General features: G+C 67.0%; 108 protein-coding genes (2 of these 108 cut by a window edge). 44 read left to right on the plus strand and 64 right to left on the minus strand.

Translation table 11 applies throughout. The annotated features are described in order from the left end of the window. From NP80_RS24340 to NP80_RS24410, 13 genes are all read right to left on the minus strand, one after another. Window positions 1-1574, minus strand: the 5' portion of a protein-coding gene (locus NP80_RS24340; protein WP_226823128.1) for an ABC transporter permease. It extends 922 nt beyond the left edge of the window; only the first 1574 of its 2496 coding nucleotides appear in the window; its start codon is at window positions 1572-1574; its stop codon lies off the left edge, out of view. 92 nt (window positions 1575-1666) lie between these two features. After that, window positions 1667-2284 (minus strand): DUF4126 domain-containing protein, encoded by a 618-nt coding sequence (locus NP80_RS24345; RefSeq protein WP_006411039.1) that lies wholly within the window; start codon window positions 2282-2284, stop codon window positions 1667-1669. 214 nt (window positions 2285-2498) lie between these two features. Next, window positions 2499-2819 (minus strand): quaternary ammonium compound efflux SMR transporter SugE, encoded by a 321-nt coding sequence (sugE, locus tag NP80_RS24350; protein WP_006398760.1) that lies wholly within the window; start codon window positions 2817-2819, stop codon window positions 2499-2501. Between the two features lie 112 nt (window positions 2820-2931). Beyond that, window positions 2932-3219: a putative hemolysin gene (locus NP80_RS24355; protein ID WP_035488708.1), complete on the minus strand. Its 288-nt coding sequence runs from the start codon at window positions 3217-3219 to the stop codon at window positions 2932-2934. A gap of 145 nt (window positions 3220-3364) precedes the next feature. Beyond that, window positions 3365-4063: a two-component system response regulator KdpE gene (gene kdpE / locus NP80_RS24360; RefSeq protein WP_006405591.1), complete on the minus strand. Its 699-nt coding sequence runs from the start codon at window positions 4061-4063 to the stop codon at window positions 3365-3367. Further along, window positions 4056-6911 (minus strand): DUF4118 domain-containing protein, encoded by a 2856-nt coding sequence (locus tag NP80_RS24365; RefSeq protein ID WP_006411030.1) that lies wholly within the window; start codon window positions 6909-6911, stop codon window positions 4056-4058. Before NP80_RS24365 ends, kdpE begins: the two co-directional genes overlap by 8 nt. Before the next feature lie 151 nt (window positions 6912-7062). Continuing rightward, window positions 7063-7644, minus strand: coding sequence for a potassium-transporting ATPase subunit KdpC (kdpC, locus tag NP80_RS24370; RefSeq protein ID WP_006411037.1), 582 nt, complete (start codon window positions 7642-7644; stop codon window positions 7063-7065). Between the two features lie 22 nt (window positions 7645-7666). Next, on the minus strand, window positions 7667-9751 hold the full coding sequence (kdpB, locus tag NP80_RS24375; RefSeq protein WP_006411027.1) for a potassium-transporting ATPase subunit KdpB: 2085 nt from the start codon (window positions 9749-9751) through the stop codon (window positions 7667-7669). 37 nt (window positions 9752-9788) lie between these two features. Then, window positions 9789-11594 (minus strand): potassium-transporting ATPase subunit KdpA, encoded by a 1806-nt coding sequence (gene kdpA, locus NP80_RS24380; protein ID WP_006411040.1) that lies wholly within the window; start codon window positions 11592-11594, stop codon window positions 9789-9791. Further along, window positions 11591-11683 carry a K(+)-transporting ATPase subunit F gene (kdpF, locus tag NP80_RS24385; RefSeq protein WP_012212987.1) on the minus strand — a complete coding sequence of 31 codons (93 nt, stop codon included), beginning with the start codon at window positions 11681-11683 and terminating at the stop codon, window positions 11591-11593. The genes kdpA and kdpF overlap by 4 nt, the downstream gene beginning before the upstream one ends. A 335-nt stretch (window positions 11684-12018) precedes the next feature. Further along, entirely contained in the window at window positions 12019-12993 is a 975-nt protein-coding gene (locus tag NP80_RS24395; protein ID WP_006411026.1) for a quinone oxidoreductase family protein, read from the minus strand. A gap of 349 nt (window positions 12994-13342) precedes the next feature. Beyond that, a complete protein-coding gene (locus tag NP80_RS24405; protein WP_006398748.1) occupies window positions 13343-13735 on the minus strand; it encodes a methylglyoxal synthase in 393 nt (130 codons plus the stop codon). 59 nt (window positions 13736-13794) lie between these two features. After that, entirely contained in the window at window positions 13795-14574 is a 780-nt protein-coding gene (locus tag NP80_RS24410) for an SDR family oxidoreductase (protein ID WP_006398747.1), read from the minus strand. A gap of 216 nt (window positions 14575-14790) precedes the next feature. Between NP80_RS24410 and upp the strand changes: the two genes are divergently transcribed. The 13 genes from upp (at window position 14791) to NP80_RS24475 (ending at window position 26248) form a co-directional block, all read left to right on the plus strand. Then, on the plus strand, window positions 14791-15441 hold the full coding sequence (gene upp / locus NP80_RS24415) for a uracil phosphoribosyltransferase (protein WP_006398746.1): 651 nt from the start codon (window positions 14791-14793) through the stop codon (window positions 15439-15441). Window positions 15442-15658: 217 nt separating this feature from the next. Then, window positions 15659-16387 (plus strand): YebC/PmpR family DNA-binding transcriptional regulator, encoded by a 729-nt coding sequence (locus NP80_RS24420; RefSeq protein WP_006398745.1) that lies wholly within the window; start codon window positions 15659-15661, stop codon window positions 16385-16387. Window positions 16388-16491: 104 nt separating this feature from the next. Beyond that, window positions 16492-17769, plus strand: a complete 1278-nt coding sequence (gene purD / locus NP80_RS24425) for a phosphoribosylamine--glycine ligase (protein ID WP_006405599.1) — start codon at window positions 16492-16494, stop codon at window positions 17767-17769. 118 nt (window positions 17770-17887) lie between these two features. Beyond that, window positions 17888-18811 carry an oxygen-dependent coproporphyrinogen oxidase gene (gene hemF, locus NP80_RS24430; RefSeq protein WP_006405601.1) on the plus strand — a complete coding sequence of 308 codons (924 nt, stop codon included), beginning with the start codon at window positions 17888-17890 and terminating at the stop codon, window positions 18809-18811. A 9-nt stretch (window positions 18812-18820) separates the two neighbouring features. After that, the gene (locus tag NP80_RS24435; protein ID WP_100085606.1) at window positions 18821-19561 is read left to right on the plus strand and encodes a nicotinate-nucleotide adenylyltransferase; all 741 of its coding nucleotides are present in this window, start codon (window positions 18821-18823) and stop codon (window positions 19559-19561) included. A gap of 4 nt (window positions 19562-19565) precedes the next feature. Then, complete coding sequence (gene rsfS / locus NP80_RS24440; RefSeq protein ID WP_006398740.1) at window positions 19566-20015, plus strand: ribosome silencing factor; 450 nt, start codon at window positions 19566-19568, stop codon at window positions 20013-20015. A 9-nt stretch (window positions 20016-20024) separates the two neighbouring features. After that, entirely contained in the window at window positions 20025-20495 is a 471-nt protein-coding gene (rlmH, locus tag NP80_RS24445) for a 23S rRNA (pseudouridine(1915)-N(3))-methyltransferase RlmH (protein ID WP_006405603.1), read from the plus strand. Window positions 20496-20546: 51 nt separating this feature from the next. Beyond that, on the plus strand, window positions 20547-21179 hold the full coding sequence (locus NP80_RS24450) for a Maf family protein (protein WP_006398738.1): 633 nt from the start codon (window positions 20547-20549) through the stop codon (window positions 21177-21179). 8 nt (window positions 21180-21187) lie between these two features. Then, window positions 21188-22660: a ribonuclease G gene (gene rng, locus NP80_RS24455; protein WP_006409048.1), complete on the plus strand. Its 1473-nt coding sequence runs from the start codon at window positions 21188-21190 to the stop codon at window positions 22658-22660. 92 nt (window positions 22661-22752) lie between these two features. Continuing rightward, a complete protein-coding gene (locus tag NP80_RS24460) occupies window positions 22753-23088 on the plus strand; it encodes a YggL 50S ribosome-binding family protein (protein ID WP_006405604.1) in 336 nt (111 codons plus the stop codon). Between the two features lie 328 nt (window positions 23089-23416). After that, window positions 23417-24379 (plus strand): PRC-barrel domain-containing protein, encoded by a 963-nt coding sequence (locus NP80_RS24465; protein ID WP_006409054.1) that lies wholly within the window; start codon window positions 23417-23419, stop codon window positions 24377-24379. After that, window positions 24376-25638, plus strand: a complete 1263-nt coding sequence (locus NP80_RS24470) for an MFS transporter (protein ID WP_006405606.1) — start codon at window positions 24376-24378, stop codon at window positions 25636-25638. The genes NP80_RS24465 and NP80_RS24470 overlap by 4 nt, the downstream gene beginning before the upstream one ends. Window positions 25639-25678: 40 nt before the next feature. After that, complete coding sequence (locus tag NP80_RS24475) at window positions 25679-26248, plus strand: FUSC family protein (protein ID WP_006398733.1); 570 nt, start codon at window positions 25679-25681, stop codon at window positions 26246-26248. Between the two features lie 44 nt (window positions 26249-26292). Here the strand turns inward: NP80_RS24475 and NP80_RS24480 are convergent, their stop codons facing one another. Both NP80_RS24480 and msbA read right to left on the minus strand, forming a co-directional pair. Then, window positions 26293-26682, minus strand: a complete 390-nt coding sequence (locus tag NP80_RS24480; protein ID WP_006409050.1) for an RcnB family protein — start codon at window positions 26680-26682, stop codon at window positions 26293-26295. An 89-nt stretch (window positions 26683-26771) separates the two neighbouring features. Further along, the gene (msbA, locus tag NP80_RS24485; protein ID WP_035945889.1) at window positions 26772-28523 is read right to left on the minus strand and encodes a lipid A export permease/ATP-binding protein MsbA; all 1752 of its coding nucleotides are present in this window, start codon (window positions 28521-28523) and stop codon (window positions 26772-26774) included. Between the two features lie 224 nt (window positions 28524-28747). On the opposite strand from msbA, the gene NP80_RS24490 reads away from it, so the two are divergent. From NP80_RS24490 to NP80_RS24500, 3 genes are all read left to right on the plus strand, one after another. Next, window positions 28748-29500: a glycosyltransferase family 2 protein gene (locus NP80_RS24490; protein WP_035488749.1), complete on the plus strand. Its 753-nt coding sequence runs from the start codon at window positions 28748-28750 to the stop codon at window positions 29498-29500. 114 nt (window positions 29501-29614) lie between these two features. Further along, window positions 29615-30457, plus strand: coding sequence for a glycosyltransferase family 2 protein (locus NP80_RS24495; RefSeq protein WP_006409051.1), 843 nt, complete (start codon window positions 29615-29617; stop codon window positions 30455-30457). Window positions 30458-30560: 103 nt separating this feature from the next. Further along, complete coding sequence (locus NP80_RS24500) at window positions 30561-31841, plus strand: O-antigen ligase family protein (protein ID WP_035945891.1); 1281 nt, start codon at window positions 30561-30563, stop codon at window positions 31839-31841. 104 nt (window positions 31842-31945) lie between these two features. On the opposite strand, the gene NP80_RS24505 is transcribed toward NP80_RS24500, so the two are convergent. After that, window positions 31946-33124 carry a glycosyltransferase family 9 protein gene (locus NP80_RS24505; RefSeq protein ID WP_006409042.1) on the minus strand — a complete coding sequence of 393 codons (1179 nt, stop codon included), beginning with the start codon at window positions 33122-33124 and terminating at the stop codon, window positions 31946-31948. A 172-nt stretch (window positions 33125-33296) separates the two neighbouring features. Beyond that, on the minus strand, window positions 33297-36836 hold the full coding sequence (gene dnaE, locus NP80_RS24510) for a DNA polymerase III subunit alpha (protein WP_006405613.1): 3540 nt from the start codon (window positions 36834-36836) through the stop codon (window positions 33297-33299). Between the two features lie 228 nt (window positions 36837-37064). Here dnaE and NP80_RS24515 point away from each other — a divergent pair, with 228 nt between their 5' ends. Beyond that, the gene (locus NP80_RS24515) at window positions 37065-37922 is read left to right on the plus strand and encodes a sulfurtransferase (protein ID WP_006409041.1); all 858 of its coding nucleotides are present in this window, start codon (window positions 37065-37067) and stop codon (window positions 37920-37922) included. Window positions 37923-37944: 22 nt separating this feature from the next. Further along, on the plus strand, window positions 37945-38841 hold the full coding sequence (gene gluQRS, locus NP80_RS24520; RefSeq protein WP_006409055.1) for a tRNA glutamyl-Q(34) synthetase GluQRS: 897 nt from the start codon (window positions 37945-37947) through the stop codon (window positions 38839-38841). 204 nt (window positions 38842-39045) lie between these two features. On the opposite strand, the gene NP80_RS24525 is transcribed toward gluQRS, so the two are convergent. The 4 genes from NP80_RS24525 to purT all read right to left on the minus strand — a co-directional run bounded on the left by NP80_RS24525 (window position 39046) and on the right by purT (window position 42782). Then, window positions 39046-40509, minus strand: a complete 1464-nt coding sequence (locus NP80_RS24525) for a DEAD/DEAH box helicase (RefSeq protein ID WP_006409057.1) — start codon at window positions 40507-40509, stop codon at window positions 39046-39048. A gap of 380 nt (window positions 40510-40889) precedes the next feature. Further along, complete coding sequence (locus NP80_RS24530) at window positions 40890-41273, minus strand: MliC family protein (RefSeq protein ID WP_006405617.1); 384 nt, start codon at window positions 41271-41273, stop codon at window positions 40890-40892. A 91-nt stretch (window positions 41274-41364) separates the two neighbouring features. Continuing rightward, window positions 41365-41550 carry a DUF6726 family protein gene (locus tag NP80_RS24535; protein WP_006398719.1) on the minus strand — a complete coding sequence of 62 codons (186 nt, stop codon included), beginning with the start codon at window positions 41548-41550 and terminating at the stop codon, window positions 41365-41367. A 17-nt stretch (window positions 41551-41567) separates the two neighbouring features. Beyond that, window positions 41568-42782: a formate-dependent phosphoribosylglycinamide formyltransferase gene (purT, locus tag NP80_RS24540; protein ID WP_006409046.1), complete on the minus strand. Its 1215-nt coding sequence runs from the start codon at window positions 42780-42782 to the stop codon at window positions 41568-41570. 201 nt (window positions 42783-42983) lie between these two features. Between purT and NP80_RS24545 the strand changes: the two genes are divergently transcribed. Both NP80_RS24545 and NP80_RS31815 read left to right on the plus strand, forming a co-directional pair. Further along, window positions 42984-43529, plus strand: coding sequence for an META domain-containing protein (locus NP80_RS24545; protein ID WP_006409045.1), 546 nt, complete (start codon window positions 42984-42986; stop codon window positions 43527-43529). A gap of 179 nt (window positions 43530-43708) precedes the next feature. After that, window positions 43709-48790: a DNA translocase FtsK gene (locus NP80_RS31815; RefSeq protein WP_045594198.1), complete on the plus strand. Its 5082-nt coding sequence runs from the start codon at window positions 43709-43711 to the stop codon at window positions 48788-48790. A 96-nt stretch (window positions 48791-48886) separates the two neighbouring features. On the opposite strand, the gene NP80_RS24555 is transcribed toward NP80_RS31815, so the two are convergent. Then, on the minus strand, window positions 48887-50059 hold the full coding sequence (locus tag NP80_RS24555) for a lactonase family protein (RefSeq protein WP_006398714.1): 1173 nt from the start codon (window positions 50057-50059) through the stop codon (window positions 48887-48889). Window positions 50060-50292: 233 nt separating this feature from the next. On the opposite strand from NP80_RS24555, the gene NP80_RS24560 reads away from it, so the two are divergent. Beyond that, window positions 50293-52122 (plus strand): glycoside hydrolase family 15 protein, encoded by a 1830-nt coding sequence (locus tag NP80_RS24560; protein WP_006398712.1) that lies wholly within the window; start codon window positions 50293-50295, stop codon window positions 52120-52122. A gap of 209 nt (window positions 52123-52331) precedes the next feature. Then, window positions 52332-53828, plus strand: coding sequence for a polyhydroxyalkanoate depolymerase (locus NP80_RS24565; protein ID WP_006411843.1), 1497 nt, complete (start codon window positions 52332-52334; stop codon window positions 53826-53828). Between the two features lie 85 nt (window positions 53829-53913). Here the strand turns inward: NP80_RS24565 and NP80_RS24570 are convergent, their stop codons facing one another. Continuing rightward, window positions 53914-54546 carry a TetR/AcrR family transcriptional regulator gene (locus NP80_RS24570; RefSeq protein WP_006398710.1) on the minus strand — a complete coding sequence of 211 codons (633 nt, stop codon included), beginning with the start codon at window positions 54544-54546 and terminating at the stop codon, window positions 53914-53916. Between the two features lie 154 nt (window positions 54547-54700). Here NP80_RS24570 and rsxB point away from each other — a divergent pair, with 154 nt between their 5' ends. Both rsxB and nth read left to right on the plus strand, forming a co-directional pair. Then, window positions 54701-55663: an electron transport complex subunit RsxB gene (rsxB, locus tag NP80_RS24575; protein ID WP_045594200.1), complete on the plus strand. Its 963-nt coding sequence runs from the start codon at window positions 54701-54703 to the stop codon at window positions 55661-55663. After that, window positions 55660-56304 carry an endonuclease III gene (nth, locus tag NP80_RS24580; protein ID WP_006412000.1) on the plus strand — a complete coding sequence of 215 codons (645 nt, stop codon included), beginning with the start codon at window positions 55660-55662 and terminating at the stop codon, window positions 56302-56304. Before rsxB ends, nth begins: the two co-directional genes overlap by 4 nt. Before the next feature lie 84 nt (window positions 56305-56388). Here nth and NP80_RS24585 read toward each other — a convergent pair whose 3' ends face one another. After that, a complete protein-coding gene (locus NP80_RS24585; RefSeq protein ID WP_006405624.1) occupies window positions 56389-57318 on the minus strand; it encodes a DMT family transporter in 930 nt (309 codons plus the stop codon). A 312-nt stretch (window positions 57319-57630) separates the two neighbouring features. Between NP80_RS24585 and NP80_RS24590 the strand changes: the two genes are divergently transcribed. Further along, the gene (locus NP80_RS24590) at window positions 57631-58065 is read left to right on the plus strand and encodes a DUF1841 family protein (protein ID WP_006398706.1); all 435 of its coding nucleotides are present in this window, start codon (window positions 57631-57633) and stop codon (window positions 58063-58065) included. 153 nt (window positions 58066-58218) lie between these two features. On the opposite strand, the gene NP80_RS24595 is transcribed toward NP80_RS24590, so the two are convergent. Together NP80_RS24595 and NP80_RS24600 are read right to left on the minus strand one after the other, a co-directional pair. Next, entirely contained in the window at window positions 58219-58578 is a 360-nt protein-coding gene (locus NP80_RS24595) for a c-type cytochrome (protein ID WP_006398705.1), read from the minus strand. A 40-nt stretch (window positions 58579-58618) separates the two neighbouring features. Then, a complete protein-coding gene (locus NP80_RS24600) occupies window positions 58619-58978 on the minus strand; it encodes a c-type cytochrome (RefSeq protein WP_006398704.1) in 360 nt (119 codons plus the stop codon). A gap of 246 nt (window positions 58979-59224) precedes the next feature. On the opposite strand from NP80_RS24600, the gene NP80_RS24605 reads away from it, so the two are divergent. The 5 genes from NP80_RS24605 to NP80_RS24625 all read left to right on the plus strand — a co-directional run bounded on the left by NP80_RS24605 (window position 59225) and on the right by NP80_RS24625 (window position 64327). Continuing rightward, entirely contained in the window at window positions 59225-60067 is an 843-nt protein-coding gene (locus NP80_RS24605; RefSeq protein WP_006405626.1) for an AAA family ATPase, read from the plus strand. 24 nt (window positions 60068-60091) lie between these two features. Beyond that, a complete protein-coding gene (locus tag NP80_RS24610; RefSeq protein ID WP_006405627.1) occupies window positions 60092-61267 on the plus strand; it encodes a vWA domain-containing protein in 1176 nt (391 codons plus the stop codon). Between the two features lie 57 nt (window positions 61268-61324). Next, complete coding sequence (locus tag NP80_RS24615; protein ID WP_006398701.1) at window positions 61325-62533, plus strand: benzoate/H(+) symporter BenE family transporter; 1209 nt, start codon at window positions 61325-61327, stop codon at window positions 62531-62533. A gap of 157 nt (window positions 62534-62690) precedes the next feature. Continuing rightward, window positions 62691-63644 carry a transaldolase gene (gene tal / locus NP80_RS24620; protein WP_006398700.1) on the plus strand — a complete coding sequence of 318 codons (954 nt, stop codon included), beginning with the start codon at window positions 62691-62693 and terminating at the stop codon, window positions 63642-63644. A gap of 236 nt (window positions 63645-63880) precedes the next feature. Beyond that, window positions 63881-64327, plus strand: coding sequence for a VOC family protein (locus NP80_RS24625; RefSeq protein ID WP_006405630.1), 447 nt, complete (start codon window positions 63881-63883; stop codon window positions 64325-64327). A gap of 103 nt (window positions 64328-64430) precedes the next feature. Here the strand turns inward: NP80_RS24625 and mctP are convergent, their stop codons facing one another. The 3 genes from mctP to NP80_RS24640 form a co-directional block, all read right to left on the minus strand. After that, a complete protein-coding gene (mctP, locus tag NP80_RS24630) occupies window positions 64431-65981 on the minus strand; it encodes a monocarboxylate uptake permease MctP (protein ID WP_006398698.1) in 1551 nt (516 codons plus the stop codon). Continuing rightward, the gene (locus NP80_RS24635; RefSeq protein WP_006398697.1) at window positions 65978-66211 is read right to left on the minus strand and encodes a DUF3311 domain-containing protein; all 234 of its coding nucleotides are present in this window, start codon (window positions 66209-66211) and stop codon (window positions 65978-65980) included. The genes mctP and NP80_RS24635 overlap by 4 nt, the downstream gene beginning before the upstream one ends. 196 nt (window positions 66212-66407) lie before the next feature. Then, window positions 66408-67325, minus strand: a complete 918-nt coding sequence (locus NP80_RS24640; RefSeq protein ID WP_006405631.1) for a class I SAM-dependent methyltransferase — start codon at window positions 67323-67325, stop codon at window positions 66408-66410. 227 nt (window positions 67326-67552) lie between these two features. Here NP80_RS24640 and NP80_RS24645 point away from each other — a divergent pair, with 227 nt between their 5' ends. The 3 genes from NP80_RS24645 (at window position 67553) to NP80_RS24655 (ending at window position 69036) form a co-directional block, all read left to right on the plus strand. Further along, entirely contained in the window at window positions 67553-67807 is a 255-nt protein-coding gene (locus NP80_RS24645) for a hypothetical protein (RefSeq protein WP_035488690.1), read from the plus strand. A 528-nt stretch (window positions 67808-68335) separates the two neighbouring features. Further along, window positions 68336-68713 (plus strand): type II toxin-antitoxin system RelE/ParE family toxin, encoded by a 378-nt coding sequence (locus NP80_RS24650; protein WP_006405634.1) that lies wholly within the window; start codon window positions 68336-68338, stop codon window positions 68711-68713. After that, a complete protein-coding gene (locus tag NP80_RS24655; protein ID WP_006405635.1) occupies window positions 68713-69036 on the plus strand; it encodes a helix-turn-helix domain-containing protein in 324 nt (107 codons plus the stop codon). Before NP80_RS24650 ends, NP80_RS24655 begins: the two co-directional genes overlap by 1 nt. 22 nt (window positions 69037-69058) lie before the next feature. On the opposite strand, the gene NP80_RS24660 is transcribed toward NP80_RS24655, so the two are convergent. The 4 genes from NP80_RS24660 to NP80_RS24675 all read right to left on the minus strand — a co-directional run bounded on the left by NP80_RS24660 (window position 69059) and on the right by NP80_RS24675 (window position 73687). After that, complete coding sequence (locus NP80_RS24660; protein WP_006409760.1) at window positions 69059-69550, minus strand: DNA-deoxyinosine glycosylase; 492 nt, start codon at window positions 69548-69550, stop codon at window positions 69059-69061. Then, window positions 69547-70161 carry a chorismate--pyruvate lyase family protein gene (locus NP80_RS24665; protein WP_006398690.1) on the minus strand — a complete coding sequence of 205 codons (615 nt, stop codon included), beginning with the start codon at window positions 70159-70161 and terminating at the stop codon, window positions 69547-69549. Before NP80_RS24665 ends, NP80_RS24660 begins: the two co-directional genes overlap by 4 nt. Window positions 70162-70169: 8 nt before the next feature. After that, entirely contained in the window at window positions 70170-72068 is a 1899-nt protein-coding gene (gene htpG / locus NP80_RS24670; RefSeq protein WP_006409758.1) for a molecular chaperone HtpG, read from the minus strand. A 158-nt stretch (window positions 72069-72226) separates the two neighbouring features. Then, window positions 72227-73687 (minus strand): aminotransferase-like domain-containing protein, encoded by a 1461-nt coding sequence (locus NP80_RS24675; protein ID WP_006405639.1) that lies wholly within the window; start codon window positions 73685-73687, stop codon window positions 72227-72229. Between the two features lie 205 nt (window positions 73688-73892). On the opposite strand from NP80_RS24675, the gene NP80_RS24680 reads away from it, so the two are divergent. The 7 genes from NP80_RS24680 (at window position 73893) to NP80_RS24710 (ending at window position 82240) form a co-directional block, all read left to right on the plus strand. After that, window positions 73893-74585 carry a VOC family protein gene (locus NP80_RS24680; protein WP_035488688.1) on the plus strand — a complete coding sequence of 231 codons (693 nt, stop codon included), beginning with the start codon at window positions 73893-73895 and terminating at the stop codon, window positions 74583-74585. Window positions 74586-74636: 51 nt separating this feature from the next. Continuing rightward, entirely contained in the window at window positions 74637-75545 is a 909-nt protein-coding gene (locus NP80_RS24685) for a DMT family transporter (protein WP_006405641.1), read from the plus strand. Between the two features lie 152 nt (window positions 75546-75697). Further along, on the plus strand, window positions 75698-76879 hold the full coding sequence (locus NP80_RS24690) for an aminotransferase-like domain-containing protein (protein WP_006411490.1): 1182 nt from the start codon (window positions 75698-75700) through the stop codon (window positions 76877-76879). Window positions 76880-76923: 44 nt separating this feature from the next. Next, entirely contained in the window at window positions 76924-77382 is a 459-nt protein-coding gene (locus tag NP80_RS24695; protein ID WP_006398680.1) for a RidA family protein, read from the plus strand. Window positions 77383-77389: 7 nt separating this feature from the next. Then, on the plus strand, window positions 77390-78271 hold the full coding sequence (locus NP80_RS24700) for a PhzF family phenazine biosynthesis protein (RefSeq protein WP_006405644.1): 882 nt from the start codon (window positions 77390-77392) through the stop codon (window positions 78269-78271). A gap of 206 nt (window positions 78272-78477) precedes the next feature. After that, window positions 78478-80814: a bifunctional diguanylate cyclase/phosphodiesterase gene (locus NP80_RS24705; protein WP_006405645.1), complete on the plus strand. Its 2337-nt coding sequence runs from the start codon at window positions 78478-78480 to the stop codon at window positions 80812-80814. 223 nt (window positions 80815-81037) lie between these two features. Then, on the plus strand, window positions 81038-82240 hold the full coding sequence (locus NP80_RS24710; RefSeq protein WP_006405646.1) for a chromate transporter: 1203 nt from the start codon (window positions 81038-81040) through the stop codon (window positions 82238-82240). Window positions 82241-82288: 48 nt separating this feature from the next. Here the strand turns inward: NP80_RS24710 and NP80_RS24715 are convergent, their stop codons facing one another. Continuing rightward, window positions 82289-82735: a multidrug/biocide efflux PACE transporter gene (locus NP80_RS24715; protein WP_006405647.1), complete on the minus strand. Its 447-nt coding sequence runs from the start codon at window positions 82733-82735 to the stop codon at window positions 82289-82291. A gap of 114 nt (window positions 82736-82849) precedes the next feature. Here NP80_RS24715 and NP80_RS24720 point away from each other — a divergent pair, with 114 nt between their 5' ends. After that, on the plus strand, window positions 82850-83734 hold the full coding sequence (locus NP80_RS24720; RefSeq protein WP_006405648.1) for a LysR family transcriptional regulator: 885 nt from the start codon (window positions 82850-82852) through the stop codon (window positions 83732-83734). A 37-nt stretch (window positions 83735-83771) separates the two neighbouring features. On the opposite strand, the gene NP80_RS24725 is transcribed toward NP80_RS24720, so the two are convergent. From NP80_RS24725 to NP80_RS24745, 5 genes are all read right to left on the minus strand, one after another. Continuing rightward, on the minus strand, window positions 83772-84230 hold the full coding sequence (locus NP80_RS24725) for a CopD family protein (protein WP_006398674.1): 459 nt from the start codon (window positions 84228-84230) through the stop codon (window positions 83772-83774). A gap of 245 nt (window positions 84231-84475) precedes the next feature. Then, a complete protein-coding gene (parC, locus tag NP80_RS24730; protein ID WP_006405649.1) occupies window positions 84476-86797 on the minus strand; it encodes a DNA topoisomerase IV subunit A in 2322 nt (773 codons plus the stop codon). Window positions 86798-86864: 67 nt separating this feature from the next. After that, complete coding sequence (gene parE / locus NP80_RS24735; protein ID WP_006405650.1) at window positions 86865-88847, minus strand: DNA topoisomerase IV subunit B; 1983 nt, start codon at window positions 88845-88847, stop codon at window positions 86865-86867. 266 nt (window positions 88848-89113) lie between these two features. Further along, window positions 89114-91063: an ATP-binding cassette domain-containing protein gene (locus tag NP80_RS24740; protein ID WP_006405651.1), complete on the minus strand. Its 1950-nt coding sequence runs from the start codon at window positions 91061-91063 to the stop codon at window positions 89114-89116. A 139-nt stretch (window positions 91064-91202) separates the two neighbouring features. After that, window positions 91203-91607: a DUF4399 domain-containing protein gene (locus tag NP80_RS24745; RefSeq protein WP_006405653.1), complete on the minus strand. Its 405-nt coding sequence runs from the start codon at window positions 91605-91607 to the stop codon at window positions 91203-91205. A gap of 199 nt (window positions 91608-91806) precedes the next feature. On the opposite strand from NP80_RS24745, the gene NP80_RS24750 reads away from it, so the two are divergent. The 3 genes from NP80_RS24750 to NP80_RS31140 all read left to right on the plus strand — a co-directional run bounded on the left by NP80_RS24750 (window position 91807) and on the right by NP80_RS31140 (window position 95152). Next, complete coding sequence (locus tag NP80_RS24750; RefSeq protein WP_006398668.1) at window positions 91807-91989, plus strand: rubredoxin; 183 nt, start codon at window positions 91807-91809, stop codon at window positions 91987-91989. A gap of 443 nt (window positions 91990-92432) precedes the next feature. Then, complete coding sequence (locus tag NP80_RS31135) at window positions 92433-94853, plus strand: hypothetical protein (protein ID WP_006410009.1); 2421 nt, start codon at window positions 92433-92435, stop codon at window positions 94851-94853. Between the two features lie 5 nt (window positions 94854-94858). After that, the gene (locus NP80_RS31140) at window positions 94859-95152 is read left to right on the plus strand and encodes a hypothetical protein (RefSeq protein ID WP_106918430.1); all 294 of its coding nucleotides are present in this window, start codon (window positions 94859-94861) and stop codon (window positions 95150-95152) included. A gap of 123 nt (window positions 95153-95275) precedes the next feature. Here the strand turns inward: NP80_RS31140 and NP80_RS24760 are convergent, their stop codons facing one another. The 25 genes from NP80_RS24760 to NP80_RS24880 form a co-directional block, all read right to left on the minus strand. Then, complete coding sequence (locus NP80_RS24760) at window positions 95276-96067, minus strand: DNA adenine methylase (protein WP_006410005.1); 792 nt, start codon at window positions 96065-96067, stop codon at window positions 95276-95278. 169 nt (window positions 96068-96236) lie between these two features. Continuing rightward, window positions 96237-96731, minus strand: coding sequence for a DUF2514 family protein (locus NP80_RS24765; RefSeq protein WP_035946710.1), 495 nt, complete (start codon window positions 96729-96731; stop codon window positions 96237-96239). Then, window positions 96728-97222: a glycoside hydrolase family 24 protein gene (locus tag NP80_RS24770; protein ID WP_006410007.1), complete on the minus strand. Its 495-nt coding sequence runs from the start codon at window positions 97220-97222 to the stop codon at window positions 96728-96730. The genes NP80_RS24765 and NP80_RS24770 overlap by 4 nt, the downstream gene beginning before the upstream one ends. Window positions 97223-97224: 2 nt before the next feature. Further along, the gene (locus NP80_RS24775) at window positions 97225-97509 is read right to left on the minus strand and encodes a phage holin family protein (protein WP_006410008.1); all 285 of its coding nucleotides are present in this window, start codon (window positions 97507-97509) and stop codon (window positions 97225-97227) included. 72 nt (window positions 97510-97581) lie between these two features. Further along, entirely contained in the window at window positions 97582-98634 is a 1053-nt protein-coding gene (locus NP80_RS24780) for a phage late control D family protein (protein WP_006410006.1), read from the minus strand. A gap of 10 nt (window positions 98635-98644) precedes the next feature. Further along, window positions 98645-98851, minus strand: a complete 207-nt coding sequence (locus NP80_RS24785) for a tail protein X (protein ID WP_006411293.1) — start codon at window positions 98849-98851, stop codon at window positions 98645-98647. After that, a complete protein-coding gene (locus NP80_RS24790; protein WP_006411280.1) occupies window positions 98826-99707 on the minus strand; it encodes a phage tail protein in 882 nt (293 codons plus the stop codon). The genes NP80_RS24785 and NP80_RS24790 overlap by 26 nt, the downstream gene beginning before the upstream one ends. Window positions 99708-99718: 11 nt before the next feature. Next, entirely contained in the window at window positions 99719-102136 is a 2418-nt protein-coding gene (locus NP80_RS24795) for a phage tail tape measure protein (protein ID WP_045594205.1), read from the minus strand. 55 nt (window positions 102137-102191) lie between these two features. After that, window positions 102192-102521: a phage tail assembly protein gene (locus NP80_RS24800; RefSeq protein ID WP_006411973.1), complete on the minus strand. Its 330-nt coding sequence runs from the start codon at window positions 102519-102521 to the stop codon at window positions 102192-102194. An 82-nt stretch (window positions 102522-102603) separates the two neighbouring features. Further along, complete coding sequence (locus tag NP80_RS24805) at window positions 102604-103107, minus strand: phage major tail tube protein (RefSeq protein WP_045594207.1); 504 nt, start codon at window positions 103105-103107, stop codon at window positions 102604-102606. A gap of 10 nt (window positions 103108-103117) precedes the next feature. Then, window positions 103118-104287, minus strand: a complete 1170-nt coding sequence (locus NP80_RS24810; protein ID WP_006414292.1) for a phage tail sheath subtilisin-like domain-containing protein — start codon at window positions 104285-104287, stop codon at window positions 103118-103120. Between the two features lie 96 nt (window positions 104288-104383). Further along, the gene (locus NP80_RS24815) at window positions 104384-105094 is read right to left on the minus strand and encodes a tail fiber assembly protein (protein ID WP_226823092.1); all 711 of its coding nucleotides are present in this window, start codon (window positions 105092-105094) and stop codon (window positions 104384-104386) included. A 12-nt stretch (window positions 105095-105106) separates the two neighbouring features. Further along, complete coding sequence (locus NP80_RS24820) at window positions 105107-106411, minus strand: phage tail protein (RefSeq protein ID WP_006411278.1); 1305 nt, start codon at window positions 106409-106411, stop codon at window positions 105107-105109. After that, on the minus strand, window positions 106408-106977 hold the full coding sequence (locus NP80_RS24825) for a phage tail protein I (RefSeq protein ID WP_035947786.1): 570 nt from the start codon (window positions 106975-106977) through the stop codon (window positions 106408-106410). The genes NP80_RS24820 and NP80_RS24825 overlap by 4 nt, the downstream gene beginning before the upstream one ends. Continuing rightward, window positions 106967-107860: a baseplate assembly protein gene (locus NP80_RS24830; RefSeq protein WP_006411287.1), complete on the minus strand. Its 894-nt coding sequence runs from the start codon at window positions 107858-107860 to the stop codon at window positions 106967-106969. Before NP80_RS24830 ends, NP80_RS24825 begins: the two co-directional genes overlap by 11 nt. Beyond that, the gene (locus NP80_RS24835; protein WP_006411279.1) at window positions 107857-108201 is read right to left on the minus strand and encodes a GPW/gp25 family protein; all 345 of its coding nucleotides are present in this window, start codon (window positions 108199-108201) and stop codon (window positions 107857-107859) included. Before NP80_RS24835 ends, NP80_RS24830 begins: the two co-directional genes overlap by 4 nt. Further along, on the minus strand, window positions 108198-108395 hold the full coding sequence (locus tag NP80_RS24840; protein WP_006411284.1) for a hypothetical protein: 198 nt from the start codon (window positions 108393-108395) through the stop codon (window positions 108198-108200). Before NP80_RS24840 ends, NP80_RS24835 begins: the two co-directional genes overlap by 4 nt. 86 nt (window positions 108396-108481) lie before the next feature. Continuing rightward, window positions 108482-109216, minus strand: a complete 735-nt coding sequence (locus NP80_RS24845) for a hypothetical protein (protein WP_226823094.1) — start codon at window positions 109214-109216, stop codon at window positions 108482-108484. Window positions 109217-109330: 114 nt separating this feature from the next. Further along, window positions 109331-110011 (minus strand): phage baseplate assembly protein V, encoded by a 681-nt coding sequence (locus NP80_RS24850; RefSeq protein ID WP_006411288.1) that lies wholly within the window; start codon window positions 110009-110011, stop codon window positions 109331-109333. Beyond that, the gene (locus NP80_RS24855) at window positions 110008-110535 is read right to left on the minus strand and encodes a hypothetical protein (RefSeq protein WP_006411285.1); all 528 of its coding nucleotides are present in this window, start codon (window positions 110533-110535) and stop codon (window positions 110008-110010) included. The genes NP80_RS24850 and NP80_RS24855 overlap by 4 nt, the downstream gene beginning before the upstream one ends. Further along, a complete protein-coding gene (locus tag NP80_RS24860) occupies window positions 110528-111055 on the minus strand; it encodes a phage tail protein (RefSeq protein WP_006411295.1) in 528 nt (175 codons plus the stop codon). The genes NP80_RS24855 and NP80_RS24860 overlap by 8 nt, the downstream gene beginning before the upstream one ends. A 5-nt stretch (window positions 111056-111060) precedes the next feature. Continuing rightward, window positions 111061-111351, minus strand: a complete 291-nt coding sequence (locus NP80_RS24865; protein ID WP_045594209.1) for a head-tail joining protein — start codon at window positions 111349-111351, stop codon at window positions 111061-111063. A 1-nt stretch (window position 111352) separates the two neighbouring features. Next, window positions 111353-112348, minus strand: coding sequence for a major capsid protein (locus NP80_RS24870; protein WP_045594211.1), 996 nt, complete (start codon window positions 112346-112348; stop codon window positions 111353-111355). A gap of 73 nt (window positions 112349-112421) precedes the next feature. Then, window positions 112422-112766 (minus strand): head decoration protein, encoded by a 345-nt coding sequence (locus NP80_RS24875; protein ID WP_006411289.1) that lies wholly within the window; start codon window positions 112764-112766, stop codon window positions 112422-112424. Window positions 112767-112790: 24 nt separating this feature from the next. Then, window positions 112791-113012: the final stretch of a head maturation protease, ClpP-related gene (locus NP80_RS24880; protein WP_045594212.1), read on the minus strand. It continues 852 nt past the right edge of the window; the window shows 222 of its 1074 coding nt (coding positions 853-1074); the start codon falls outside the window, past its right edge — the gene reads right to left on this strand; its stop codon occupies window positions 112791-112793.

Here is a 113012-nt window from a genome sequence, read left to right on the forward strand (position 1 = left end):
GCGGCGACGTCGTCGCGTTGGTCGGGCTGGATGTCGATCAGAAACTGGTTCGGCGCATCGGGCGGCATCGACGCGCGCCAGCCCGCGACCAGATCGTTGCGCGTGATCGCGATCAGCAAGAGGCACATCAGCCCGAGCGCGAGTGCGGTGATCTGCAGCGCGCTCGCGGTTCCGCGCCGATGCAGCGACGCGAGCGCATAGCGCCAGCCGACGCCCGCGCTCACACGCGCGTTGCGCACCGCGTGCGCGGCCGCGAACAGCGCGAGCCGCGCGATCAGCGCAAAGCCGACCAGCGCACCGGCGAAGCCGCCCGCGACGATCAGGCCGAGCGTCAGGTTGCCGGCCGCGGCGATCAGCAGCCCGGCAAACAGCACGACGCCGAGCGCATAGGCGGCCCACGCGGTACGCGACGCGTCGCCCCAGTCGCGGCGCAGCACGCGCACGGGCGGCACGCGCGTGAGCGGCGCGAGCGGCGGCAGTGCGAAACCGAGCAGCAGCACCAGCGCGGCGCCGATGCCGACGAGCGCGGGCCACGGCGTCGGCGCCGGCAGCACGACGTCGATCAACCCGCCCAATGCGGCGAGCAGCACCCAGTGGCCGCCGTAGCCGAGCGCCGCGCCCGCGATGCCCGACACGACGCCGACGCCCGCAAATTCGAGCGCGAACAGCGCGCCGAGCGTGCGGCGGCTCACGCCAAGGCAGCGCATCGTCGCGCAACCGTCGAGGTGGCGCCGCATATAGCGCTGGGCCGCCATCGCGATCGCGACCGCCGCGAGCAGCGCGGTCAATAGCGCGACGAGCGTCAGGAAATGGCGCGCGCGATCGAGCGTCTGCCGCACCTGAGGCTGGCCCTCCTGCAGCGATTCGAGGCCGACGCCGCGCAGCTTGCCGCCGTCGACGCGCGCGTGCGCATAGGCTTCGAAGCGCACGACGGCCTCCGGTGCGCCCGCGACGAGCAGCCGGTACGTGACGCGGCTGCCGTAGCCGGCCAGCCCCGTCGCGGCCAGTTCGTCCGCACGCATCATCAGCCGCGGCGAGAAATTGACGAACGAGAATCCGCGATCGAGCTCGCGGGAAATCGAGGCGGCCACCGTGAAGGTACGCTGCCCGACGCGCACGGCGTCGCCGGGTTTCAGATGCAGCGCGTCGAGCAGCGCCGGGTCGGCCCACACGGTGCCGGGCGCCGGAATGGCGGTCGCCTTGCGCGCCGCCGTCGCACCGGCCGGCACGATCTCGACCGCGCCGCGCAGCGGATACGCCGGCGACACGGCCTTCACGGCCGCGAGACGCGCGGGCGCCGCGTCGCCGCCCGACGTCGACGCGATCATGCTCGGGAAGATGGCCGTCGTCGCGGTGCGCAGTCCCAGCGCACGCGCTTCGCGATCGAACGACGGATCGACCGGATGATCGGCGCGGACGACGAAGTCGGCGCCGAGCATTTGCCGCGCATCGCGCTCGAGCCCCTGGCGCAGCCGGTCGGCGAGAAAGCCGACGCTCGTCAGCGCGGCAACGGCGAGGACCAGTGCGAGCACGAGCAGCGTCAACTCGCCGGCGCGCCAGTCGCGCGCCGTCATCCGCGCGGCCTGGCGGATCAGGTCGCGCCGGCCGAAGCGGCCGGCTGGTGCAGTCGGGCGCAGATCAGTGCGCGCGGGCGTCGACGGCTCGGTCAATCGCGCTTGCCTCCGATCGAGTTCAGCCGCGACACCATGTGCGTCGCCATCCCGCGAAAGCCGCCCGACACACCGCGCCACAGCCGCGGCAACGCCCAAGCCGAGCACGCGATGAACGCGATGAGCAGCACGAGGAACACGAGCGGCACGAAGAACGCGAGCGCGAGCCCGCCGAACACGAGGCCGTCCTCGGTCGACGATGCGACCCAGTTCGAGATCGGTTCCGGAGACAGGTTGATCAGCGCGCGCGTGCCGGCCTTCGCGACATGCGCGGCGCCGGCGAGCGAGCCGCCCGCGAGGCCCGCGACCGCCAGCACCGTCGGATCGGCGTGGCCGAGCGCGCCGGCCGCGAGCACGGCGCCGGCCGGGATGCGGATGAAGGTATGCACGGCATCCCACAGCGAATCGAATGCGGGGATCTTGTCGGCGAGGAATTCGGTGACGGCCAGCACGGCGGCGGCGCCGATCACCCACGGCGAGGTCAGCACGGCAAGCGTATCGGGCAGATGCAGCCAGCCGACGCGTGCCAGCACGCCGGCGATCAGCACGGTGAGGTACAGGCGCAGGCCGCTCGCCCAAGCGAGCCCCGCGCCGAGCGAAATGGCTTCGATCATGGCCCTCTCCCTTGCACGTGCCGTGCCTTTGCCGATCGGCCGGGTCGAATCGATATATGCGGCCGCGCGGCGCGTGGCGGCCGAGGATGCCGCCGCGCCCTCGAACGGCGGCGAAACGGCTTTCAGACCCGAATGCGTTCCATTATAGACAGCGTATCGGTCCGGCCGCCGCAATTCCCCCATGCGGCGCAACGCGCGGCGGCCGGCGCAGGCCTCACGCGGCCGACGACAGCTTCAGGCCGATCAGCCCGACGACGATCAGCGCGGCGCTCGCGACGCGTGCGACGGTCAGCGCCTCGCCCATCATCACGATGCCGAACACGAACGCGCCGACGGCGCCGATGCCCGTCCAGACCGCATAGGCGGTACCGAGCGGCAGTTGACGCATCGCGACCGCGAGCAGCCCGAAGCTGGCCAGCGCCGTGACGATCGTAAACACCGACGGGCCGAGCTTCGTGAAACCTTCCGACGACTTCATGCCGGCCGCCCACGCGACTTCCAGCAAACCGGCGATCAACAACAATACCCACGCCATCTCGACGCACTCCGTATCGGATGGGGCCGTCCCCGTTGAAGCGAATGGCCCGGGGTCGTCCCCGGGCGGCGCCGAGTATAGCAAGCCGCCGGTATGCGCGTCGGCCGCCCCGTTACTGCGCGACGCGCTTCGGCACGACGCCGCCGACGCAGCGATCGTCGCGGTACAGCGTCCATTCCTCGCACACGCGACCGTCCTTGAACACGCACATGCCGACCTGCCCGCGCGGCAGGCTGCGGATCACGTGCCGGCCGCCGAGCTTTTCGCAGTTGACCGATGCGGGGTTGGCCAGCGCCGGCCGGGACGTCTGCGCCGGCTGCTGCCCGGGCGGCAGCGGTTGCGCGAGCGCGTCGGACACGGCAAATGCCAGGGCGCAAGAGACAGCGAAACGGACGAGCATGGCACGCTCCTCGTTTATTGTTCCGGAACGGTGAGCATAACGGGGAATGGGCGGCGCTGTGCGGATCCGCGCGTGTCGATGCGCGGCGGACACGATGCCGCGGAAGTCATACGAAAGCCGCGCCGTGACGCAGCGCGGGCCGCTTTCACGCGGCGCCGACCAGCCGGTAACCGACGCCCGTTTCGGTGACGATATGCTCGGGCTGCGCGGGATCGCGCTCGAGCTTCTGCCGCAGGTGCGCCATGTAGATGCGCAGGTAGTGATGGCTCTCGACATGCGACGGTCCCCACACGTCGCGCAGCAGCTGACGGTGCGTGAGCACGCGCCCCGCGTGCCGCACGAGCGTCGCGAGCAGCCGGTATTCGAGCGGCGTCAGGTGGACGATCTCGCCGTCGCGCCACACCTGGCGCAGCGCGAGATCGACGCTCACGGTGCCGAAGTTGACCTTCGGCGATTCGTTCGCGCCGCCCTGGTTGCGCCGGCGCAGTTGCGCACGGATCCGCGCGCGCAGCTCGGACACGCCGAACGGCTTGGTCAGGTAGTCGTCCGCGCCCGCGTCGAGCGCGGCGACCTTCTCCTCTTCCTGCGTGCGCGCGGACAGTACGATCACCGGCACCTCGGACCAGCCGCGCAGTTCGCGGATCACGTCGAGCCCGTCGGTGTCGGGCAAGCCGAGATCGACGATCACGAGATCGGGCTGGCGCGTCGCCGCATCGATCAGCCCCTGCTTGCCCGTCTCGGCCTCGAACACGGCGATGTCCTCCTCTTCGAGCGCGGCGCGCACGAAGCGGCGGATCTGCTTTTCGTCCTCGATCAGAACGACGGTCAGGCTCGGTTCACTCATGGTCGGGCGATGATTCGGAGGAGGATGGCGCGGGCAGCGCGTCGGGTTCGTCGTCGGGCACGGCGGGCGTGTCCGGCGGCGTGTCGACCGGCAGCGTGAACCAGAAGCGCGCGCCCGTCACGCGGCCGTCGGGCGCGGTGCGGTTGAGTGCGCCGATTCTACCGCCGTGCGCTTCGACGATCGCGCGGCAGATCGCGAGGCCGAGCCCGATGCCGGGCGTCGCCGATTCCTTCTCGCCGCGCGTGAACTTGTCGAAGATCCGCGTTTCCATGCCGGCCGGCAGGCCGGGGCCGCGATCGTCGACATGCACGCGCACGAACGGTCTTGCGTCAGGCGCGCCGTCGTCGGTCACGCGCTCCGCGCCGATCTCGATCGGCGTGTCGGGCGGCGTGTACTTCGCCGCGTTCTCGAACAGGTTGGTGAACAGGCGCTCCATCAGTACCGCGTCCATCTGCAGCAGCGGCAGGTCGGGCGGCAGCGCGACGCGCACCGGATGGCGCGCGAGCACGCGCTTGCAGGCGGCCAGCGCCGCGCCGACCGTCTCCTCGAGCAGCGACCACTGGCGCTTGAGCTGCAGGCTGCCGGCCTGCAGCCGCGCCATGTCGAGCAGGTTCGTGACGATGCCGGTCATGCGCAGCGCCTCGTCGTGGATCGCGTCGACGAGTTCGCCTTCGCGCTGCGCGATGCGCGCGGCAGCGGCCGCGTCGCCCGCCGGTGCAGCGGCGCGAGCGTTCGCGAGCATCGAGGAGAAGCCGACGATCGTCGTGAGCGGCGTGCGCAGGTCGTGCGAGATCGCCGACAGCAGCGAGTTGCGCAGCCGCTCGGATTCCATGCTGACGAGCGCGTCGCGCGCGATGTCGACGTAATGCACGCGCTCGAGCGCGAGTGCGATCTGCGCGGCGAACGCGTCGAGCATCCGCCGCTGCTCGGGCACTTCGAGCTCGCGCGGCTCGTTCGACGCAACCGCGAGCACGCCGCGCGTGCGCATCGGCGCCTTCAGCGGCAAGTACAGCGCGATCGTCGCGGGCAGCGTCTCGGTGCCGCGGCCGGCCGGCTTCTGCTGGTCGTATACCCACTGGCCGACGTCGCTGTCGAGATCGGCGCCGGTCAGCGTGACGGTCGCGTCGGGATCCTCGATCTTCTGCTGCACCTGGTCCGCGCTGTCCGGCAGCAGGATCGCGACGCGCGCGCGGAACACCTCGGCCACATGGCGGCTGCCGATCTCGACGATCTGCTCGGTGGTCAGCGCCGCGCCCAGCTCGCGCGCCATCGCATAGATCGCGCCGGTACGGCGTTCGCGGCGCTGCGCGAGGTCGGCCTCGCGCGTGAGGCTCGACGTCAGGTGGCTGATCACGAGCGACGTCAGCAGCATCCCGAAGAAGGTCAGCAGGTACTGCGTATCGCTGACCGACAGCGACATGCGCGGCGGCACGAAGAAGAAATCGAACGCGGCCACCGACAGGAACGACTGCAGCACGCCCGGGCCGCGTCCGAGCCGCACGGCGGAGAACACGACGCCGAGCAGGTACAGCATCACGAGATTGGTCAGGTCGAGCCGCTCGGCGACGACGCTCGCGACGACCGTGATCGCCGCGCAGATCGCGGCCGCGTACGCATAGTGGCGCGGCGGCGAACGACGGCCGCCGAGCCGCGCGAACGCGTCGCGCCAGTCGCGCACGCGCGCGTCGAGCGGCGCCGCGCGCACCTCGTCGCTCGCCGACGCACGGATCAGCATCAGGTCGACGTCGCCGGCGCGCTCGGCGAGCTGGTCGCCGAACGGCCGTGCGAACCAGCGCGCGAGGCCGGTCTTCTGCGAGCCGCCCGCGACGAGCTTCGACACGTTGCGCACCTTCGCATAGCCGATCAGCGCCGCGACCGCATCGCCGCCGGCGAGCGTGGCCGTCTCCGCGCCGAGTTCGGCCGCGAGCTTCAGCGCGTCGAGCGTGCGCTGCCGCTCGGCATCGGGCAGCCGCTGCAGGCGCGGCGTCTCGACATACACGGCAATCCAGTCGGCCTTCAGGCTCGCCGCGAGCCGCGCGGCCGCGCGCACCAGCGTCGGCGCCTCGGGGCCCGGGCCGACGCAGACGAGCAAGCGTTCGCGCGCCTGCCAGATGCGCTGGATCGAACGGTCCGCACGGTATTCGCGCATCTGCGCGTCGACGCGATCGGCGGTGCGCCGCAACGCCAGTTCGCGCAGCGCGATCAGGTTGCCCTTGCGGAAGAAGTTGCGCACCGCACGCTCGGCCTGCTGCGCGAGATAGACCTTGCCGTCGCGCATCCGCGCGAGCAATTCCTCGGCCGGCAGGTCGACCAGCGTGACTTCGTCGGCCGCGTCGAACACGCGGTCGGGCACCGTCTCCCAGACGCGGATGCCGGTAATCGCGCCGACCACGTCGTTCAGGCTTTCGAGATGCTGGACGTTGACGGTCGTATAGACGTCGATCCCCGCGTCGAGCAGCTCGTACACGTCCTGCCAGCGCTTCAGGTGCCGCGCGCCCTGCACGTTCGAATGCGCGAGCTCGTCGACGAGGATCAGCTGCGGCGCGCGTGCGAGCGCGGCGTCGAGATCGAATTCGACGAGCGTGCGGCCGCGATAGTCGAGGCGCGCGAGCGGCAGCACGTCGAGGCCGTCGAGCAGCGCGGCGGTTTCGCCACGGCCGTGCGTCTCGACGATGCCGACCACGACATCGACGCCGTCCTGCCTGCGCTGGCGCGCGGCCTGCAGCATCGCGTAGGTCTTGCCGACGCCGGCCGACGCGCCGAAGAAGATCTTGAGCCGGCCGCGCCGCTGCTTTTCCTCGTCGCGTTGCAGCTTGTCGAGCAGTTGATCGGGATCGGGGCGGTTCATGCTGGCGGAAGGCGGAGCGCCCGGGAGCGCGCAAGTGAAGGCATTGTCGGTCCAAATCGCCGCAAAAGGCAAAGACGGCGCGCGCGCCGTCGAAAAACCCGCATCCGGCGCGGCACGTGTCGCACCGGACGGCACGTGCCGCGCCGCATGCTCAGTGTGCGGCCTGCGCCGCGTCGAGCGCGAGGTTCAGCTTCAGCACGTTCACGCGCGGCTCGCCGAGCACGCCGAACTGGCGCCCCGTCGTGTTCGCGGCGACGAGCTGCGCGACCGTCTCGCGCGCGAGATGGCGCGCGTTGGCGACGCGTTCGATCTGGTAGGCGGCAGCGGCCGGCGTGATCTCCGGATCGAGGCCGCTCGCCGACGCCGTCACGAGATCGACCGGCACCGGTTTCGACAGGTCGGTGCCCGCATCGCGCAGCGCGGCGATGCGCGCCTTCACCTGCTCGGCGAGCGACGGGTTCAGCGGGCCGAAGTTCGAGCCGCCGGAGCCGGTCGCGTTGTACGGCATCGGCGAGGTGGCCGAGAGCCGGCCCCAGAAATACTTCGGCGCGTCGAACGACTGGCCGATCAGCGCGGAGCCGACGATCTGGCCGTTGCGCTCGATTAGGCTGCCGTTTGCTTGCCACGGGAACACGGCCCGGCCGAACGCGGTCAGCACCGCGGGATACGCGAGCCCCGTGACGGCGGTCAGCACGACAAAAATCACGACGAGCGGACGAATCAACGATTTCATGATGTTTCCTTCGAGTGGCGCATCAGACCCAGCCGAGCGCGGCGAGCGTCATGTCGATCAGCTTGATGAACGGGAACGGCAGTAGCACGCCGCCGAGGCCGTACACGAGCAGGTTGCGGCGCAGCAGCGACGCGGCGCCGAGCGGCCGGTACGCGACGCCCTTCAGCGCGAGCGGAATCAGCGCGACGATGATCAGCGCGTTGAAGATCACGGCCGACAGGATCGCCGACGCGGGCGAGCTCAGATGCATGATGTCGAGCACCTTCAGCTGCGGATAGGTGGTCACGAACGCGGCGGGGATGATTGCGAAATACTTGGCGATGTCGTTCGCGATCGAGAACGTCGTCAGCGAGCCGCGCGTCATCAGCATCTGCTTGCCGATCTCGACGATCTCGATCAGCTTGGTCGGATTCGAGTCGAGGTCGACCATGTTGCCCGCTTCCTTCGCGGCCTGCGTGCCGGTGTTCATCGCGACCGCGACGTCGGCCTGCGCGAGCGCCGGCGCGTCGTTGGTGCCGTCGCCCGTCATCGCGACGAGGCGTCCGGCCGCCTGATGCTCGCGGATCGTCGCGAGCTTCGTTTCCGGCGTCGCTTCCGCGAGGAAGTCGTCGACGCCCGCCTCCGCCGCGATCGCCGCGGCCGTCAGCCGGTTGTCGCCCGTCACCATCACGGTCTTGATGCCCATCTTGCGCAGCTCCGCGAAGCGCTCCTTGATGCCGCCCTTCACGATGTCCTTCAGCTCGATCACGCCGAGCACGCGCGCCGCGCCCTGCTGCAGCTCGGCCACGACGAGCGGCGTGCTGCCGCGGCGCGCGACGTCGTCGACCGCGCGCCGCACTTCGTCGGGAAAGCGGCTGCCGTGCGTCTCGACATAGCGCTTGATCGCGTCGGCCGCGCCCTTGCGGATCTCGCGCCCCGGCAGGTCGACGCCGCTCATGCGCGTCTGCGCGGAGAAGCCGAGGAAGGTCGCATGCAGCTGCGCCATGTCGCGTTGACGGATGTTGAAGCGCTCCTTCGCGAGCACGACGATGCTGCGGCCTTCGGGCGTCTCGTCGGCGAGCGACGAGAGCTGCGCGGCGTCGGCCAGCGCCTCCTCCGTCACGCCGGGCGCCGGCACGAACAGCGACGCCTGGCGATTGCCGAGCGTGATCGTGCCGGTCTTGTCGAGCAGCAGCACGTCGACGTCGCCGGCCGCCTCGACCGCACGGCCCGACGTCGCGATCACGTTCGCCTGCATCATCCGGCTCATCCCGGCCACGCCGATCGCAGACAGCAGGCCGCCGATCGTCGTCGGGATCAGACAGACGAGTAGCGCGACGAGCGCCGTGATCGTCACCACGTGGCCGGCTTTCATCGCGTCGACCGAGAACATCGAGAACGGCAGCAGCGTCGCGGTCGCGAGCAGCATCACGATCGTCAGCGCGACGAGCAGGATCGTCAGCGCGACCTCGTTCGGCGTCTTCTTGCGCTTCGCGCCTTCGACCATCGCGATCATCCGGTCGAGGAACGCCTCGCCGGGGTTCGCCGTCACCTTCACGACGATCCAGTCGGACAGCACGCGCGTGCCGCCCGTCACCGACGAGAAGTCGCCGCCCGACTCGCGGATCACCGGCGCCGATTCGCCGGTGATCGCCGATTCGTCGACCGACGCGACGCCGTCGACGACCTCGCCGTCGGCCGGAATCACGTCGCCGGCCTCGACCAGCACGACGTCGCCTTTGCGCAGGTCGGGCGCGGTCGTGATGCGGATCGGCGACTTCGGATGCGGCTCGTTGAGCTTCTTCGCCATCACGTCTTTCTTCGCGCTGCGCAGCGACGCGGCCTGCGCCTTCGAGCGCCCTTCGGCGAGCGCCTCCGCGAAGTTCGCGAACAGGACCGTGAACCACAGCCACAGCGCGATCGCGAGGATGAAGCCGGCCGGCGCGTCGGCCTGCCCCGTGAGCGCGGCGATCCATAGCACCGTCGTCAGGATGCTGCCGACGTACACGCAGAACATCACCGGGTTGCGGAACTGCGTACGCGGCGTGAGTTTCTTGAACGACGCCACGATCGCCGGACGCACGAGCGCCGGGTCGAACATGGAGCGGGTAGCGGAATGTTGAGTCATTGCGATCTCTTCGATGCCTTGTCGTTTCGGCCGCGCGTCATGCGCCCAGCCACATCATCAGATGCTCGACGCCCGGGCCGAGCGCGAGCGCCGGCACGTAGGTCAGCGCGCCGACCAGCAGCACCGTGCCGAGCAGCAGCACGACGAACAGCGGGCCATGCGTGGGCAGCGTGCCGCTCGTCGCGGCGATGCGCTTCTTCGACGCGAGCGAGCCGGCGATCGCGAGCACCGGCACGATCGTGCCGAAGCGGCCGAACCACATCGCGATCGCGGTCATCCAGTTGTAGAACGGCGTGCCGACCGTCAGGCCCGCAAACGCGCTGCCGTTGTTGTTCGCGGCCGAGCTGAACGCGTAGAGGATTTCCGAAAAGCCGTGCGGGCCGGGGTTCGCGATGCCGGCCCTGCCCGCATCGACGAGCACGGCGATCGACGTGCCGACCAGCACGAGCAGCGGCGTGAGCAGCACGACGATCGACACCATCTTCATCTCGTACGACTCGATCTTCTTGCCGACGTATTCGGGCGTGCGGCCGATCATCAGCCCCGCGACGAACACCGCAAGCAGCGCGAACACGAGCATCCCGTAGAGCCCCGAGCCGACACCGCCGAACACCACCTCGCCAAGCTGCATCAGCAGCATCGGTACGAGGCCGCCGAGCGGCGTCAGCGAATCGTGCATCGTGTCGACCGCGCCGCACGACGCGGCCGTGGTCGCGACCGTGAAGATGCCGGTCTGCGCGATGCCGAAGCGCGTTTCCTTGCCTTCCATGTTGCCGCCCGGCTGCAGCACGCTGGTCGACTGGTCGACGTGAAGTGCAGCGAGCGTCGGATTGCCGGCCTGCTCGGCGCTCAACTCCACGCCGGTCGCGACCGCAAAGGCAACCGTCATCGCGGCGAGCACCGCGACGCCCTGCCGGCGATCGCCGATCATGCGGCCGAACACGAGACAGAGCGCGGCCGGGATGATCAGGATCGCGAAGATCTGCAGGAAGTTCGCGAACGGCGTCGGGTTCTCGAACGGATGCGCGGAATTCGCGTTGAAGAAGCCGCCGCCGTTGGTGCCGAGCATCTTGATCGCTTCCTGCGACGCGACCGGGCCCATCGCGAGCGTCTGCTTCGTGAGCGGCGTGGGCACCGTCACCGCATTGCCCTTGTCGTCCTTCACCGGGTTGCCCTGCGCGTCGAGCTTCGGCGCCGCATAGGTGCTCGCCTGCAGCACCGGCACGTCCTGGTACGTCTTCAGGTTCTGGATCACGCCCTGGCTCATCAGCAGCGCGGCGACGATCGCCGCCATCGGCACCAGCACATACAGCGTCACGCGCGTCAGGTCGACCCAGAAGTTGCCGATCGTCTGCGCGGTGTGGCGCGCGAAGCCGCGGATCAGCGCGATCACGACGACGATGCCGGTCGCCGCCGACAGGAAGTTCTGCACGGTCAGGCCGAGCATCTGCGTCAGGTAGCTGACCGTCTGCTCGGGCGTGTAGTCCTGCCAGTTCGTGTTGGTGACGAAGCTGACGGCCGTGTTGAACGCGCCGTCGACGGTCATCGCGCCGAACTGCTGCGGGTTGCCGGGCAGCATGCCCTGCACGCGCAGCAGCGCATAGAGGAACAGCGCACCGAGCGCGTTGAACGCGATCGTCGCGATCGCATACTGCTTCCAGTTCATCTCGGTGCCGGCGTCGACGCCCGCAACGCGATACAGCACGCGTTCGAGCGGCGCGAACACGCGCACGACGCGCGAACTGCCGTCCATCACGGCCGTCAGATAGCGCGCGACCGGTACGGCGGCCGCGAGCAGCACGACGATGAACAGCAGCGTCTGAAACAGGTTGTTCGCGTTCATTCGATGTCCTCCGCGCGCAGCAGCGCATAGACGAGATACGCGAACAACAGCGCGGCGGACATCCCCGCGAGCCACAGCATCCAGGTCATGCGCGCCCCCCGCGGCCGTATTGCGCGAGCTTCTCGCAACCGGCGATCGAGCCGAGGATCAGCGCGGTGAAGACCGCCAGTGCGCCGATGAAAACCCCATCCATTTTTGTGTTCTCCGTCGTCGAAATCGGACGACTCGAACATTATGGGAAGGCGCGTAAAGAACGGATCAAAGGTGATCGGGTGGATATAAAAAACGCGTAAACGCGCGCCGCGGCGGGCGCGAGGCGCTGCGGGACGGCGGGAAACGACGGGCAGGACGGGCGGCAGTGCGACTGCCGCGCGCGAGGACGCGTGCCGGCGCGGCGCCGGCACGCACTAGGCAAAAGCGGCGGTCAAGGAACGAGAATCGTCGAGCCGGTCGTCTTGCGCGCTTCGAGATCGGCATGCGCGCGGCCGACTTCCGCGAGCGGATAGCGCTGATTGATGCTCGTCTTCACCTTGCCCGACAGGATCACGTCGAACAGCTCGGCGGCCGCCGATTCGAGATCGGCGCGCTTCGCGATGTACGAGAACAGCGTCGGCCGCGTGAAGAACAGCGAGCCGCGCGACGAGAATTCCTTCGAGTCGATCGGGGGCAGCGGGCCCGACGCGTTGCCGAAGCTGACGAAATAGCCGAGCGGCGCGAGACAGTCGAGCGAGCCGATGTAGGTGTCCTTGCCGATCGAATCGTAGACGACGGGCACGCCCGCGCCGTTCGTGATCTCCTTCACGCGCTGCGTGAAGTTCTCGCGCGTATAGACGATCGGATGATCGCAGCCGTGCGCCTTCGCGAGCTCGGCCTTCTCGTCGGAGCCGACCGTGCCGATCACGGTCGCGCCGAGCGCCTTCGCCCACTGGCACACGAGCAGCCCCACGCCGCCGGCAGCCGCGTGGATCAGGATCGTATCGCCGGCCTTCACCGGATACGTGCGGCGCAGCAGGTAATGGGCCGTCAGACCCTGCAGCATCACCGACGCCGCGTCGTCGTAGCCGATCCCGTCGGGCAGCTTCACGACGCGCTCGGCCGACAGCACGCGTTCCTGCGCATAGGCGCCGGGCGGCTGCGCGACGTACGCGACGCGGTCGCCGACTTTCAGCGCGCCGACGCCTTCGCCGACGGCCGTCACCTCGCCGGCCGCCTCCATGCCGAGGCCGCCGGGCAGCGGCTGCGGATAGAGGCCGGTACGGAAGTACACGTCGATGTAGTTGAGCCCGACCGCATGCTGCTTGATGCGGACTTCGCCCGCCTGCGGCGCGCCGACCTCGACGTCGACCCACTTCATCACGTCCGGGCCGCCGGGCTGGTCGTATCGGATTGCTTTCGGCATCGTTTCGCTCCTCGTTGGGTGGGAATGCAGTGCAGCTGGCGCGTCGGCGTCGGCCGGACGGCGACGCCTTCGTTCGGACGCGCGCACGCACCGCGCGATTCTCGCGCGTCGTGCGCGATTTCGCAGCGCGTCTTCGCAATCCCTACATGCGCGCAGGGGCATCGCGCAGACTGCCGAACGCTTCGCGCGACGCGCGGCTGACGCCCGGCTTTCGCCGGCTGCGCTGCGCCGCGATGCCGGAACCGGTGCGCCGTCGGGCAGCGGCTCGCATGCCTGCGCGACAGCCGCGCCGGCACGTCACGGCTGCGGCACCGGCGAGCCCGGCCGTCGCGGCGCCCTTCACGTCGACCTAACAGACGTCCTGCATCGTCCGCGCCAGATCGTCGAGCAGCATCCGCGCGGTCGCGACGTTGGTCGCGACCGGCACGTTGTGCACGTCGCACGCGCGCACGAGCGCGGTGATGTCGGGATCGTGCGGCTGCGCGGTCATCGGATCGCGCAGGAACACGACGACGTCGACGCGCCCGTCCGCCAGTTCCGCGCCGATCTGCAGGTCGCCGCCGAGCGGCCCCGACAGCTTGCGCTCGACCTCGAGCCCGTGCGCGGCCGCGATCCGGCCGCCCGTCGTGCCGGTGGCGACCAGCCGGCATTGCGCGAGGACCGCGCGGTATTGGCCCGCGAGTGCGACGATCTCGTCCTTCTTCGCGTCGTGCGCAATCAGTGCGATGCGGGGTTTGCTCATCTCCAGATCCTTCGTCCTTCAGGGTTGTGATTGTCGTTGACGGTACGGCGCGCAAAGCGTCAGAACGTGCCGGGGTACGCGCCGCCGTCGAGCAGCCAGTTCTGGCCGGTGATATACGCGGCATGCACGCTGCAGAGGAACGCGCACGCGGCGCCGAACTCTTCGCGCGTGCCGAGACGGCCGGCCGGGATTTCCTTCGCACGCCGCGCACGCAATTCGTCGACCGTCACGCCTTGCGCCTTCGCGGCTGCGGCGAGCGTCGTCGCGATGCGGTCGGTATCGAACAGCCCCGGCAGCAGGTTGTTGATCGTCACGCCGTGCGGCGCGACCTTGCGTGCGAGCCCGGCAACGAAGCCGGTCAGCCCCGAGCGCGCGCCGTTCGACAGCGCCAGCACGTCGATCGGCGCCTTCACGGCCGAGCTCGTGATGTTGACGATCCGGCCGAAGCGCCGCGCGATCATGCCGTCGACGGTTGCGCGGATCAGCTCGATCGGCGTGAGCATGTTCGCTTCGAGCGCGCGGATCCAGTCGTCGTGCGAGAAATCGCGGAAGTCGCCGGGCGGCGGGCCGCCCGCATTCGTCACGAGAATGTCGGGCTGCGGGCACGCGGCCAGCGCGGCCGCGCGACCCTCGGGCGTCGTGATGTCGCACGCGACGGCCGTGACCGACACGTTCGATGCCGCGCGAATTTCCTCCGCGGTTTCCTCGAGCGTCGCGCGCGTGCGCGCGACGATCACGAGATTCACGCCTTCGGCGGCCAGCGCCTGCGCGCAGCCGCGCCCGAGTCCCTTGCTCGCCGCGCATACAAGCGCGGTCTTTCCTTCGATGCCGAGATCCATCGTCGATTTCCCCAGGGTTGCGACGCGCGCCGGCACGGATTCCGTCGCGCCGCGCACCGGCCGCACGGACGCGCGCGGCGCGCGGGTTGTCGTGAGACGTCGATAATATCCGGATCGCGCGGCGCGCCTTGGTAAAATTGCGACCATGCGCGCGCGACCGGCTTGCGCCTGCCGCCGCCCTCCCGATCCCCTTTTGCCGCAAGGCGCTCCCCCGTCATGAAACAGGACAGCCGTTTCCCGAATCTCTTCATCCTCGATCACCCGCTGATCCAGCACAAGCTCACGCACATGCGCGACAAGGACACGTCGACGCGCACGTTCCGCGAACTGCTGCGCGAGATCACGCTGCTGATGGGCTACGAGATCACCCGCAATCTGCCGATCACGACGAAGCGGGTCGAAACCCCGCTCGTCGAGATCGACGCGCCGGTGATCGCGGGCAAGAAGCTCGCGATCGTGCCCGTGCTGCGCGCGGGCGTCGGGATGTCGGACGGCCTGCTCGACCTGATCCCGTCCGCGCGCGTCGGCCATATCGGCGTCTATCGTGCGGACGATCATCGGCCGGTCGAATATCTCGTGCGGCTGCCCGATCTCGACGATCGCATCTTCATCCTGTGCGACCCGATGGTCGCGACCGGCTATTCGGCCGTGCACGCCGTCGACGTGCTCAAGCGCCGCAACGTGCCGGCCGCGAACATCATGTTCGTCGCGCTCGTGGCCGCGCCCGAGGGCGTTCAGGTGTTCCAGGACGCGCACCCCGACGTCAAGCTGTTCGTCGCGTCGCTCGACTCGCACCTGAACGAACACGCCTACATCGTGCCGGGCCTCGGCGATGCGGGCGACCGCCTGTTCGGCACCAAGAACTGACGCAGCGGCGGCCGGCCACCCGCGCGCATGCCGCGCGGCGCGGCCGGCCCGGCCGTTCGGCCAGGCGCGGCGCGCCGTTCGGGCGGTCGCCGCGTGATAAAATCACGCTCCACTCGACACGCGCGGCCCGCGGCTTCACGCCCGCCACCACGGCCGCCGATTCAACGACACATTGGCACTATCGCCCGCGCGAGCGCGCCCGGGCACGGAGAAAGGTATGGCTGGTCACTCGAAATGGGCCAACATCAAGCATAAGAAAGCAGCGGCCGACGCGAAGCGCGGCAAGATCTGGACGCGCCTGATCAAGGAAATCCAGGTCGCGGCCCGTCTCGGCGGCGGAGACGTGAGCTCGAACCCGCGCCTGCGTCTCGCGGTCGACAAGGCGGCCGACGCGAACATGCCGAAGGACAACGTGAAGCGCGCGATCGATCGCGGCGTCGGCGGCGCGGACGGCGCGAACTACGAGGAAATCCGCTACGAAGGCTACGGCATCGGCGGCGCGGCCATCATCGTCGACACGCTGACCGACAACCGCACGCGCACGGTCGCCGAAGTGCGTCATGCATTCTCGAAGTTCGGCGGCAACATGGGCACCGACGGTTCGGTCGCATTCATGTTCGATCACGTCGGTCAGTTCCTGTTCGCACCGGGCACGTCGGAAGACGCGCTGATGGAAGCGGCGCTCGAAGCCGGCGCGGACGACGTCAGCACGAACGAGGACGGCTCGATCGAAGTGCTGTGCGACTGGCAGGAATTCTCGAAGGTGAAGGACGCCCTCGAAGCCGCCGGCTTCAAGGCCGAACTCGCCGAAGTGACGATGAAGCCGCAAAACGAAGTCGAGTTCACCGGCGACGATGCGGTGAAGATGCAGAAGCTCCTGGACGCGCTCGAGAACCTCGACGACGTGCAGGAGGTGTACACGAACGCCGTCATCGTCGAGGAATGAGATGCCGGCCGCCGCGCGCACGTCGCAGCGGCGGCCCGCCCGGTTTCGCGGCCGGCGCGCCTGAGCGTGCCGGCCGCCCTGTTTTCTAGTCTGCGGGGAATCCCATGAAACTACTCGTCGTCGGTTCCGGTGGCCGCGAACATGCGCTCGCGTGGAAGCTCGCGCAATCGCCGCGCGTTCAGATGGTCTATGTCGCGCCCGGCAATGGCGGCACGGCGCAGGACGAGCGTCTGAAGAACGTCGACATCACGTCGCTCGACGCGCTCGCCGACTTCGCGGAACGCGAAGGCGTCGCATTCACGCTCGTCGGGCCCGAAGCGCCGCTCGCGGCCGGCATCGTCAACCTGTTCCGCGCGCGCGGCCTGAAGATCTTCGGGCCGACGCGCGAAGCCGCGCAGCTCGAGAGCTCGAAGGATTTCGCGAAGGCGTTCATGAAGCGGCACGGCATTCCGACCGCCGACTACGAGACCTTCTCGGACGCGGCCGCCGCGCATGCCTACATCGACGCGAAAGGCGCGCCGATCGTCGTGAAGGCCGACGGCCTCGCGGCCGGCAAGGGCGTGGTCGTCGCGATGACGCTCGAGGAAGCGCACGAAGCGGTCGACATGATGCTGTCGGGCAACAAGCTCGGCGACGCAGGCGCACGCGTCGTGATCGAGGAATTTCTCGACGGCGAGGAAGCGAGCTTCATCGTCATGGTCGACGGCAAGCACGCGCTCGCGCTCGCGTCGAGCCAGGACCACAAGCGTCTGCTCGACGAGGATCGCGGCCCGAACACCGGCGGCATGGGCGCGTATTCGCCGGCGCCGATCGTCACGCCGCAGATGCATGCGCGCGTGATGCGCGAGATCATCATGCCGACCGTGCGCGGGATGGAGAAGGACGGCATCCGCTTCACGGGCTTCCTGTACGCCGGCCTGATGATCGACAAGGAAGGCAATCCGCGCACGCTCGAATTCAACTGCCGGATGGGCGATCCGGAGACGCAGCCGATCATGGCGCGCCTGAAGAGCGATTTCTCGAAGGTCGTCGAGCAGGCGATCGCGGGCACGCTCGATACGGTCGAGCTCGACTGGGATCGCCGCACCGCGCTCGGCGTCGTGCTTGCCGCGCACGGCTACCCCGACGCGCCGCGCAAGGGCGACCGCATCAACGGCATCCCGGCGGAAACCGAACAGGCCGTGACGTTCCATGCGGGCACGACGCTCGACGGCGACAAGCTCGTCACGTCGGGCGGCCGCGTGCTGTGCGTGGTCGGCCTCGCCGATTCGGTGCGCGAAGCGCAGCAGCATGCGTACGACACGATCAACCAGATCAATTTCGAAGGCATGCAGTATCGCCGCGACATCGGCCACCGCGCACTCAGCCGCAAGAGCGCATGACGCCGGCGGCCGGCGCACCGCCGCGCGGTGCGTCGTGCCGGCTGCCGCGGTTCGCTAGAATGCGCGGCAGAAGCCTTTTTTACGGCCCCCGCCGCGCGCGGGGGCGTTCAGTTCAGACATGACCGATTCGACCTACGACGTGGCGCGCGTGCGCACGTATCTCCACGGCCTGCAGACACGCATCGCCGATGCGCTCGGCGCGCTCGACGGCACGCCGCTTGCGACCGACATCTGGCAGCGCGGCCCCGCCGAGCGGCTGCGCGGCGGCGGCTGCACGCGGATCCTCGAAGGCGGCCGCGTGTTCGAACGCGCGGGGATCGGCTTCTCCGACGTGGCGGGCGACGCGCTGCCGCCGTCCGCGAGCGCCGCGCGGCCGCAGCTCGCGGGGCGCGGGTTCGAGGCGCTCGGCGTGTCGCTGGTGCTGCATCCGCGCAATCCGTACTGCCCGACCGTGCATATGAACGTGCGGATGCTGATCGCGACGAAGCCCGGCGAAGCGCCGATCTTCTGGTTCGGCGGCGGCATGGATCTGACACCGGTTTACGGCTTCGAGGACGACGCGCGGCACTTCCATCGCGCCTGCAAGGACGCGCTCGATCCGTTCGGCGCCGAGCTGTATCCGCGCTTCAAGAAGTGGTGCGACGAGTATTTCTTCCTCAAGCACCGCAACGAGATGCGCGGCGTCGGCGGGATCTTCTTCGACGATTTCTCCGAACCCGGCTTCGAACGTTCGTTTGAAATGATGCAGAGCGTCGGCGACGCCTTCCTGCCCGCGTATCTGCCGATCGTCGAGCGCCGCGCGGCGCTGCCGTACGGCGAGCGCGAGCGCGATTTCCAGGCGTACCGCCGCGGCCGCTACGTCGAATTCAACCTCGTGTTCGACCGCGGCACGCTATTCGGCCTGCAAAGCGGCGGCCGGACCGAGTCGATCCTGATGTCGATGCCGCCCGTCGCGAACTGGCGCTACAACTGGCAGCCCGAGCCCGGCTCGCCGGAAGCGCGCCTGTACAGCGACTTCATCGTGCCGCGCGACTGGGTCTGAGCCCGTCGCCTGCCGCCCCTACGAGAGGACGCGTTTCTGAACACCACCGCCCGCCCCGCCCCGCAGCCGCGCCCGCTATCGCGTCGCATCGGCCTGCTGGGCGGCACGTTCGACCCGATTCACGACGGCCATCTCGCGCTCGCGCGGCGCTTCGCCGACGTGCTCGGCCTCACCGAGCTCGTGCTGCTGCCCGCCGGGCAGCCGTACCAGAAGCGCGACGTGTCGGCCGCCGAGCACCGGCTCGCGATGACGCGCGCCGCGGCCGGCTCGCTTGTGCTGCCCGGCGTGCGCGTCGAGGTCGCGACCGACGAGATCGAGCACGACGGCCCGACCTACACGGTCGAGACGCTCGCGCGCTGGCGCGAACGGATCGGTCCCGACGCGTCGCTGTCGCTGCTGATCGGTGCGGATCAGCTCGTGCGCCTCGACACGTGGCGCGACTGGCGCAAGCTGTTCGACTACGCGCACGTGTGCGCGGCGACGCGGCCCGGTTTCGACCTCGGCACCGCATCGCCGGCCGTCGCGCGCGAGATCGCCGCGCGTAAAGCCGGCGCCGACGTGCTGAAGGCCACGCCGAGCGGCCATCTGCTGATCGACACGACGCTCGCGTTCGACATCGCCGCAACCGACATCCGCGCGCATCTGCGCGCATGCATCGCGCGGCACGCGCACATGCCCGACGCGCCGGCCGAACATGTGCCGGCCGCCGTATGGGCCTATATTCTTCAACATCGTCTCTACCATTCCTGACTCCATGGATATCCGCAAACTGCAGCGCGTGATCGTCGACGCCCTCGAAGACGTCAAGGCGCAAGACATCAAGGTGTTCAACACCAGCCACCTGACCGAGCTGTTCGACCGCGTGGTCGTCGCATCGGGCACGTCGAACCGCCAGACCAAGGCGCTCGCGTCGAACGTGCGCGAGAAGGTCAAGGAAGCCGGCGGCGACGTCGTCAGCTCCGAGGGCGAAGACACCGGCGAATGGGTGCTGGTCGACTGCGGCGACGCCGTCGTGCACATCCTGCAACCGGCACTGCGCCAGTACTACAACCTCGAGGAAATCTGGGGCGACAAGCCGGTGCGGATGAAGCTCGGCGGCGGCAAGGGCCCGAACGGCGCGACGGCCGCCGACGACGAGGACGAAGACGAAGCCGGCGACGCACCCGCCCGTCCCGCACGCAAGGCACCCGCGCGCCGTCGCTAAGCGTCGCCGATGAAGCTCTTCATCCTCGCGGTCGGCCACAAGATGCCCGGCTGGATCGCGTCCGGCTTCGACGAATACGCGAAACGGATGCCGCCCGAGTTGCGCATCGAACTGCGCGAGATCAAGCCCGAGCTGCGTTCCGGCGGCCGCAGCGCGGAAAGCGTGATGGCGGCCGAGCGGCAGAAGATCGACGCCGCGCTGCCGAAGGGAGCGCGCATCGTCGCGCTCGACGAGCGCGGCCGCGACTGGACCACGATGCAGCTCGCGCAGGCGCTGCCCGGCTGGCAGCAGGACGGCCGTGACGTCGCGTTCGTGATCGGCGGCGCCGACGGTCTCGATCCGGACCTGAAAGCGCGCGCCGACCTGCTGCTGCGCATCTCGAGCATGACGCTGCCGCACGGGATGGTGCGCGTGCTGCTCGCCGAACAGCTTTACCGGGCGTGGAGCATCACGCAGAATCACCCTTATCACCGCGCATGACGCGTCGTCCTCGCGACGCGCGGCCCGCGCGCTCAACGAGATAACGACACCATGCCGTCCAGCCTGTCCCCCGCCCTTTTCCCGACCCTTTACCTCGCTTCGCAAAGCCCACGCCGCCAGGAACTGCTGCAGCAGATCGGCGTGCGTTTCGAACTGCTGCTGCCGCGCGCCGACGAAGACGCCGAGGCGCTCGAAGCCGAGCTGCCCGGCGAAGCCGCCGACACATACGTGCGGCGCGTGACCGTCGCGAAAGCGGAGGCCGCACGTGCGCGGCTCGTCGCGAGCGGCAAGCCGGCCGCGCCGGTACTGGTCGCCGACACGACGGTGACGATCGACGGCGCGATTCTCGGCAAGCCGGCCGACGCCGACGACGCGCTCGCGATGCTGACGCGTCTCGCGGGCCGCGCGCACGAGGTGCTGACGGCCGTCGCGGTGATCGGCGCGGACGGCGCGCTGCTGCCGCCCGCGCTGTCGCGCTCGTCGGTGCGCTTCGCGGCCGCGCCGCGCGATGCGCTGATGCGCTACGTGGATACCGGGGAACCGTTCGGCAAGGCCGGCGCATACGCGATCCAGGGGCGCGCGGCCGAGTTCGTGGAGCGAATCGACGGCTCCCATTCGGGTATCATGGGTCTGCCCCTTTTTGAGACAGCCGCGCTGCTGCGCGCCGCGCGCGTCGCCTTCTGAACCGCACCATGAACGAAGAAATCCTGATCAACCTCACGCCGCAGGAAACGCGCGTCGCACTCGTGCAGCAAGGTGCGGTGCAGGAGCTTCACGTCGAGCGCACGCTGTCGCGCGGACGCGTCGGCAACATCTATCTCGGCAAGGTCGTGCGCGTGCTGCCCGGCATGCAGTCGGCGTTCATCGACATCGGCCTCGAACGCGCGGCGTTCCTGCACGTCGCCGACATCTGGCAGCCGCGCATCGCCGGCGAGCCGCCGTCGGGCGCGGTCCACCACCAGCCGATCGAGAAAACCGTGTTCGAGGGCCAGACGCTGATGGTCCAGGTGATCAAGGATCCGATCGGCACGAAGGGCGCACGGCTGTCGACGCAGGTCAGCATCGCGGGCCGCACGCTCGTCTATCTGCCGCAGGAGCCGCACATCGGCATCTCGCAGAAGATCGAGAGCGAGGCCGAGCGCGAAGCCGTGCGCGCGCGCCTGACGGCCGTGATTCCGCCGGACGAGAAAGGCGGCTATATCGTGCGCACGATCGCCGAAGACGCGACGTCCGAAGAACTGGCGGCCGACGTCGCCTATCTGCGCAAGACGTGGGCGACGATCGTCGCGCAGGCGCAGCGGCTGCCGGCGACGAGCCTGCTCTATCAGGATCTCGATCTCGCGCAGCGCGTGCTGCGCGATTTCGCGAACGACGACACGACGCGCATCCAGGTCGATTCGCGCGAAACGTATCAGCGCCTCGCGGAATTCGCGGCCGAGTTCACGCCGGCCGTGAGCCCGAAGCTGCACCACTACACCGGCGAGCGGCCGCTGTTCGACCTCTACAACATCGAAACGGAGATCCAGCGTGCGCTGTCGCGTCGCGTCGATCTGAAATCGGGCGGCTATCTGATGATCGACCAGACCGAGGCGATGACGACGATCGACGTGAACACCGGCGGCTACGTCGGCGCGCGCAACTTCGACGACACGATCTTCAAGACCAACCTCGAGGCCGCGCACACGATCGCGCGGCAGCTGCGGCTGCGCAATCTCGGCGGGATCATCATCATCGACTTCATCGACATGGAGAACGCCGAGCATCGCGACGCGGTGCTGTCCGAGCTGAAGAAGGCGCTGTCGCGCGACCGCACCCGCGTGACGGTCAACGGCTTCTCGCAGCTCGGGCTCGTCGAGATGACGCGCAAGCGCACGCGCGAATCGCTCGCGCACGTGCTGTGCGAGCCGTGTCCGACGTGCCAGGGCAAGGGCCAGGTGAAGACGTCGCGTACCGTCTGCTACGACATCCTGCGCGAGATCCTGCGCGAATCGCGCCAGTTCAATCCGCGCGAATTCCGCGTGATCGCCGCGCAGCAGGTGATCGACCTGTTTCTCGACGAGGAGTCGCAGCATCTCGCGATGCTGATCGACTTCATCGGCAAGCCGGTGTCGCTGCAGGTGGAGTCGAACCTGAGCCAGGAGCAGTACGATATCGTGCTGATGTAGCAGCCGCGCGCAATCCGTGCGCGCAAGCGCCGCGGCGCCGCATCGTGCGGCGCGCGGCGCATTCCGTTCCCCACTCTCATTCATCCCGCATCATGAGCCAACGCCACAACCGCCGTCAGCGCAAGAAACTCCACATCGGCGAATTCCAGGAACTCGCGTTCAACGCGACCGCGCAATATCGCGGCGAGCTGAGCGACCTCGAGCGCGGTCAGCTGATCGATGCGTTCATCGATTTCGTCGAAGCGAACGGGCTGCTGACCGTCGCGTCCGCCGACGACGGCATCGGCGCGTACGTGATTTCCGGCGCGCCGCGCGGCACGACCACCGAGGCGGACCGCGAAGCGGTACGCGCATGGCTCGCCGCGCGCCCCGAGCTGACCGACGTCGAAGTCAGCGAATTCACCGACGCGTGGTATCCGCTCGCGTAAACGCCGCGCGCGTGCGCGCGTCTGCATGCGTCGTCGTCCGCACGCGCGGCTGACGGCGACGCCCCGTCTTCGCCTCCTCTCCCCCGCCCGTCGCGCGCAGAACCGCTGCACGACGCGGCCCGCCGCCCGTTTCGCGACCCTTCGCGCGGACTCCGGCCGCGCGGCGATCGGCGCACCTCTGCGGCGAACCGCCGCCGTGTCGCAACCGAAATCGGTCCTGAAAGGAAGACACGTTAAACTCTCACCTCGCGTGGTGCGCCGCCCGCACCCGCCATCCATCGCCAGCCGCGTGCCTCCGGGCCCGCCCCGACCCTTGGAGTGAGTGTCAATGAGCGGCGGACTTCCGTTTCCCGCATCCCGCATGTCGTTGCCGTCGTCGACGGTCTTCCTGATTCTCGCCGCCGCCGCGCTGCTGTCCGGCTGCGGGCTGCTGCCGGTCCAGAACCCGCCCGCGCCGATCAGCGAGGCGCTGGTCGAGCCGGTCGAGGAAACCGCCGGCGAGCCGCTGACGATGCCGCCCGTGCCCGCGCCGACGCGCCCGGAGGAGCCGGAAGCGCCGAAGAAACAGCACCACGAGGTCGCGCGCCCGAAACCCGTGCAGCGCACCGAATCGCCGACACCGCCGCCGCCTCCGCCCCCGCCGATCGTCGCGACGCGCCCGCTCGATCGCACCCAGATCCATGCGCTGCTCGACAGCGAAGTCGCGCGACGCAACGGCAAGGTAATCGGCCGCGCGGTCGACATGGTGGTCGACGCGGGCGGCAAGCCGCGCGAGATGGTCGTCAACCTGCAGGGCTTCATGGGCGTGGGCGACCGCAAGGTCATCTTCCCGTGGAACGTGTTCCGCTTCACGCCGGGCGGCAAACAGGAGCCGATCGTGCTCGATGTGCCGTCGGGCGACCTGCCGCCGGCCGCGCGGCCGAAGCCCGTGCCGCTGTCGGGTTCGGCAGCCGCCTCGCCGACGACGCGGCTGCCGATGCTCGACAGCGACGTCGAGCGCCCGAACGGCACGAAGATCGGCCGCGTCGTCGACGTGCTGATCGACCGCGCCGCCCAGCCGCAGGCCGTCGTGCTCGACCTTGGCGGCCTCGTCAATACCGACCGCCGTTCGATTGCCGCGAGCTGGGGCGCGCTGCGCTTCGTCACGCGCGACAAGGCGCTGCATCCGCAGCTCGACCTGAACGACGCACAGATCAAGGCCGCGCCGCCCTACGCGGCCGACAAGCCGATCGTCGCGGTCTACCCGCCCGTTGCACCGGCACCGGCTTCGTCTGCGAGTACTGCCCGATGACGATCAAGCATTCCGTCAGCGTCCGCAGTCTGCGCGCTCTCGACTGGCTCAACTTCTTCGTGGCAAACGTTCAAACCGGGTTCGGTCCGTTCATCGCGTCGTACCTCGCGTCGCACAAGTGGACGCAGGGGGAGATCGGGATGGTGCTGTCGATCGGCACGATCAGCGCGATGGTGAGCCAGGTGCCGGGCGGCGCCGCCGTCGACGCGCTCAAGAACAAGAAAGGCGCGGCCGCCTGGGCGATCGCGGCGATCATCCTGTCCGCCGTGCTGCTCGCGTCGAGCCCGACGATCGTGCCGGTGATCGCGGCCGAGGTGTTCCACGGCTTCGCGAGCTGCATGCTCGTGCCGGCGATGGCCGCGATCTCGTTCTCGCTCGTCGGTCGCGCCGATCTCGGCGACCGGCTCGGCCGCAACGCGCGCTGGGCCTCGATCGGCAGCGCGGTCGCCGCCGGCCTGATGGGGCTCACCGGCGAATATTTCTCCGCGCGCGCGGTGTTCTGGCTGACCGCGGTGCTCGCCTTGCCCGCGCTGTTCGCGCTCGCGATGATCCAGCCGACGCACGAGGTGATCCCGCAATCGTCGTCGAAACGCGATGCGAGCGATGAAAGCGAAGAGCGCGAAACGCTGCTCGAACTGCTGCGCGACCGCCGGATGCTGATCTTCGCGGCGTGCGTCGTGCTGTTCCACCTGTCGAACGCGGCGATGCTGAACCTCGCGGCAGGCGAAGTGACGGCCGGGATGGGCGAAAACGTGCAGCTCGTGATCGCGGCATGCATCATCGTGCCGCAGGCAATCGTCGCGATGCTCTCGCCGTGGGTCGGCCGTTCCGCGCAGCGCTGGGGCCGCCGGCCGATCCTGCTGCTCGGCTTCTCGGCGCTGCCCGTGCGTGCGCTGCTGTTCGCCGGCGTCAGCAGCCCTTACCTGCTCGTGCCGGTGCAGATGCTCGACGGCATCAGCGCGGCCGTGTTCGGCGTGATGCTGCCGCTCATCGCGGCCGACGTCGCGGGCGGCAAGGGGCGCTACAACCTCTGCATCGGCCTGTTCGGGCTCGCGGCCGGGATCGGCGCGACGCTCAGCACCGCGGCGGCCGGCTACGTCGCCGATCATTTCGGCAATGCGGTCAGCTTCTTCGGGCTCGCGGGCGCGGGCGCGCTCGCCGTGCTGCTGGTATGGCTGGGGATGCCGGAGACACGCGTCGAGAACGGCGATTCGCCGGCCGACGAACCAGCGGCCGCATCGCCGGAACAGGCGCACTGAACGCGGCACACGCCGTCCTCCGTTTCTTGACCGACGCACGATGGATACGATCCGGACACTCAACGAAGCACGCCAGCAGATCCAGCAGTCGATCTTCGATCTGTTCAAGGGCCTGACGTTCGGCGAGCGGCTCGCGCAAGGCGGCCTGATGGCGTTCCAGGCCGTGTGCGGCGCCTGCCTCGCGTATGCGATCGGCCGCGCGCTGCACACCGAGCAGGCCGTGTGGGCCGCGATCACCGCGATCGCCGTGACGCAGCACAATTACTCGGACACGATGTCGCTGTCGCGCGACCAGTTCATCGGCGCGATGGTCGGCGGCGTGCTCGGCTTCGCGGGCGCGGCGCTCGGCGGCGACCGGATGCTCGCCTATGCGCTGACGGTCGCGGTCGTGATCGTCTGCTGCTGGTGTCTGAATGTCGGCAGCGCGGCACGGCTCGGCGGCGTCACCGCGACGATCGTACTGCTGTTTCCGGGCAACGGCCCGCTCTGGGACATTCCGCTGATGCGGCTCGGTGAAGTCGCGCTCGGCACGCTGTGCGCGCTCGGCGTGTGCTGGGTGATGTCGCGCGTCGAACGGCGCTGGTTCCGGCGCGCGGCGGCCGGAAAGTGACGCGGCTGCCGCGCGCACGCGGCAGCCGCATGGGAATCGCGCCGTTACGGGCCGACGCGCAGCACGAGGCCCGAGCCGATCTGCACGAGCAGATAGTCGCCGCCGATGCCGACCCACTGATAACCGCGCGGCGGCGGGCTCAGATGATAGCCGCGCCAGTCGTCGACCACGTACTGGCGCTCGCGGAACTCGGGCGGCAGCCGGTCGCCCTTGTGCCAGTCGCGGCGCGGCTGGTCGGCCCAGCGCGGCGGCACGTCGTGGTCGTCGCCGCGACGCTTGGCCTGGCCCGGCGGTACGTGCTTCGGACCATGGCCGCGCTGCATGCCGGGGCCGCCGTGATTGTCGTGGTTGCCGTGATCCTGCGCGAAGGCTCCCTGTGCGGCGAACCCGGCCGCGATCAGCGCAGCGAGCGCCATCCGGTGCGTCTTCTTCATTGTCGTTCCCTCCGTGTTGTCACGTCGAATCGGAAACAGCGGGACTGCGCGGGGAAGACTAGCATATCGGCGGGACAAGCCTGCGCACGTCACGCCGCCTGCTGCTGATACTGGATCCGATGAAGGTGCGCATAGAGACCGCCGTGGCGCAGCAGCTCGTCATGGCTGCCCGATTCGACGATCTTGCCCGCTTCGAGCACGAGAATGCGGTCCGCACGCTCGATCGTCGAGAGTCGATGCGCGATCACGAGCGTCGTGCGGCCTTCCATCAGCCGCTCGAGCGCCGCCTGCACGTGGCGCTCCGATTCGGAGTCGAGCGCGGACGTCGCTTCGTCGAGGATCAGGATCGGCGCATCCTTGTAGATCGCGCGCGCGATCGCCAGCCGCTGGCGCTGGCCGCCCGACAGCCGCATCCCGTTGCCGCCGACCACCGTATCGAGCCCGTCCGGCATCGCGGCGACCGCGTCGGCGAGATTCGCGGCCTCGAGTGCCGCCTGCACGCGCGCGCGGTCGGGCGTTTGCCCGTACGCGACGTTGGCTGCGATCGTGTCATTGAACAGCACGACGTCCTGGCTCACCATCGCCATCTGGCCGCGCAGCGCATGGAGGTCGAACTCGGCGATCGGCACGCCGTCGAGCAGAATCGCGCCGCCGGTCGGATCGAAGAAACGCGGCAGCAGGTTCACGAGCGTCGTCTTGCCGCTGCCGGACGGCCCGGCAAGCGCGATCATCTCGCCCGGCGCGACGTTGAACGAGATGCGGTCGAGCGTCGGCCGCTCGGTCGCGCCGTAATCGAACGACACGTCGCGGAACTCGATTTCGCCGCGTGCGCGCGCGAGCGGCCGGCCGCCGCCCTGCGGTTCGGCAGGCTCGTCGATCAGCCCGAAGATCAGTTCGGCGGCGGTCATCCCGCGCTGCAGCGGCTGATTCACGTCGATCAGGTGCTTCAGCGGCGAAATCACGAGCAGCATCGACGTGACGAACGCGACGAAGCCGCCGACCGTCGTCTGATCGTTCGACGACTGCACGACCGCGATCGTGATCACGACGGCGAGCGCGATCGACGCGAGGAACTGCGTGAGCGGCTGCGCGAGCCCGCCCGAGATCGTCATCCGCATCGCGTAGCCGCGCAGCCGCTTGCTCATCGCCGTGAAACGGTCGATCTCGTACGATTCGCCGTTGTGCACCTTGACCACCTTGTAGCCGCCGACCGTCTCTTCGACGATGTACGACAGCTCGTTCGTGAGCGTCTGGTGCTCGCGGTTCAGGCGGCGCAAACGCCGGTTGATCTTGCTGACCAGCCAGCCGATGCCCGGCAGGATCACCGCGACGATCAGCGTCAGCCGCCAGTTCAGGTAGAACAGATAGCCGAGCAGGAACACGACCGTCAGCGAATCGCGCACGAGCGTGACCATCACGCCGGTCAGCACCGACAGGATCTGATTGACCTCGAACACGATCGCATTGATCACCGTGCTCGCCGTTTCGCGCTGGAAGAACGACGCGCCGGTATGGATCATGCGCTGGAACATCTCGAGACGCAGCTGCAGCAGGATGCGGTTCGAGACGTAGTTGAGCAGGTAATTCGACGCGTACTGCGATACGCCGCGGATGAGCGCGAGGCCGATCACCGCGATCGGCACGTACCATTTCGCGCGGTCGCTGCCGTGCGAACCAAAGCCGTGGTCGAGGAGCGGCTTGAGCAGCGCCGGAATGCCGGCTTCGGTCCCCGCCACGATCCCCATCGTGACGATGGCGAGCAGCACGATGCCGACGAGCGGCCGGATATACGGCCACAGGCGCTTGAAGACCGTGACCGGCGACGTGCCCGTGCCGTTCATCGGTTTGCGAAGTGTGTTCTGGGTTTCCAAGGCGATCCTTCTTGAGCCGCGGCGCGGCGCGCGGCGCGCGCCCGCCCGGGATCCTGCCCGTCGGGCCGGCGCCGAAAATGGCCCAACATTATAGCCGCACCGCCCCGTCGCGCCCCGCGGTCGACGCCGCGGGCACGATGCGGGCCGGCGGGTATACTGCCGCTCACGTTTTCTTCGCCTTTCCGACGATTTTCATGGCTGAACCCACCCTCGGCGTCGCTCTCATCGCCCTCAATGCGTCCGCGCGGCTCGCGCAGTGCCTCGATGCGCTGACCTTCGCGGACGACATCGTCGTCATCGACGGCGGCAGCACCGACGACACGGTCGCGATCGCCCAGGCGCACGGTGCACGCGTGATCGTCGAGCGCGACTGGCCGGGCTTCGGCCCGCAGAAGAACCGCGCGCTCGACGCGCTCGATACCGACTGGATCCTGTCGCTCGACACCGACGAAGTGGTCAGCCCCGAACTTGCGCAGTCGATCCGCGACGCGATCCGCACGCCGGCCGCCGACGTCTATGCGCTCGACCGGCTGTCGAGCTTCTGCGGACGCTGGATCCACCACAGCGGCTGGTATCCGGACTGGGTGCCGCGCCTGTTCCGGCGCGGGACCGCGCGCTTCTCCGACGATCTCGTGCACGAACGCCTCGTGTTCGACACGCCGGCACAGCGGCTGTCCGGCAAGCTGATGCACTACTCCTACGAGGACTTCGAAACGGTCGTGCGCAAGCTCGACGCCTATTCGACGGCCGGCGCCCGCCAGCGCCGCGCGGCCGGACAGCGCGGCGGCTTCGGCAAGGCGCTCGCGCGCGGCGCCTGGGCGTTCGTCCGCACTTACGTGCTGCGGCGCGGGTTTCTCGACGGCCGCGCGGGCTTCATGATCGCCGTCTTCAACGCGGAAACCGTCTATTACCGCTTCCTGAAACTCGGCCACCCGCCGGCCCGCTGATCGGCCGCCGCCGGCCGCAGCGTTACAATGCCGGGCTGCCCCGCGCGGCCGCGCCCTGCGGGCCGCCGCGCAATCGCCGTCCGTCCGACACGACGACCACCGAATCCGACCGCCATGTTCTCCATCATCATCCCGACCTGGAACAACCTGCCGTACCTCAAGCTCGTCGTCGACAGCCTGCGCCGCCATTCTGCCTACGAGCATCAGATCATCGTGCACGTGAACGACGGCTCGGACGGCTCGCTCGACTGGGTGCGCAGCGAGCGTCTCGAGCATACGGCGTCGCCCGGCAACATCGGCATCTGCCACGCGGTGAATCTCGCAGCCGCGCGCGCGACGCGCGACTACGTCGTCTACATGAACGACGACATGTTCTGCTGTCCCGGCTGGGATGCCGCGCTGGCACGGCGCATCGAGCAGATGCCGACCGATCTGTTCATGCTGTCGGGCACGATGGTCGAGCCGGTCGATACGCGCAATCCGTGCGTCGTCGTCGCGGACTTCGGCCGCGATGCCGAACACTTCGACGCGGCTGCGCTCGTCGCCGCCGCACCGCGGCTCGCGCGCGCGGACTGGCTCGGCTCCACGTGGCCGCCGACGCTCGTGCACCGCGACTGGTGGAACCGGATCGGCGGCTACAGCAGCGAACTGTCGCCCGGGATGAGCAGCGACAACGACTTCTCGATGAAATTCTGGGACGCCGGCTGCCGGATCTTCCTCGGCGTCGGCGACAGTCTCGTCTATCACTTCCAGCAGAAGAGCACCGGCAAGATCGTCAAGAACGACGGACGCCGCCAGTTCCTGAACAAATGGGGCATGACGCAGGCGACGTTCGACCGCTACTACCTGCATCGCGGCGAACCGGCCGGCACGCGCCTCGCGCTCGACACGCCGGCTGTCGAAGGGCGCCTCAAGCGCGCCCTGCTGCGCTCGCGGATCAAACGGGCGTTCAGCTGATCCGCGCCAGGCGACTGGACGGGACGGGGGAACCGGTTCGCGTATACTGCGCGCTTCGGGTCACCGCGCTCGACGCTGCCTTCGCCCCAATCGACAGGTTCCGATGCTTTCGTTCTCCACCCCCGCCTCGCGGCGCCTGACCGCGGCCCGCGCCTTCGCCGTCATCGCACTGTGCATGGTCCCCGTGTCGACCGCGCTGACCAACGTGTTCTGCGCGCTGTTCGCCGTCGCGCTGATCGTCTCGCCCGAGTTCTGGCGCAACCTGCGCACGCTCGTCACCGAACCCGCGTCGCTCGCCGCACTGCTGATCCTGGCCGCGCTCGCGTTGAGCGTCGCGTACACGGTCGCGCCGCACGACAAGGCGTGGAACTGGGTCGCGAAATACGACAAGCTGCTGCTGCTGCCGTTCGCGATGCTCGCGTTTCGTCATTCGGGCTGGGCCCCGATCGTGCGGCGCTGCTGGTTCGGCACGCTGTGCGTGATCCTGCTGCTGTCGACGACGAATTATCTCGGCTTGACGGCGATCGGCCCGGCCCATGCGTTTTCGCTGCCGGTGTCGCGCGCGTGGGTATTCAAGAACCATATCGCGGCCGGCATGTTCGGCGCGCTGCTGTTCTACCAGGCAGCCGATCTTGCGCTGGCCGCGCGCACCGCGCTGTCGCGTACGGCTTATGCGGCCGTCGCCGCGTGGGCGCTCGTCAACGTGTTCGTGATGCTGCAGGGGCGCACCGGTCAGATCGTCGCGCTGCTGCTGATGCTCGTCGTCGCCGTGCGTTTCGTCCTGCTGCTGCGCCGGCAGTCGGCGTTGCGGGCGGGGTTGGCCGCCGGTGCGCTGTTGCTCGCGGCTGCGGCGCTCGTGGTTGCGGCCTCCACGATCCACGGCGGCCGCCTCGCGCAGATCGTGTCCGAAGTTCAGCAGTATCGGCAAAGCGATGCGGCGACGTCGGCCGGCCTGCGCCTCGAGTGGTACAAGAAGGGACTGCAGCTGTATCTGGCGCGCCCGGCCATCGGCTATGGCGCCGGCGGCCTCGAGTTCGAATTCCAGAAGCTCGCGGCCGGCAAGACGGCCGCCGAAGGGCAGCTGACATCGAACCCGCACAACGAATACATGCTGATGGCGGTGCAGCTCGGCACGGTCGGCGTGCTGCTGCTCGTGAACCTGATCGTGCAGATCGCGCGCGGCAGCGCCACGCTCGACCCGCGCTCGCGTCATTTGCTGCTTGGCTGGCTGGTGATCTTCACGATCGGCAGTCTCGCCAATTCGCTGCTGCTCGATTTCGCCGAAGGGCATCTGACGATGCTGCTCGCCGGCATTCTGCTCGGCTGCCGCGAGCGCAAGGAAGCGCCGCCGCGCGAGACGTCGGCGATTCGGCACAGCGCGTAATTCGGGCACACGCGCGTTCCATCGCGCGAGATGGCCCGCGCCGCCGCGTGACTCGAGCGGCGCTCGCGCGTTCGTGAATCGTGAAAGGAGCGCGGCGGCGCAGATCAGGCGCGGCCCGCGCGATGCAGCCGCGACGTATCGACGACCGCTTCGGTCGGGTCCGGGCGCGCGAGGCCGAGCATCTCCGCGGCCGCCCTCTTCACGCGCTGCGCGTCGAGATTCTCCAGACAGTCGCTACGGCTGTCGACGTGGCGGTCGCAGCCCTCATGCCGACACGGCACGCAATCGCCGTCGCCCTGCAGCAGCCACACGTTACCGTGCCGCCCCGAGCCACGCAGCGGCCACGGGTTCTCAGTGGCCGGCCAGTGCTGCGGCCAGGGCCCCCAGCGCACCGGGTCGGACGGTCCGAACAGCGCGATCGTAGCGGTGCCGGTCGCGGCCGCGACGTGCGTGGCGCCCGTGTCGGGCCCGATGAAGAGCCGTGCGCGTCGCACGAGTTCGGCGCTTTCCCCGAACGTCAGCCGCCCGACGAGATTCAGCACGTCGCCGCCCGCTTCGGCGGCGACCTGCTCGGCATACTCGCGCTCGCGATCGGCGGGACCGCCCGACAACGCGACCGCGAAACCGCGAGCGCGCAGCCAGCCGATCATCTCGACCCAGCCGTCGAGCCGCCATTGTTTGTAGCGGAACATCGGATACGGATGCAGTACGACGAGCGGCTTGCCTGCGCGCACGGCCGGCGATTCGGCGAGCCATGCGTCGAAACGCGCGCGACGCTCGGGATCGTCGCCGATACCCGGCGCCACGACCTCGGACACCGGATCGATGCCGATGACGGGCGCGAGCGCGAGCGTGCTGACGACCGTATGCGCGGACTGGTGATGATTGATCGCGATGCCGTTCAGCATCAGGCGCGTGAGCCACGTGAGGCGCTCGGGATCGACGAGCCCGACGCGCTTGCGGCCCGCGAACCAGCTGTAAAAGCGCGGCCGATCGGAGCTCAGCGCCGCGCACGCGAGATCGTAGCGGCGCCACATCGACAACGCGTCGCGCAGCCGCTCGCGAAACCCGGCCCGCTGCGCGACGACGATCACGCGCCGGACGTCGGGATTGTGCTCGAGCACGCCTTCGGTCCCGCGAAACACCAGCATGTCGATCTGCGCGTCCGGCCAGCGGGCCTTCAGCGAACGCACGAGCGGCGTCGTCAGCAGCACGTCGCCGATCCGGCGCGGCGCGGCGACGAGAATGGTTCTGGGCGGTCGGGCGGAGGAAAACAGGGCCACGTCAATCGGTCCGTCAGGCTGGCTAAACAAGGCTGGCAATGTACAGGATTTTGCGGCAGCCGGCGTGTTTACCGGTCGTGCGGCGCAAGCGGCAGCCCATACAAACACGGCCCGTCGTACCGCACGCTGCGATACGCGGGCCACACCTCGCGACGATCGTCAGGAATCGCGGTCAGTACGCGATCTCGACGGCGCCACCGCCGAACGTCGCGCGCAGTTCCGCGAGCAGCGCATCGCTCGGCTTCACGCGCCACGCATCGCCGAGCCGCATCTCGCCCTGCGCGCGCGCGTTGCTGTAGTGGATCTGCACCGCAAGCCCGTTCGGCAGCGGCGCCGCCTGGCGACGCCCGCCTTCTCGATCACGTCCGCCGCGCGACGGCGCAGGCGCGTCGATCGCGTTCGCGGCCGCCGGGTCGTGCTTCGACACATGCGGCTCCAGCACGCGGCGCAGCGCGGCCGCGTCGGCATTGCCGTTCATCGTCAGCCGCACGGCCTGCGCATAGCGGCTGCGCGCGCGTTCGAGATCCATCACCGTATCGGCCGTGAAGCGAATCCCGCCGGTGAACGCGTCGTTGCGCGCCTGCCCCTGCACGATCAGCAGTTCGTCTTCCTTGAACAGCGCCTTGTTCGCTTCGAACTGCTCGTTGAAGATCGTGATTTCGCACTGGCCCGTGCCATCGTCGAGCAGCGCGATCAGCATCTTGCCGCGCTGAGTCATCTGCGTACGGAGCGACGCGATGATCCCGGCGACGAGCTTGTCGCGCCCCTCCTTCAGATCGCCGATCTTCTGCCGCACGAAGCGGCGCACCTCGTCGCGATACGCGTCGAACAGGTGGCCGGACAGATAGAAGCCGAGCGCGCCCTTTTCTTCCTGCAGCCGGCGCTTGTCGTCCCATGCGGGCTCGTCGACGAGCGCGTGCGCATGCGGCGATTCGGCGCCCATGTCGAACAGCCCGGCCTGCAGCGCGTTCGCCTCGGCCTGTTCGGCGGCTTCCATCGCGAGCGGCACCGACGCGAGCAGCTGCGCGCGATTCGCGTTCAGCGAATCGAACGCGCCGGCGCGGATCAGCGCCTCGACCGTGCGACGGTTCACGATCCGGCGATCGATGCGCTCGCAGAAATCGAACAGGTCGGTAAACGGCTTTTCTTCGCGCGCACGCAGGATCTCCTCGATCGCGTTCTGGCCGCTGCCCTTCACCGCGCCGAGACCGTAGCGGATCGTGCGCGAACGCTTGCCGTCGGGCTCCGCGACGGGCTCGAACCGGTAGTGCGACTGGTTGATGTCGGGCGGCAGCACGACGAGGTTGTTCATGATGCAGTCGTCGAACAGGATCTTCACCTTGTCGGTGTCGTCCATCGCGAGCGTCATGTTGGCCGCCATGAATTCGGCCGGATGGTGCGCCTTCAGCCACGCGGTGTAATACGCGAGCAGCGCGTACGCGGCCGCGTGCGACTTGTTGAAGCCGTAGCCCGCGAACTTCTCCATCAGGTCGAAGATCTCGTCGGACTTCTCGCGCGACAGCCCGTTCTTCGCCGCACCTTCGGCGAAGATCTCGCGGTGCTTGACCATCTCCTCGGGCTTCTTCTTGCCCATCGCACGACGCAGCAAGTCCGCGCCGCCGAGCGAGTAGCCGCCGATGATCTGCGCCATCTGCATCACCTGCTCCTGATAGACCATGATCCCGTAGGTCTCTTTCAGGACGGGTTCGACGCGCGGATCCGGATAGTCGACCTTCTCGCGCCCGTGCTTGCGCGCGCAGAAGCTCGGAATCAGATCCATCGGGCCCGGACGGTACAACGACACGAGCGCGATGATGTCCTCGAAGCGGTCGGGCTGCGCATCCTTCAGCATCCCCTGCATGCCGCGGCTTTCCAGCTGGAACACGGCGACCGTGTTCGCCTTCTTGAGGATCTGGAACGAAGCGGGATCGTCGAGCGGCACCTGCGACAGCGACCAGTCGGCCTTCGACGGGTCGAGACGGCGGATGTAGCGCTCGGCCCAGTCGAGAATCGTCAGCGTGGTGAGGCCCAGAAAGTCGAACTTCACGAGGCCGACGGCTTCGACGTCGTCCTTGTCGTACTGGCTCACGACGCCGCCGTCGTCGCCCTGCGTGTAGAGCGGACAGAAATCGGTCAGCTTGCCGGGCGCGATCAGCACGCCGCCCGCGTGCATCCCGACGTTGCGCGTCAGGCCCTCGACGCGCTGCGCGAGGTCGAGCAGCTGGTGCACCTCGTCCTCGTTGTCGTAGCGCTCCTGCAGCTGCGGCTCTTCCTTCATCGCGTCGGCAATCGTCACGTGCTTGCCGGGCTTGAACGGAATCAGCTTCGCGACGCCGTCGGTGAACATGTAGCCGAGGTCGAGCACGCGGCCGATGTCGCGCACGGCCGCCTTCGCGGCCATCGTGCCGAAGGTGGCGATCTGCGACACGGCGTCCGCGCCGTACTTGTCCTTCACGTACTGGATCACGCGATCGCGCCCGTGCTGGCAGAAGTCGATGTCGAAGTCGGGCATCGACACGCGCTCGGGGTTCAGGAAACGCTCGAACAGCAGGTTGTAGCGCAGCGGATCGAGATCGGTAATGCCGAGCGCGTAGGCCACCAGCGAACCGGCGCCCGAACCGCGGCCGGGGCCGACCGGCACGCCGTTGTTCTTCGCCCAGTTGATGAAGTCCGCAACGATCAGGAAGTAGCCGGGAAAGCCCATCTTCGTGATGGTCCCGCACTCGAATTCGAGCCGCTTGTAATACGTGTCGCGCTGCGCGTCGCGCTCCGCCTCGTCCGGATACAGCTGCACGAGACGCTTTTCGAGCCCCTCCTTCGACAGCTGGATCAGGTAGTCGTCGAGCGACATGCCGTCCGGCGTCGGGAACAGCGGCAGCTTCGGCTTGCCGAGCTCGAGCGTCAGGTTGCAGCGCTTCGCGATCTCGACCGTGTTCGCGATCGCGGACGGCAGATCGGCGAACAGCGCGACCATTTCGTCCTGCGTGCGGAAATACTGCTCGGTCGTGAAACGCTTCTGGCGGCGCGGGTTCGCGAGGATGTCGCCTTCCGAAATGCACACGCGCGCCTCGTGCGCGGTGAAATCGTCGTCGGTCATGAACTGCGTCGGATGCGTCGCGACGACCGGCAGCTTCAGCGACGCGGCGAGCGTCGCGGCCTGCTGGATGTACGCCTCCGCGCCCGGCTGCCCGTAGCGCTGCAGTTCGATATAGAAGCCGCCGGGGAACACCTTGGCCCAGCGCTGCGCATGGCGGCGCGCGGCTTCCTCGTTGCCGGCCGCGAGCGCGAGGCCGATGTCGCCCTGCTGCGCGCCCGACAGCGCGAGCAGCCCTTCGGACAGCTCGCCCTCGAGCCAGCTCGCGTCGAGCTCCGCGCGGCCGCGGTACTGGTTCGTGAGCCACGCCTTCGACAGCAGCTCGCACAGATTCAGGTAGCCGCGCTTGTTCTTCACGAGCAGCAGCAGGCGCGACGGTTTGTCGCGATCGTCCGGATTCGTGATCCAGACATCGCAGCCGGCAATCGGCTTCACGCCCTTGCTGCGGGCTTCCTTGTAAAAACGGACGAGACCGAATGCGTTGCCGAGATCGGTCAGCGCGAGCGCGCCCTGACCGTCGGCGGCCGCCGCCTTGACGATGTCGTCGAGACGCACGATGCCGTCGGCAATCGAGAATTCGGAGTGAACGCGGAGATGGACGAAGCGAGGATCTGACATGGGCGCTATTGTAGCCGCGTCGCCGCGCAGGCTGCCCAAAAAATCCCCGTGCCGGCCGTTCGGCCGATGCCGGCGGCGCGCCGTCGCGGCCTGGCCGTTCGGCCGGGTGTCGGCGACGACGCGGTTTGCGGGATAATACGGGTTTTCGAATCTCCGCCCGGCTTCGCACCCTTTTTTGCGGGCCACCGTGCGCTCGCACGGTCGCGGCCGTTTTACCGTCCGACCACCATGACCATCGTCAACCTCGCCGCCTATCACTTCGTGTCGCTCGACGCGAACGAGCAATGGCGTCCGCTCGTCACCGCGCGCTGCAACGAACTCGGCCTGCGCGGCACGATCCTGCTCGCCCCGGAGGGCATCAACCTGTTCGTCGCCGGCACGCGCGAAGCGACCGACGCATTCATCGACTACATCCGCCACGATCCGCTGTTCGAAGGGAAGTTCGCGACGCTGCAGTTCAAGGAAAGCCTGTCCGACTCGCAGCCGTTCCGCCGGATGCTCGTGCGCCTGAAGCGCGAAATCATCACGATGAAGAAGCCCGCGATCAAGCCGGAGCTCGGCCGCGCGCCGTCGGTCGACGCGCGCACGCTGAAGACGTGGCTCGATCGCGGTCACGACGACAACGGCCGGCCGGTCGTGATGCTCGACACGCGCAACGCGTTCGAAGTCGACGTCGGCACGTTCGACGGCGCGCTCGACTACCGGATCGGCAAGTTCAGCGAGTTTCCCGACGTGATCGACGCGCACCGCGCCGACCTCGAAGGCAAGACGATCGTGTCGTTCTGCACCGGCGGCATCCGTTGCGAGAAGGCCGCGATCCACATGAAGGAAATCGGCATCGACAACGTGTATCAGCTCGAAGGCGGCATCCTGAAGTACTTCGAGGAAGTCGGCGGCGCGCACTATCACGGCGACTGCTTCGTGTTCGACTATCGCACCGCGCTGACGCCGGAACTGCAGCCGGCCGGCGACGTGACCTGCTTCGCGTGCCGCGCCGTGGTCACACCCGAGGCGCAGCAGTCGCCGAGCTACGTGCCCGGCAAGTCGTGCCCGGCCTGCGCGCACACGGCCGACGCGGCGGCGTAAGCGCGCGCCACGCGCACTGCCGATGAACGGCTATCGCGGCCGCTTCGCGCCGTCGCCCACCGGTCCGCTGCATTTCGGCTCGCTCGTCGGCGCGCTCGCGAGCTGGCTCGATGCGCGCGCGCACGGCGGCGCGTGGCTCGTGCGGATCGAGGACATCGACGGGCCGCGCACGGTCCCCGGCGCGGCTGACGACATCCTCGCGACGCTCGCGCATTTCGGGATGACGCCGGACGAGCCGCCCGTGTGGCAGAGCACGCGCGAAGCCGCGTATGCGGCCGCGTTCGAGCGGCTCGTCGCCGCCGGCCTCGTCTATCCGTGCGGCTGCACGCGCAAGGAAATCGCCGATTCGCTGCGCGCCGCGCACGAGCGCCACACGACGCTCGCGTATCCCGGCACGTGCCGCACGGGCCTGCGCGGCAAGCCGGCGCGCGCCTGGCGCCTGCGCGTGCCGGACGGCGATGCCGCGATCGTCGCGTTCGACGATCGCTGGCAACGTGCGCAATCGCAGAACCTCGCGACCGAAGTCGGCGATTTCGTGCTGAAGCGCGCGGACGGGCAATGGGCGTATCAGCTGGCGGTCGTCGTCGACGATGCCGACGCCGGCATCACGCATGTCGTGCGCGGCGCCGACCTGCTCGATTCGACGGCCCGGCAGATCTATCTGCAGCGCTGTCTCGGCGTGCCGACACCCGCGTACCTGCATGTCCCGGTCGTCGTCGATGCGAACGGCGAAAAGCTCAGCAAGCAAACGGGCGCTGCAGCGCTCGAACGCGACGATCCGCTGCCGCCACTGCAGGCGGCTGCCACGCATCTTGGGCTCGGCACGCCCGATCGCCCGCTGCCCGGTACGACGCTCGATGCGTTCTACGCAGCCGCGACCGACGCATGGGCGCGCCGGTTCGGGCCGCACGCGCAATAACGGTCGCCACGCCGAGCGAGCGCCCGGCGCGCTTGCGACGCGCAAGCCTATACGCCACGCGGCACGGCATCGCACCGCCGCGCGTGCCGCTCCAGCCCCGAATGCCCAACAAAAACGGGCGCATGCCAAGTCGCATGCGCCCGCCGGGGTTCCGTTCCACACGCTGCGCCGATCCGCGACCGGCGCACCGCTTCAGCGCGTGCTTCAGCTCGTCGGCTTGCGCGGCATGCCGAACCCGCCGAGCAACGCGGCAACCTGACGCTTCGGCGTCTTCTTCTCGGGCTGCGCCGGCTTCGCGTCTTCGGCCTGCTTGGCCGGCGCCGACGGCTCGTACGGCTTGAGGAAGAAATCGTCGACCGGCGGCTCGTGGCGGCGATGATGCCCACGCTCCGCACCGGGCGACCGGCGGCCCGACGCGCCGCGATGCTCGTCGCGATCGCGCCGCCCGCCGCGCTCGCCGCCGCGTTCACCGCCGCGCTCTTCATGACGATGGCGCGCCGGCTTGTCGAGCACGAGCGTCTGCATCTCGAGCGGACGCTTGATCAGTTTCTCGATATCGGCGAGCTGCTTGCGCTCGTTCGGGCTGCACAGCGACAGCGCGTCGCCGGTCGCGCCCGCACGGCCCGTGCGGCCGATCCGGTGCACGTAGTCTTCCGCGTTGAACGGCAGATCGAAGTTGATCACGGCCGGCAGTTCCGCGATGTCGAGACCGCGCGCGGCCACGTCGGTCGCGACGAGCGCCTCGATCTCGCCGCGCTTGAACGCGTCGAGCGCCTGCATCCGCTCGAGCTGCGACTTGTCGCCGTGGATCGCCGATGCGACCACGCCGTCGCGTTCGAGCTGACGCGCGAGCCGGCTCGCGCCGATCTTGCTGTTGCAGAATACGATCACCTGCTTGAGGCCGCGATCGCGCAGCAGTTGCACGACCGCCGCCTGCTTGTCGCCTTCGGCGACGTCGTAGACGATCTGCGTGACGTTCGCGTTCGTCGAATTGCTGCGCGCGACTTCGATCGTCTGCGGGTTGCGCAGGTACGTCGACGCAAGCTTCTTGATTTCGGGCGAGAACGTCGCCGAGAACAGCAGCGTCTGACGCTCCTTCGGCAGCAGGTTCAGGATGCGCTGCAGGTCGGGCAGAAAGCCCATGTCGAGCATCCGGTCCGCTTCATCGAGCACGAGAATCTGTACCTGGCCGAGGTTCGCGGTCTTTTGCTGCACGTGGTCGAGCAGACGGCCCGGCGTCGCGATCAGGATCTCGACGCCGCGGCGCAGTTCCGCCATCTGCGGGTTCATGTCGACGCCGCCGAACACGACCGCGCTGCGCAGCGGCGTGTGCTTGGCGTATGCGTGCACGTTCGCGGCGACCTGGTCGGCGAGTTCGCGCGTCGGCGTGAGGATCAGCGCACGCACGGGGTGGCGCGCGGGCGACGCGCTCGTGTTCGCCTGCGGCAGCAGACGCTGGATGATCGGCAGCGAGAAGCTCGCGGTCTTGCCGGTGCCCGTTTGCGCGGCGCCCATGACGTCGCGGCCGGCGAGCACGACCGGAATGGCCTGCGCCTGGATCGGCGTCGGCGTCGTATAGCCCTGCTCCGCAATGGCTTTCAGGATATCGGCGGCAAGGCCGAATTGATCGAAGGTGGCGTCGACAGGCTTGGCGACAGAATCGGACATGGTGGCGTTTCGCTCAAAAGGCGCGGCGGGGACATCGCGCGTCAGGCCGGCCGGGCCTGCGCTCATCACATTTCGGAAGTAGACGGAGCCGCGGCGCGCCGCGCGGCGCCGCTCTGGCGCTTGGGACCGGTTCGATGCGAACGTCGGACGCCAGGCCGTGCGGACTCCGTTCGGCGCGAATGCCGGCGGAAAGGGCCGTATTGTAGCACCGTGCGGCCGTCTGTCCGTGACAACGCCGCGAACGGCCGCCACGGCGGTTCGCCGCATGCCTGTGGCGGCTTCGCAGACGGAGGGCGACCCGCGTCCGGCGCAGCGTTCGAGCCCTGATTGAGTCGCAATCCGGCCGGACCCGGCGCGCTTTCGCGCCGCTCGGCCGCCGCTCAGCCCTTGCGCTTTTTCTTCTTGTCGACCTGCACGCAGTCCGCGAGCAGCGGCGGCGATTTCTCGTCGGCGATTTCGTCGCGCAGCGTCGCTTCCTTGCCCTTCGTCCACCACGTATAGCGGCCGGCCTGATAGCGCACGCCCGACGCCGACACGGTATCGACGAACAGCAGCCGCTGTCCGTTCACGGGCACGAGCGCGAAGCTCTGGCCGTTGCCCGCGAGCCAGTACGACACGCGCACCGGCTGCGGCTGGTTCGCGCACTGATACGCGACCGTCTGGCGCGCATCGGCGTCGATTTCCTCGATGGTCAGCTGCGCCGCATGCGCGACGGAAACGGTAAGGCCGGCCAGCGCGAGCGCGGCGACGGTTTGACGAATCATGCAGGTCCTCTCGGAAGACGAATGAAAATGCGCGCCTCGCCGGCGCGCGGCTTGTCGTTGTCGGTTATGGGCAGTGCGCTGTCTGCACGGGTCACGGATCGATCACGTCGGCGCATGCGTCGGTCGGCGCCGCGGCGACGTGGCCGACGACCGGCACGATCTTGAGCCCGGCCGAGGCGATGCGGCACGGCGCAGCGGCCAGCCCGCAGCCGGCAAGGCCCGCCGCAAGCGCCGCTGCGGCGGCCAGTTTTGCGATACGCATCCAGATCGGCGCCATGGCGCACTCCCGGTTGATCAGTTGCCCGCTACGGGCCGGACGGCCGCGGCCGCACGTTTGGCGCGCTCGCGCGCTTCGTCGACGTTCGCGCCCGTCGCGAGCGCGACGCCCATGCGCCGTTTCGTGAAGCTTTCCGGCTTGCCGAACAGCCGCAGATCGGCGCCCGGCACCGCGAGCGCGTCGCGCACGCCTTCGAAGGCGATCCCGCGCGCGTCGAGCCCGCCGTAGATCACGGCCGATGCGGCCGGCGAACCGAGCGTCGCGTCGACCGGCAGCCCGAGAATCGCGCGCGCGTGCAATTCGAACTCCGACTGGCGCTGCGATGCGAGCGTGACGAGCCCCGTATCGTGCGGCCGCGGGCTCACTTCCGAGAACCACACTTCGTCGCCGCGCACGAACAGCTCGACGCCGAACAGCCCGCGCCCGCCGAGCGCCTCGGTGACCTTGTGCGCGATCTCGCGCGATTTCTCGAGCGCCGCCGCGCGCATCGGCTGCGGCTGCCACGATTCGACGTAATCGCCCGCGACCTGCACATGGCCGATCGGCTCGCAGAACCACGTGCGCGTGTCGAGCGTGACAGGATCGATCGCGCGCACGGTCAGCTGCGTGATTTCGTATTCGAAGTCGATGAAGCCCTCGACGATCACGCGACCGTGATTCACGCGACCGCCCGCCATCGCGTAGTCCCACGCGGGCTTCACGTCGGCTTCGGTCCGTACGACCGACTGCCCCTTGCCCGACGACGACATCACGGGCTTCACGACGCACGGCATGCCGATCTGCGCGACCGCGGCCGCGAACTCGTCGAACGACTCGGCGAATGCATACGGCGACGTCGGCAGCCCGAGCGTTTCGGCCGCGAGCCGGCGAATGCCTTCGCGGTTCATCGTCAATTGCGTCGCGCGTGCGGTCGGGATCACTTCGGCAAGCCCGGCCGCCTCGATCTGCGCGAGCGCGTCGGTCGCGATCGCCTCGATCTCCGGCACGATCAGGTGCGGACGCTCGGCCTCGACGAGCGCGCGCAGCGCGGCGCCGTCCGTCATGTCGATCACGTGGGCGCGGTGTGCGACCTGATGGCCCGGCGCATCCGGGTAACGGTCGACCGCGATGACTTCGACGCCGAGTCGCTGCAACGCGATGACGACTTCCTTGCCGAGCTCGCCGGCGCCGAGCAGCATGACGCGCGTGGCCGACGGCGAAAGCGGCGTACCGAGCCGCTGACCGATCTGCATGTGATTTCCCGCTTCTGGTGGAGGACGAAAACGGCTCCGATGTTAACACGCGGGCCGGGCCGGTTCGCGCGCTTCGCCGCCGTCGGATGCGGCGCGCGGCCGGGCCGCGAACGTTTTCGCGCGCCGCGTGTCGGCTCGCCTCGCGCGGCGCGGGTGCGTTACTCTTACGCCTTGTTCAGAATCCGATGAGGCACGAGGCCCATGTTCCACCCGTCCGCCACCGCACGCGCACGCGCCGGCCTGCTTCGCCCGCTGCGCGCGCCGCTCTGCGCGTTGACCCTTGCCACGCTTCTCGCCGCCTGCGCGATGCCGACCCACCCCGATTCCGCCGCCCCCGCACCCGATCCGTACAACCCCGCCGCGGTCCAGCTGCTCGACGACACGAGTTGGGAACTGACGCGCTGGCAGAACGCGGACGGCACGCCGCGCGCGATTCCGCACGGCGACAACGGCGAGCCGATCAAGCTTCAGCTGTCGACGCAATCGGGCGTTCGGCATGCGAGCGGGTTTTCGGGCTGCAACCGCTACATGGGTCCGTACAACGTGAAGAACGGGCTGCTGAGCTTCGGGCCGCTCGCCGGTACGCGGATGGCCTGTCCGAACACGCTCGGCGGCCAGCTCGAACGCGCGTACCTCGATGCGCTCGCGCACATCGCGAAGACCGGCGTGCTGATGCGCGCGCCGCAGCAGTTGCAGATCGTGACCGAAGCCGGCGACACGCTGACGTTCACGCGCCGCGGTCAATGACGTCGCGCGCGGAGATGGCCGACCGGCCGCCTTTCTCCGCGCGCATCGTCCGCATGACCGGTCGCGCGGCGGATTCGCGCCGTGCTGTCCGGGTGTCCTGTTGGTCCTTGTCCGGGTCGTCGGCCGGTTAAACTCGGCGGGTCGCGCATCGCGCTCCCCGCCTTACTTCGTTTCAAAGCATGCACACGGTTGTTTTCGGCTGGTTCGGCATCTCCGCCGTCTGGTTCCTCCTCCTCTTCTGGCGTCTCGTGCAGGCGATGCTGCCTGGCGGCGGCGGCCTCGCCGGCCCCGGCTCGATTCGCCTGTGGCTCGGCTTTGCGGCCGTATTCGTCGCGAGCTGCACGCTGACGAGCGCGCTGTCCGGTCCCGACACGAACGCGCTCGGCCATGCGTTCGCGGGCGGCTTCGCGCACGTGCTCGGCCCGATCGGCACGCCGGTCGCGATGGTCGTGCTGCTGTTCGCCGGGCTGCCGTGGCTCACCGGCATCGGCTGGCGCCGGTTCGCCGCCTGGGTCGACACGTCGTTCGGCGTGAAGCTGGCGCGCGACACCGGCGACGACGATGCGCACGGCATCGCGGACCTGCCGCGCAGCGCGCTGTATCGCGACGACGACATCGTGCAGCCGACCACCGCGCATACCGTCAATCCGATGGCGCCGCGGCAGAACGGCCGCTATGCGCGTCCGACGCTGTGGAAGCCCGACCCGCAGGCGCGGCCGAAACCGCGCAGCAAGCCGGTGCCGCGCCCGCCGGTGGAGCCCGTCGCGCCGTCGGGCTGGCTGAAGCCCGCGTCCGGCACGCGGATGCCGGTGCCGCCCGCGCCGCCGGCGACCGGCGCAATGCCGCCGCCGACGATCGGCAGCACCGCGAGCCTCGCGCGCGCCGCCGCGAATGCGCAGCCGCGTCCTGACCCGGCACCGCTGCCGGCCGGCTTCGAGCCGATGCGGCCGCGTCCGACGGCCCTGCGCCCGGCCGCCGCACTCCGTCAGCCGGCCGCGCCGCGTGCAACCGTCGCGCCGCGCGCTGCGGCGCCCGCGCCGGCGCGTCCGCTCGCGCGTCCCGCCGGCGGAACCGCGGGCATCGGCGCGTCCGCGGATGCGTCGCGCCGTCGCGTGGCGGCGCCGCCGCAGAAACGCGCGCCGCTCTATGCGTGGGCCGACAAGCCGGCCGCGCCGATCACGCCGGCTCCGAGCGTGCATGAAACGCTGCGCTCGATCGAAGCCAGCACCGCGCAGTGGGCGACGCTGGCCGGCGCCGCGGCGTCGGCAGATGCTGCGCGCACGGCGGCGAGTGCGGCGGGAGTGATTGGCGTTGCCAACGCAAGCGCGGCCGCGGGCGTTGCTGCGCCTGCGCCGTCGGCCGCATCGGGTGCCGGTACATCGACGGTGACGGACGACGCCGCGCCGCTGGTCGCCCCTGCCATCGAGCACGACACGGCGGCAACCGCACACGACGACAACGCGCCAATCGTACTGCCCGCATTTGTCGATGTCGCGCCGGCTCCCCTCGCTTCCGCGGACGATACCGACATCGAAGCGCGCGCAGAAGCCGGGTACGACGCGTCCGCAAACCACACGAGCGACGCTCGTGCGTCCGCGGCGCCGCATGCGGACGATGAAACGCCGCAGATCGAGGCCGCGCAGGTCGCTTCGGCAATCGCTAGCGCGTCTGCCCGGCCGGGAGACGCGCCGATCGAACTCGCGCCGTGGGAAGATTTCGTCGCGCAGCAGGCTGCGGCCGTCGGTACGTCGATCGGTAGCTCGGGGGCGTCGGCGCCCGGCGTCGCAGACGGGATCGGCACAATCGCCGCGACCGAGCCGCAGACATCCGCGCTTGCCGCCGCGCCGGCAAGCGACACGGCCCGCGTCGATACGGTCTCTGTATCCACTTCGGCGATCGACGACAAGAGCACGGCCGAAACGCAGTCCGCACCGCAAGTTGGCGCGGTGCAAGCGTCAATTGCGCCCTCGGGCGCCGCCGCGCAGCATGATGCCGAACCGAGCGCTCCCCTTCCCGCTTCCGCGAGCAATGCAGCATCGCCGCCGGTGACGCTCGATCCACAAGCGGTCGCGGCGACGGTGCCGGTAACGGCAGCCGCTTCGACGGTCGGCCGCGCAAGCGCTCCGCGGGAGGCGGCGGCAACCGTCGCGGCGAAACCTGCGTCGACCGCGGCGGCAACGCCTGCATCCGCTTCGTTGCCACCGTCCGGCGATATCGTGCCCGGCACCGCTCCCGTTGCGTCCGCACCGGTCGTCGTGCCGCATGATGACGCGCAACCGGCTACTTCCGCCGTCGTCGCGACTTCGGCATTGAACGACGTCGAGGCCGCGACCGGCACGGCGGTCAATGCGGACGATGCGGTTGCGCCGACGTCGGTGCCGATACCCACACAGATCGGCTCGGCAACCGCCGCTCAACCGGTTCCGAGGGCACCGCTTTCATCGACGCCGATGAAGCCGTTCGCGTCGGCCGCGGTGTCGGCACCGTCTGCGACATCGACAACGCCCGCAACGTCGAGCCCGACCGCATCTCAGCCCCCGATCACGCAGTCGTTGTCGCGTGCCGCTACGGCACAGCAGAGCGAGCACTTTGGCAGAACCGCGTCGGCCGCAGCCGCTCCGCAGAGTCCGATCGCCTCACTGGCCGCGACCGCACCGTCGAGCAGCCGCTTCGACATGCCGGCCGCCGTCACGACGACACCCGCACCCGCGGCAACAACGGCTGCCGTCGAGGGCACGCCGTCCGTCGCACCGACGGCTGCTGCGGCTATGTCGTCCGCTAGTGCCGCATCGGTGAGGACTACGGCGAGCCCTTCCGCTCCGGTGCCTGCGTCGGCTACGCCGTCTGCCGGTGCCGTACCGGTGACCACTACCGCGAGCCCTTCCGCTCCGGTGCCCGTGTCGGCTATGCCGTCCGCCACTACTGCATCGGGGATGACTACCGCGAGCCCGTCCACTGCGACGCCTGCGTCTGTTATCCCGTCCGGCGCCGCCGCATCGTTGACGACTACGGCGAGCGCGTCCGCTCCGACGCCTGTGCCGGCTACGCCATCCGCCGCTGCCGCATCGGTCACGACTACGGCGAGCCCGTCTGCGCCGATGCCCGCACCGGCACCCGCTTTCGGCATTGGCAACACGCGCGTTGCTGTCGGCGGCGCCGCCGCGGACACCGCGAGCATCGCCGAACCGGCATCGCCGCGCATGCCGGCCGCGTCGATTTCGTCTTCTGCTGCTGCCACCACCGCCGCACCGCCCACGACCGCTGCATTCGCGGCGTTTGCCGCGAATGCGCCGGCAACCGCACCGGCAACGCTGTCGACGCTTGCCACCGTCACGGCACCGTCTGCACCGACGACGTTCGCGACCACGGTCGGCGTAACTGCGCCGTCGCCGAACCCGATGAACCCGCCGGCCGCGCCGAATCCGGCGCCCCAGGCGAACTGGAACGCCACGAGCACCGCGGCTCCGTCGTCCGCACCGTCCTCGACGTCACAGCAGCCGACCGCAACCGCACCGGCCGCGACGATTTCGGCCACGACCACGGCGCCGGCCACACCCGCTACCGCGGCAACCCCGCCGGCCGCCCCTGCCGCGACGGTTTCCGGCATCGCGACGGTCCCGCCGAGCGTCGCCTCCGCGCCGCCATCGTCGCCCACATCCGTCGCCGCGCCCGCCGCAGAACCGGCCGCCCCGGCCGCCGATACCGCCGCGCAACCGGCTACGACCGCGCCCGCCCGCCAGCCGCGTCCGAACGCGTTCGAATTCCACGCGCCCGCGTCGTTCAGCGTCGAACTGCCGACGCTCGACCTGCTCGAACCGGCATCCGACGAGATCGAACCGATCACCGACGAACATCTCGCGCAGACGGGCCAGGTGATCGAACAGCGGCTGCAGGAATTCAAGGTGCCGGTCACGGTCGTCGGCGCGTCGGCGGGCCCGGTGATCACGCGCTTCGAGATCGAGCCCGCGCTCGGCGTGCGCGGCAGCCAGATCGTCGGCCTGATGAAGGATCTGTCGCGCGGCCTCGGCCTGACGTCGATCCGCGTCGTCGAGACGATCCCCGGCAAGACCTGCATGGGTCTCGAACTGCCGAACGCGAAGCGCCAGATGATCCGCCTGTCCGAGATTCTCGAGTCGCGCCAGTACCAGCACTCGACGTCGCAGCTGACGATCGCGATGGGCAAGGACATCACCGGCCATCCGGTCGTCACCGATCTCGCGAAGGCGCCGCACATGCTCGTTGCGGGCACCACCGGTTCGGGCAAGTCGGTCGCGATCAACGCGATGATCCTGTCGCTGCTGTACAAGGCGACACCCGACGACGTGCGGCTGATCATGATCGATCCGAAGATGCTCGAACTGTCGGTCTACGAAGGCATCCCGCACCTGCTCGCGCCGGTCGTCACCGACATGAAGCTCGCCGCGAACGCGCTGAACTGGTGCGTCGGCGAAATGGAGAAGCGCTATCGGCTGATGTCGGCGGTCGGCGTGCGCAATCTCGCGGGCTTCAACCAGAAGATCCGCGACGCCGAGGCGAAGGAAAAGAAGATCGGCAACCCGTTCTCGCTGACGCCGGACGATCCCGAACCGTTGTCGACGCTGCCGCTGATCGTCGTCGTGATCGACGAGCTCGCCGACCTGATGATGGTGGCCGGCAAGAAGATCGAGGAGCTGATCGCGCGTCTCGCGCAGAAGGCCCGCGCGGCCGGCATCCATCTGATCCTCGCGACGCAGCGTCCGTCCGTCGACGTGATCACCGGGCTGATCAAGGCGAACATCCCGACGCGCGTCGCGTTCCAGGTCTCGTCGAAGATCGACTCGCGCACGATCCTCGACCAGATGGGCGCCGAATCGCTGCTCGGTCAGGGCGACATGCTGTTCCTGCCGCCCGGCACCGGCTATCCGCAACGCGTGCACGGCGCGTTCGTCGCCGACGAGGAAGTGCACCGGATCGTCGAATATCTGAAGCAGTTCGGCGAGCCGCAGTACGAGGAAGGGATTCTCGACGGCCCGGCCGCCGACGGCGCGACGCAGGACCTGTTCGGCGAAGCGCCCGATGCGGAAGCCGATCCGCTCTACGACGAAGCGGTCGCGTTCGTCGTGCGCACGCGGCGCGCGTCGATCTCGTCGGTGCAGCGTCAGCTGCGCATCGGCTACAACCGCGCGGCGCGGCTCGTCGAGCAGATGGAAGCGGCCGGGCTCGTGTCGGCGATGGGCATCAACGGCAGCCGCGAGGTACTGGTGCCGGCCGCGGCCGACTGATCGTTTCGGCCGCAACCGCAGGCCGCGCCGCGCGTGCCTGGTACGCGGCCGGCCGCACGAAAGCAACAAGGGCGCCGCGAGCGCCCTTGTTCGTTGTTACTGCACCGGTACGAGCTTGAAATCGACCGGCTTGCCGACCGCCACCTTGCGTGGATTCGCGGCGAGCTGCCCGCTGCCGACGTCGCGGCCGAACACGTAGAACGTGTCGCTGTCCTGGTTGCCGACGATCAGCCATTTGCCGGTCGGATCGATCAGGAATTCGCGCGGCGTCCGGCCGAGGCTCGACTGGCGACCGACGGTCTTCAGCCGGCCGTCGGCCTGGTTCACCGCGTAGATCACGATCTCGTTCGCGTCGCCGCGGTTGCTCACGTACAGGAAGCGGCCGTCCGGCGACAGGTGGATCGCGCCGCCGCCGACCTTGCCCTTGAAGCCGGGCGCGATCATCGACACGGTCTCGATCGGCGTGAGCTTCCCGTCGTGATAGCCGAACACCTCGACCGACGCGTTCAGCTCGCTCGTCACGTACGCGAACCGGCCGTCCGCACTGAATACGAGATGGCGCGGCCCCGCGCCGGCCTTCACCGGCGTATAGCGCGTGTCGGTCGGGCTGATCAGCCCGCGGCTGCCGTCGACCGTGTAGCGATAGCCGTAGATCTTGTCGAGACCGAGATCCTGCACGAACAGATAGCGGCCGTCGGGCGAGAACACCGTCGAGTGGACGTGCGCGTTGTCCTGCCGCCCTCTGACGGGCCCCTTCCCTTCGTGGTGCACGCTGAGCACGGCCGGTGCGACGCCGCCGTCGTCGCGGACCGGAAACAGCGCGAAGCTGCCGCCCGGATCGGCCGCGACCGAATAGTTGGCCGTCACCAGATACTTGCCGTCGGGCGACAGACTCAAATAGCAAGGATCGTTCCCCTCTGACGAAACGCGGTCGATGAACGTGAGCGCACCCGTCTTCGCATCGAAACGGAAGGCGCTGATGCCGCCGCGCTGCGTCGCGGGCCCGTTATCGCCGGGCAGTTCGTTGACCGCATAGACGACGCGACCGTCGCGGCTCGGCAACAGATACGACGGGTTCACCGTCTTCGCCGACGATACCGGTGCGACACTACCGGTGCTCGTATCGAAGCGGTACACGTAGATGCCGTCGCTGCCGGTGTCGGTGTAGGTGCCGACGAGCAGGTTGTAGACGCCGTCGGCCGGTGCCGGCGATTGCTGCGCGAATGCATGGGTCGCGGACAGGGAAAGCACGAACGCGAAACCTTTCATCCAGTGAGCGAGCCTAAGCGGGAACCCTCGTGTCGAAGCGTGTGCGTCACGCTCGCGTAAACGGTTGGGCATTGAATCCTCCTTGCATCGAGTCGCTTCAAGTGTTGAGATAGGACGAAACGCCGGCCGTCATGCGCTCCGCCTTCGATCGAGTATACGGGGCGCGGCGCCAGCGCGTGAAGCTGTCCGTCCGCGGCCCGCATTGTGAACCCGAAACAAGGATTTGCCCGCCCATGCCCGCCCTGATCGAAGACTATGCCCTCGTCGGCGACGGCCACACGGCCGCGCTGATCGCAAAAGACGGCTCCGTCGACTGGCTGTGCTGGCCCCGGTTCGACTCGGGCGCCTGCTTCGCGGCGCTCGTCGGCACACCCGAGCACGGTCGCTGGCTGATCGCGCCGGCCGCCGACGTCGCGATTACGCATACGACACGCCGCTATCGCGGCGACACGCTGATTCTCGAAACCGATTACGAAAGCGCGGACGGCGCCGTGACCGTCGTCGATTTCATGCCGCCCGGCAACGGCTGGTCCGAGCTCGTGCGCATCGTCGTCGGCCGGCGCGGCACGATGAAGATGCGGATGGAACTCGTGCTGCGCTTCGACTATGGCTTCTCGATCCCGTGGGTCACGCAGCTCACGCGCGAAGACGGAATGAAGGCGATCGCCGGCCCCGACACGGTCGTGCTGCGCACGCCGGTGCCGCTCACCGGCAAGAACCTGCATACGCTCGCGGAATTCACGGTAAGCGCCGACGAGCGCGTGCCGTTCTCGCTCGGCTATGCGCCCTCGCATCTGCGGCTGCCGCCCGCGCGCGATCCGCTGTCGATGCTCGCGCGCACCGAGAACTACTGGCTCGAATGGTCGGGCCGCTGCCAGGTGCGCGGCCGCTATGCGGCCGCCGTGCGCCGTTCGCTGATCACGCTGAAGGCGCTCGCGTACGAGCCGACCGGCGGCATCGTCGCCGCGCCCACCACGTCGCTGCCCGAGAAGATCGGCGGCAACCGCAACTGGGACTACCGCTACTGCTGGCTGCGCGACGCGACGATCACGCTGCTCGCGCTGATGCGCGGCGGCTACTACGACGAAGCGCGTGCGTGGCGCACGTGGCTCGGCCGCGTGATGGCCGGATCGCCCGAGCAGATTCAAATCATGTACGGGATCGCGGGCGAGCGCCGGTTGCCCGAGATGGAGCTCGACTGGCTGCCCGGCTATCAGGATTCGAAGCCGGTGCGCGTCGGCAACGGCGCCGCAAACCAGCTGCAGCTCGACGTGTTCGGCGAAGTGATGGCCGCGCTGCATCTCGCGCGCGTGGGCGGCCTGCAGGCCGACGATACGGTGTGGTCGGTGCAGTGCGCGCTGCTCGATCATCTCGAGAAGATCTGGCAGGAACCCGACGAAGGAATCTGGGAAACGCGCGGCGGCCGCCGTCATTTCACGTTCTCGAAGGTGATGGCATGGGTCGCGTTCGACCGCGCGATCAAGTCCGCGGAGATGTTCCGCCTGCCGGGCTCGCTCGAGCGCTGGCGCGCGCTGCGCGACCGCATCCATGCGGACGTCTGCGAGAAGGCCTGGCACGACGGCAAGCAGGCGTTCGCGCAAAGCTACGGCAGCGACGAACTCGACGCGAGCGTGCTGCTGATGCCGCTGCTCGGCTTCCTGCCGCCCGAGGATCCGCGCATCGTCGGCACGGTGGAGGCGATCGAGCGGGAATTGCTGCACGACGGGCTCGTGATGCGCTACCGCACGACCGAGTACGACGACGGCCTGCCACCCGGCGAAGGCACGTTTCTCGCGTGCAGTTTCTGGCTCGTCGACAACTACGCGCTGCTCGGCCGGATCGACGACGCGCATCGGCTGTTCAGCCGCCTGCTCGCGCTGTCGAACGACCTCGGGCTGCTCGCGGAAGAATACGACCCGGTCGAGGGGCGGCTTGTCGGCAATTTCCCGCAGGCGTTCTCGCACGTCGCGCTGGTGCATACCGCGATGAACCTGATGCACCACGAAGAGGCGATGGCGCGCGCGGCCGGACAGCCGGCGCCGGCCGCCGCGACGGGCCGCTGATCGCGGCCGGTGCTATGGTAAGAGAACGTCAAATCGCAAAAATTTGATGAAAAATCCGGGAAATGTTGCATTGCACCACGGATCGTTGTCCGATATGATCGACACGACTGTCCGGCTGCACTGCAACATTGCCGGACGATGACCCACACGGCACGCCGCGACGCCCCACGCCGCCCTTGCGCACCGTCCCCCACGCGGGAGTAGTCTGCATGCTTTACCAACTGCACGAATTCCAGCGGGCGATGCTGAGCCCGCTCACGGCTTGGGCCCAGGCCGCGTCGAAGTCCTTCGCCAATCCGTCGAGTCCGTTTTCGCTGATCCCCGGCGCGCCGCGCATGGCGGCCGCGTACGAGCTGCTGTACCGGCTCGGCAAGGATTACGAGAAGCCCGAATTCAACATTCATCAGATCGTCAAGGATGGCCACAACATCCCGATCGTCGAGCAGACGATCGTCGAGAAGCCGTTCTGCCGGCTGCTGCGCTTCAAGCGCTATTCGGACGATGCCGATGCGGTCACGCAGCTGAAGGACGAACCGGTCGTGCTGGTCTGCGCGCCGCTGTCGGGCCACCACTCGACGCTGCTGCGCGACACCGTGCGCACGCTGCTGCAGGATCACAAGGTCTACATCACCGACTGGATCGACGCGCGGATGGTGCCGGTCGAGGTCGGCCCGTTCCATCTGCACGACTACGTCGAATACATCCAGGAATTCATCCGCCACATCGGTGCGCGCAATCTGCACGTCGTGTCGGTCTGTCAGCCGACGGTGCCCGTGCTCGCGGCGATCTCGCTGATGGCAAGCCGCGGCGAGGACACGCCGCTCACGATGACGATGATGGGCGGCCCGATCGACGCGCGCCGCAGCCCGACTTCGGTGAACTCGCTCGCGACGCAGCATTCGCTCGCGTGGTTCGAGAACAACGTAATCCATACGGTGCCGGCGAACTATCCGGGCGAAGGCCGTCAGGTGTATCCGGGCTTCCTGCAGCACACGGGCTTCGTCGCGATGAATCCGGAGCGCCACGCGCAATCGCACTGGGACTTCTATCAGAGCCTGCTGCGCGGCGACGAGGAAGACGCCGAAGCGCACCGCCGCTTCTACGACGAATACAACGCCGTGCTCGACATGGCCGCCGAGTACTACCTCGAGACGATCCGCGTCGTGTTCCAGGAATTCCGCCTCGCGGAAGGCACGTGGGACGTCAATGGCGAACGCGTGCGTCCGCAGGACATCAAGCACACCGCGCTGATGACGATCGAAGGCGAGCTCGACGACATCTCGGGCAGCGGCCAGACGCACGTCGCGCACGAGCTGTGCACGGGCATTCCGCAGGATCAGCGCCGCAGCCTGACCGCCGAGAAGTGCGGCCATTACGGGATCTTCTCCGGCCGCCGCTGGCGCACGATCATTTACCCGCAATTGCGCGACTTCATCCGCGAGCATGCGCCGGAGCCGAAGAACGGCAGCGCGAAGGATCGCCCGGACGCAACGGCCGGCACGTCCGACACGCCGGCCGCATCGGCGCCCGCGCTCGCGGCCGTCCCGGCCGGCCAGGCGCAGCGCGAAACCGCGAAGGCTGCGGCCACGCTCGCAAAACGCGCGCGCGCGAAATCGTCGGGCGCGCTGTCGCCGAAGGCCGCACCGGCGGCCAAGCGCGCGAGCGGCGCACGCGCGAAGCCGGTACGCGCGCGCAAGGCCGCCTGACGCGCGGCTCGTTCACAGAAAAGCGCCGCCCTGCGCAAGCACGGCGGCGCTTTTTTATCGACAAGCCGATCGCGCGGACGCTCGTTCAGCGCCGTAGCAGATACGCGAGCAGCACTTCGGTGTTCATCCGGACCATCTCCGCGCGCTCGTCGGCTTCGCTGAAATCGCGGCCGAGCGTCGCGGCCAGCGTGAAGCGGTTCGACACGATGTAGTAGCCGAGCCCCGACAGCGTCACGTAGAAGCGCAGCGGATCGACGTCGCCGCGGAACAGCCCGGCCTTCTGGCCGCGCATCAGTACGTTGCCGAGCATCGCGACGATCGGCGACATCATCTCGCGGATGCGCGTCGACTTGTGCAGATAGCGCGCTTCGTGGAGGTTTTCGTTGTTGATGAGCCGCAGCAGTTCGGGATGGTCGCGGTAGTAGTCCCAAACGAAATGCGCGAGCCGCGTGACCGCTTCGACGGGCGGCACGCCATCGAGATCGAGCACGCGTTCGGCTTCGGTCAGCGCGGAAAACGCATGTTCGAGCACCGCGGTGAAGAGCTGCTCCTTGCTGCCGAAGTAGTAATAGAGCATGCGCTCGTTGGTCTCGGCGCGCCGCGCGATCTGATCGACGCGCGCGCCGAACAGCCCTCCACTCGCGAACTCTTCGGCTGCCGCCATCAGGATGCGACGGCGCGTGCCTTCAGGATCTCTTTTGATTTTTGGCTGATTCATGTGGCGTTTTGCTGTGTGAGCCGCGTGATCCGGACCGGCACCCCACCGCATCGGCGCCGGCCGCCTTGGAACGGGCGTACCGCGTACAGTCGCCCTCCTGCTGCGCTCCTGCAAAAAAGCGGTTCGATTATGCGCACAGAAGGCGTCCAGCGCAATGCGGGAAATCGGCGATAATCGGGGTTTGGCAAACCTTTCCGGCCGCGTCCGACGCGGCCGAGAGCCATTCGGCGCGATTGCGCCCGTTGTCACCGTGACCGATTCCAAGACACTCGCGGATCGCATCGAAGATCTGCTTCCCCAGACGCAATGCACGAAGTGCGGCTATAACGGCTGCCGCCCGTACGCCGAGGCGATCGCCGCCGGCGACGCGAACTACAACCAGTGCCCACCCGGCGGCGCCGAAGGCATCGCGCGCCTCGCGAACCTGCTCGGCAAGCCGGTGATTCCGCTGAATCCCGTAAACGGCACCGAGCACCCGCGTGCGGTCGCGTTCATCGACGAAAACCTGTGCATCGGCTGCACGCTGTGCATGCAGGCGTGCCCGGTCGACGCGATCGTCGGCGCGCCGAAGCAGATGCACACGATCGTGGCGTCGCTCTGCACCGGCTGCGACCTCTGCGTGCCGCCGTGCCCGGTCGACTGTATCGCGATGGTGCCCGTCACGGGCGAGCGCACGGGCTGGGACGCATGGACGCAAGAGCAGGCCGACGCCGCGCGCGAGCGGCACGATCGCCGGCTCGCGCGCCAGCGCCGCGAGCGCGACGCGGCCGAGGCGCGCGCCGCCGCACGCCGCGCGGCGAGCGCCACCGCGACGCAACCCGCCACAGCGCCGGCCGCCGCACCGCCCGCCGCCGACGATGCCGACGCGAAAAAACGCGCGATCATCGCCGCCGCGCTCGAACGCGCGCGCAAGAAGAAGGAAGAACTCGCCGCGCAGGGTGCGGCTCCGAAGAATACCGAAGGCGTGAGCGCGGCCGTCCAGGCGCAGATCGACGCGGCCGAGGCGCGCCGCAAGCGGCTCGCCGAACAACAGGCCGCGCGCGATGCGCAGGCCAACGATGCCGATCGAGACGATACCGGCGGCCCGTCCGCGCCGCCCGACGACCAAGCGCCATGAACGCCAGCAAACGACGCGCGATCTACGAAACGCTGCAAAGCCTCAACCCGCATCCGACCACCGAACTCGAATACTCGACGCCGTTCGAGCTGCTGATCGCGGTGATGCTGTCCGCGCAGGCGACCGACGTGTCGGTGAACAAGGCGATGCGCAAGATGTTCCCGGTCGCCAACACGCCGCAACAGATCGTCGCGCTCGGCGAGGAAGGCGTCGCCGAGTACATCAAGACGATCGGGCTCTACCGGACCAAGGCGAAGAACGTCGTCGCCGCGTGCCGGATCCTGCTCGAACGCTACGGCGGCGAAGTGCCGGCCGACCGCGAAGCGCTCGAAAGCCTGCCCGGCGTCGGCCGCAAGACGGCGAACGTCGTGCTCAACACCGCGTTCGGCCAGCCGACGATTGCGGTCGACACGCACATCTTCCGCGTCGCGAATCGCACGGGGCTTGCGCCCGGCAAGGACGTCAAAGCCGTCGAAGCCGCACTCGAAAAGTTCACGCCGAAGGAATTCCTGCACGACGCACATCACTGGCTGATCCTGCACGGCCGCTACGTCTGCAAGGCGCGCAAGCCCGAATGCTGGCACTGCGCGATCGAGCCGCTCTGCGAATACCGGCCGAAAACGCCGCCGCCGAACGACTGACGCGCACCGCAACGCCGCAACGCCGCAACGCCGCAACGCCGCAGCGCCGCAGCGCCTGACCGGCGTGCAGGCGCTGCGCGGCTGCTACGCGTTCGACGTCGCCGTCGTGTCGTCGGCGGCCGCGCCGCCGGCGCGCACGAGCGCGAGCACGGCCGCCAGAATCGCGACGCCGCCCGCCCACTGCAGCGGCGACAGCGCCTCGCCGAACAGCAGCGCGGCGAGCGCGACCGTGACGACCGGCTCGAGCGTCGACAGCATCGACGTGCGCGCGGCGCCGAGCCGCTCGAGCCCCGCAAAGAACGCGAGCATCGCGGCCACGGTCGACACCAGCGCGATCGCAAGCATCGCGGCCCATCCGCCGGCCGTCGCGGGCCAGCGCGGCGGCGCATCGAAGGCGACGGTCCGCACCAGCGCGATCAGCACGAGCGCGGCCGTCGCCGATACGCAGATGATCGCGGTGGTCGCGAGCGGATCGACGCCGCGCGTCGCCTTCGTGCCGCCGACGATGTACAGCGAATAGACGACCGCCGCGCCGAGCGCAAGCGCGATGCCGAACGGCTCGCCGTGGCCGCCGCCGACCATCAGCGCGGAGCCCGCGACGCACAGCACGAGCGCGACGCCCTTTGCGCGCGTGAGCCGCTCGCCGAGCCACCACGCGGCGAGCAGCGTCACGAAGGCCGGATACAGATAGAGCAGCAGCGCGACGAGGCTCGCCTGCGCATGCCGCAGCGCCGTGAAATAGCAGAACGACTGGCCGACGTAGCCGAGCGCGCCCATCGCGACGAGCGGCATCAGCGCGCGGCCGCGCGGCCAGACGACGCCGCGCCGCCACGCGATCGCCGCGAGCACGGTGCCGCCGATCGCGAAACGCACGATCAGCAGGCCGAGCACGTCGACGCCGCCTGCATACGCGTAGCGGCCGAAAATCGCCATCGCGCCGAACGCTGCGGCGGACAACGCGACGTAGAGCGCACCTTGCAGCGCGGCGGACGAAGAACGAACGGCGGCGATCATGGCGAAGCGGGCGGTGGGTAGCGGCGCGAAAACGGGGACCGTAGGAGTGTAGCGACTCGCGGACCGCGAGCCTAGCTCAGGCTTACCCGTTACAAGCGACCCGCGCGGCTACGCGGAATTCGACACGCAGCCCCGCATGGGCGAACGCCGGCCGTGCCGCCACGGCCCCGCCCTCCCGCCCGCCGCCACGGGCCCGGCTTTCCCACCCGCCGTCGCGCACGGCCCTGGCCCCGGCCGCGGCCTGCGGCGCGCGCCGAGCCGGCGTACAATGCGCGACGCGGCACGATGCCGCGCATCACGACGCTCCCCACCATGTTCAATCCGAGCCGCGACGAAGTCCGTCGCTTTTTCACCGAAACCTGGCGCAAGCAACGCGCCGGCGAGATCCTGACGCCGCTGGAAGCGATGGCCGCCGACTGGATCGTCGAACACCCCGAATACCACGCGGAACTCGAGGACGCGGACGGCGCGGCCGCGCGCAACTACACGCCCGAGGAAGGCCGCACGAATCCGTTCCTGCATCTGTCGATGCATCTGGCGATCAGCGAGCAGCTGTCGATCGACCAGCCGCCCGGCATCCGCGCCGCGCACGACAAGCTCGCGGCGAAGCTCGATTCGACGCACGACGCGCAGCACGCGATCATGGAGTGCCTCGGCGAGACGATCTGGGAAGCGCAGCGCACGAACACGCCGCCCGACACGGACGCGTACCTGCAGCGCATCCTGCGCCGCGCATCGCGCGACTGAAACGCAACTGAAGCGCGACTGAGCGCCGCCGCCGCAACGGCCGGCCGTTCGTCGCATGCCGCCCGCCGCCCACCGTAATGCGCCGACTGCGGACAAAAAAATACCCCGCCTCGGCGGGGTATCCTGGCCTGCCGGGCACACGGCCCGTCGCGCTTACTTCTTGAACACCAGGTCGCCCTTCAGCGACTCGATGTAGGCAGCGATGTCCTTCATGTCGTTGACCGACAGGTTCTGCACCTGCGCCTGCATGATCGCGTTGTTGCGACCGAGCAGCGGGTTCGTCAGGCCCATCTGGTACTGGCGCATCGCCCACACGAGATAGTCGGCGTGCTGGCCGGCGAGGCGCGGGTACTCGGCGTTGATCGGCTGGTTCAGCTTCGCGCCGTGGCAGGCCGCGCAGTTGTGCGATTCGACCAGATCCTTGCCCTTCGAGAGGTCGGCCGCGTGTGCGGTACCGATCGCGAGGCCGGCCGCGAATGCGATCGCCGCCGCCGTCTTGAATGCGTTGTTCATGAATGCTCCTGTCCCGCTGCTGAGATCAGCGGCGCGCGCTTTACTTGTAGGGATTGTCCTTCGAGTCGACCTTCTGCGCGGCGTAGTAGGCCGCCAGATCGGCGATGTCCTGATCCGTCAGCGAACCGGCGATCGCGTTCATCGACGGGAAATGACGATCCTTCTTGCGGTAGGACTTCAGCGCGTTCTCGAGGTATTGCTGGTTCTGGCCGCCGAGGACGGGAACCCGGTAGACCTCCGGGTATGCCGCGCGGTAATCCTGGATGCCGTGGCAACCGATGCACATGGCGGCCTTGCTTGCCCCGTCCTTCGGGTTGCCGACCACACCGGCCGCCTGCGCGCTGCCCGCGAGCGCCACGAGCGCTGCGACAACGACGTGTTTGCCGACGAATTTGTTCATAGCTCTTGTAACCTAGCTTGAGGGGAAACTGGCGCCGAAGCGGCAACGGCCCGCGCCGTTTTGCTTCTCGGATCGCCACGCAGGCCAAAAAAAACGGCCAGATTGTACCGCGTCGGCGGGGAATGCGTCCATATCGGCGCCCCGGTGCGCCCCGCCGCAGCCCCGCAACGATACGCGGCCGGCGCCCAACCCGACAGCCCTTCTGACTTATACTGGGATTTTTCCCCGCCAGAGAAGACCGCCGCCATGCGTTTCGAAGGGTCCTCGCACTACGTCGCCACCGACGATCTGAAACTCGCGGTCAACGCCGCGCTGACGCTGCAGCGCCCGCTGCTGATCAAGGGCGAGCCGGGCACCGGCAAGACGATGCTCGCGGAGGAAGTCGCCGCCGCGCTCGACATGCCGCTGCTGCAGTGGCACATCAAGTCGACGACCAAGGCGCAGCAGGGGCTGTACGAATATGACGCGGTCTCGCGGCTGCGCGACTCGCAGCTCGGCGACGAGCGCGTGAAGGACATCGCGAACTATATCGTCAAGGGCGTGCTGTGGCAGGCGTTCGAGGCCGAGCGCCCGACCGTGCTGCTGATCGACGAGATCGACAAGGCCGACATCGAGTTCCCGAACGATCTGCTGCGCGAGCTCGACCGGATGGAGTTCCACGTGTACGAAACGCGCGAAACGGTGCGCGCGAAGCATCGTCCGCTCGTCATCATCACGTCGAACAACGAGAAGGAGCTGCCCGACGCGTTCCTGCGCCGCTGCTTCTTCCACTACATCCAGTTTCCCGACGCGGCGACGATGCAGAAGATCGTCGCGGTCCATTTCCCGAACATCCGCGAGGAACTGCTGCATGCGGCGCTCGAAAGCTTTTTCGAGCTGCGCGGCGTGTCGGGCCTGAAGAAGAAGCCGTCGACGTCCGAACTGCTCGACTGGCTGAAGCTGCTGCTGGCCGAGAACATCCCCGCCGACGCACTGCGCGGCGCCGACGCGAAGCAGATCGTGCCGCCGCTTGCCGGCGCACTGCTGAAGAACGAACAGGATCTCAGCCTGCTCGAGCGGCTCGTCTTCATGAACCGGCACAACCGGTAACCCTCCGTTCGCAAAGGCCCGGCCATGCTGCTCAATTTCTTCTACGCGCTGCGCGCAGCCAAGCTGCCCGTCTCGGTGAAGGAATACCTGACGCTGCTCGAGTCGCTGAAGGCCGGGCTCATCGCGCCGTCGATCGACGCGTTCTACTTCCTCGCGCGCATGACGCTCGTGAAGGACGAGCAGTACTTCGACAAGTTCGATCAGGCTTTCGGCGCGTATTTCCACGGCGTGTCGGCGCTGCCCTCCGACGCGTTCGACATTCCGCTCGACTGGCTCGAGAAGCGCCTCGAGCGCGAGCTGTCGGCCGAGGAGAAGGCGCAGATCGAAGCGATGGGCGGGCTCGACAAGCTGATGGCGCGCCTGAAGGAGCTGCTCGACGAGCAGAAGGAGCGGCACGAAGGCGGCAACAAGTGGATCGGCACCGGCGGCACATCGCCGTTCGGGCACGGCGGCTACAACCCCGAAGGCGTGCGCATCGGCGGTCCGTCGAACGGCAATCGCACGGCGGTGAAGGTGTGGGAAGCGCGCGCGTACCGCGACTACGACGACTCGGTCGAGATCGGCACGCGCAACATCAAGGTCGCGCTGCGGCGGCTGCGCCGTTTCGCGCGCGAGGGCGCGGCCGAGGAGCTCGATCTGCCCGGCACGATCCGCAGCACGGCCGCGAACGCGGGCTGGCTCGATCTGCGGATGGTGCCGGAGCGCCACAACAACGTGAAGGTGCTGATGCTGCTCGACGTCGGCGGCTCGATGGACGATCACATCAAGCGCACCGAAGAGCTGTTTTCGGCCGCGAAGGCCGAGTTCAAGCATCTGGAATTCTTCTACTTCCACAACTGCGTGTACGACCATCTGTGGAAGAACAACCGCCGTCGTCATTCGGAGCGCACCGCGACGTGGGACGTGCTCCACAAGTTCACGCCCGACTACAAGCTGATCTTCGTCGGCGACGCGACGATGAGCCCGTACGAGGTGCTGCAGCCCGGCGGCTCGGTCGAATACAACAACCCGGAAGCCGGCGCCGTGTGGCTGCGCCGGCTCGCCGATCAGTTCCCCCATCATGCCTGGCTGAACCCGGAACCCGAGCGCCTATGGGAATACCGGCAGTCGGTCGCGATCATTCGCGACCTGCTCGGCCACCGCATGTATCCGCTCACGCTCGCGGGGCTCGAAACCGCGATGCGCGCACTGAGCAAGTAACGAATCCCCAACCAGCAGATACGAGGCCGCCGTCGAGCGGCCCGTTCCGGAGATAGCATGAACCCTTCGCCCACCGCGAGCGCGGGCCGCGCCGGCGGCCGCTTTTTGACCGATACGTCCGTCTCGGCACTCGTCGCCGGCTTCGTCGCGATGATGACCGGCTATACGAGTTCGCTCGTGCTGATGTTCCAGGCCGGCCGCGCCGCGCACCTCAGCGACGCGCAGATCTCGTCGTGGATCTGGGCGCTGTCGATCGGCATGGCGCTGACGACCATCGGCCTGTCGCTGCGCTTTCGCGCGCCGATCGTCGTCGCATGGTCGACGCCCGGCGCGGCGCTGCTGATCGCATCGCTGCCCGGCGTCCCGTACGCCGAGGCGATCGGCGCGTTCGTCGTGTGCGCGCTGCTGCTGACGGCCGTCGGCGTGAGCGGGCTGTTCGACACGCTGATGCGCCGCATTCCGTCCGGCATCGCGGCCGCGCTGCTCGCCGGGATCCTGTTCGAGATCGGCATCGAGATCTTCCGCGCGGCGCAATACCGCACCGCGCTCGTGCTCGCGATGTTCTTCACGTATCTGATCGTCAAGCGGCTCGCGCCGCGCTACGCGATCGTGACGACGCTGATCGTCGGCACGGCGGTGGCCGGCGCGCTCGGGCTGCTCGACTTCAGCCGGTTCCATATCGCGCTCGCGCAGCCGGTCTTCACGATGCCCGCGTTCTCGATCGCGTCGATCGTCAGCATCGGCATTCCGCTGTTCGTCGTCGCGATGGCGTCGCAGAACGTGCCTGGCATCGCGGTGCTGCGCGCGGACGGCTATCAGACGCCGTCGTCGCCGCTGATCGCGACGACCGGCCTCGCGTCGCTGCTGCTCGCGCCGTTCGGCTCGCACGGCGTGAATCTCGCGGCGATCACCGCGGCGATCTGCACCGGCCCCGAAGCGCACGAAGACCGCGCGAAACGCTACACGGCCGCCGTGTGGTGCGGCACGTTCTACCTGATCGCAGGCATCTTCGGCGCGACGATCGCCGCGCTGTTCGCCGCGCTGCCGAAGGCGCTCGTCGTGTCGGTCGCCGCGCTCGCGCTGTTCGGCTCGATCATGAGCGGGCTCGCCAACGCGATGCAGGACGCGAAGCAGCGCGAGGCCGCGCTCGTCACGTTCATGGTGACCGCGTCGGGCCTCACGCTGCTGTCGATCGGCTCCGCGTTCTGGGGGCTCGTCGCCGGGATCGTCACGCAGGTGATCCTCAACGCGCGCCGCGCGCCGTGACGCGCCGCCGCGCATGCGCGATGCGCGAAAAGGTGCTCGACACGAATCGGGCCTAAAATAGTGGATCGAAGGCGGCGCATGGCGCCGCCTCGCTTCGCCGCCGCGTTCGCGCGGCCCGTGAGAACCCGGCGCCTGTGCGCCCTCCTCCCGAATCGCCATGACTACCGCACTCGACCAGCTCAAGCAGTACACGACCGTCGTCGCCGACACGGGCGATTTCCAGCAGCTCGCGCAATACCAGCCGCAGGATGCGACCACGAATCCGTCGCTGATCCTGAAGGCCGTGCAGAAGGACGCGTACAAGCCGATCCTCGAGAAGACCGTCCGCGACCACCGCAACGAAAGCACCGATTTCATCATCGACCGGCTGCTGATCGCATTCGGCACCGAAATCCTGAAGCTCATTCCCGGCCGCGTGTCGACCGAAGTCGACGCGCGCCTGTCGTTCGACGCCAAGCGCTCGGTCGACAAGGCGCACGAGCTGATCAAGCTCTACGAAGCAGCCGGCATCGAGCGCGACCGCATCCTGATCAAGCTCGCATCGACGTGGGAAGGCATCCGCGCGGCCGAGACGCTGCAGAAGGAAGGGATCAAGTGCAACATGACCCTGCTTTTCTCGCTCGTGCAGGCCGCCGCGTGTGCCGAAGCCGGCGCGCAGCTGATCTCGCCGTTCGTCGGCCGCATCTACGACTGGTACAAGAAGCAGGCCGGCGCCGACTGGGACGAAGCGAAGAACGGCGGCGCGAACGATCCGGGCGTGCAGTCGGTGCGTCGCATCTACACGTACTACAAGACGTTCGGCTACAAGACCGAAGTGATGGGCGCGAGCTTCCGCACGACGAGCCAGATCGTCGAACTCGCGGGCTGCGACCTGCTGACCATCAGTCCCGATTTGCTGCAGAAGCTGCACGACAGCAACGAAACGGTCACGCGCAAGCTGTCGCCCGATGCGCTGCACGACAAGCCGACCGAGCGCGTCGCGATCGACGAGGCATCGTTCCGCTTCCAGCTGAACGACGAAGCGATGGCGACCGAAAAGCTCGCGGAAGGCATCCGCGTGTTCGCCGCCGACGCGGTGAAGCTCGAGAAGCTGATCGAGGCGCTGCGCTGAGCGGCGCGCGCGGCGGCCCGCAGCGGGCCGGCCGCGCGATGCCGGCGCCGAACGCCGCGAGCGGCCGCGAACGACTTCGTTCGCGGCCGTTTTATTTTTCATTCCGCTGCCCGACGCGCGCACTACAATCCACGACACGGGTGCGCCGGCCGCTTCCCGACACGCCCTTTCCCGTCACAATCTCGCATGACGCCGCCCCAGGGCAGGTCCGGCGACGCGTGCCCAAGGAGGCAACGATGCAAGTCCAACCGTACCTGACCTTCTACGGTCAGGCCGACGAGGCGCTTCGCTTCTACGAGAAGGCGCTCGGTGCAAAGACGCAGTTCAAGATCTACTTCCGCGACGCGCCGCCGAATCCCGATCAGCCGATCTCGCCGGAGATGGCCGACAAGGTGATGCACGCGAATTTCACGATCGGCGAATCGTCGATCATGTGCTCGGACGGCAACTGCCACGCGGCCGACCGCCAGCACGCCGGGTATTCGCTGTCGCTGAATCCGGCGAGCGTCGACGAAGGCAAAAAGCTGTTCGATGCGCTCGCCGAGGGCGGCGAAGTGACGATGCCGTTCCAGAAGACGTTCTGGGCACTCGGCTTCGGCATGGTGAAGGATCGCTTCGGCGTGCACTGGATGATCAACGTCGAGGATCTGTCGCAGCGCGAGCACATCCCCAATCGCGCGTAGCGCCGATACACGCCGATACAACCTGAAACGCCCGCCGCTTCGCAGCGACGGGCGTTTTCATTGCGGCATGCTCGACGGGCGACGCGCGGCCGCGCCGGCGCGTTCAGCTTTCGACGACGTCGAGATAGTCTTCCGGCCGCGTGCGATCTTCCGCATGCGCCATCCCCATCACGCGCACGAGCACGCTGACCACGATCGACACGACGAGGTTGACGATCAGCGACCACACCGCCGCGTAGCCGGGAATCGCGAGGCCGAACAGGTGAATCGTGAAGATCGAGCCGGCCAGCTTCAGCGAGATCGCCATCCACGTGCCGCAAACGATGCCGGCCGCCCAGCCGACCAGCAGCCCGCGATGATCGAGCACGCGCGTGTAGAGTCCGAGCACGATCGCCGGCAGCGTCTGGATGATCCAGATCCCGCCGAGCAGCTGCAGCTGGATCGCATACGTGAGCGGCAGCCCGAGAATGAATGCCACCGCGCCAATCTTCACGATCAGCGACACGAGCTTCGCGACGTGCGTTTCCTGGTCGTGCGTCATGTTGCGGTTCACGAACTCGCGGTGGATGTTGCGCGTGTACAGGTTCGCGGCCGCGATCGACATGATCGCCGCCGGCACCAGCGCGCCGATCCCGATCGCCGCGAACGCGACGCCGACGAACCACGACGGGAAGTAGTTCAGGAACAGCGCGGGCACCGCGAAGTTCGGGCCGAACGCCTTGAAGTACGGCGCGTACTGCGGCATGTCTTTCACGCCCGACGCGAGCGCCATGTAGCCGAGCAGCGCGAGCAGGCCGAGCACGAACGAATAAGCCGGCAGCATCGCCATGTTGCGACGAATCGTGTTGCCCGACGACGACGAGAGGATCGCGGTGACCGAATGCGGATAGAGGAACAACGCGAGCGCCGAGCCGATCGCGAGCGTCGCGTAGGCGCTGTAGCCGTTCAGGCTCGTCGCGTCGGGCGCCTTCAGCAGCAGCTTCGCGGGCGGCACGCTCGCGAAGATATGCCCGAAGCCGCCGAGCTTCGCGGGAATCACGATGATCGCGGCGGCGATCGTGATGTAGATCAGCACGTCCTTCACGATCGCGATCATCGCGGGCGCGCGCAGCCCCGACGTGTACGTGTACGCGGCGAGGATCGCGAACGCGATGATCAGCGGCAGATCGCCGACGAAGCCCGTCGTGTCGAAACCGAGCGCGCCGATCACGACCTCGATGCCGACCAGTTGCAGCGCGATGTACGGCATCGTCGCGACGATGCCCGTTACGGCGATCGCGAGCGCGAGCATGCGGCTGCCGTAGCGGGCGTTGACGAAGTCGGCGGCCGTCACGTAGCCGTGCCGCTTCGCGATGCTCCACAGTTTGGGAAAGACGACGAACGCGAACGGATAGATGAGGATCGTGTACGGCAGCGCGAAGAAGCCCATCGCGCCGGCACCGAACACGAGCGCGGGCACCGCGACGAACGTGTACGCCGTGTACAGGTCGCCGCCGAGCAGGAACCAGGTGACAATCGTGCCGAAGCGCCGGCCGCCGAGCCCCCACTCGTCGAGATGGGCGAGGTCGCCGCGCCGCCAGTTGGCGGCGAGGAAGCCCATGATCGTGACGCCGATGAAAAGGAGAACGAAGACGAAAGTCGCGCCGAGATTCATTGCACACCTCCCGGCGTTTTCCACGCGTTCTTGGTCTTGTAGTACACGAAGGCGGTGATCACCGCGCTAATGAACACCCAGAGCAGCTGGTACCAGTAGAAAAACGGAAAACCCAGCCATTGCGGTTCGATCTTGCTGTACGACGGCACCCAGACCATCGCGATCAGCGGCAGTACCAGCAGCCAGAGCCAGCGCTTGGCGGCCCGATTGGCGTCGGCATCGTGAGCCATGACGTCTCCTCATCTTCCCGGTTATCGATCTTGTGAGCGGGTACGGCGGCGAGAGGAGCGGCAAAACGGGTAAGCTGCGGCTCCCCTGGCTTCGCGCCAGTATAGGAGTCGCAAGCATCCGGTCAAGCGGGGGCGAACCCGAGGTGATCCGCCCCCTGACGCGCGGTTGCACCGGCATGCGGGCCGCGCATGGGCGTCAGATCGTGAACGACGCGCCGCGTGCGCCGATCGCTTCTTTCAAACCTTTCACCCATTTGCGGGCGGGCAGTTTCAGCGTGTCCTCGATCAGCTTCGCGCGCGCGTCGAGCTGCGCGAACGGCACGTCGAGCGCGGGGCCGGAGAACGCGATCGCGATCCGGTTGCCGTCGTGCACTTCCGGCAGCGCGATCACGCGGTGATCGAAGGCGGCGTTCAGGTGCTTCATGTTGCGCACGAAGCTCGGGTGATCGCCGAACAGGTTGATCGTCGCGATCCCCGCATCGGTCAGGCAGCCGCGCACCGCGCGGTAGAACGCGACGCTGTCGAGCACCGGGCCGCGCGCGGTCGCATCGTACAGGTCGATCTGGATCGCGCCCGTCGTGCCGCGATTCGCCGGATCGTTGACGAAATCCCACGCGTCCGCTTCGTGCACGACAAGACGGGCGTCGTCCGGCGGCAGCGCGAACATCGTGCGCGCGGCGACGATCACGGCCGGGTTCAGTTCGACCGCCTCGACCTTCGCGCGCGGCAGGAAGCGGTGCGCGAACTTCGTCAGCGCGCCGGTGCCGAGCCCGAGCTGCACGATGCGTTCCGGCGTTTCGAGAAACAGCAGCCACGCCATCATCTGCTGCGCGTATTCGAGTTCGATCGCGAGCGGCTTCGAAATCCGCATTGCGCCCTGTACCCATTCGGTACCGAAATGCAGGTAGCGCACGCCGCGCTCCTCCGAGAAGGTGACCGGTGCGAAGCGCGGCTTGCGCGGCGCGTCGAGCACGGGCACGTCGTCGTGCTCGTCGAGGTCGGTGCGGCGCTTCACGCGCGGCGGCTGCAGTTTCTCGGAGCCGTTGTAGGCGGACGGCTGGTTGCGCTTGAAAGCGCGCGCCTCGGCGGATGCGCGCTTGATCAGTCGGGTCATGGATGAATCTCGCTCGATGAAGCTGGTTTTGGCGGACGAGAGGATAGCATTGGCGCGGCAATCGCCGGCGCCGAACGGATTGCGTCACGCCGATCGGCCGACTTGCGAGCGAGGGCATCGTGGTCGACAATGCATCGCACCGGCGATCCATCGACGACAGCCATACCGTGACGATTCTTGCGATACGTCACCGGCGAGAAAGCGGCTATCACTGACCCGGAGCGCACATGACCTCCACCGACAGGAAAATCTGGTTCCCGGCGAAACGCTACGGATGGGGATGGGGGCTGCCCATCGCGTGGCAGGGATGGGTAGTCCTGTTGCTGTTTACGCTCGGCCTCGTCGCGGGTTCACGCCGCTTCCCGCCGGCACAGGCGCCGTTCGCGTTCGCAGCATGCGTCGTGGGCTTGGTGCTCGCGCTCACGATCGTCTGTTACGCGAGAGGCGAAAAGCCGAAATGGCGATGGGGGAACGACAAGTGACGCGTCGTACGCCGGCGCGCGCAATTCGAGCTGTCCAAGCAACGCGCCGCGCAGCAATCGGAACGGATTGAGGTTTCGGTTAATCCGACACGCCGAGGCGCTCGTTCGGCATCGCCCTTCTCTCCCGCGCACTGCAACCCATTTCAACCTGTCTGTTTGGGAACCCGAACGATGGTTCGCGTCACGGCGTTGACCTGGCCCGGCAGATCTTTCCCGCGCCGGCGTTCAACGTGGCTTGAATCTGCCTGAAAGCGCGGCCTGACCAAATACAACGCGTCGCCCGACTCAACCGGTTACAGGCCGTCGCAGGCCGCTCGTTTTCAGCGCGCTGCGTCTCATCGTCCCTGAAACCGTCGCGGCCGCTCACTCGAACCCATATCGACATCTGCCGAACGGCCGACTTGTTCCGGCTCTTGGCCGACGACAAAAATGCCCGTGCCGAATCGTTCGGCATACGGCGTGACCCACCGCATTCGGCCCGCGCGACCGAACTGTTTTTCTGCGCGTCACGGTTGCAAATATACACAAATGGGTATAAATTCATCGATGGTTCCGTACACCAAACCGCTCTACTGGCTCGGCTCGGCACGCAAGCACTTGAAAGCGATGCCCGAAGCGGTACAGGACACGTTCGGCTATGCGCTGTATCTGGCCCAGACGGGAGGAAAGCACGATCAGGCCAAGCCGTTGAGGGGTCTCGGATCGGCCGGCGTACTCGAGGTCGTGGAGTCGGAGGACAGCGGCACGTACCGGGCGGTCTATACGGTGAAACTCGGTGGCGCCGTCTATGTGCTGCACTGTTTCCAGAAGAAATCGTGCCGCGGTATCGCTACGCCGAAGCCGGACATCGAACTGGTTCGCGCGCGCCTGAGGGCAGCCGAAGCACACGCAAATGGAGAAAAGTGATGATCGAAATCGAACGGGGCAGCGGCAACGTCTACGCGGATCTTGGCACGCCCGACGCCGAAGAAATGCGCGTCAAGGCTCAACTCGCCGCCAAGATCGCGGAGATCATCAAGACTCGCAAATGGACGCAGCAGCACGCAGCACGATTGCTCGGCATGACGCAACCGAAGCTATCGAACATGCTGCGCGGGCAGTTTCGCGGTGTAAGCGAAGCGAAGATGCTCGACTGTCTCGCCAAGCTCGGGCGCGATGTACAGATCGTCGTAGGACCGGACCGTCATTCGGAAACCGAAGGACACATCGAGGTCGTGTTCGCTGCCTGACGGCACGGCAGGTTCGGGCAGCTCAATTCAATGGCCGCAGCTGCCGCCACGCGGCGAGTTTTTCCGCATACGAGATCGAAGCATAGGCGGGACTGCTCGACGGCAGGCGCAGCAGCCGATACCGGGCGCCCTCTTCACCGAGCGCCGTCATGCCGATTTTGGCGGCCGTTCCGCCGTTAAAGGCGATGGTCGTCAGATTCGGCAGCGTCTCGATCAGCGCGATCAAATCGTTGCTCGCGTGATCGCGTATGCGGCTATCGAGGCTGCCGATACGGCTCGCCTGGGCCACGACGTCCCACAATCCGATGCGATGTTCGAGCAACGTATCGAGACGCGCCGGATAGCTCATGCCGACGAGATCGCGCTCTATCACGTCGCCGACCAGCGACCAGAACTTGTTTTGCGGATGTCCGTAGTACTGGCGAAGCGCCAACGATCGCTCGCCCGGCAGGCTGCCGAGAATCAAGATGCGCGTGTTCGCATCAACGACTGGCGGAAAACAACGCTTGGTCATTTCGCGATCGACGCTCCCGTTGCGACATCGGGCCCACCCGTGCGCGGCCCATCGCCATGCGCATCGAGATGCCGCCACAGCGCCGGCAGCATGCACTCGGTGACCATCAACGGTGCGCCGTGACGCTGGAACACCGACCGTCGCGCCACAAACGCATGCGGCGCACGCGCGCCGCCGAGCGCATGGCTTGCGAGCGCATAAAGCGGATGGCCGGCGATCACGCGCCGGCTCACCAGCGCCGAGCGCTCGACCTGCGGATCGCTGTACAGCAGCTCGGCGAGCGGCCGCGTGCGTAGCCGCCGCATCGCCTGCCATACGCCCTTGCTCGCGGCGAGCGGCGCGATGCTGTGCGCGGCCACATACGGCGTGCCGTCGACCGACAGAATCACCTCGCGCACCCACATCGGCGCACGCGGCGCGCTGGCGAGCGCCGCGTGTTCGTCGAACCACGGTCGATCGACGGCCTCGCGCGTGACACGCACGCTCACGCGCCCGAGCCGCGCGAGGTGCGCGGTCAGCGAACCGCCGCGCGTGAGCCAGTCGCGCTGGTCCGGCGTGCATCCGGGCCGCGGCGTGTCGCGCCAGCCCGCAAGCGCGCCGTCGAATCGCATCCGCGCACTCACGCGGCGCGCGACAGCAGCAGCGCGTTGGTCCGCTTCACGAAGCTCGCCGGATCGTCGAGCATCCCGCCTTCGGCAAGCAGCGCCTGATCGAACAGCAGATGGCACCAGTCGCCGAAATCGGCGCTGTCGGCCTTCAGCTGCTTCACGAGCGCATGCTCGGGGTTGATCTCGAGAATCGGCTGGAACGACGGCGCCTTCTGGCCGGCCGCCTTCAGCATCCGCTGCAGGTAGCCGCTCATGTCGTTGTCGTCCGCGACGAGGCACGACGGCGAATCGGTCAGACGGAACGTGACGCGCACGTCCTTCACCTTGTCCCCGAGCGCTTCCTTCATCTTCTCGACGACCGGCTTGATCGCTTCGCCGGCCTCTTCCTGCGCCTTCTTCTCCTCGTCGTTCAGCGCGCCGAGATCGAGATCGCCGCGCGCGACGCTCGCGAGCGGCTTGCCGTCGAACTCGTGCAGGAACGACAGCATCCATTCGTCGACGCGATCGGTCAGCAGCAGCACCTCGACGCCCTTCTTGCGGAACACCTCGAGATGCGGGCTGTTCTTCGCGGCCTGCCACGTATCGGCCGTCACGTAGTAGATCTTCGTCTGCTCCGGCTTCATGCGCGCGACGTAGTCGGCGAGCGACACGTCCTGCGCATCGGTGTCGCCGTGCGTCGACGCGAAGCGCAGCAGCTTCGCGATGCGCTCGCGGTTCGCGTGATCCTCGCCGACGCCTTCCTTCAGCACCTGGCCGAACGCGCGCCAGAACGTCTTGTACTTCTCCTTGCCGGCATCGTCTTCCGCATTCGCGAGCTCTTCGAGCATCGACAGCGCGCGCTTGGTCACGCCTTCGCGGATCGCCTTGACGTCGCGGCTCTCCTGCAGGATTTCACGCGATACGTTCAGCGGCAGATCGGCCGAATCGACGACGCCCTTCACGAAGCGCAGGTATTGCGGCAGCAGCTGCTCGGCGTCGTCCATGATGAACACGCGCTTCACGTACAGCTTCAGGCCGCCGCGATAGTCGCGGTTCCACAGGTCGAACGGCGCCTGCGACGGCACGTACAGCAGCTGCGTGTATTCGCTGCGACCTTCGACGCGGTTGTGCGTCCACGTGAGCGGATCCTGATGATCGTGCGCGATGTGCTGATAGAACTGCTTGTACTGCTCGTCGGCGATGTCGCTTTTCGGCCGCGTCCACAGCGCGCTCGCCTGGTTGACGGTCTCGTCGTCGTCCTTGACGACCATCTCGCCCTTCTCCTGATCCCATTCCTCCTTCTTCATCAGGATCGGCAGCGCAATGTGGTCGGAATACTTCTGGATGATCGACTTCAGCCGGTACGAGGACAGCAGTTCGTCCTCGCCTTCGCGCAGATGCAGCGTGATCGTCGTGCCGCGCTGCGCGCGCTCGATCGCGTCGATCGTGAAATCGCCCTCGCCCGCGCTTTCCCAGCGCACGCCTTCGCTCGCGGGCAGGCCCGCGCGGCGCGTCTCGACGGTGATCTTGTCCGCGACGATGAAGCCCGAGTAGAAGCCCACGCCGAACTGGCCGATCAGCGCCGCATCCTTCTGCTGGTCGCCCGACAGCTTCGAGAAGAATTCCTTCGTGCCCGAGCGTGCGATCGTGCCGAGGTTCGCGATCGCCTCGTCGCGACTCATCCCGATCCCGTTGTCGTCGATCGTGATCGTGCGCGCAGCCTTGTCGTAGCCGATGCGGATGCGCAGGTTCGGATCGTCCTCGTAGAGCGCGTTGTCCGCGAGCGCCTCGAAACGCAGCTTGTCGGCCGCGTCGGACGCGTTCGACACCAGTTCGCGCAGGAAGATTTCCTTGTTGCTGTAGAGCGAATGAATCATCAGGTGGAGGAGCTGCTTGACCTCTGCCTGAAAGCTCATCGTTTCGTGTGCCATGGATGCTGTTTCCTCTTACTTGAACTTGAGTGGTGTGGCGCAGGCGTCCGGCGCGCGATGCCGGCCGGCCCGTCTAGGGACAACCGCCTGGCGCAAGCGGTTTGCGCGCGCAGATGGGGACGGCCGCGCCGATTTCAAGAGCCGGCACGGCCGCCGCGTCACGACGCGCGCCGCGTCGCCGATTCGATATAGCGCGCGAGAAACCCCGGCAGCGCCGGATCGCCGCAGTTCGCGACGTTGAAGCGCGTCCACGTCGACGGCGACTGCTGCGGCGAGAACAGGCTGCCCGGCGTCAGCAGAAAGCCTTCCTCGTGCGCGGCGGCCGCGAGCGCGTCCGAGTCGACACCCGTGTCGGCCCACAGGAACATGCCGGCCGCCGGCATCGCGAACAGCTTCAGGCCGGTGCGCTCGAGCATCCGCGCGGTCTTGTCGCGCACGCCGTCGAGCCGCGCGCGCAGCCGCTCGACGTGCCGCCGGTAGTGGCCTTCGGTCAGGATCTTGTACAGCACGCGCTCGTTCAGCTCGGGCGTCGTCATGCCGACCAGCATCTTCTGATCGGTGATCGCCTTCGCGATTTCCGGCGCGCACGCGACGTAGCCGACGCGCAGGTTCGCGGCAAGCGTCTTCGAATAGCTGCCGAGATAGATCACGCGCTTCAACTGATCGAGGCTCGCGAGCCGCGTGGCCGGATAGCTCGGCGGGCACAGGTCGCCGTACACGTCGTCCTCGACGACGAGGAAGTCGTACTGCTCCGCGAGTTTCAGGATCCGGAATGCCTGCGCGGCCGACAGCGACGTGCCGGTCGGGTTCTGCAGCACCGAATTGATCACGAGCATCTTCGGGCGCCACATCTGCACGAGCGTCTCGAGCGCGTCGAGGTCCGGACCGTCGGGCGTATAGGGCATCCCGACGAGCTGCGCGCCCTGCGACGCAAAGCGGCCGAACATCTGGAACCACGCGGGATCGCCGACGATCACCGCGTCGCCGGGCCGCACGTAGATCCGCGCGATCAGGTCGATCGCCTGCGTGATGCCCGAGACCATCACGATCTGCTCGGGCGTCGCGCCGATCTCGACTTCCGCGAGCCGCGTCTGCAGCTGTTGACGCAGCGGCAGGAAGCCCTGCGCGGTACCGAAGCCGAGCATCTGCGCGCCCGACTGGCGCCCGAGCGCGCGTAGCGCGCCGGTGATCAGCTCGCCGTCGAGCCAGCGTCCCGGCAGGTAGCCGAGACCGGGCCCCTTTTCCGGGCTGACCGTATGCAGCATGTTGCGCAGCAGCCAGACGACGTCGATCGTGTTGTGCACGGGCGTCGCTTCGGCGCCGCGCGTCGCGCCGTCGGCGACGGGCTGCGGGCCGACCGTGCGCTCGCGCACGTAGAAGCCCGAGCCGCGTCGCGAATCGAGATAGCCCTGCGCGACGAGGCGCTCGTACGCTTCGACGACGGTAAAGCGCGACACGCTCTTGTCGAGCGCGAGCTTGCGGATCGACGGCATGCGCATGCCGGGGCGGAACACGCGCTCGTCGATGCGGCGGCGCGCCCACTGGACGAGCTGGTCGACGAGCGTCAGCGTGGCGGTGTCGTGCGGGGCGGGAATCTGTGCGAGCGGAACGGAGGACATGGGCGGCGGCTCCAACTGTACCGAAGGGTATCGCGCCGATTGTACCGTTACTGTGCCGGTGCGCACGATTACAGTTGATCGACAACCGGCCGTTCGCGACCGGCCGCCGCGCGCCCGCGCGCCGCCACCGAGCGGCGCGGCTGCACCGGCGGCCGCTCGCGAGCGGCCGGTTGGCCATGACAGTTCCGCTTCCCGACCGACGCCGATGCCTACCCGCTCCCTGACCCTCGACCATCTCGTGATTGCCGCGCGCACGCTCGACGAAGGCGTGCGCCATGTCGCCGACGCGCTCGGCGTCGCCCCGGCCGGCGGTGGCCGCCATCCGCTGATGCGCACTCATAATGCGCTGTTCGGCCTCTGGGGCGGCCTGTATCTCGAAGTCATCGCGATCGATCCGGACGCACGCGACGACGCGACGGGCGGCGCGCCGCGGCGCGCGCGGCTGTTCGCGCTCGACGATCCGGCAATGCAGGCACGCGTCGCGCAGGGTCCGTTCCTCGCGCATTGGGTCGCGCGCGTCGAGCGCCCGCGCCGGCTCGCGCTGTGGCAAAGCCAGTACCCGGACCGCATTCCGCCCGTCGTCGCGATGCAGCGCGGCGATCTGACGTGGGGCCTGACGGTGCCCGACGACGGCGCGTTCCCCGCGTGGCAGCAGGCCGGCGACGGCCTCGTGCCGTCGCTGATCCAGTGGGACGGCCCGCGCCATCCGGCCGATTCGCTGCCGCACGACGGCGTCGCGCTGACGGCGCTCAAGGGCCGCCATCCGCGTGCGGACCTGATCGGCGAGCAGCTCGACTGGCTCGGCGCCGCCCATCTGCTCGACCTCGAAGCGGCCGACGGCCCGCCCGCGCTGATCGCCGAATTCGACACGCCGCACGGCCCGCGCGCGCTGCGCTGAACGCACGCCGCGCCGCGTGCCCGAACCCCACGATACGGAGACACCCTCGACATGAATTCGCGCGAAACCCGGGGCATGCTGCTCGGCCTGATCGGCGTGATGATCTTCAGCCTGACGCTGCCGATGACGCGCATCGTCGTCGCCGAGCTCCATCCGCTGCTCAACGGGCTCGGCCGCGCGCTCGCGGCCGCGGTGCCGGCCGGCCTGCTGCTGTGGTGGCGCCGCGAGCCGCTGCCGACGCGCACGCAGCTGAAAAGCCTGGCCGTCGTGTCGGCCGGCGTGATCGTCGCGTATCCGGTGTTCTCCGCGTGGGCGATGAAGACCGTGCCCGCGTCGCACGGCGCGGTCGTCAACGGACTGCAGCCGCTGTTCGTCGCGCTGTATGCGGCCTGGCTGTCGCACGAACGCCCGTCGAAGGCGTTCTGGGTCAGCGCGGTCACGGGCAGCGCGCTCGTGATCGCGTTCGCGCTGCGCGACGGCGGCGGCACCGTGCAGCCCGGCGACGCGCTGATGCTCGTCGCGGTGGGCATCGGCGCGCTCGGCTACGCGGAAGGCGCGCGCCTCGCGCGCCAGATCGGCGGCTGGCAGGTGATCTGCTGGGCGCTCGTCGTGTCCGCGCCGTTCCTCGTGCTGCCGGTCGGCTGGCTCGCGTGGCTGCAGCACGCCGCCCATCCGGGCCCGCTCGCGCCGCGCACGTGGCTCGCGTTCGGCTACGTGACCCTCTTTTCGCAATTCATCGGCTTTTTCGCGTGGTATGCAGGGCTGGCGATCGGCGGCACCGCGCGCGTGGGCCAGGTGCAACTGCTGCAGATCTTCTTCACGATCGCGTTTTCCGCGCTGCTGTTCGGCGAAACGGTCACGCCCTCCACGTGGCTGTTCGCCGCCGCCGTGATCGCGACCGTGATGCTCGGCCGGCGCTCGGCGGTCGCCACGGCGCCGCGTCCCGCTCGCGCCGGCTGATGAGGTACGCCATAATGTCCGCTTTGCCTGAACGGTTCTGCCCACCCGGCCGCGACGGCACGCACGCGCTCGCGCATGCTCACCCGGCTGCGTCGACGCGATCGGCCCGATCGACCTTTCTTGACTGACCACGATATCCGAACGAGGAGACTATGAATCCGAGCGACCTGCACCCGCCGCACTGGCAGCTTTCCGAACGCGCCCGCAAGCTGACGAGCTCGGCGATCCGCGAGATCCTGAAGGTCACGGAACGCCCCGAGGTCATCTCGTTCGCCGGCGGCCTGCCCGCGCCCGCGACGTTCCCGGCCGAGCGCATGCGCGCGGCCGCCGACCGCGTGCTGCGCGACGCGCCGGCCGCGGCGCTGCAGTACAGCGCGACCGAAGGCTATCTGCCGCTGCGCGAGTGGATCGCCGAGCGCTATCGCGTGCGCGTGTCGCAAGTGCTGGTCACGACCGGCTCGCAGCAGGCGCTCGACCTGCTCGGCAAGGCGCTCGTCGATCCGGGCAGCCCGATCCTCGTCGAAACGCCGACCTACCTCGGCGCGCTGCAGTCGTTCTCGCTGTACGAGCCGCGCTACGTGCAGGTGCCGACCGACGAACAGGGCCTGCTGCCCGACGGCCTGACGCCCGCGCTCACGCAGGGCGCGCGCCTGCTGTACGCGCAGCCGAACTTCCAGAATCCGACGGGCCGCCGCCTGCCGGTCGAGCGCCGCCGCGCGCTGGCCGCATTCGCGCAGACGAGCCCGTTCCCGGTGCTCGAAGACGATCCGTACGGCGCGCTGAACTATCAGGGCGAGCCGCTGCCGACGATGCTGTCGATGGCGCCCGACCACATCGTGCACCTCGGCACGTTCTCGAAGGTGCTCGCGCCTGGCCTGCGGATCGGCTACATCATTGCGCCCGAGGAACTGCACTTCAAGCTCGTGCAGGCGAAGCAGGCCACCGACCTGCACACGCCGACGCTCACGCAGCGCATCGCACACGAGGTGATCAAGGACGGCTTCCTCGACGAGCACATCCCGACGATCCGCCAGCTGTACGGCGCGCAGTGCGAAGCGATGCTCGGCGCGCTCGCGCGTCACATGCCGGAAGGCGTCACGTGGAACCGCCCGGAAGGCGGGATGTTCGTCTGGGTGAACCTGCCGAAGCAGATCGACAGCATGGCGCTGCTCGCGACGGCGGTCGAGAATCACGTCGCCTTCGTGCCGGGCGCGCCGTTCTTCGCGAACGACGCGCAGCAAAATACGCTGCGCCTGTCGTTCGTGACGGTGCCGCCCGAGAAGATCGAGGAAGGCGTCGCGCGGCTCGGCAAGCTGATCCGCGAGCGCCTCTGATCCGCCCTTTTTTCCTGTCAAGACTCACTACGAGGAACGAACGCATGGCTAACGTCTACGACAAACTGAAATCGCTGGGCATCGAACTGCCGAGCGCCGGCGCACCGGCTGCCGCCTACGTGATGAGCGCGCAAAGCGGCAACACGGTCTACCTGTCGGGCCACATCGCGAAGAAGGACGGCAAGGTATGGGCCGGCAAGCTCGGCGCCGATCTGACGACCGAAGACGGCAAGGCGGCCGCGCGCGCGATCGCGATCGACCTGCTCGCGACGCTGCACGCGCACACCGGCGACCTGAACAAGGTCACGCGCATCGTGAAGCTGATGAGCCTCGTGAACTCGACGCTCGACTTCACCGAGCAGCACATCGTGACGAACGGCGCATCGGAACTGATCGCGGAAGTGTTCGGCGATGCGGGCAAGCATGCACGCTCGGCGTTCGGCGTCGCGCAGATTCCGCTCGGCGCCTGCGTCGAGATCGAACTGATCGCCGAAGTCGCGTAATACGCCGATGTCCGGCCGCCTCGTTCGCTTCGCGCAGGTCGACGTGTTCACGTCGGTGCCGTTCAAGGGCAATCCGCTGGCGGTCGTATTCGACGCCGATTCGCTCGACGACGACGCGATGCTCGCGATCGCCCGCTGGACGAACCTGTCGGAAACGACGTTCGTCTGCGCGCCGAGCGATCCGGGCGCCGACTATCGCGTGCGGATCTTCACGCCGGCCGGCGAGCTGCCGTTCGCCGGCCACCCGACGCTCGGCACCGCGCACGCGTTCCTCGCGAGCGGCGCGCGGCCGCGCACGGCGGGCCGGCTCGTTCAGCAATGCGGCGTGGGCCGCGTCGTGCTACGCGAACAGGGCGACGGCTGGGCATTCGCCGCGCCGCCGGCGCGCTTCACGCCGGTCGATCGTTCGGATTACGCGGCGCTCGCCGCCGCGCTGCGCTCCGACGCGATCGATCCGGATGCCGAACCGTGCGCGGTCGACAACGGCGCGCCCTGGCTCGTCGTGCGCCTGACGTCGGCCGACGCGTGCATCGGCCTCGCGCCCGATCCGGCCGCGCTCGAAGCGATCACGCATCGCTACGGCACGCACGGGCTCGCCGCCTATGCGCCGCATGCGGCCGGCGGCCCCGCGACGTTCGAAATCCGCTGCCTGATGACGGGCGGCAGCTTCGGCCTCGGGGAAGATCCGGTCACCGGCAGCGCGAACGCCGCGCTGGCCGGGTTGCTCGCGCGCCAGCAACGGCGCCCGGGCCCGTCCTATACGGCCCGCCAGGGCACCGCGATCGGCCGCGACGGCCGCGTATCGGTCCACTACGACGCCGACGGCACGACGTGGATCGGCGGCAGCACGATCACCGTCGTCGACGGCACGTTCCGTCTTCCCGCCTGACGGTTTCCCGTCCCGAGGGCGCCCGTCCGCGGCGCCCTTCCCCCCCGCTATCGCAAAACCGCACCAGCCAGTAATATCGGGCCTAATCCGTTGCTTCGGACGTTTGCCCGGTATTCGCTCGCCGCGAACCGGCGGACGCCGCTGCGATCCCACCAGCCGGCCATCCCCCGACGATGGCGTACGCGAGAGCAGGACGCCGCCCTTCGATGAGCTTCGCCCGGTCATCCCACCCGCCGCCGCCGCGGCTGCGCACGCCGCGCAAGTCGAGGCGCCGGGCGCTATTCGCGATCCCGCTGCTCGGGATGCTCGCGCTGGCGCTGCTGTGGGCCGTGATCATCGCGCGGCTGTCGGTCGAGAAGGACAGCGCGTACAAGGAGGCGGCCGCATCGGCGGCGATCCTGTCGTCCGCGCTCGAACAGCACACGGTCAAGGCGATCCACCAGGTCGACCAGATCACGCGCTTCGTCAAGTTCGAGTTCGAGAAGTCGCCCGCGCACTTCAATCTCGCGAGCGCGGTCGAGAAAGGCGTCGTGCCGAGCGACACGCTGATCCAGGTCTCGCTCGTCAACGCGAAGGGCATGCTGTTCGCGAATACGGCCGAGACGCGCCCGCAAGCGATCAACCTGTCCGATCGCGAGCACTTCCAGGTGCATCTCGCGCACAACGACGACCGCCTCTACATCAGCAAGCCCGTGCTCGGCCGCGTATCGGGCCACTGGACGCTGCAGATGACGCGGCGGCTGAACAATCCGGACGGCAGTTTCGCCGGCATCGTCGTCGTATCGGAAGACCCGAGCTACTTCACGAACGACTTCTACAACAACGCGGCGATCGGCAAGGAAGGCGTGATCGCGGTCGTCTCCGACACCGGCGCCGTGCTCGCGCGCCGCACCGGTTCGGTCAGCAATGCGCCCGGCGCGTTCTCCGCATCGGGCGTCTATCCGATCGCCGAGCGCGTGACGGGGACGATCGCCGATCCGATCGACGGCGTCACGCGCATCGTGTCGTACCGTCACCTCGACGGCTATCCGCTCGCGGTGATGGTCGGGCTGTCGCAGGCCGAAGAGTTCGCGGACTACTACCACACGCGCAACGTCTATCTGCTGATGACGAGCTTCATCACGCTCGCGATGCTCGCGTTCTTCGGCGTTGCCACGGGCCTGATCGGCAAGCTGCTCGGCCGCGAGCGCGAGATGACGCAGCTCGCCGAATACGACCTGCTGACGGGCCTCGCGAACCGCTACGCGACGCTGCGCGGGCTGCGCAACGACGTGTCGATGCCGTCGAGCCTGTCGCGGCTCGGGCTGCTGTTCATCGATCTCGACAACTTCAAGACCGTCAATGACACGCTCGGCCACAACGCCGGCGACATCGTGCTGCAGATGACGGCATCGCGCCTGTCGGATGCCGTGGGCGACGAAGGCACGCTCGCGCGCATCGGCGGCGACGAGTTCGTCGTCGTGATGAAGGGCGACGACGTCGAACGGCGCGCGGTACGGCTTGCCGAGGCGATCATCCGGATGTTCGCCGAGCCGTTCGACGTGCGCGGCAGCTCGTTCGTGCTGCACGCCAGCATCGGCATCGCGCTGCACACGGTCGCGAACGAAAGCGAGATCGACCTGCTGAAGAAGGCCGACCTCGCGATGTACAGCGCGAAGGACGCGGGCAAGAACTGCTACCAGTTCTATGCGCCGCATCTGTCGCACCGTGCCGATCACCTGATGCGCTGGGAGCAGCAGCTGCGCGTCGCGCTCGCCGAAGGGCAGCTGTTCCTCGCGTACCAGCCGAAAATCGATCTCGCGCACCGCACGATCACGGGCTTCGAGGCGCTCGCGCGCTGGGATCACCCCGAGCACGGGATCATCTCCGCGAACGAGTTCATTTCGATTGCCGAATCGACCGGGCTGATCGTGCCGATCGGCGATTTCGTGATCCGCACCGCGTGCCGGCAGATTGCGCGCTGGCGCGAGGAAGGCCACGACACGCTGACGCTCGCCGTCAATATCTCGCCCGTGCAGTTCTGGCGCGGCGACCTGATCGAGACGATCTCGGGCGCGCTGCGCGAAACCGGCATCGACGCGAACCGCCTCGAGATCGAGATCACCGAGACCGCGATGATGGAATATCCGGAGCTCGTGTCCGAGAAGATCGTCGCGCTGAAGAAGCTCGGCATCCGGATCGCGCTCGACGACTTCGGCACCGGCTATTCGTCGCTGTCGTACCTGCATCGCTTCTCGGTCGACACGCTGAAGGTCGACCGCTCGTTCGTGCAGGCGATTCCGCACGATCGCAGCGTGTGCGTGATGGTCGCGTCGATCGTGCATCTCGCGCGTTCGCTCGGGCTGACCGTCGTCGTCGAAGGCACCGAGACCGACGAGCAGATCGCGTGGCTGTCCGCGCTCGGCGAGATCGAGGCACAGGGCTTCCTGTTCTCGCGGCCGGTGCCGGCCGACGCGATCCCCGCGCTGATCGCGCGCTTCGGCGTGCGCGGCGACCATCCGAACGTCGTACCGCACCGCGCGGCCGGCGGCACGAGTGCCTGATCGCACAAGCCGCCGCGCTCTTCCCTCCCCGTGCGCCGGCACGCCGACCGATGCGGCCGCATCGATTGGTTCAATTTCCGCGCCAATTGCGCCTTTCGTTTACTAGCGTTTTCGCGCATGGAAGTGTCACGATCCGCGGCGGACAATCGGAAGGCCTTTCGTGCCGGCGGGCCGCCGGCACCTGACACGCGCGAGAGATCCGGCCTGCCGGCCGACTACAACCATGACGACCACCGTCGAAATCGAAACGCCCGAGCGCATCGACCGCGCATCGCTGTTGACCTTGTTCAAGGTCGTGCTTGGCATTTCCGCGGTGTCGTGGGGCGGCCTGTCGATGATGGCGCAGCTCGAACGCCACTACGTGCATCGCGTGCAGCGCATCGACGCGCAGACGTTCGCCGATCTCGTGTCGCTCGCCTGGCTCGTGCCGGGCCCCGTCGGCTGCAACGTCGCGGTGCAGGTCGGCCAGACGCTGCATGGCCGCGCCGGCGCATGGATTGCCGGCATCGCGAGCGTGCTGCCGTTCTTCGCGCTGATGACGCTGTTCGCGGTGTTCTACCGCACGCCGCTCGTCCGCTCGCTCGCCGCGCCGATGCTGCTCAATCATTTCGGGATGGTGCTCGCCGCGCTGATCGGCGTCACGTGGGTCAAGCAGCTGCGTACGCTCGCGCGCACGCGGCGCGAGCAGGCGATCGCCGCGCTGTCGACGATTCTGCTTGCGTTCGCGCATAGTCCGGCCGCTTTCGTCGGGATTCTTTTCGCGGCGTTTGCCGCCGGTTGGTTGAGTGGGCCGCAGCAGGAGGACGCGGTCGGCTTCGCGTTGTCGCGACGCGACCGCAACCTGCTCGTGCTGCTCGCGATCCTCGTCGCGCTGTTCGCGCTGCCGCTGCCCGGCCATTACCAGGCGACGCTGCTCTGGCCGCGCCTCGCCGGCGCCGGGATGACGCTGTTCGGCGGCGGCTTTTCCGCGCTGCCGGTGCTGAAGACGCTGTTCGTCACGCCGGCGACCGGCATCTCGGAACACGACTTCACGCTCGCGTTCGCGCTGTCGCCCGTATCGCCCGGGCCGCTGCTGAACGTCGTGCCGTTTCTCGGCTATCTGACCGACGGCTGGGTCGGCGCACTGCTCGCGACCGCGGCGCTGTTCATTCCGTCCGGCTGCCTGGTCGTGTTCGCGCAACGCCATCTGCAGCGGCTGCGCCGCCATTCGCGCTTCGAGCACGGCATGCGGCTGCTGCGCGCGGCGACGACGGGCTTTCTCGTCGTCGCGGTCGTGAAGATCCTGCATCGTGAGCCGGCCAACCCGGCCTACTGGCTGACCGGCGCGTTCGCCGCGCTCTGCTTCGCGCGCTTCAAGGTGCCCGTGTATGCGGTGTACGGCGCGGTCGCAATGGCCTGCGGCGCCTGGCTGCTCGCCGCACATTGAACGACGGGCGCCGCCGCACGTAGGCGGCCGCGCCCGTCGCTTCGCCGATCAGCCTGCCTGCACCGCGACGCGGCGCGCGATCCAGCGTGCGCGCAGCGCGTCGTACGCGAGATTGAAGCAGAACGTGTACGGCAGGAAGAACAGTACGATGCCGAGGTCCAGCAGCAACGCCTCGATCAGGCTCACGTTGAGCCACCACGCGGCGAGCGGCACCACCATCGCGACCAGGCCCGCCTCGAAACCGACCGCATGCGCGATACGCACGCCGATCGTGCGCGATAGCCCCGCGCGGCGCTCGAAGCGGTCGAACAGCGTGTTGAAGATCATGTTCCACGCCATCGCGACCAACGACACCATCACGGTCAGCACGCCGACGTGCGCAACCGGCATGTCGAGCAGCCACGCGCCGATCGGCGCGCACAGCGCGATCGCGACGAGCTCGAACGTCAGCGCGTGGACGAGCCGCTCCATCACCGTCTTGTTCGTTTGTTTCATGATTCGCTCCCTCTGAGTGTGTTTCGTCGATGGGGTGCATTTTGATCGGTCGATACGGATACATCCAGTTTGTTATCATCGGTTTTACCGATATATCAACGACAGGACAACCCGATGCGCCATCCGCCCGAAGCCCTCGTCGCGTTCGCCGAAGCGGCGCAGCTCGGCTCGTTCACGGCCGCCGCGAAGAAGCTCGGCAAGCGGCAGTCGACGGTGTCCGAGGCGATCGCCAACCTCGAGATCGATCTCGGCGTGCAGCTGTTCGACCGCTCGACGCGCTCGCCGACGCTGACCGACGCCGGCCGCGCGCTGCTGCCGCACGTGCAGCGCACACTCGAGGCCGGCGCCGCGATCGATCGCGTCGCCGCGCGGCTCGCGCGCGGAGAGGAAGCGCGGCTGACGCTCGTCGTCTCCGACACGTATCAGTCGAAGCGCTACGAAGAAACACTCACCGCGCTCGAACAGCGGTTTCCGGCGCTCGAACTCGAATGCCAGATCGCCGAGCACGACGACGTGCTGGACCTGATTCAGCAAGGGCGCGCGCAACTCGGGCTGATGGCCGCGCGCGCGAGCTACCCGCCCGACATCGGCGCGGCAACGGTGGCGGAGGAATCGGAAATCGGACTGTTCGTCGGCCGCACGCATCCGCTCGCCGACTACCGCGATGCCGAAGTGCCGCATGCGGCGCTACGCGATGCACGCGAGCTGCGGCTCAATACGTACGTGATGCCCGAAGGTCGCAGCAGCGATCACCGGATCGTCGTCGGCACGCAGCGCTGGCTCGCGCCGAGCTATCTGATGCTGCTGGAAATGGCGGTGCTGGGATTCGGCTGGGCCGAACTGCCGCGCTGGATGGTCGAGCATTTCGCGCGCGACCGGCTGTGCGAACTGCGTGCGCGCGGCTGGCCGCGGCGCGTGCGCGTCGATGCGGTGTGGTCGCGCAACCGGCCGCTCGGGCCGGCCGGCTCGTGGCTGCTCGACGCGATGCTCGCCGCATAACGCGGCGTCGCGCGAGGCCGGCCTGCGCGAGAGGCGTTCAGAAGCCGCGCGACAGCACGGCGGCGCCGATCGTCACGACGCCGAGCACGAGATTGACGATGACGAGCAGGCGCACGCCGTTGACCGCGCGCGCGCCGTCCGGCCAGTTCTGCGCCTGCACCGCGCGGCGGATGCGCGGAAACAGCGCGAAGCGGATATGGCCGAAGATCAGCATCATCACGACGCCGAGGCCCGCCATCGCGTGCAGCGGCCAGGTCGCATGCGCGCCGCCGAACTGCATCAACAGGAAGCCGCCGGACAGCAGGATCACGATCACCGCGCCCGCGACCCAGTTGAAAAAGCGGCCGAACACGCCTTCGATCAGCGGCAGCCGAAGCTGCGGCGCGAGATCCGACAGCGCGGGCCGCAGGCAGAAATGCGCAAATACCATCCCGCCCACCCACACGGCGACGGCCAGCAGATGAAGAAACAGCGCGACGGTAACGGCATGAGACATGGCGACGATCCTGTGACGGGTTGAATGTGGGAACGCGAGCCGGTGTGCGCCGTACGGCGGGACGCACGCGGCATCAAGCGACGTTCGACCGGCGCGCCGCCGCGCGGTTCAGGCGCCGCACCCGATTTCACACTATTTTGCATGTTACGCGCGACGATGCGCGGCGCGGCACCCGCGCCCAGCAAAAAAGCCGCACGCCCGCCGAAGCGGAACGTGCGGCTTTGGGACGCCGGGCGCGCGGCCTGTCAGCCGAGCAGCGGACGCAGCTCGGTCACGACCTTCAGCTTCGTGTCGGGTGCGCGCCCCTTGCGCGCGCGCTTGCCGATATGCGGCGCGAGACCCGCATACGACAGCGTCTCGTCCTGCACCTTGCCGCCACGGCCCGTGCCGATCAGCACGACGCCGGCCGGATCGATCGCGAGCGCCTGCACGAGGGTTTCCTTGTCGTCGAGCGCCATCAGCGTCACGCCGCGTCCACCGCCCGACAGCGTCTTCATCTCGTCGATGCCGAACACCAGCAGCCGCCCGCCGCTCGACAGACACGCGACCTGCGTCGCGTTCGGCAGCACCGGCATCGGCGCGAGCGGCACCGCGCCCGGATCGATCGTCATGAACGACTTGCCGGCCTTCACGCGGCTCACCATGTCGCCGACCTTCGCGATGAAGCCGAAGCCGTTGCTCGAGGCGAGCAGCAGCGGCTGGTCGGCCGACGCCGCGTAGTAATGCATCAGATGCGAGCCCGATTCGAGCTCGATCAGCGACGTGACCGGCACGCCGTCGCCGCGGCCGCCCGGCAGCACCGACACGTCGACCGAGTACACGCGGCCGCTGCTGCCCCACGCGATCAGCCGATCCGGCGTGCGGCACTGGAACGCCGCATACAGGCTGTCGCCGGCCTTGAACGAGAAGCCCGCCGGATCGAGCCCGTGGCCCTTCAGTGCGCGCACCCAGCCCTTCTGCGACACGACGACCGTCACCGGTTCGTCGACGACCTTCGCCTCGAACGTCGCGCGCTTCTCCTGCTGGATCAGCGTGCGGCGATCGTCGCCGTACTGCTTCGCGTCGGCCTCGATCTCCTTGATCATCAGCCGCTTCATCGCGCTGTCGTTCGCGAGCAGTTCTTCCAGCTTCGCCTTCTCGTCGCGCAGCGATTCGAGCTCCTTCTCGATCTTGATCTTCTCGAGCCGCGCGAGCTGACGCAGCCGGATTTCGAGGATGTCCTCGGCCTGACGGTCCGTGAGTCCGAATGCACTCATCAGCGCGGCCTTCGGCTCGTCCGACTCGCGGATGATGCGGATCACCTCGTCGAGATTCAGGAAGACGATCATCCGCCCTTCGAGGATGTGGATGCGATCGTCGACCTTGCCGAGACGATGGCGGCAGCGGCGCGTCATCGTCATCTGGCGGAACTTCACCCATTCGTCGAGGATAGTCAGCAGCCCCTTCTGGCCCGGCCGGCCGTCGGCGCCGATCATCACGAGGTTCAGCGTCGCGTTCGATTCGAGGCTCGTATGCGCGAGCAGCGAGTTGACGAATTCCGTCTGGTCGATCGTGCGCGACTTCGGCTCGAACACGAGCCGCACCGCCGCTTCCTTGCCCGATTCGTCGCGTACCGCGTCGAGCAGATCGAGCATCGCCTTCTTCGTGTTCAGCTGCTCGGGCGTCAGCGTCTTCTTGCCGAGCTTGAGCTTCGGGTTCGTCAGCTCCTCGATTTCCTCGAGCACCTTCTGGCACGACGTGTTCGGCGGCAGCTCGGTGACGACGAGCTGCCACTGGCCGCGCGCGAGATCCTCGATCTTCCAGCGCGCGCGCACCTTCAGGCTGCCGCGGCCCGTCTCGTAGGCCGACGCGATTTCGGCGTCGCTCGAAATGATCTGCCCGCCGCCCGGGAAATCGGGGCCCGGGATCAGCGTCATGAGTTCTTCGTGCGTGAGCTTCGGGTTGCGGATCAGCGCGACCGCGGCGGCCGCGACCTCGCGCAGGTTGTGCGACGGAATTTCGGTCGCGAGACCGACCGCGATGCCCGACGCGCCGTTCAGCAGCACGAACGGCATGCGGCTCGGCAGCGTCTTCGGCTCCTCGAACGAACCGTCGTAGTTCGGCATGAAGTCGACCGTGCCCTGGTCGATCTCGTCGAGCAGCAGCTTCGAGATCGGCGTGAGCCGCGCTTCGGTGTAGCGCATCGCCGCCGCCCCGTCGCCGTCGCGCGAGCCGAAGTTGCCCTGACCGTCGATCAGCGGGTAGCGCAGCGAGAAGTCCTGCGCGAGACGTACGAGCGCGTCGTACGCCGACTGATCGCCGTGCGGGTGGTACTTGCCGAGCACGTCGCCGACCACGCGCGCCGATTTCACCGGCTTCGCGTCCGGGCCGAGGCCCATTTCGTTCATCGCATAGAGAATGCGGCGCTGCACCGGCTTCTGGCCGTCGCAGACGTCGGGCAGCGCGCGGCTCTTCACGACGCTGACCGCATAGCTGAGATACGCCTGCTCCGCGTAATTGCCGAGCGTCAGCGCATCGGCCTCGGGCGAGTCGGACCCGGCAAAGAGATCGGAGGTGTTGTCGTCCATCTGAATTCCGTATTCGTAAGTGGCGTGAGGGCGCGCCGCGCATCATGCGCGGCCGCGCTCGGGGCGCTTAGATATCCGCTTCGACGTCGTTGCCCTTTTCCTCGAGCCAGCCGCGCCGTGCGGCCGCCTCGCCCTTGCCCATCAGCATCGTCATCCGCGCGACGGTCGTCTCGTAGTCGAGCTCGCCGAGCTTCACCGGCATCAGGCGGCGCGTATCGGGGTTCATCGTCGTGTCCCACAGCTGCTCCGCGCTCATTTCGCCGAGACCCTTGAAGCGGCTGATGCTCCATTGCGTTTCGCGCACGCCGTCCTTGCGCAGCTTGTCGAGGATCGCCTCCAGTTCGCCTTCGTCGAGCGCGTAGAGCTTCTGCGCGGGCTTCTTGCCGCGCGCCGGCGCGTCGACGCGGAACAGCGGCGGCCGCGCCACATACACGTGGCCGCGCTCGATCAGCTGCGGGAAATGCTTGAAGAACAGCGTGAGCAGCAGCACCTGGATGTGCGAGCCGTCGACGTCCGCGTCCGACAGGATGCAGATCTTGCCGTAGCGCAGGTTCGACAGATCGACGCTGTCGTCCGGGCCGTGCGGATCGACGCCGATCGCGACCGAAATGTCGTGCACTTCGTTGTTCGCGAACAGACGGTCGCGCTCGGTTTCCCACGTGTTCAGCACCTTGCCGCGCAGCGGCAGGATCGCCTGGTATTCCTTGTCGCGGCCCATCTTCGCGGAACCGCCCGCCGAGTCGCCTTCGACGAGGAACAGCTCGTTGCGCGCGATGTCTTCCGTCTCGCAGTCGGTCAGCTTGCCCGGCAGCACCGCGACGCCCGAGCTCTTGCGCTTCTCGACCTTCTGGCCCGCGCGCGTGCGCGCCTGCGCCTGCTTGATCACGAGCTCCGCGAGCTTCTTGCCATGCTCGACGTGCTGGTTCAGCCACAGCTCGAGCGCCGGACGCGAGAACGACGACACGAGCTTCACCGCGTCGCGGCTGTTCAGCCGTTCCTTGATCTGCCCTTGGAACTGCGGATCGAGCACCTTCGCGGACAGCACGAACGACACGCGCGCGAACACGTCTTCGGCGAGCAGCTTCACGCCCTTCGGCTGCAGGTTGTGCAGTTCGACGAAGCTCTTCACCGCCTGATAGAGACCGTCGCGCAGGCCGGATTCATGCGTGCCGCCGGCCGGCGTCGGGATCAGGTTGACGTACGACTCGCGCACCAGCGAGCCTTCCTCGCTCCAGGCGACGACCCACGACGCGCCCTCGCCTTCGGCGAACGTGTCGTCGCCCGAACGCGAATCGGCGAAGCGTTCGCCCTCGAACAGCGGAATCAGCAGTTCGCTGCCGTTCATCTCGTCGAGCAGATAGCCGCGCAGGCCGTCCTCGTATTTCCAGCTCTGGCGCTCGCCGCTCTTCTCGTTGACGAGCACGACCTCGACGCCCGGCAGCAGCACGGCTTTCGAGCGCAGCAGGCGCTGCAGTTCGCCGAGCGGCAGGTTTGCCGAGTCGAAGTACTTCGGATTCGGCCATACGCGCACGCGCGTGCCCGACTTCTTCTCGCCGCGGCCGGCCGGCTGCGTGGACAGCGGCTTGACGACGTCGCCGTCGGCGAAACCGAGCTCCGCGATCTTGCCGTCGCGCCAGACGGTCACGTCGAGCCGCGTCGCGAGCGCGTTCGTCACCGACACGCCGACGCCATGCAAGCCGCCCGAGAACGTGTATGCGCCGCCCGCCGCCTTGTCGAACTTGCCGCCCGCATGCAGGCGCGTGAACACGATTTCGACGACCGGCACGCCTTCGTCGGGATGCAGGCCGAACGGAATGCCGCGGCCGTCGTCCTCGACGGAGACCGACTGGTCCGCGTGCAGCGTGACCGTGATCTGCTTGCCGTAACCGCCGAGCGCCTCGTCGGACGCGTTGTCGATGACTTCCTGGATGATGTGCAGCGGATTCTCGGTGCGGGTATACATGCCGGGCCGCTGCTTGACCGGCTCGAGACCCTTGAGCACCTTGATCGATGCTTCGCTATAGGCCGCGCTGGGCTTCTTCGTTGACATAGGCGCTGAATATCGTCATGCGTCCGGGCGTTGTCCACATCTCGTGTGGATAACGTCGTGGACAAAACGTTGAGTTCCGTAAAAAAGCGAATCGAAACAACGGTGTGCTTGGACTGCTCCGAAAGCGGGCGCGCCGCATGCGCGGCGCGGCCCGGGACGCGCGGTATTTTACTGGTTCCGCGTCGCGCGCCGTCGCGACAAGGCGCGCGTGGCGCCGGCACGCCGGCCGCGCGCGCGAGCCGCAGGCTGCCGACGCGCACCGCGCGTCATACCGGCTTGCGTTTCGCTTCGAGCGTTTCCCAGCGTTCGAGCGCCGCGAGCAGTTCGTCGTCGATCGCCGCGAACCGCTCGGTGAGGCGCGCGCCTTCCTGCGGGTCCTTCGCGAAGATCGAACCGTCCTCGAGCTGCGCGCCGATCGTCTTTTGCTCGGCCTCGAGTGCGGCGATCTTCTCCGGCAGCGCATCGAGTTCGCGCTGCTCGTTGAACGACAGCTTCACCGTGCGCTGTGCGTTGCGGCCCGCCGCGCTTTTCGCCGGCTCGTCCTTGACCGGCGCCGCTTCCTTGACCGCGCGCTTCGCGGCTTCCTGCTGCGCGAGCTGCCCGGCGCGCTCGCTCTGGATCTGCCAGTCGGTGAAGCCGCCGACGTACTCGCGCCACTTGCCGTCGCCTTCGGATGCGATCACCGACGTCACGACGTTGTCGAGAAACGCGCGATCGTGGCTGACGAGCAGCACGGTGCCGTCGTAATCCGTCAGCAGTTCTTCGAGCAGTTCGAGCGTCGGGATGTCGAGGTCGTTGGTCGGTTCGTCGAGCACCAGCACGTTGGCCGGACGCGCGAACAGGCGCGCGAGCAGCAGGCGGTTGCGCTCGCCGCCCGACAGCGACTTGACCGGCGAGCGCGCGCGCTCCGGCGCGAACAGGAAGTCGCCGAGATAGCTCATCACGTGCTTGCGCACGCCGCCGATTTCGACCCACTCGCTGCCGGGGCTGATCGTATCCGCGAGGCTCTTTTCCTGATCGAGCTGCGCGCGCATCTGGTCGAAATACGCGACCTGCAGGTTCGTGCCCGTGCGCACCGTGCCTTCGTCCGGCTTCAGTTCGCCGAGGATCAGCTTGAGCAGCGTGGTTTTCCCCGCACCGTTGGGGCCGACGAAGCCGATCTTGTCGCCGCGCATCACCGTCGCCGTGAAGCGGTCGACGATCGTGCGGCCGCCGTAGCGCTTCGTCACGTCGGTCAGTTCCGCGACGATCTTGCCGGACTTCTCGCCCTGCGCGACGTCGAGCTTCACGTTGCCCTGCGCGTTGCGGCGCTCCGCACGCTCGCGGCGCATCTGCTCGAGCCGCGCGATGCGGCCGACGCTGCGCGTGCGACGCGCCTCGACGCCCTTGCGGATCCACACTTCTTCCTGCGCGAGCAGCTTGTCGAATTTCTCGTTCTCGACGCGCTCCACTTCGAGCTGCTGCGCCTTGCGCGTCTGGTAAGCGGAGAAATTGCCCGGATACGACAGCAAGCGGCCGCGATCGAGTTCGACGATGCGCGTTGCGACGCGATCGAGGAACGCGCGATCGTGCGTGATGAACAGCAGGCCCGCGCGCTGCGCGACCAGCAGTTCTTCGAGCCAACGGATACCGTCGAAGTCGAGGTGGTTCGTCGGTTCGTCGAGCAGCAGCACGTCCGGCTGCAGCACCAGCGCACGCGCGAGCGCGACGCGCTTCTGCATGCCGCCCGACAGCGCCTCGACGCGCGCGTCGCCGTCCTGCAGCCCGATCTGCGCGAGCGTCATCGACACGCGCGTGCGCCAGTTCCACGCGTCGTGCGCATCGAGCGACGACTGCAGCGCGTTCATCCGCGCGAGCAGCGCATCGTGCTCGGCGCCTTCCGGCGTCTCGGCAAGGCGATGCGCGATCGCGTCGTATTCGTCGAGCAGTTCGCGCGTGTGCGTGAGCCCCGACGCGACCGCGTCGAACACCGTCGCACCGGGCTCGAACTCCGGCTCCTGCGGCACGTAGACCGTCACGAGTTCCTGCTGCCGCGTGACGAGGCCGTCGTCGGGCTTCGCGAGCCCCGCGACGATCTTCAGCAGCGACGACTTGCCCGCGCCGTTGCGGCCGATCAGACCGACGCGCTCGCCGGCTTCCAGCGAGAAATCCGCGTGATCGAGCAACGCGACGTGACCGAACGCGAGTTGCGCGCCGGTAATGGAATAAAGCGACATGGGGAAACGGCGAAGAGAAATCGGAAGCGCCCATTGTACCGGTGGCGCGCGTCGCCGACCGTATGGCCGGATGGACGAGTGCCGCGGCGGAGCACGCCGCGGCGAAGCGGCGCGCATCGCGCGCGCCGCGCAATGGCGGTTACTTCACGTTGACGGTGATCGTCGAGCTCAATTCGGGACCGTACGAGCGGTGTGCGCCGTCGCCGAGCTGGAGTGTGAGCGTGTGCTGGCCGGGCGGCAGCGTGACGTCGGTTTCGGTCTGCGCCTTGCCGAAATGCAGCGAATGTTCGGTGGCGGGGATCACGTCGCCCTTCGGCACCGGCTTGCCGTCGATCAGCAGATGGTGATGGCCGGTGTCCGGCGTCATGTCGCCGGCCGGCTTCAGCGCCATTCCTTCGAGGCCGAACTTGACGTGCACGGGGTTCGACACCGTCGCGCCGTCCTTCGGCTCGACGAAGAACACGCGCGCTTCGGCGCGCGCGAGCGTCGATACGGCGAATGCCGCGACGCATACCGCACCCGCGATCCACTTTTTGTTGAGCATCGTTGACTCCTTTCAGATTGACAGGCTCACGAAGCATACACTGCGCGGCGATCGCTGGCGACGAGGCGCGCTGTTCGCGATGCGTACGTTTAACACGACGTTGGCGCAGAGATCGGCGAAATTCCGGTACCATTGCGCCTTTCGTCCGGCGGCCGCGCCGCGGACGGCATTACACGGACTTTCATCTTTCGAGCGCGTCATGAGCGAAGTAACCGAATACCAGAGCTGGGTCTGCCTGATTTGCGGGTGGGTCTACAACGAAGCGGAAGGGCTGCCGGACGAGGGCATCGCGCCCGGCACGCGTTTCGCGGACATTCCCGCCGACTGGCGCTGCCCGCTGTGCGACGTGGGCAAGGAAGATTTCGTCGTCGTCGACTTCTGATCTTCCGATCTTCCGATTGCGACGGCCGCTTGACCCGCGCATCGGCGCGCATTCCGTCCGCCGATGCGTCGCGCGTTTGCTATACTCTGCGCGCTGTCCACACCGCCGTCCAGCTCGCGCGCTCGCGCGATGTCTGCCGGACATGGCTCTCCCCGTAGTTCAGGGGATGGAATGACAGGCACAAGGCTTGTCCGGCAAGGCTCACACCCCTTGCTGTAGCAAATTTGTAGCACGTGAAGAAGCCCGCTCGTAGCGGGCTTTTGTGCTTCTGAGCGTCACTCCTGCCACCGGTCGCAAAGCAACTTGCACTGCCTGATGATGTAACAGTACCGGGGCCTTATCAGACAAAACGCATTGAACGCCCATCGAGATCGGGAGAATCGCGCCGAGATTCGTCTATGCTTGTTAAACTTGGTTACCGTAAAAAATAGAATATCTACTATATGCGCGGCACCGTTGATATCAAGATTCGACCGACCAAGTTGGCCTTCTTAGTCGATCCCAATAGCGCATCGCAGGTGCGCGAAGCCATCCGTCTTGCCAGTAGCCTTTGGGGAGGGGTCTACTTTCCGATCATCCCGCTCTTCAAGCGGATGCCAGCGAGCTGGCGTGAGAAGCCCTTGTCGCCTCCCGGCTCACGCGATGTGGTGCGCGGCTATATCGATGCATTCGATCCGGACGTCCTCGTTCAGTTTTCTCAAAGCCTTCCGTCTTATGTCGCCGACGTACGCCTGCCGGTTGTTAAGCCTTCCGAAGTGTGGGAGCGAGTGGGTCCACTTGTTCGACCTACCTACGGCATCGGTGCATTCACACTGTTCGATGCCATATACAAGGAATTCTTCAAATACAAGGCAAAGTATCCCGTCAGAGTCGTGGCACCGGTTATTCCGAATAAACTCGGATTATTTTGGGCAAGCGTATATGGAGAGTATGCCGACGATACTCTTTCGGAGATAATCAGGCACTACGCAGAACCCTTGGACATCGAACAACCACCAGTTACGACGGAATCGTTCCCGACACTGACAGGACCAGACGTTCTTTTCCCAAGAAGAATTACGGGATGGGACCTTTTCCCGCACGGCAATACGAACTATGGACGACACGCATGCATCTTTTTCATGGATGCGAGCAACGTTGAGGATATCGTCGACTACTGGAACCTTCGAGCTACTGGTAGAAACGTACTTCCACTACCAAAGCAGTTTTTACAAGAAGAGCCATTCAGGCGTGTGGCGGTTGAGTTTCTCGTCGCGGAACGCCGGCAATGGCCACATGATCCTAAACAATTCGATGTCGCAACATTCATTCGAAGTCGCCACTCAACGATGGAAGAAATGCAGGCGTATGCGGCCACGCTCGAGTTTCCGACCGCAGCCGCACACACCGTAACCGGGCCATATTTTTCGTTGCAACATTGGTATCCACGTATCTGGGACGAGTGGGCTCGTGGCAAAGACGGTGGCGTGGTTGACGTCTATGCAGAGGGAGAGCACTCAATCGACATAGCAAGCCCTTCCGACCTTGAAATGCGAATCAAGGCTTTGGTGCCCGAATTTGTACCGCCGGATTGGTTCCATAGCGAAGGGCTGTGCGCGAACGAATTCGACTTGCGTCTATATGGCGCAGAGGAGCATCTCGCGGAGGTCTATCCGAAAATCACGGGGGACCATTTAGCTAGCGCGATTTCCGGTATGAGCGGCCTCTCAGGTCAGTGGCGCATTGGACGACACGGCTTGGTGAAGCTTGTGCAACACTCGTTCATCGAGCCGCACACTGTACCGTCATCTGAAGCGATCATCTTTGCTTGGTTAGAAGATCTTGGGTGGAAGGCCGAATTGTCACCGCCCGGCATCCTCGCCAAGCAGATTTTCAAACGACTTCGTGGGAACTCAAGATTGCTCGCTGACAAGTCCGTCCTGGGACTGCTAGAACACATGAATGGCGGGGCCGTCAGCAAGAATGGAATGCCGATTGACGCGAGCCGGTTAACCGCGGCACGTGAGGTTTCTGTCGGCGAGGTCAAGCGTCGACTAAAGAATCCCACGTTGTACGACACGTTTCTCCAGAGTGGCGTCTTCAAGCTTGGCCTGCGAACACAATGCCCTACCTGCCAACGCAATACCTGGTTTGCCATGTCAGCACTAAATGAGTCGCTAGAGTGTCCGAAGTGCCTGACTTACTTCCCTGCCGCCGGCAATGTCGACCAATCATCCGGCGGATGGTACTACCGGACCGCCGGGCCGTTCAGCGTCCCAAACTATGCAGATGGTGCACACGCCGTATTGCTGACCATTGCTGCCCTTAGTGACCGTATGCATACAGGGCTACGGACGACATCGGTTCCTAGCTTCACAGCTACGTCGCCGGGTAAGTTTAATATGGAAGCGGACTTTGCCATGTTCTGGAGGGATTCGGTTTATGGTGAACAGAGCGAAGGTTTGCTGTTCGGCGAATGCAAAACATACGGCAAATTCGAGGCTAAGGACATCGACAGAATGCGCATGTTGGCCGAGACTTTCCCGGGCGCCATCCTGGTCTTCAGTACTTTGAGAGAAGCTCTGACCGCGAAGGAAATCGTATCAATTGGCAAGCTTGCGAAGTTTGGGAGAAAACACTGGAAAGCAGAGCGCTCCATCAATCCTGTTCTGATTCTCACTGGTACTGAACTATTGCATTGGAAGGGCCCCCCGTATTGTTGGACTGAAGCGCTGCGCGCGAGATTTCCCAATGCTTACGGATTACTCAGCCTCTGTGATGCGACTCAGCAACTGTACCTGAACCTGCCGCCGCTGGATGAAGAATGGCAGATGCGCTGGGCGCGGCAACGGGCACGCCGGAAAACCCTCCGGAGGGCTGAGTAGACAGATTGGTGCTCCGTTACGCGGACCGCATCCCGGAACACCATGTCGTGGTTAACGTCGAGCTCGTGCTACGCACAGAGTATCCGCCTCGCGGCGTTCGTCCGCCGTACCTGTGCGTCGTCCACTTCGATCCGGGACGCTCGACCGACTTGCCGCTCACATGGAAACGCAATATCGAGGAACTCAAATTCGATTCCAACACCACGTACGTCGAATGCGGGTACGACATTTTCGACTCGTTCAGCGACGCGAAGATGAACTTGACGGCGCGCGGTTTCTACATCGAGCCGATCAACTAGCTTCCGATGGACGATACGTCCCGGAAGACCGTCAAGGCGTCGCGGAGAATGACGCAATGTTAGAGCAGATACTGCGCCGGTATTTGAGGGAGGTGGGGCAACTGCCCCACAGACCACCCGTCTTCAGAACAGCCCGACAGGCTGCGCCGCATCGTCCCAACTGAAGATGATCAGCTCGTTGCGCTCGACGCCCTTGTGCCCACCGGCAACCGTATACTGGAGCGGCACCGTCTCGATGTGAAAACCTTCAAACACGCGCCGGATGTCGGGATGGTCGTTCAGGCTGACAATTGCTCGCCCCTTAATTGTGCGAAGACGATCCGCAATCTTTTCGTATTCCTCGAAGGCAAACTCGACGCCGTAACCGCGTGTTTCGTAGTACGGCGGATCGAGATAAAAAAGCGTGTGCGGACGGTCGTATCGTTCCATGCATTCGCCCCAGTGCATCCGCTCGATGTACGCACCCGCGAGGCGCAAGTGCGCGGCTGACAGCTCCTCCTCCAAACGAAGCAGGTTCAATCCGGGCGGCGCAGTCGTCGCGGTACCAAACGTCTGACCGTGAACAATGCCCCCAAAGCAACTTTTCTGCAGGTAGTAGAACCTCGCCGCACGCTGAATATCGGTGAGCGTTTCCGGGACGGTCAACTTCAGCCACTCGAACACCTGTCGGCTCGTCAGCGCCCACTTGAACTGGCGCACGAACTCTTCGAGGTGGTGCTGAACGACGCGATACAGATTCACCAGCTCGCCGTTCACGTCGTTGATCACCTCGACCTTCGCCGGCGGCCGAAGGAAATACAGTGCCGCCCCGCCGGCGAACACCTCCACGTAGCAGTCATGCGCCGGAAAGCGCGGAATAAGATGGTCTGCCAGTCGGCGCTTGCCGCCGATCCACGGAATAATCGGATTTGCCATTGTGAAAGCCGTTTTTTAACTTGGTGTAGAATCCGGCCCGCCTACCGGTAGGTAGCAGGGCCTTGGCTGATTCACTGGCACGCGCAGTGGAAAGGCGACCGGGGAGCGTGTTGCCGCACGCCCCTCGGTCGCCCTGTTTCTTTCAAGGCCGGTCGGCCTCGACGCCGCCCTACTGCCGCCTATCGAATTGCGCGTTGCCGTTCAACGCGTCGTAACTGCGCTCGCACTGCTGGCCGGCGATGCCGCGTTCGTCAGCGATCTTCGCCAACTCTCCCGCAGCGTCGTCAGTCCGGCCGAGCACGTCGGCAAGCAGATCGAGGGCGTCGTCGGTTGCCGGGCTCCCGGCCGAAGCGGCGGCACGCCGAGCGTCGGCGACAAGCGCGGCGACGTGCTTGCGCAAGCCGTCAGCAGCACCATCGGCAGCAGCAGCGTCACGGCGTGCCTGATCCCGTTGTTTCGCAGCATCGGTTGCGATCTCCTGTTGAGCCGCCAGCTGGCGGCGAATTTCGTTACGCTCGGTCGTCAGATCGCCGATCTGTCTCGCCTGATCAGCGACCTTCGCGGACTGGTCGGCATCACGGTGCCCTTTGATATATCCGCACGCCGAGCCGGTAACGACACCGGCGACGACGAGCAGCCAGATGCGCGGGTCGAACCACGTCATGCGGTCACCTCCCCGCCGGCCGCGCGATACGCGGCCAGCAAATGCTCGATCTGGTTTTCGTGTTGGCCGTACCCGGCCCCCGGCAGACTGGCCCAAACGTTCGAGACTTTCGCCACCGCCTCGCGGAACCGGCCGGCGTCGATCAGCGGCAATGCGCCGTGCTCGCGCAGCTGCTGCAGTGCGTACCGGTCCTGCGAGACCGGCCCGAAGTCCGGTAGCTTCATCTGCGCCTGATAGATCCGCCACCAGCGCGCGAGAATCTGATAGCGGCCGGCGGCTGTCGACGGCACTGGAATCTGCCGGTTGAGCACATTCGGATGCGCCGCGTAGCTTGCGAACAGCAGCGGCCGCGACGGCGTCGAGCCGACGAGCACGTTGTAGCCATCGTCCGACTTCCCCAACAGATCCGAGCCGATCTCGCTCACGGCGATCATGTCGAGAAACGCGACGCGGTTGCGGCCGCCGGCAGCGGTAACGGTGATACGCGCCATCGTCACTTCTCCCCGAACAGTCGCTTCGCGTTCCGACGCAGCAGCACTTCGAGGTACTGCGATCCGATGATGCCGAGTGCGCTGCCGAGACCGAGCAGCGCGATCGGTGGCAGATCCGGGATCTGCAACAGCGCCAAGCCGGCGACCATCGACGTCGCCGAGCCCAACACCGCCCTGCCAGCAACAAGCCGGAACGTCAGCTGATCGCTGCCGACCAGCACCTTTGCGATACCAATCAGTCCGCCCATGATGATCAGCTCCAGAATGGTTTTCTCGTGGTCCTGCATTCCACCCCCGCAATAAAAGAAAAAGCCGCCCGAGTTGCCTCGAGGCGGCTGCCAGAAATCGACGCACGCGTGTTACTTCGGCGGCGACGGTACAACCAGATCGATCTTCTTCGTCGGCTTCTTGCGATGGCCGACCTTCGCCTTGCCCTTGTTGCCGGCGTTCAGCTCCACCGACGTCTCCCAACCATTGCCGGCATACCGGTGTCGTACGGAATCGACCAGAAAGTCGCCGTCCGCCTCCTGTTTGAAACCCGACAGCTTCACGGTCTTCTCGGCCGATATGTCCGTACGCCCCTTCATTCGCAGCACGCTGCGCGCGGTGTGCCGGTTCAGCTTCTCAAGGCGCGACTTCGCGGCGCTCTTCGCGGCCTCGGGACTGGCGAACGCATGGCGCTCGGTGTGCACGGCGGCGGCGCCGGGCGAAGCGTCGGGATTCGGGATCGTCAGGTCAATCTTCTTCCCCGTTTTCTTGTCGTGCACCTTCGTCCGTACAGCAACGAAGCTCGCACGATCCGGGAACGAGATCTCGTAGTCCGTTAGATCGTCCGGTGTCAGGGTGATAGACGGCAACGGCTTGCCGCTGGCGCTCTTGCCGCCGCCGATCGGCGCGACGATCAGCTTGCCCGCCTTCACCGTCGCCGTCGCGCCGTACTGCCGCGCGATACGCGTAATGAAATGCAGGTCGCTCTCTCCGAACTGATCTGCACGCGGCACGGCCGCGTCGACCGAACATGCGGCGGCCCATTTGTTGCGCCGCGCGACGTCGCCGACGATGTCGGCGAGCTTCACGTTCGTCCAGCTGCCGTTGCGCTGCGTCTTCGACGTCGCGCGCAGGTTGGCCGGCCGACCGCGAATGATGAGCGTCGCCGGCGGCCCACGCAACACGATCTCGTCCACCGCATACTCGCCGAGCATCGTCAGCCCTTGCCCTTCCCATCCGAGCGAGATCTTCAACGTCGCGCCCTTCGGCGGAAACCGCACCTTGCCGTCACGGTCGTCCAGCTCGATCTCGCACTCGTCCGCCTCAAGGCCCGGCTTGTCGGTCGTCTGAATCTGCAGTATGCGGTCCTGAATCACGCGCGTGATGTCATCGCCGTTCGCGACGATCTGAAAAATTGCCCGCATCGCCCCTCCGTCACGACCAGAGCTGGATCGGTTCGTCGCGCGGCGTGTCGAGATCCGGCATCGTGATCAACACGCCGGACCGAAACGGCTGTGGCTCGCGCGCGAGACCGGGATTGGCTTCGTACACGGCCTCGACGGTGCCCTTCAACGTCCCGTAGTGGGCGTAGCAGAGCGTGTCGAGGATGTCCCCGTCAGAGGTTCGCAAAATCTTCGCCATAGCGGCCGAACTCCAGACTGTAGGTTTGCTTGCGCGGCGCACCGTCGGACATCAGCGCCTCCTGCTCTTCATCGACGCTGTGCAGATACCAGCGCCCGAGCACGTCGCCCGTGCCGGCCGTGAGCTGCACCGGCTTCAACTTCGCGCCGATCGCGCGCAGCGCCTCCAGCTGGCGGAAGCCGGCACCGAGCGACGGGAACACGACGCCCGACAGCGTGATCGTGTCGCCGCCCTGACTCACCGGCTGCTGCGCTTCCTCGCGATTCAAGCGCTCCTGCGACGCAATCTTGAAGCGCGTCGAGCGCCGCAGCTTGTCGTACGCCGCCGTCGACAATCCAAAGTGAAACGCGTCCCCGTCATCGGTCGACAGCGTCAGCAGATGAGGGGTAGACGACGTCGCGCTGTCGAACAGGCCGGAGAAGATGGAGCTCAGCCCCGTCGTCTGTGCGAACGACTGCAATGCGCCCATCGTCTGCTCGCCGACCAGCGCGGTGAACTGCGTTTTCGCGTCACCCAACGCGCCCATGACGGACTGCGCAGCCGACTGGATCAACGGATGATTGACACCGCCGACCATCTTCAGCACGCCGCTGACGGCCGCACCGGTTGCCGAGAAACTGCGCATCACCGTACCGATCTGCGGACTGAGGTCGCCGGCCACCGACAGCAGACTCGTCGCACCGCGCAGCAGGTCCGCGGCCGACGTGAGGTTGCCCGTCGCGAGCTTCGTCAACGTGTCGACGGTGTTCTGGCTCGCACTGCGATTCCGATCGAACACGCGCACCACGTGCCGAACCCGTTCCGACGCAATGCTGGCCTGCGTCGCGGCCTGCGTCACACTGGAAATGAAGTCCATCTACCACCCCCTTACAGATGCGGTGCATCGAACATCGCCGACCGGTTGCTCTTGTCGAGCGTCTCGGTCATCGTCCGCTGAATCAGCGGGTTGATGCGGGCCAGCAGCTTGTCCGCGATCTCGGCGTCCGAACTGCCCTCGACCTTGATGTGGAACACCGGAGCGAACGAGTTTTGTTGCTCGACCTTGAAGGGACGCGACTGCGGCGAATCCGCGCCCGCGGCGGCCTTCGCAGCGGCCTTCGCTGCGTCACTGTCGTCCGCCTTCGGGCCGGTCGCCCATCGCGCGATCGCGCCAAGTAACTTCCCGCCGGCGAACGTACCGACTGCACCGCCAAGCACACCGCCGATCGCAACGCCGATCGGGCCGCCGAGCATGCCGATACCCGCACCGAGCTTCGCTCCAACGACGCCACCGGCGAGCGAGCCGCCGATGCTGGCGTACCCTTCCGCCTTCCTCGCGATCGGCTGGTCGCTGCGTGCGACCGCGTATGCGTCCTTCGCCGCGAACGCGATCTTCAGGACGCTGCCGGCGATCGCGAGCTTCCCCGCGTACGGCGCAATGCGGCCGGCGACCGTACGAAACGCGCCGATGACGCGCCCGAGTCGACCGCTCGACGCGCGACCAGCTGTCGAGCCGCCGCCGGCAAGGTCGCCGAGCAGATCGCCCGCTGCGCCGGCGATGCCGCCACCGAGACCGCCGCCCGGCAGGTTCACGACGAATACGCGTTGCACGCCCCCGGCCGCACCGCTCAACGCGTCGAGCGCCTTGCCAAGCCGTCCGCCGGCAGTGCCGCCACCAGGTGCCCCACCACCGCCACGTCGAGCCATCCACCCGCCGCGCAGAATGTCGAACACGCCGCGCCCCATGTTCCACGCAGCACGTGCGCCACGAACGGCAATCGCCGTGCCGATGACGCCGACGACCGCTGCGGTCGCTCCGGGGGCCGCATCGGACGCGTGCTGCACCGTTTCGCCCGCACGCTTCGCGACCTTGCCGGCGAGATCCGTCACCGGCCGCAGCGCATCGCCGATACTGCGCATCGCGTCGTCCCACTGCTGGACGACCTCGCTCCAGATCTGCTTCGACGTTGCCCGCCGATCGGCCAGATCCTTGTCGATCTCACCGCTCGCATCTGCCGCGTTGCGCTTGAGCTTCTGATACAGATCGGCGTTCTGCATGTAGGCGGTGAGCGCTACCTTGACCTGCATGTCGTTGAACAGGTCGCCGGTCTTCATCGTGTCCTCGAAGGCCCGCATCTGCGCCTGACGCTTCGCGGGATCCAGCTCGCTGTTGAGCTGCTTCGCCACCGCTGCCAGCTGCGCCGCCTTCTTCGGATCGACACGCTCGATGTAGGCCCGCGCGAGAACAAACGACGCCTCCAGCGGCGACCATCCCTTGTTGATCGCCTCCTTCATCTTCGCTTCGTAGTCGACGCCGGCCTTTTTGTAGTTGCGCTCGGTCTCCCCTGAACCGATCTTCGAAAACCAGTTCTTCAGGTTGTTCGCTGCCTCGTCTGCGTTGCCGGCCGTCTTCATCTGGACCTGCAGCATTGCGCCGAGCTGCGTCACCGAATCCTTCCCCGTGATGCCGAGCTTCTTCATTTCGGCCAACAGCACCGGGAACCAACGCGCCATGTCGACGGATTCGAACGAGCCCTCCTTGCCGAGATACGCGATCGCCTCAAGCGCCTTCATCATCGCCTTGGGATCCTTGATGTCAGCGTTCTGCTGCAGCGCCTGAATCATCTGCGCAGTCTCGACGCTGGACGCCCCCTGACCTACCGAGAATTTCGCGACGGCCGGGCCGAAGTTCAGCGCCCGGTCGACGTCCATCCCGGCCGCAACCATCTGGTTGACCGCGTCGGCCAGCTCGTTGCGCCCCATGCCGTTCGACAATGCGTCACGGCGGATGCGCTCGGACATCGCGCGCTCCTGCTCCGTGCGCGCGATGCCGGCCTTGATCGCGATGTCGCGAATGATCGCCTGATACTGCGCCGACACCGTGGTCGGCACCGCGACGGCCGCACCGAGCTTCATGGTGTCGCGCGCCGCATCACGCATGCCGTCGCGGCCGACAGCCAGACGTTCGTGCCCGGCCGCTTTCAGTTCGAGCCCGCGAACGGTGCGCCCGAGTCTCGCGTACGCGCGATCGAGGCGATCGACCTCGAACCCGGCGTCACGCAGCGCACGAACATTGCTGTCCAGCTTGCGCCGGATTCCGTCCGCGGCGCTGTCGCCCGCCAGATGCAGCCGGCGAAACTCCTCTTGCAGCTTGATCGTCTCGCCAATCTGCCGCTGCCACATGCCGCGCTCGCTCGCAGCCTTGCGCAGCCCGACGATCTTCGAGTTCGTGTCGGCAAACGCCTTGCCGAGCGTTGCCGACACGGCACCGCCGATGACGATGCCAAGTGCAATATCGCGTGCCATGTCAGTCCTCGCTCAATCAGTCAGCCACCACAACACGTCGTCGATCGTCATGTCGTCAACCGACTGCGGCTGCACCCCGTACTCCTTCATCAGCCGGCGAGCCAGCGCCTTCACTGTTTCGATTGGCAGCCGGACGAACGGATCGAAAGGATTCGTACGCACGCTGCATGGCGTCGTAATCGACCATGTCCATTCCTTCGATGTCGTCGGGCGCGACGTCGGCCAGCGTCGCGAACAGCACGATCTCGCGCAGCTCGTCGTCACCCTGTGCCTGCTTGCTCGCCGCGCGCATGTCGCGAACCTTTGGGCGGCGCATCACCAGTTCGTCGCGCACGACGCCGTCGAACGCCACGGGATACTTCAGTTTGATCTTCACGGTTTCCACTCAGCACCTCAGAAATGACAAAGGGACGGTCAACGGCCCGCCCCTCGGGTTATCGAAAAGTTGCTTTGGCCGGCCGCGGCGCTCACATGCCGAGCGCCTTGCGCACATCGGCGAGCTGATCGACGCCGTCGATGATGCGGATCATGTTCAGCACGTCAATCTCGCAGATCACCGCACCGTCGATCTCGGCCTTGTAGTAAGACAGATCGGCCGTGTACTTCAGCTCCGACGTCGAGCCCGGCTTCCAGCTGCCGGGATCGTATTCGGACAGCATGCCGCGCATGATGAGCGCGACCGACTTCACCTTGCCCCGCGTGTCGCGAAACGCACCGCGAAAGGTGGCGTTGAACGCGCTGTTGTCGGCCAGCCCGAAGAACTTCAGCACGTCACGCTCGACGCTCCCCATGGTGAACGCCGCCTGCAGCCCCTCCATACCTTGGTCGACCTTGACGGGCGCGTCCATGCCGCCCGCGCGATAGTCCTCCGTCTTGATCTTCAGCTTCGGCGGACTGACTTCGGGCGCGCGGCCGGCAAAGCCGCGCCCGTCGACGTACAACGCCATGTTGTTCAGAGTTTCCGGGACCATGCGTCACCTCTTACGATTGCGTGTCGAGAACTTCCGTCAGCCACTCGTTCGTGACCTCGAAGCGGAAGATCGGGTTTTCTGCCGGCGGAACGTCCGTGAACCGGATGTTCCAGTACACCTTGCCCTGCTCGAGCTGCGACGCGGAATTGAGCTTCGGATCCGGGTACACCTCGAAGTTGATCACCGCGCCCTGATTGCGCAGATCGCGCATGAACGCCCGCAGCCCTTCGGTGACGTCCTGCACGTACGTTGCCGTAATGCCGCGATCGACCGCCCACTTATGGCCGGCCTGCACGGCGTCCATCACGATGTCGAGCGTGCGCACGCGAGTCACGAACGACCACTTCGGATCGGCCGACAACGTCCGGTTGCCCCACAGGCGATACCCGCCGTCGCGGATGATCGTCGTGATGAACGCGTTGTTCAGCAGATTCGCGCGGCAGGTCTCGTCGCCGTCGAGAAATTCGATCGGCCGCTTCGTGCCGCTGATGCCGACGATTTCCTTGTTCGAGGGCGATGCCCAGAAGCCGATCGCCGCGTCGGTCTGGCAGAACAGGCCCGCCGCATACGCCGATGCCGGCGCGTCGACGTCCGCGTTCTTCGCCGTGTCCCAGTACCGCACGCCGGGATCGACCAGATACAGACGCTTGCTGCCGAAGTTCTTCGCGTACTGGATCGCATCCTCGTCGGTCTTGTTCGGCCCGTCGATGATCGCGATCGCGCGCAGCTTGGCGGCAAGCTCATCGGCCGCTGTCGCGACCGGCTGCTTGGCGGTATGGCCGGGCGCGATCAGCAGCCGCGGCTTCAGGTCGAACAGCGATTTGCCATCGAGCAGCGCCTGCATGCCGGTGCGCGCACCGCCCGCGGACACGCCACCGATAATCGCGGACGTCAGTTCAGCATCGGTCTGATCGGCCGGAACGCCGACAGCCACCATGACCGTCTTGCTCTGCTTGTAGATGCCCTGAATCGCGCGCGTGATCGGGCTGGTCTCACCGAACGCAGCGACGGCGTCGTACTCGCTGGTGATGCGCACGGGCACGTTGGGCGCGACGAGGTCCGGGCCAGGCGTGTAGGTGTCCACGATGCCGACGACCGACGTCGACGGGACTGCGATCGTGCGCGGCCCGGTATCGACCAGCACGGTCGTGACGCCGTGATAGAAAGAAGTAGCAGCCATTCAGGTCTCCGAGAAAGCTACAAATAGAAAAGCCGCTCATGTGAGCGGCCTGCAATTCGAACGTGCGTCATCGCACTCTTAAATGCGGATCCAGCGTCAGTCGGTCAGCTCGGCGTTCCGGCTGTCGACCGGCACTTGCTTCGGCGGCTGCGCGGCTGCAAGGCGTGCAGCGGCGTCCGCCTCCAGTCGCTTTCTCGCGGCGTCAGCTTCCGCCTCGGCCTGCGCAACGACTTGCGCCTCGTCCGGCTCATCGGGCCAAACGACACCGTCCGGAAACGTCGGCGAATCGACAAGCCGCACCAACGCCATTTGATAAGCCGCCCACGCCTTGAAGACAGCTTCTTCAGCGAGCGTCATCATGCCGGCGGCAAACGCGTCGGCCTTGCCGAAGTTCTTCCGCACAGCAATTGCGCGTCGTCTCTCGAATTCCGCCATCGCCACGTCGCGAGCGCGAGCTGCGACGATCGACGGGTCCACCTCCCATGATTTTGTCGCCTCGCTCCAAACGTGCTCATCGGATGGCCGCGGTACATCAGTCAAGCCGGCATCGTCCGGCGTAATTCCAATGACCAGTATCTCGGCCACCTCGCCGTTGTCCTTTCGATAGAGACGCAATGTTCGATAGTCAGGCACCAGTGACCACGAACCATCGCGAAAGACCGGCCACGTGAGGCGCGGCCGCTCAGGCAATTGCATGGACGTGGTAAATGCTGGCTCCAGCCACCGACCGGGATTGAGAGGATCAGGATCAGCCAAAAAACTGTTCAGATATTGACCGGTTTGGCTGTCATATTGATGCAAGAGCATTTCGTACTCCGTTTAATACGCGCGAATCATTGCAAGCAGCGCGATGTTGCGCGGACGTGCTTCGTTTCCGCCGTCACCGTTGATCGTGATGGAATGGACGTGGTCGCCGACTGCACCGATTCCGACGTTGTGCGCGTGATTGCCCGCCCCGTCGGTGTCAAATACGTGCACGTGGTCACCAACGACAGTTGTCCACGGCTGGACCGGCGTATCGACTGAAAACGTGCTGCCGACGCCGCCCCGGTCGGTATCCGCTGTCCACTCGGGAGTCCTGTAGTCCAGCTGGTGACTGTGCGCGCCTCCGCCCGCGGTCGTGCCGTGGTGACCATGCCATCCTTGCGTATCGGTCCACGCAGAATGACCGTGTGCTCCCGCCGCACCGGACGATGCGCCGTGCGCGTGATAGGCGTTCTGCCCGCCTTGCCATGTCCCGATCGCGCGCGACGCGTCCGCCCCGCGGCCATCGTCCCAGCAACGCAAGAATTCCCCACGCAATTCGGGCAAACGGAATGTCGTCGCGCCATCCCCATGGGAAAAGCAGCCGTTGTTGCCGGCGCCCCATGCAGCATCAGTAACGAGCGCGCCGCTTGCCTGCGCGTACGCCCAAAGCTTGGGATAGTCGGCCCGTTTGATCAGCGCCCCGTTGCACTTCAGGTACCCTGCCCGCGCCTGCGTACGAGGTTCGAATACGATCTGTCCGATCACTGCGCTATCGAACACGAAGTTCCCGAGGTCGGTCGCGTCCACCATGCACCTCAGCCCGGAACCATCAAGATTCCAGCCGATCTTGACCTTATTCGCGCCTTGATTCGTGCCGCCTCCCTGCTGAACCGGCGTAAAGCCGAGCGCTGGCTGATAGTTCTGCCCTCTGACCCATGCCGCGTTCACCACGACCGAACCGCTATCGCCCATAGGTGGTGTCGGCGTCGTCGGCGTGCCGACGAACGGCGGTGAGTCCAGCGCCGCTTTCGATGCCAGCGCACTCGCGACCTTCGATGCGAAATTCGGATCGTTGTCTAGCGCCTTCGCGAGCTTGCTCAACGTATCGAGCGTGCCCGGCGCCTGCGCTACCAAAGCGGCGACCTTTTCTGCCAATTCGCCGTGTGTCGCATATTGCGGATGCGGATCGGTCGCTTCAACATGCTCGTCAAAGCTGCTTTGGCTGGCCTCGATCGCTTTTTTCAGATATCGAGTGCGGTTCGCAAGTTGCTTTGCCTGCAAGTTGTCGATACCGTCCGGTCCACCCATTACAGGATCCGACGTTTCGAGTTGGTAGATTCCATTCTCCCATCGCTCGATCTCAACCAGATCTGTCATGTCGTGATACTCCCTCTAGTGTATTGCCCGTCCCGGACTGCAATGCCGTTATGACGGATCGCAACGGCTGCATAATCGAGCGCGGCAAGCTTGCTGCGGGCAGGCGCGTAACGCTCAATCGCCCGCCACAACTTGTCGGCCTGATCGCGGGTGACTGGCCTCCCCAACTTCACGATGTACTCTGCCCACGCGCTCGTCCTACCGCGCAATTGCTCACCGTTACGTACGAACGCCCCATCGCGACGCCCGCCTCTGCGCCCTTCGATGATCGTGACCTCGCCGAACCCAAGGCGGCGAATTACCTCACGCACCGCCCAAGGTGTGCCCTTCTTTCGATGCAACGCCAACGAGCCCTTCACCAGCGCTCGCCGGGCATCCTCCGATTCGGCGAGTTCCCAACCATCGACAGCCAGTGCCCATGCGAGCCACGGTAACCACGCTACTGGACAGCGATCAGCGTCCCATAGCGTGCGCAGCACTTCCGGCTGGACGGTCGGGCGCATCACGCGCGCGAGTGCCGCCTCGAGCGGCGTTTGATTCGACGGCAGCAGCGGCTCAGGCGTCATCGATCTTCACCTCCAAATTGATGGCCGTGCAATGCGCAAACTCTCGCGAACCACATAAGACATCGTCGGCCGGCGAACGCAGTTCTATGCGGGTGACGCCACTGTCGGGCGCGTGGAGCGCCCCTTCGATAGCAGACCGGGGCATACCAACCCGAAGCTTTCTCGAATTCGCCACCACGCTCTCCAACATCTTTCGGCGGGCATCCAGCACAATGTTCGGATCCGGCCCGCCGCCGACATATACGATCGCATCGATGGCGTATTCGATCTTCGCCGCCGCACTGATCAGAACCGTATCGTTGAGCGGGCGAACGGTCTCGGGCGCTACTTTGTCGCGCACCAGATCAAGCAATGCCTGATCCGGTACGCCATCGCCTCGTGCGGACATGATCGTGAGCCGCACGGTACCCGGTTCCGGTCGGTCTACAGTCACATCCAGCACGTCGGCAGACGCGTCCATCGCGAATGCCCGGTACGCGCCGAATGGCCCTGCAACCGTCGCACGCTCCATCGACATCTGAGCGCGCAACTTCAACCGATCGTCCGATTCCATGCGCCGCTCGACTGGCGGATTAGCTTCCGGATCACCGGGATCGATCACCGCTCGCTCCGTGTCCAACAGAACCGCCAGATGCTCCAGATCGGCGCCCGTAGAAAACGCGAGCATGACTGCGCGCGCAGCGTCATTGACTCGCGCCGCAGCACGGATCTCGTCATACGCTGCCAGCTCGATCAGCTTGACGACCGGATCCGACTTCAGCGCCGCAGTCCAGTCGGGATAGATCGATTTGAAATACTCCAGCTTCATTCGGAACGCGGCCTCGAAGTCGAGTACCTCGACAAGATCCGGCGGGTCCAACGAAGCGAGATCGATAATCGTCATGTTGGCACCTCGATTTCCACAGCCGTGCCGTCGTATTCACCACGAATCGCGAATGTTGGTTTGCCGTCGATGACCGACAGCACCTTGACCTGAGCGAGTTTGATTCGTGGTTCCCATCGGCCGATCGCCCGTGCCGCTTCGGCCTGTGCGGCAGATATCCATCCGCGTGTGATCGGAAGATCGACCATCAGCGGGATGTCCGACCCGTACTCGGGCAATTCCCGTCGCGTTCCCTTGCGCGTGCCGAGGATGTCGCCGAGACTCTGCTTCAAGTGCGCGATGCCGGTGATCGGCGCACCGGTCCATCGGTCCATGCCGACGAGTGCACCGGACCGGCTCATCCGCGCTCCTCGACCCGCTTGAAGTCGGGATGCGCATCGAGGTATTCGATCTGGGCGGCGGATCTTGCGATCGCCTCGCCAGACAGGACACGCAGCACGTCGCCGTTCGGGAAGACGATCACGCGGCTACGGAACCGCGTATCGAGAAACTTTGCGACGGCCGGCGTAGCAGCCGGCGGGTTGTCTTTTGCCATGATCGGCCTCTCAAAAACAAAACCCCGCCGAAGCGGGGCAAAGTTGCTTTTCACATGTGTTCGCCAAGAAATTCGGCGCATTCCGCTCATTTGGACAACTGCTCTACCGTCTCCAAATGCACGCCATCAAGCGGCAGTTGCATCGTACGGCCTTGGTAGTACAAGGCAATGCGCGTGGCGGACTGCGCAACCTCGTAACCTCGACCGATCTCTTTTCCATCTCGCGTTGCCACGTAGCATTTCGCCCTCGACCGAAGGCAACCTTTATCGAAGTCCGCTTTGTGTTGCTTCGCGATGTGCTCACCGATTGCAGCGCCTATACCAGAAGGGATCGAAATAAACGGCGGCAGAAAGATGCAAAACCAGACGAAGCCGATCGCCAGAAGAAGGACCACAATGATTGTGCTTAGACACTTTCTGAGTGTCGGTGCACGGCGGACGACTTCAAGTGCGGCTCCCGATTTCTCCGTGATACGCGGCATCAGAATCGATATTAATTTCCGGGCGCCATACACTAATCCGATGTACACAATTACTGCGACGGCGCACAACAGTAGTCGTTTCCATGTACTGGCCAGCCATTCTTGCAACGCAATAGAAGCATTCAATGCGCCCCACACTGCGAGCACCAAGTGCTTTGCGCGGTCTATTTGGAAGCCGCTATCGTCAACTGAAAACACTTCGAGGTACGCGCCGTAATAGGCATCCCCAAGCGAGTAGGCGATTCCTAACCACATCAGGCCGATCACCGACACGATGACAGCCCACGGCCAGTCGAATATGTGCTTCTTCTCAGGTTGCTGCTGTACCACTCCGCTCATTCACTATCTCCAGACAGAATTAAGCACGTTCCTGCGGACCGAGATTCCGCGGCAACCGAACATACACAATGCGGCTAGCCACCAATACCTGTCAGGAACGACAGGAGCACGGTATCAGACCGGCACGGACACCAGTTCGCCGTCCCCCTGCTCTCTATGCTTATGCGCAAGGAAGGACTTGCCCGCGATCTCGACGTCGCCGGAATAATGCGCCTCGCCCTCCACGCGAACTGCCGGACCACCATCGCCGCCGCCCTTGCCCTGCATGCCACCGTTGAAAGTGAGCAGTTTCTCGGTCGTCGTGTTGCCAGTGAAGGTCGAGTCCGGCACGTCACCGAGGAATTGCTTCGTGCGCAACGTGACGCCATCCGCGCGCAGCTCCAGCTCGGTGCCACCGATGCGAAACACGATGCGCCCGCCTGCCGGCACGTCGACGCGGTATTCGTGCTTCTCATGGTCGTAGACTTCGGACGCGCCATCCGGGTAGTCCCATGCCGTCTCGGACGGACTGGACCGTGCCGAGCCGCCATGCTGATCGGAGTAATAGCCCGGAGCGGCGTACGCGCCGGCCAGCTCCCCGGACGGTGCAAACATCGACGCCTGCTCGCCGACGGACGGCGGACGCCAGAAGCGAACGATGCCAGCCGCGGCGGTCTTCCACGGCATCCAGTCGCTCACCCAATCGCCGATACGTACGCGGCACAGCGGAGGCTGATACGAGACCTGCTCGACCGTCCCATGCTGCACCATGCAAGCCATGCGGCGGTCGATCTCGCCCAGCTCGTAATCGCTCATGGCGCACCACCTCCATCGTTGGCCGGATTCCAGTACTGGCCTTCGTTGCCGCTGCCCGTGTCCGGATCGACGCCCCACAGAATCGCGGGGCCGTCCGGAATGTCGCCCATATCCATGCCAAGGCCGAATTCGTGGGTCCATTCGACCAGCCACACGCAATACGTGTCGAGCTGCGGCCGGAACGGATCCTCGGCCACCTGCACGACCTTGCCCGGCGTAATGGGCAGTTCCCACGTGTTCCCATGCACGACCATCGCAACGCGCGCTGCCACCTCGCGCACGTCGAGCTCCGCGCCTTCGGCGATTGGATCGAACACGACGCGGGCCTGCATGCGCGCGATCAGCGGCACATCGCCCGTCCCGTCGTCGTGGCCGGGCTCGAATTCGCTCAGTTCGATGGCAATCAGCGGCGTGTCGATCTTCTGACCGAGACGCGGGTACGCCTCGATTCGTTTCATCGCAGGCAGCTTCTCGCGCATGCCGCGCTCGATCGCATCGTGTAGCACTTTCAGGTTCTCAAGCACGGCGCATCACCTTCTGCAGTTCGTAGTTCACTTCCTGACGGAGAATTACCATCAGCCGGGCCTCGCATGCCTTGGCCGCACGTCGGAACGCCGGGTCGCCCGACTGCTGCCACGAAACCGTGATCAGCCGGTACGGCATGCGCTCCTTGCCGACACGCTCGTATATCGGGCCATCGGGCTTTCGCTTCGTTTGCCGCCACGCACCTTCGAACGACCGGCGGCCGACACGCATGCCCTTGCGCGTTTTCGTTGCCTTTCCGAGCCGATGCGCTTCGATCGGGTTCAAACCGAGCCACACCTTGCCGGTATCGGCCGAGCGGAGAAAGAAGTAGAGGCGGCTACGGATCACCTTCTGCGGGATCTTCGTCGCCGCCCCGACTTCCTTCGCGGTCTGGCTCTTGATCCAGCCCGCCGTCTTGCGCAACGTCCGTCGCCACGCACCCTGTATCGCGGACGGCGACAACCCTTGCAGCACGGCCATCGCCTCTTTGATATCGATTTCGATCTTCAGATCGTCCATTTCGCCTACTGGAGAATGAGGACCGTCCAGCCGGTGCCGTCCGGATGCGCCTCAAGCACGCGGTAACGCTCGCCCCTTGCGATCAGGATGCTGCCCTGACGGACCGTAGTGGCATCGCGGTCGCGCAGATGAAACACCGGTGCGACGAGCTGCGTGCGCTGGCTGCCGAGATCCGGCCCGAGCCACGGCGACGCGAACATCCCTTCGACGGGCCGGCCGTCGATCGTGATATCCGCGTCGCCGAGATCACGCAGCACCGCAGCATCGACGTCCGAGATCAGATCCCGGAACGCCACGTCACACCTTCAGCTTGACGATCGCCTTCGGGCGCGTGCAGAGGTGAACCGGGTTCGACTGCGCCTCGATGTCGACGCCCTTGCCGAACTGCGCGAGTTCCTGCTTCGCGTAGTACGGCAGACCCGTCGTGTTCACCGCTTCAACGTAGTCGGCCGGCGCGAAACGCGTGATGAACAGCTCCGGCACGCCTTCCGGCACTGCGTACGCTTCGTCGTCCGCGACGTAACCGATGTCGCCGACGCGCCCGCGATATCGTTCGAACGTGCACCCGCCGAAGTCGAACGCATCGCGCCCGTCGCCCCGCAGCTGCGCGGCCATAACGGACGCAAGATACGTTTCCTTCACCGACTTCGCGACGATCAGCTTGTTCCAGAACTCGCGCCCGCAGAACACGCGCACGCCGGTGTAAGCCGTCGCGCCGAGCGCGTCCTCGATCGCGTCCTGGACTTCGACACACTTCACGCGGATCTCGGTTGTCGCCGTCGCCAGCTCGAACGGAATCACGGTCTGGTCGATTCCGAAGTACTTCAGCAGGTCGATCAGCACTGTCGTACCGTCCGCGTCGAGCACCGCTCCCTTGATCGCGCCGATTCGATGGAACTCATGCGTCGCGTCGAGCTGACGACGCAGCTTCGCCAAGCGCCGGTTCACGACGGTCTGCAGCGCTTCCAGCTCCGTCTCGGAGCCGAAGGCACGCAGGTTCTGGATTTCGTCCGCCTTCAGGAATGCGCGCTGCGGCAGATGCACCGTGTTGAACGGGATCATGCTGCGCTTGCTGCCGACGACGACCGCCGCCGGCGTGCCGCGCTCACCGGCCGGAACAAGCGACAGCGTGTCGCCGTCACGCTCGATCTGCACGGTCGTCGTCGTGATGCCGTCCTCTTCGAACAGGCCGAGTGCGCCGATGCGTCCCGGTACGTGCGGCTGATCATTGATTGCAGCGGTAAGGGACGACAGCGAAAACGCGTCGTCTTGAAACAGGGCGATGTCCGCCATACAACCTCCAACATGGAAATGGATACAAAAAAGGCCACGCGCAGTGCGTGGCCCTGAATGGCGCTTAGGACGGTCAGCGGACGATCACGTGCCGCTCGGCGAGATCGCTGCGGCCGGCAACGTCGAGCCCGGTCAACAGCGCACCGGCGACCTCGGCGAGCCGCACGATGCCCGTCGCCGGGCGCGGCGCGTCCGACGCCGGCAGCGGCGCATAGAGCACTGCCGCCGCGACTTCCGAGCCGTCGTTCGCCGCGTTGTCGTAGGGTGCATACTCACCGGTGCTCGTCACGCCGAGCACCTGTCCGGCCGGCAGCGCCGGCCCCGCCTTGACCACGATGCGCTCGCGCGAAATCTGCCCGTTGCCTTCCGACACGAGAAATTCGGCCGTCAGCACGCCTTGTTGCTTCACGTTCGACATGAGTTTTCCCCTCCTCGGGTAACGTCAAAGTTGCTTGCCGCTCTTGCGAGCCGCGTAGATGGACGCCGCTCGCGGCGCGTTCGCGACCACGGTCGACTCGGCCGGTGCGACCGGTTGAGCGCGATGATTGATCCGCGTCTGCGACGCGGTCACACGCTCGAACAGCCGTGCGCGAACCTGATCGGGCGACAGGCCGTCCGCCACGAACCCCGCTGTCAGCTCGGTCAGATTCGCCGCGAGACAGAT

It is taken from the genome of Burkholderia multivorans ATCC BAA-247 (assembly GCF_000959525.1).
Lineage (GTDB): Bacteria > Pseudomonadota > Gammaproteobacteria > Burkholderiales > Burkholderiaceae > Burkholderia > Burkholderia multivorans.

Bases quoted from the DNA above. Each gene is read 5' to 3' on its own strand.
- NP80_RS24530 (WP_006405617.1), bottom strand. From the start codon at position 41,273: ATGATTCGTCAAACCGTCGCCGCGCTCGCGCTGGCCGGCCTTACCGTT.
- kdpC (WP_006411037.1), bottom strand. From the start codon at position 7,644: ATGAAATCGTTGATTCGTCCGCTCGTCGTGATTTTTGTCGTGCTGACC.
- parC (WP_006405649.1), bottom strand. From the start codon at position 86,797: ATGGACGACAACACCTCCGATCTCTTTGCCGGGTCCGACTCGCCCGAG.
- NP80_RS24875 (WP_006411289.1), bottom strand. From the start codon at position 112,766: ATGTCGAACGTGAAGCAACAAGGCGTGCTGACGGCCGAATTTCTCGTG.
- upp (WP_006398746.1), top strand. From the start codon at position 14,791: ATGAAACAGGACAGCCGTTTCCCGAATCTCTTCATCCTCGATCACCCG.
- NP80_RS31815 (WP_045594198.1), top strand. From the start codon at position 43,709: ATGCACACGGTTGTTTTCGGCTGGTTCGGCATCTCCGCCGTCTGGTTC.
- NP80_RS24355 (WP_035488708.1), bottom strand. From the start codon at position 3,219: ATGCTCGTCCGTTTCGCTGTCTCTTGCGCCCTGGCATTTGCCGTGTCC.
- NP80_RS24585 (WP_006405624.1), bottom strand. From the start codon at position 57,318: ATGATCGCCGCCGTTCGTTCTTCGTCCGCCGCGCTGCAAGGTGCGCTC.
- NP80_RS24815 (WP_226823092.1), bottom strand. From the start codon at position 105,094: ATGCTCTTGCATCAATATGACAGCCAAACCGGTCAATATCTGAACAGT.
- NP80_RS24675 (WP_006405639.1), bottom strand. From the start codon at position 73,687: ATGTCCTCCGTTCCGCTCGCACAGATTCCCGCCCCGCACGACACCGCC.
- NP80_RS24500 (WP_035945891.1), top strand. From the start codon at position 30,561: ATGCTTTCGTTCTCCACCCCCGCCTCGCGGCGCCTGACCGCGGCCCGC.
- rlmH (WP_006405603.1), top strand. From the start codon at position 20,025: ATGAAGCTCTTCATCCTCGCGGTCGGCCACAAGATGCCCGGCTGGATC.
- NP80_RS24600 (WP_006398704.1), bottom strand. From the start codon at position 58,978: ATGAACAAATTCGTCGGCAAACACGTCGTTGTCGCAGCGCTCGTGGCG.
- NP80_RS24750 (WP_006398668.1), top strand. From the start codon at position 91,807: ATGAGCGAAGTAACCGAATACCAGAGCTGGGTCTGCCTGATTTGCGGG.
- NP80_RS24820 (WP_006411278.1), bottom strand. From the start codon at position 106,411: ATGACAGATCTGGTTGAGATCGAGCGATGGGAGAATGGAATCTACCAA.
- NP80_RS24720 (WP_006405648.1), top strand. From the start codon at position 82,850: ATGCGCCATCCGCCCGAAGCCCTCGTCGCGTTCGCCGAAGCGGCGCAG.
- kdpA (WP_006411040.1), bottom strand. From the start codon at position 11,594: ATGAACGCGAACAACCTGTTTCAGACGCTGCTGTTCATCGTCGTGCTG.
- nth (WP_006412000.1), top strand. From the start codon at position 55,660: ATGAACGCCAGCAAACGACGCGCGATCTACGAAACGCTGCAAAGCCTC.
- NP80_RS24775 (WP_006410008.1), bottom strand. From the start codon at position 97,509: ATGCAGGACCACGAGAAAACCATTCTGGAGCTGATCATCATGGGCGGA.
- NP80_RS24660 (WP_006409760.1), bottom strand. From the start codon at position 69,550: ATGACCAAGCGTTGTTTTCCGCCAGTCGTTGATGCGAACACGCGCATC.
- kdpF (WP_012212987.1), bottom strand. From the start codon at position 11,683: ATGACCTGGATGCTGTGGCTCGCGGGGATGTCCGCCGCGCTGTTGTTC.
- NP80_RS24645 (WP_035488690.1), top strand. From the start codon at position 67,553: ATGACCTCCACCGACAGGAAAATCTGGTTCCCGGCGAAACGCTACGGA.
- rsxB (WP_045594200.1), top strand. From the start codon at position 54,701: ATGCGGGAAATCGGCGATAATCGGGGTTTGGCAAACCTTTCCGGCCGC.
- NP80_RS24725 (WP_006398674.1), bottom strand. From the start codon at position 84,230: ATGTCTCATGCCGTTACCGTCGCGCTGTTTCTTCATCTGCTGGCCGTC.
- gluQRS (WP_006409055.1), top strand. From the start codon at position 37,945: ATGAACGGCTATCGCGGCCGCTTCGCGCCGTCGCCCACCGGTCCGCTG.
- NP80_RS24710 (WP_006405646.1), top strand. From the start codon at position 81,038: ATGACGACCACCGTCGAAATCGAAACGCCCGAGCGCATCGACCGCGCA.
- purT (WP_006409046.1), bottom strand. From the start codon at position 42,782: ATGCAGATCGGTCAGCGGCTCGGTACGCCGCTTTCGCCGTCGGCCACG.
- rsfS (WP_006398740.1), top strand. From the start codon at position 19,566: ATGGATATCCGCAAACTGCAGCGCGTGATCGTCGACGCCCTCGAAGAC.
- mctP (WP_006398698.1), bottom strand. From the start codon at position 65,981: ATGAATCTCGGCGCGACTTTCGTCTTCGTTCTCCTTTTCATCGGCGTC.
- NP80_RS24410 (WP_006398747.1), bottom strand. From the start codon at position 14,574: ATGGATCTCGGCATCGAAGGAAAGACCGCGCTTGTATGCGCGGCGAGC.
- NP80_RS24690 (WP_006411490.1), top strand. From the start codon at position 75,698: ATGAATCCGAGCGACCTGCACCCGCCGCACTGGCAGCTTTCCGAACGC.
- NP80_RS24465 (WP_006409054.1), top strand. From the start codon at position 23,417: ATGAGCGGCGGACTTCCGTTTCCCGCATCCCGCATGTCGTTGCCGTCG.
- NP80_RS24395 (WP_006411026.1), bottom strand. From the start codon at position 12,993: ATGCCGAAAGCAATCCGATACGACCAGCCCGGCGGCCCGGACGTGATG.
- NP80_RS24365 (WP_006411030.1), bottom strand. From the start codon at position 6,911: ATGAACCGCCCCGATCCCGATCAACTGCTCGACAAGCTGCAACGCGAC.
- NP80_RS24345 (WP_006411039.1), bottom strand. From the start codon at position 2,284: ATGATCGAAGCCATTTCGCTCGGCGCGGGGCTCGCTTGGGCGAGCGGC.
- NP80_RS24535 (WP_006398719.1), bottom strand. From the start codon at position 41,550: ATGGCGCCGATCTGGATGCGTATCGCAAAACTGGCCGCCGCAGCGGCG.
- NP80_RS24680 (WP_035488688.1), top strand. From the start codon at position 73,893: ATGCCTACCCGCTCCCTGACCCTCGACCATCTCGTGATTGCCGCGCGC.
- NP80_RS24610 (WP_006405627.1), top strand. From the start codon at position 60,092: ATGCTGCTCAATTTCTTCTACGCGCTGCGCGCAGCCAAGCTGCCCGTC.
- NP80_RS24650 (WP_006405634.1), top strand. From the start codon at position 68,336: ATGGGTATAAATTCATCGATGGTTCCGTACACCAAACCGCTCTACTGG.
- kdpE (WP_006405591.1), bottom strand. From the start codon at position 4,063: ATGAGTGAACCGAGCCTGACCGTCGTTCTGATCGAGGACGAAAAGCAG.
- NP80_RS24785 (WP_006411293.1), bottom strand. From the start codon at position 98,851: ATGGCGAAGATTTTGCGAACCTCTGACGGGGACATCCTCGACACGCTC.
- NP80_RS24545 (WP_006409045.1), top strand. From the start codon at position 42,984: ATGTTCCACCCGTCCGCCACCGCACGCGCACGCGCCGGCCTGCTTCGC.
- NP80_RS24640 (WP_006405631.1), bottom strand. From the start codon at position 67,325: ATGACCCGACTGATCAAGCGCGCATCCGCCGAGGCGCGCGCTTTCAAG.
- NP80_RS24560 (WP_006398712.1), top strand. From the start codon at position 50,293: ATGCCCGCCCTGATCGAAGACTATGCCCTCGTCGGCGACGGCCACACG.
- NP80_RS24615 (WP_006398701.1), top strand. From the start codon at position 61,325: ATGAACCCTTCGCCCACCGCGAGCGCGGGCCGCGCCGGCGGCCGCTTT.
- NP80_RS24825 (WP_035947786.1), bottom strand. From the start codon at position 106,977: ATGACGCCTGAGCCGCTGCTGCCGTCGAATCAAACGCCGCTCGAGGCG.
- NP80_RS24655 (WP_006405635.1), top strand. From the start codon at position 68,713: ATGATCGAAATCGAACGGGGCAGCGGCAACGTCTACGCGGATCTTGGC.
- NP80_RS24860 (WP_006411295.1), bottom strand. From the start codon at position 111,055: ATGGACGATCTGAAGATCGAAATCGATATCAAAGAGGCGATGGCCGTG.
- rng (WP_006409048.1), top strand. From the start codon at position 21,188: ATGAACGAAGAAATCCTGATCAACCTCACGCCGCAGGAAACGCGCGTC.
- NP80_RS24700 (WP_006405644.1), top strand. From the start codon at position 77,390: ATGTCCGGCCGCCTCGTTCGCTTCGCGCAGGTCGACGTGTTCACGTCG.
- NP80_RS24780 (WP_006410006.1), bottom strand. From the start codon at position 98,634: ATGCGGGCAATTTTTCAGATCGTCGCGAACGGCGATGACATCACGCGC.
- NP80_RS24565 (WP_006411843.1), top strand. From the start codon at position 52,332: ATGCTTTACCAACTGCACGAATTCCAGCGGGCGATGCTGAGCCCGCTC.
- NP80_RS24665 (WP_006398690.1), bottom strand. From the start codon at position 70,161: ATGCGATTCGACGGCGCGCTTGCGGGCTGGCGCGACACGCCGCGGCCC.
- NP80_RS24570 (WP_006398710.1), bottom strand. From the start codon at position 54,546: ATGAATCAGCCAAAAATCAAAAGAGATCCTGAAGGCACGCGCCGTCGC.
- sugE (WP_006398760.1), bottom strand. From the start codon at position 2,819: ATGGCGTGGGTATTGTTGTTGATCGCCGGTTTGCTGGAAGTCGCGTGG.
- NP80_RS24740 (WP_006405651.1), bottom strand. From the start codon at position 91,063: ATGTCGCTTTATTCCATTACCGGCGCGCAACTCGCGTTCGGTCACGTC.
- hemF (WP_006405601.1), top strand. From the start codon at position 17,888: ATGACCGATTCGACCTACGACGTGGCGCGCGTGCGCACGTATCTCCAC.
- NP80_RS24515 (WP_006409041.1), top strand. From the start codon at position 37,065: ATGACCATCGTCAACCTCGCCGCCTATCACTTCGTGTCGCTCGACGCG.
- NP80_RS24635 (WP_006398697.1), bottom strand. From the start codon at position 66,211: ATGGCTCACGATGCCGACGCCAATCGGGCCGCCAAGCGCTGGCTCTGG.
- NP80_RS24790 (WP_006411280.1), bottom strand. From the start codon at position 99,707: ATGGACTTCATTTCCAGTGTGACGCAGGCCGCGACGCAGGCCAGCATT.
- tal (WP_006398700.1), top strand. From the start codon at position 62,691: ATGACTACCGCACTCGACCAGCTCAAGCAGTACACGACCGTCGTCGCC.
- NP80_RS24830 (WP_006411287.1), bottom strand. From the start codon at position 107,860: ATGACGATTATCGATCTCGCTTCGTTGGACCCGCCGGATCTTGTCGAG.
- NP80_RS24420 (WP_006398745.1), top strand. From the start codon at position 15,659: ATGGCTGGTCACTCGAAATGGGCCAACATCAAGCATAAGAAAGCAGCG.
- NP80_RS24870 (WP_045594211.1), bottom strand. From the start codon at position 112,348: ATGGCGGACATCGCCCTGTTTCAAGACGACGCGTTTTCGCTGTCGTCC.
- purD (WP_006405599.1), top strand. From the start codon at position 16,492: ATGAAACTACTCGTCGTCGGTTCCGGTGGCCGCGAACATGCGCTCGCG.
- htpG (WP_006409758.1), bottom strand. From the start codon at position 72,068: ATGGCACACGAAACGATGAGCTTTCAGGCAGAGGTCAAGCAGCTCCTC.
- kdpB (WP_006411027.1), bottom strand. From the start codon at position 9,751: ATGACTCAACATTCCGCTACCCGCTCCATGTTCGACCCGGCGCTCGTG.
- NP80_RS24405 (WP_006398748.1), bottom strand. From the start codon at position 13,735: ATGAGCAAACCCCGCATCGCACTGATTGCGCACGACGCGAAGAAGGAC.
- NP80_RS24845 (WP_226823094.1), bottom strand. From the start codon at position 109,216: ATGAGCGGAGTGGTACAGCAGCAACCTGAGAAGAAGCACATATTCGAC.
- NP80_RS24795 (WP_045594205.1), bottom strand. From the start codon at position 102,136: ATGGCACGCGATATTGCACTTGGCATCGTCATCGGCGGTGCCGTGTCG.
- NP80_RS24495 (WP_006409051.1), top strand. From the start codon at position 29,615: ATGTTCTCCATCATCATCCCGACCTGGAACAACCTGCCGTACCTCAAG.
- NP80_RS24490 (WP_035488749.1), top strand. From the start codon at position 28,748: ATGGCTGAACCCACCCTCGGCGTCGCTCTCATCGCCCTCAATGCGTCC.
- NP80_RS24810 (WP_006414292.1), bottom strand. From the start codon at position 104,287: ATGGCTGCTACTTCTTTCTATCACGGCGTCACGACCGTGCTGGTCGAT.
- NP80_RS24685 (WP_006405641.1), top strand. From the start codon at position 74,637: ATGAATTCGCGCGAAACCCGGGGCATGCTGCTCGGCCTGATCGGCGTG.
- NP80_RS24695 (WP_006398680.1), top strand. From the start codon at position 76,924: ATGGCTAACGTCTACGACAAACTGAAATCGCTGGGCATCGAACTGCCG.
- NP80_RS24605 (WP_006405626.1), top strand. From the start codon at position 59,225: ATGCGTTTCGAAGGGTCCTCGCACTACGTCGCCACCGACGATCTGAAA.
- NP80_RS24480 (WP_006409050.1), bottom strand. From the start codon at position 26,682: ATGAAGAAGACGCACCGGATGGCGCTCGCTGCGCTGATCGCGGCCGGG.
- NP80_RS24475 (WP_006398733.1), top strand. From the start codon at position 25,679: ATGGATACGATCCGGACACTCAACGAAGCACGCCAGCAGATCCAGCAG.
- NP80_RS24715 (WP_006405647.1), bottom strand. From the start codon at position 82,735: ATGAAACAAACGAACAAGACGGTGATGGAGCGGCTCGTCCACGCGCTG.
- NP80_RS24835 (WP_006411279.1), bottom strand. From the start codon at position 108,201: ATGAGCCGGTCCGGTGCACTCGTCGGCATGGACCGATGGACCGGTGCG.
- NP80_RS24595 (WP_006398705.1), bottom strand. From the start codon at position 58,578: ATGAACAACGCATTCAAGACGGCGGCGGCGATCGCATTCGCGGCCGGC.
- NP80_RS24760 (WP_006410005.1), bottom strand. From the start codon at position 96,067: ATGGCAAATCCGATTATTCCGTGGATCGGCGGCAAGCGCCGACTGGCA.
- NP80_RS24770 (WP_006410007.1), bottom strand. From the start codon at position 97,222: ATGGCGCGTATCACCGTTACCGCTGCCGGCGGCCGCAACCGCGTCGCG.
- NP80_RS24840 (WP_006411284.1), bottom strand. From the start codon at position 108,395: ATGGCAAAAGACAACCCGCCGGCTGCTACGCCGGCCGTCGCAAAGTTT.
- NP80_RS24850 (WP_006411288.1), bottom strand. From the start codon at position 110,011: ATGAGCGATTACGAGCTGGGCGAGATCGACCGCCGCATGGCTTGCATG.
- NP80_RS24590 (WP_006398706.1), top strand. From the start codon at position 57,631: ATGTTCAATCCGAGCCGCGACGAAGTCCGTCGCTTTTTCACCGAAACC.
- NP80_RS24705 (WP_006405645.1), top strand. From the start codon at position 78,478: ATGAGCTTCGCCCGGTCATCCCACCCGCCGCCGCCGCGGCTGCGCACG.
- NP80_RS24450 (WP_006398738.1), top strand. From the start codon at position 20,547: ATGCCGTCCAGCCTGTCCCCCGCCCTTTTCCCGACCCTTTACCTCGCT.
- NP80_RS24625 (WP_006405630.1), top strand. From the start codon at position 63,881: ATGCAAGTCCAACCGTACCTGACCTTCTACGGTCAGGCCGACGAGGCG.
- NP80_RS24555 (WP_006398714.1), bottom strand. From the start codon at position 50,059: ATGAAAGGTTTCGCGTTCGTGCTTTCCCTGTCCGCGACCCATGCATTC.
- NP80_RS24525 (WP_006409057.1), bottom strand. From the start codon at position 40,509: ATGTCCGATTCTGTCGCCAAGCCTGTCGACGCCACCTTCGATCAATTC.
- NP80_RS31135 (WP_006410009.1), top strand. From the start codon at position 92,433: ATGCGCGGCACCGTTGATATCAAGATTCGACCGACCAAGTTGGCCTTC.
- msbA (WP_035945889.1), bottom strand. From the start codon at position 28,523: ATGAACGGCACGGGCACGTCGCCGGTCACGGTCTTCAAGCGCCTGTGG.
- NP80_RS24805 (WP_045594207.1), bottom strand. From the start codon at position 103,107: ATGGTCCCGGAAACTCTGAACAACATGGCGTTGTACGTCGACGGGCGC.
- parE (WP_006405650.1), bottom strand. From the start codon at position 88,847: ATGTCAACGAAGAAGCCCAGCGCGGCCTATAGCGAAGCATCGATCAAG.
- dnaE (WP_006405613.1), bottom strand. From the start codon at position 36,836: ATGTCAGATCCTCGCTTCGTCCATCTCCGCGTTCACTCCGAATTCTCG.
- NP80_RS24765 (WP_035946710.1), bottom strand. From the start codon at position 96,731: ATGACGTGGTTCGACCCGCGCATCTGGCTGCTCGTCGTCGCCGGTGTC.
- NP80_RS24460 (WP_006405604.1), top strand. From the start codon at position 22,753: ATGAGCCAACGCCACAACCGCCGTCAGCGCAAGAAACTCCACATCGGC.
- NP80_RS24745 (WP_006405653.1), bottom strand. From the start codon at position 91,607: ATGCTCAACAAAAAGTGGATCGCGGGTGCGGTATGCGTCGCGGCATTC.
- NP80_RS24470 (WP_006405606.1), top strand. From the start codon at position 24,376: ATGACGATCAAGCATTCCGTCAGCGTCCGCAGTCTGCGCGCTCTCGAC.